Origin of the sequence: Microbacterium sp. 4-7, assembly GCF_014332665.1 — a bacterium.
Taxonomy (GTDB): Bacteria; Actinomycetota; Actinomycetes; order Actinomycetales; family Microbacteriaceae; genus Microbacterium.
Map to the genome: position 1 here is coordinate 283,322 of NZ_MCRH01000003.1, position 112,261 is coordinate 395,582.

Consider the following 112,261-nt stretch of genomic DNA (forward strand, 5'->3'; position numbering starts at 1 on the left):
TGCTCACTCTCCTCGGCGCCGCCGCGCTCATCGCGTTCGCGATCGGGACGAGGACGGGGCGGTCATGGGCGCGATCGGGTGGCGTCGTCTTCCAGGTGCTCGCCATCGCGCTCGCGCTCGCCTCGCTGACGCTGCAGCCGGTCGCGTGGGCGTTCACCGTCGGAGTGGGTCTGCCAGCACTGCTGTGCTTCGCGCTGCTGATCGCCAGCACGCGAGCCGAGAACGAGCGCCCGGCGGAGTGACCGTCAGGCGTCGACGCCGAGGAGCTTGCGCAGGCGCGCGACGTGTCCGGTGGCCTTGACGTTGTACTGGGCGAGTGCGATCGTGCCCTGCTCATCGAGCACGAAGGTCGATCGGATGACGCCCTCCACGACCTTGCCGTAGTTCATCTTCTCACCCCATACGCCGTACGCGGAGTGCACCGCGTGGTCGGGGTCGCTGAGAAGGGTGAAGGTGAGGCCGTCGCGCTCGCGGAACTCGGCGAGCTTTGCGGGCTCGTCGCGCGAGACCCCGATCACCCGGTATCCGGCGCCCTCGAGCGACGAGATGCTGTCGCGGAAGTCGCAGGCCTGCGTCGTGCAGCCCGGGGTCATGGCCGCGGGATAGAAGTACAGCACCGTCTTGCGGCCGCGCAGATCGTCGAGGGTGACGGTCTGTCCGTCTTGGTCGAGGAGAGCGAAGTCGGGGGCAGCGGTTCCGGGTTCCAGGCGCACAGTCACCCCTCCAGCCTAGCGGCCGGGCGTCTGCTCCGCCTTGTCGGCGAAGGTCTGCAGGAGCCGCTGGAGGGAGTCCAGACGCGCTCGTCCCGTCTCGCTGAGCTCGCCGCTCTCCGCGGCTTCGATGAGAGCGCAATCCGGGGCATCGGCGAGGTGCGTGCATCCGCGCGGACAGTTCTCGGCGATCTCGGCGAGTTCGGTGAATGCGGCGAGGATGTTCGCGGGGTTGACGTGCCCGAGTCCGAAGGACCGGACCCCCGGGGTGTCGATCACCCAGCCGCGACCTTCGGGGCCGACGTACCGCAGAGAGACGGTGGACGAGGAGGTGTGCCTGCCACGGCCGGTGACCTGGTTGACGTGCCCTGTAGCGCGGAGCGCGCTGGGCACCAGGGCGTTCACGAGCGTCGACTTGCCCACGCCGGAGTGGCCGACGAAGACCGTCGAGTGACCGACCAGTGCCGCGCCGATCTCATCGACGGGCATCTCGTCCTGCGCACTCGTGAAGACGCGCAGGTCGAGGCCTTCGAAGTGCGACAGGAAGGCGCTGGGATCGGCCAGGTCGGTCTTGGTCACGACGAGGAGCGGGCGGATGCCGGCGTCCAGAGCGGCGACGAGATAGCGGTCGACCAGTCGGGCTCGCGGCTCGGGGTCGGCCGCGGCGACGACGACCAGCATCTGATCGGCGTTCGCGACGATGACGCGCTCGACCTGGTCGGTGTCGTCGGCGCTGCGCCTGAGCAGAGAGGTGCGATCGGCGATGCCGATGATGCGCCCCAGCGTGCCGTCCTCGCCGGAGATGTCACCGACGACCTTCGCCTGGTCGCCCGTCACGATCGGGTTCCTGCGGAGTTCTCGTGCCCGTGCCGCGGTGATCATCCGCTCGTCGGGCGTGTCCTCATCGAGCAGCACGGAGTAGCGGCCGCGGTCGACACCGAGGACGCGTCCGATCTGCGCATCGTCATGGGCGGGCCGCCGCTTCGTGCGGGGGCGATTCGCCTTCGGGTTCGGACGCGCGCGGATGCTGCTCTCATCGAAGTCCTCGAAGTCGTCCTCGAGGTCGTCGGAGTCGTCGAGCCAGCTCACGCGGACGCGCCCCGCAGCATGCGCTCCCACAGGAGGGTGAATTCAGGGAGGGTCTTCGATGTCGTTCCGATGTCGTCGATCTCGACTCCCGGAACGCGCAGGCCGATGAGGGCGCCCGTCGTCGCCATGCGGTGGTCGTGGTGCGCCGCCCAGCCGCCGCCGTGCAGATCCCGCGGGATGATGCGCAGACCGTCGGAGAGCTCCTCCGCCTCGCCTCCCAGCGCGCGGATGTTGCCCACGAGGGCCGCGATGCGATCGGTCTCGTGGAGTCGGATGTGACCGATTCCGCGGATCGTCGTCGGGCCGGACGCGAACGCCGCGAGCCCGACGAGGGTGGGAGTCAGCTCGCTCGCTGCGGACAGGTCCATGTCGAGTCCGCGGATCTCGGAGCCGGCCCTGACCGTCAGCGTCCCGCTGTGCCGGCCGACGTGCGCGCCCATCGCCTGCAGGATCTCGGGAAGCAGTGCGCCGGGCTGGGTGGAGTGCACCGGCCAGCCGGGAACCGACACCGCCCCGCCCGTGACCAGGGCCGCGGCGAGGAACGGCGCGGCGTTCGAGAGATCGGGCTCGATGGCGATCTCCTTGGCGCGGGGCACCCCGGCTTCGACGAGCCACTCTCCGGTGGCGGGCCGCTCGATGCGAATGCCACGACGACTCAGCGCCTCGATCGTCATGTCGATGTGGGGCAGGCTCGGCAGATGCTCGCCGGTGTGCACCAGGTGCAGACCCACGTCGAACCGCGGCGCCGCGAGCAGCAGTCCCGAGACGAACTGGCTGGATGCCGAGGCATCGATCTCGACCCGTCCACCGCGGATGCGGCCGTGCCCGCGGACCGTGAACGGCAGCGCCCACGTTCCCTCGTCGTCGATGTCGACTCCCAGGTCGCGCAGTGCGCTGATGAGGCCGCCCATCGGCCTGTGCAGGGCGGTCTCGTGAGCGGTGAGGTGCACGTCGTGCTGCGCGAGACCCGCGAGCGGCGCGATGAAGCGCATGACCGTGCCGGCCTGTCCGCAGTCGATCGTGGTGCCGCCGACGAGTTTGGCGGGAGTGATCGCCAGATCGGGGCCGAAGTCTCCGTTGCCGTCGACCTCCTCGATGCCCACACCCAACGCACGCAGCGCGTCGATCATCCGGCGGGAGTCGTCGGAGTGCAGCGGAGCGATGAGCCGGCCCGGTCCGTCAGCGATCGCGGCGATGATGAGCTCGCGATTCGTGAGCGATTTCGAACCCGGGATCGTCACGGTCGCGTGGACGGCGTTCGCGCTGGTCGGCGCGACATAGACGCCCTGGACAGGGGAGGGGGAATACCTGTTGGCGCTCATCGGTTCCCACCTTAGTAAACGCGAGTGCTCGCATGACGGAATCCGGGCGCTCGACGACAAGGAGAGAGCATGCTCGCAACGCTGGAACGCGAGTCGGTGGACCTCGCCCGCCTAGACTGGCCGGTGATGGATGACACGGCAACCGCAGAGACGGTCAGCGACCCTCGGCGCGAATTCGAGGAACAGGCGATCCCGTTCATGGATCAGCTCTACGCCGCGGCGATGCGCATGACGCGCAACCCGGCTGATGCTGCTGACCTCGTGCAGGAGACCTTCGTCAAGGCGTACGGATCCTGGGCGACGTTCTCGCAGGGCACGAACCTCAAGGCGTGGCTCTATCGGATCCTCACGAACACGTACATCAACATCTACCGCAAGAAGCAGCGGGAGCCGTTCCAGGGCACGATCGACGAGCTCGAGGACTGGCAGATGGGCGGTGCGGAGTCGACCACGACCACCGCGTCGCACAGCCGTTCGGCGGAGGCGGAAGCCATCGACCACATGCCCGCATCGGTCGTCAAGGACGCGTTGCAGGCCGTACCCGAGGACTTCCGGCTGGCGGTGTACCTCGCGGACGTCGAGGGCTTCGCCTACCAGGAGATCGCGGACATCATGAAGACGCCCATCGGCACCGTGATGAGTCGCCTGCATAGAGGCAGGCGGATGCTGCGGGAGCTGCTGGCTGACTACGCCGTGGAGCGGGGAATCTCCGCGGCCGACCCGAGGAGCAAGAAATGACCGACTGCGGCTGCGACAAGGCCCGCAAGGATCTCGAGGAGTACCTCCGCAACGAGGTCTGCAACACCGAGCACACGGAGATCCGCGAGCATCTCGAGAACTGCCCGTCCTGTCGGGACGAGGCACTCGTGGCGACGACCCTCACCGAGGTCGTGGCGCGCGCCTGCAAGGAGACGGCTCCGGAGGAGCTGCGCGACCAGGTGTTCGCGCGACTGCGCGAGGTGCAGTCCGCTCAGCACTGACCGCGGGCGAGCAGCCGTCGACCCCTGAGATCGTGATGTCGGCATCCGCCCATAGGCTGGAAGCATGACGCTCATCGATTCACGCGACATCCCGGCCGATCCGACCTCCACCGAGCGACTGGCGGCGGAATCGCTGGTCTACCGGTTCGTCGACACCGCTGACGACGCACAGTCCGAGAGCTTCCAGAGGGCGATGACCCGAGGTTTCCTCGGCGCGGAGCCCACACCGGAGGCGCTCGCCTTCGGCCGAGCGGCCTTCGAGTCGCGACGCAACATCGGCGTCTACGACGCAGCGGCGACGGACGCACCTCCGGTCGCCACGATCGACTCCTGGGTCACGCCGCTGACGCTGCCCGGTGGGGGCGAGATCCCGATGTGGGCGATCAGCGGAGTCACGGTGTCGGCCACGCACCGACGTCGCGGCATCGCGCGAGCGCTCCTCGAGGGCGAGCTCAGGGCAGCGGCGACGGCAGGAGTGCCGATCGCGGGGCTGACGGTCTCGGAGGCGACCATCTACGGCAGGTACGGCTTCGGGTCGGCTGTGCATATGTCGCGCGTCACGGTCGATACCCGTCGCGCCGGCTGGGCAGGTCCGTCTTCGGACGGCCGCGTCGAATACCTCGACCGCGAGTCGCTCGCCGCGGAACTCGGAGCGGTGCATGATCGGGTCCGCGGTCATCGTGGCGGCCAGATCCCCGGGTGGCACTCCCGCTGGACCGGCATCGCCGGCCTGTCACCGAGTGACACCGACCGCGATCAGGTGCGCGGCATCCGCTTCGTCGATGCGGACGGCGAGGTGCGCGGGGCGATGGCCTTCACCCTCAGCGAGCGCACCGGATCCTTCCGATTCGCCCTCGCCGTGCGGCTGCTGGTCGCGGAGACTCCCGAAGCGACTGCCGCCCTGTGGGGGTTCGCGCTGCAGCACGATCTCGTCGACGAGGTCACCGCCGATCTGCGTCCGCTCGACGACGCGCTTCCGTGGCTGGTTCGCGACCCGCGTGGTGTCACCCAGACGGTGCACGACCATGGCTGGCTGCGCCTGCTCGACGTCCCCGCGGCTCTCCCTGCGCGACGGTACTCGGCGCCCATCGATGTGATTCTGCGCGTTCGCGATCCGCTCGGCTTCGCGTCGGGTGACTGGCGTCTGCGCGTCGACGAGACGGGGGAGGCATCCGTCGAGGCCGTGGACGATGCCGCGGCCGTAGATGCGGAGCTCGATGTGTCCGCGCTCTCCATCCTCTATGCCGGGGGTGTGCGGGCCTCGTCTCTGCACGTCGCCGGACGGATCGATGCCGACGCCGCCGTCGTCGAAGAGCTGGACCGCGCGTTCGTGGCATTCCCCGCGCCGGCACTCGACATCTGGTACTGAACTCTCAGACGAAAGGGGCGCCTCGACCGAAGTCGAGGCGCCCCTTTCATGTCTGCCGGGTATCAGCCGAGCGTGAGGGCATCCCGCAGCAGCTTCGCCTGCTCGGCCGCGTGCACCTTCGACGAGCCCGTCGCGGGCGATGCCGAAGCCGGACGCGACACCGGACGGAAGCTGCGGTCACCCGGGACATCGGCGAAGGCGAGTGCCAGGAACGGCCAGGCTCCCTGGTTCTCCGGCTCCTCCTGCACCCACACCAGCTCGGCGTTCGGGTACGAATCGGTGATGGCCTTCAGTCCGTCGATCGGGGTCGGGTAGAGCTGCTCGAGCCTGACCAGCGCGATCTCGGGGTTCGGGTTCTTCTCGAGTTCGGCCTTGAGATCCCAGTGCACCTTGCCGGAGTGCACGAGGACGCGCTTCACGGCATTGCGATCGAGGCCCCGGTTGTCGTCGAGAACCGGCTCGAAACGGCCCTGCGTGAAGGCCTCGACCGGGCTCGTCGCCCCACGCAGACGCAGCATGGCCTTCGGGGTGAAGACGATGAGCGGCTTGCGCGGACGCGCGTAGGCCTGGCGGCGCAGCAGGTGGAAGTACGACGCGGGCGTCGAGGGGCGCGCGACGATCATGTTGTCCTGCGCGCACATCTGCAGGAACCGCTCGATGCGCGAGGATGAGTGGTCCGGCCCCTGACCCTCGTAGCCGTGGGGGAGGAGCAGCGTGACGCTGGACTGCTGTCCCCACTTCTGCTCCGCAGCCGAGATGTACTCGTCGATGACCGACTGAGCGCCGTTGACGAAGTCGCCGAACTGGGCCTCCCACAGCACGAGGGCCTCGGGAGCCTCGACGGAGTAGCCGTACTCGAAGCCGAGCGCCGCATACTCGCTGAGGAGCGAGTCGTAGACGAAGAAGCGGCCCTGGGACTCGGAGAGGTTCGACAGCGGCAGCCACTCCTGGCCGTTCGCGCGGTCGTGCAGAGTCGCGTGACGCTGCACGAACGTGCCGCGGCGCGAGTCCTGCCCGGCGAGCCGCACGGGCGTTCCCTCGACGAGGAGCGAACCGAAGGCGAGAAGCTCGCCGAAGCCCCAGTCGATGTTGCCGTTGCGGCTCATGTCGAGACGCTTCTCGAGCTGCTGCTGCAGCTTGGGGTGCACGGTAAAGCCCTCGGGCTTGTTCACGAACGCGTCGCCGATGAGCTGGATGACCTCGTTCGAGACTCCGGTGATCTCCGGAGCGCCGACCTGCTCGTCGACCGGCGGCAGATCCTGCGCGACCGGGTTGGCGCCGGTCTCGGCGGCGTGCGTCTCGGCGAACGCGATCTCCAGACGGTTCTGGAAGTCGGCCTTGGCCTCGTCGTACTCCTCTTCGGTGATGTCGCCACGACCGACGAGCGACTCCGTATACAGCTTGCGCACCGATCGCTTCGCCTGGATCAGGTCGGTCATCAGCGGCTGCGTCATCGAGGGGTCGTCTCCCTCGTTGTGACCACGGCGGCGGTAGCAGACGAGGTCGATGACGACGTCGCGGTGGAACCGCTCGCGGTATTCGAACGCGAGCTGCGCGACGTGGATCACAGCCTCGGGGTCGTCGCCGTTCACGTGGAACACGGGTGCCTGGATGGTCTTCGCGACATCGGTCGAGTACACCGAGGAACGCGAGTCGTTCGGGAGGGTCGTGAAGCCGACCTGGTTGTTGACCACCACGTGGATCGTGCCGCCGGTGCGATACCCGCGCAGCTGAGACATCTGCAGCGTCTCGACCACCACGCCCTGACCGGCGAACGCGGCGTCGCCGTGCACGAGGATCGGCAGCCAGGCGAACGTGCCGATCGGCTTGCGGTCCTGCTTGGCGCGCACGATGCCCTCGAGGACTCCGTCGACCGTCTCGAGGTGAGACGGGTTCGCGGCCAGATACACCGGGAGCTCGGAGCCGTCATCGGCGACGAACGTTCCCTCGGTGCCCAGGTGGTACTTCACATCGCCCGAGCCGCGCTGGTTGCCGGGGGTCTGCGTGCCCTCGAACTCCTGGAACACGTGGCCGTAGGTCTTGCCCGCGATGTTCGTCAGCACGTTCAGACGGCCGCGGTGCGCCATGCCGATCGCGGCGCCCTCGAGTCCGGATGTGGCCGCACCCTGGAGGATCTCGTCGAGCAGCGGGACGAGAGACTCGCCGCCCTCGAGCGAGAACCGCTTCTGACCGACGAACTTGGTCTGCAGGAAGGTCTCGAAAGCCTCGGCCTCGTTGAGCTTGCGGAGAACCCTCAGCTGCTCGTCGTGGCCGGGCTTCTGGTACTTGACCTCGACCTTCTCCTGGAACCAGCGGCGCTGCTCCGGGTCCTGGATGTGCATGTACTCGATGCCGAGCGTGCGGCAGTACGAGTCGCGAAGGACGCCGAGGATGTCGCGCAGCTTGGCGACCCGACGGCCACCGAACCCGCCGGTCACGAACTCGCGGTCGAGATCCCAGAAGGTGAGCCCGTGGCTCTCGATCTCGAGGTCGGGGTGCGAGCGCTGGACGTACTCGAGCGGATCGATGTCGGCCATCAGGTGACCGCGCACGCGGAACGAGTTGATGAGCTCCTGCACGCGGGACTGCTTGTCGACGCGCTCGGCGAGATCCACCGCGATGTCGGGGTTCCAGCGGATGGGGGAGTACGGGATGCGCAGAGCGGCGAAGATGTCGTCGTAGAAGCCGCGCTGTCCGATCAGGAGCTCGTGGACCTTCTTCAGGAACTCGCCGGAGCCGGCGCCCTGGATGACGCGGTGGTCATAGGTGCTGGTCAACGTGATCGTCTTGCCGATCGCCAGCTCGTTGAGCGTCTTCTCGCTCGCTCCCTGGAACTCGGCCGGGTACTCGAGGGCACCGGCGCCGATGATGCAGCCCTGCCCCTTCATCAGACGAGGCACGGAGTGGACGGTGCCGATGCCGCCGGGGTTGGTGAGTGAGACCGTGGTGCCCTGGAAGTCGGCCGCCGTCAGCTTGTTGTTGCGGGCGCGCGTCACGAGGTCTTCGTAGGCGACGAGATACTCGCTGAAGGTCAGCGTGTCGGCGCGCTTGATGCTGGGGACCATCAGAGCGCGCGTGCCGTCGGGCTTGGGCAGATCGATCGCGATGCCGAGGTTCACGTGAGCCGGAGCCACGACCGAGGGCTTGCCTTCGATCTCGGCGTAGAAGACGTTCTGGCTGCGGAACTCGTCGAGCGTGCGGATCAGCGCCCAGCCGATGAGGTGGGTGAAGCTGATCTTGCCGCCGCGCGTGCGCGCCATGTGGTTGTTGATGACGATCCGGTTGTCGATCATCAGCTTCGCGGGCACCGTGCGCACGCTCGTCGCGGTCGGAACCGTCAGCGACTCGTCCATGTTCGCGGCGAGGGTCTTGGGCAGACCGCGGAGGGGCGTGACCTTGTCCTCTTCGACGGGCTCGGCTGACTCGGGCGCCTCGGCCTTGGCTGCGGGCTTCGGAGCCTGCGCGGGGATCGGGGCTGCAGCGGCGGGCTTGGTCGTGGTCCGTGCGACGGGCTGTGCGCCGATGACCGGGATGGGCGCGGTCACGGGGTGAGCCGGCTGCTCCGTGGCGGCTGCGGGGACCGCGCTGCCGGTCGCGGCATCCGACTGGTACTTCTCGAGGATCGGCCACCACTCCTTGTCGACGGAGTCGCGATTCACCTTGTACTGCTCGTAGAGCTCTTCCACGAGCCAGGAATTGGCTCCGAACCCCCCGTCGCCCCCGACGCCGGTCACCTGGTTCGACACGCTCGATCGCCCTCTTTCATCGCTGAAGTCCATATATGCACACCAGGACGCGTGATGCGTCCGGGCCCGCACACTCTCGACTTCCAAGCCTAACGTGTTTCCTCGGGCATTCGTCGAAGGCATGCGCCCTCGGCGGCGCTATCTGAGTACCGTGGGGGTATGGAGTTCTCCGGTGAGTCACCCGCAGTCGATCTGACCTATTCCGACGTGTTCCTCGTGCCGCGACGATCGGCTGTCACGAGTCGTCTGCAGGTCGATCTGGCGCCGCAGGACGGGACTCCCGCGACGCTCCCGATCGTGGCCTCGAACATGAATTCCGTCACCGGTCCTCGGCTCGCCGCGGTGCTCGCACGGCGGGGCGGGCTCGGAGTGCTTCCGCAGGACATGCCCCTGCAGGGGCTGGACGCCGCGATCCGCGATGTCAAGGCGCAGCCGGTGCTGTGGGACACGCCGATCGTGCTGCCGCCCGAGGCGTCGGTGGCGGATGCCCTTCGTCTGATGCCGGCCACCGCCGGGCACGGCATCGTGGTCGCCACGGGAGAGGCACCGCACGATGCGGAGAGGATCCTCGGCGTCCTGCCCGCGACACGGCTGGCGACCGCGCTGCCCGATGCGCAGCTGGGCGATCTCGTGCACGTCGGTACACCGTCGCTCGACGCCGACGACATCGGATCCGAGCGTCATGCGTTCGACGTGATCACCGACGCGGGCGTCGACATGGTCACGATCACGCACCACGGACATCTCGTGGGCACCCTCAGCGCGCGCAGTGCTCTGCGCTCGACGCTGTATCGGCCGGCCCTGGACCGCGGTGGCCGTCTCGCCGTCGCGGCGGCGCTCGGCATCAACGGAGACGTCGCCGCCAAGGCGAAGGCACTGGCGGCCGCAGGCGTCGACGTGCTCGTGGTCGACACGGCGCACGGGCACCAGGAGGGGATGCTGCGTGCGCTGAGCGCCGTGGCCGCTCTGGACCTCGGCATCCCGATCGTGGCGGGGAACATCGTCACCGCCGACGGCGTCAAGGACCTCGTCGAGGCGGGCGCCTCGATCCTCAAGGTCGGCGTGGGGCCCGGCGCCATGTGCACGACGCGGATGATGACCGCGGTCGGCCGCCCGCAGTTCTCCGCCGTGCTCGAGGCCGCAGAAGCGGCACGCGAGCAGGGCGCGCACGTCTGGGCGGACGGGGGTGTGCGATATCCGCGCGATGTGGCGCTCGCGCTCGCCGCCGGCGCAGCATCCGTCATGGTCGGCTCCTGGTTCGCCGGGACGATCGAAGCGCCCGGAGAGCTGCAGAGCGACGCGGAGGGCCGTCTCTACAAGGAATCCTGGGGCATGGCCTCGACGAAGGCGGTGCAGGCCCGATTCGGACGCCTCGATGCCTATGAGCGCGCACGGAAGGAGCTGTTCGCGGAGGGGATCTCCTCGTCGAAGATCTACCTCGATCCGCTGCGCCCGGGACTCGAGGACCTGCTCGACATGATCACCTCGGGCGTGCGGTCGTCGTTCACCTATGCCGGTGCGTCTTCGGTGCCCGAGTTCCACGACAGGGCGCTCGTCGGGCTGCAGTCCGCGGCCGGATACGAAGAGGGCAAGGCGCTGCCGGTCAGCTGGTAGCGGCCCGTCCTCCGTCGCACCGGCATCCCGTAGAATCGTGGACACCATGGACGACCCTCCTAGTTGTAGTACATCGCCCCACTGCCTGCCTCTCCACATCGGGAGGAACGACTGATGGACTACATCCTCTTGGGCGTGGGGCTTCTGCTCACTGTGGGCACGGGGCTGTTCGTCGCGAGCGAGTTCGCGCTGGTCAATCTCGACCGTGCCGACCTCGAAGCCCGCCAGGCCCGGGGCGAGTCCCGCCTGTCGCTGACGATCAGCGCACTCAAGCACACCTCGACCCACCTGTCGTCCGCCCAGCTCGGCATCACCCTGACGACACTGCTGACCGGGTACACGATGGAGCCGGCGCTCTCGAACCTCCTCGGTCCGACGCTCGTCGCGTGGAGCATCCCCGACGCGGCCGTCGGCCCGATCGCCACCATCGTCGCCATGCTGGTCGCCACGGTGCTGTCGATGATCCTCGGCGAGCTCGTTCCGAAGAACTTCGCTCTCGCTCTGCCGCTCGCGACTGCGAAGCTCGTCATCCCGTTCCAGGTCGCCTTCACCACCGTCTTCAAGCCCGCCGTCGTCGTGCTCAACGGCAGCGCGAACGGGGTCCTGCGGAGCATCGGCATCGAGCCGAAGGAGGAGCTCTCGGGCGCCCGCAGCGCAGAAGAGCTCTCCTCTCTCGTGCGTCGTTCGGCGAGCGCCGGGCTGCTCGAAGCCGACACCGCCAGCCTGCTCGACCGCACCCTGACGTTCTCGCGATTGACGGCCGCCGATGTGATGACGGCTCGGCCGAGCATGCATGCGCTCGCCGTCGGAGACTCAGCGGACGACGTCATCCAGCTCGCTCGCCGGACGGGGCACAGTCGCTTCCCGGTGTACGACGACGATCTCGACGACATCACGGGTGTCGTGCACCTCAAGGCCGCGATCTCCGTGCCGCGCGAGCGACGCGGCGAGGTCCCTGTCGGAGCGCTCTCGACCGATCCGCTGCGCGTGCCGGAGACCGTGCACGTCGATGCGCTCATCTCTGAGCTCAGAGCCCGCGGATATCAGCTGGCGGTGGTCGTCGACGAGTACGGCGGAACTGCCGGTCTCGTCACGCTGGAGGACCTCGTGGAGGAACTCGTGGGCGAGGTCTCCGACGAGCACGACCGCACGCGCGCCGGTGTCGTCCGCAATCGGGACGGCATCACGTTCCCCGGGGAGCTGCGGCCCGACGAGCTGCGCCGCAGAGCGGGCGTGGAGGTTCCCGAGGGAGATGTGTACGACACCGTGGGCGGGTATGTCATGAGCGTCCTCGAGCGCGTGCCGTCGGTGGGCGACGAGGTCGCCCTCGACACGGGCACGCTCCAGGTCGTCCGGATGGACGGTCGCCGCGTCGATCGGATCCGCTACGTTCCGAGTCCGGATCTGCCGGGAGAGGTGGTCGGACGATGAACGACTGGGGAGGACTGGCCTGGCTGGTCGTGCTGCTGGTGGCGAACGCGTTCTTCGTGGGCGCGGAGTTCGCGGTGATCTCCGCGCGTCGATCGCAGATCGAGCCGAAGGCCGACCGCGGGTCGCGCGCCGCCAAGACCGCGCTCTACGCGATGGAGCACGCGACGCTGATGCTCGCGACCTCGCAGCTGGGCATCACCATCTGCTCGCTGCTGATCCTGAACGTCTCAGAACCCGCCATCCACCATCTGCTCGCTGTGCCGCTGCACGCGATCGGCTGGTCGGACGGCGTCGTCGACGCGGTGTCGTTCACGATCGCCCTGCTCATCGTGTCGTTCCTTCACGTCGTGTTCGGTGAGATGGTGCCGAAGAACCTCGCGTTCTCGGTGCCGGATCGTGCGGTGCTCATACTCGCGCCGCCGCTCGTGCTGGTGTCGAAGATCTTCATGCCGGTGATCTGGCTGCTGAACGCGGCCGCCAACGGCGTGCTGCGGCTGTTCCGGGTCGAGCCCAAGAACGAGGCGGCGTCGACGTTCACACTCGACGAGGTCGCGACGATCGTCGACCAGTCACGGCGCGAGGGCGTGCTCACCGACACGGCGGGCACGGTCGCGGCCGCCGTGGAGTTCACCGACAAGAAGGCTCGCGACGTGGCTGTTCCGCTCAGCGATCTCGTGACCCTTCCGCAGTCCACGACGCCCGACGACATCGAGAAGGCCGTCGCCCGGTACGGATTCTCGCGCTACGTGATCGTCGACGACGAGGGTGCGCCGGTCGGGTACGTCCACCTGAAGGACATCCTGCGGGCGTCGGACGGGCCGGGCTCTGCCGCGAAGCTGGTCGAGCCGCTGCCCTCGAAGCGCATCAACCACATGGTGCCGATCCAGGAGGACACGGATCTGGAAGACGCACTCGCGGTGATGCGCCGAGCGGGTCGACACCTGGCGAAGGTGCGCGACTCCCAGGGGCGCACGACCGCCGTGCTCTTCCTGGAGGACATCCTCGAGGAGCTCGTGGGCGAGGTGCAGGACGCGACCCGTCGCATCCGCGGCCACTGAGCCGCACACATGACGAAGGCCTCGGTCCGAGCGGACCGGGGCCTTCGCCGTGGGTGGTGGTCAGCGCCAGTGCGCGCGCTCGTACTGCGGCGGCCAGGTGATGTCCGCGCCGAGTTCGTGCGCGGCGCGGAGCGCGAAGTGCGGGTCGCGCAGCCACTCCCGGCCGGCGAAGATCGCGTCGGCGGCCCCGTCGGCGAGCACCTGCTCGGCCTGTTCGGCAGCGGTGATCAGGCCCACGGCGGACACCGGGATGCGTCCGCCCTGGCGTACCGACTCGGCCAGCGGCACCTGGTATCCGGGGAACACGCTGATCTGCTGATGCGCGACGAGCCCGCCGCTGGAGACGTCGATGAGATCGGCCCCGTGCTCGGTGGCCCAGGTGCTCACCGTCGCCGCCTCCTCGGGCGTGAACCCGCCCTCGGCGTGATCGGTCGCCGAGATGCGGACGAACACCGGCACATCGTCACCGGCGACCTCGCGGATCGCGTCGACCACCCGGAGGAGCAGCCGAGCCCGGTTCTCGAGCGATCCGCCGTACTCGTCGTCCCGCAGGTTCGACAGAGGAGAGAGGAACTGGTGCAGCAGGTATCCGTGTGCGCCGTGGACCTCGAGCACGTCGAAGCCGGCGTCGAGCGCCCGTCGAGTGGCGGCGGCGAATCCCGCCACGACGGCGTCGATGCCGGCCGCATCGAGTGCGACCGGTGCGGCGAAGCCCTCGAAGGCGATCGCGGACGGGGCCGTGGTCGTCCATCCGCCGTCGGTCTCGGGCACGGATCCGCGCTCGTCGGCCCAGGGCCACCAGGTCGACGCCTTGCGGCCGGCGTGCGCCAACTGGATGCCCGCAGCGGCACCGCGCGCGTGGATCGCCTCGACGATCGGCGCCCAGGCGTCGCGCTGCTCGTCGTTCCAGAGCCCGGCGTCTCGCGGTGAGATGCGACCTTCCGGCACGACAGCGGTCGCCTCGGCGACGATCAGGCCCGCGCCGCCGGAGGCGAACTGCGCGAGGTGAGTGTGGTGCCACTCCTGCACGACGCCGTCCACCGCGCTGTACATGCACATGGGGGACACCCAGAGCCGGTTGCGGAAAGCGGAGGAACGGATGCTCAGGGGAGAGAAGAGAATGCTCACCCCCTCGACGCTACTGTGCGGCTGGGGCGAGGAGGGCCGTCGCACTAACGTGGAGTCATGCCCGACGCACGCGATTGGTCCCGCGACGACACCGCCCGCCTCCTGCGCGTGCCGGGCGCGGATGACGACAAGTACTCCCGCGGGGTCGTGGGCCTGCGCACCGGGTCTTCGGACTACCCCGGCGCAGCCGTGCTCGGCGTGGAAGCGGCGTGGCGTGCCGGAGCAGGATTCGTCCGGTATATCGGTGAGGGACGAGCGGCGGATGCCGTGATCGCTCGCCGCCCCGAGACGGTGGTCAGCCCGCGGGCCGCCGGCGCACGCGTCGGCGCCTGGGTCATCGGATCGGGGACGAATGCCGCGAGCAGGACCTCCGACGAGGAACGCGAGCTCCGCGACCTGCTCGACGGCTCCGTTCCGGTGGTCGTCGACGCGGGGGCACTGGATCTCGCGCCCGGGAGCCGCGCGCCGCTCGTGCTGACGCCGCATCGACGCGAGTTCGAGCGGCTGCAGACTCAGCTCGGCTTCGGCGGTGACGATGATCGGGCGACCGCGGTCGCCCGCGTGGCGAGCGAGATCGACGCGACCGTGCTGCTGAAGGGCGCGCAGACGCTGATCGCAGACCCCGACGGCGGCGTCATCCGAGTGGAGGCAGGCACCGGCTGGCTGGCGACGGCCGGCACCGGTGATGTCCTCGGGGGTGTTCTCGGAGCGCTGCTCGCGGGCGACGTCGACGCATCGACTGCGGAGATCGCGGCCGCCGCCGCCTGGCTGCACGGTCACGCCGGGCGCATCGCTGCGGGCATCGGCGCAATCGGCGGCGCGCAGGGGCATCCGATCGTCGCCCTGGATGTCGCGGAGGCTCTTCCTCGCGCGATCGCGGACGTCATCGCGTGAGTCGCACCACGACGGTTCGTCTCGTCGCGCTGTGGAGCGCGTTCGCGACCGTGCATATCGCGATCGCGGTCATGGGGTGGCTGTACCCGAGCCAGCCGATGGGCGACGTGGTGCTGGTCTACGAACCCTGGTCGACCGCCGCGCTCTCGGGAGGAGCGATCGTCGGGATCACCGAGTCGTGGGTCTATCCCCAGCTCGCGCTCGTTCCCATGCTGCTCGCCAAGGTCCTGTCGGCCCCGCTCATCGCCGTCGTGGGCGCCTCGGAGGCCTATCTGATCGCGTGGGCTGCGCTTGTGACGGTGCTCGATGCGATCGCCTTCGCGGTGCTTCTCGGCCGCGCATCATCTCGGCCGCGGCGTGCGGCGGCGTGGTTCTGGGTCGCCGCCCTGCTTCTGCTCGGCCCGATCGCGATGTACCGCATCGACGCGATCACCGTGCCTCTGACGGTGATCGGCGGGCTCTGGCTGGTCCGTCGCCCCGCTGCGGCAGCCGCGCTGCTGACGATCGGCGCCTGGATCAAGATCTGGCCGGCCGCCCTCGTGCTCGCCGCCGTGGTCGCGCTCGTGAGCAGGATGCGCGTCCTGCTCACGGCTGCAGCCGTGTCCGCCGTCGTCATCTCGCTGCTGTTCCTGCTCGGAGCCGACACCGAGATCTTCGGATTCCTGACGGAGCAGACCGGGCGGGGCCTCCAGATCGAAGCCGTCGCGGCGACCCCGTTCCTCTGGCTCGCGATCTCGGGTGCCGCTCGCATCGAGTACAGCTTCGACATCCTGACCTTCCAGATCAGTGCTCAGGGTGCGGACGCGGTCAGTGCGGTGCTCACACCGCTGATGGCGGTCCTCGTGGTCGTCGTGATGGTCGTCGGGGGACTCAAGGCTGCGCGGGGCGCGGCGTCGGCGCGGCTGTTGCCTCCTCTCGCGCTGAGTCTCGTCACGACCCTGATCGTGATGAACAAGGTGGGCTCACCGCAGTTCCAGACGTGGCTGATCGCTCCGGTCATCCTGTGGTTCGTCTTCGACCGCGCACGAGCCGTCTGGCCCGCCGTGCTCGTGCTCGCGCTCTGTGCCCTCACGTGCCTGGTCTACCCGCTCAGCTACGACGCGCTGCTGCGCGCGGAGCTGCTGCCCATCGTCATCCTGACCGCGCGGAACGTCCTCCTCATCGTGCTCCTCGCCGTCGGCATCCGCGCCGTCGTCCGTGTGCCCGCCCGCAATCCGTCCACCACCCGGGAGTGAACCCATGTTGATCGCCTTCTCCGTCGCGCCGAGCGGCACACCCTCCGACGGATCGGAGCGCTCAGACGCGTCGGTCCACGACGCGGTCGCCGCCGCCGTGCGGGTCGTGCGCGAGTCGGGACTGCCGCACCGCACGACCAGCATGTTCACCGAGATCGAGGGACCGGACTGGGATTCGGTGATGGACGTCGTCAAGCGCGCGACCGAGGCCGTGATGCCGTTCGGGTCGCGGGTCTCGCTGGTGCTCAAGGCTGACATCCGACCCGGGTACGCGGGGGAGCTCGATGCGAAGATCGAGCGGCTCGAAGCGGCGATCGACGACTCGGACACCCCGTAGACTCGACGGGTGAATCCCTCGACTGAATCGAGGGGTGCGGCGAAGTGGGCGCTCCTCTCCCTCGCCATCGGCAGCTTCGGCATCGGCATGACCGAGTTCGTCGTCATGGGCCTGCTGCCCAACATCGCTGACGAGCTGCTGCCCACGCTGTGGGCCAGCAGCCCCGAAGACGCGCTGAGCCAGGCCGGCTGGCTGATCTCGCTCTACGCTCTCGGCGTCGTCGTTGGAGCTCCCACGATCGCCGGCTTCGTCGCGCGCTACCCGCGGCATCGCGTCATGATCGGGCTGGCTCTGGCGCTGACCCTGTTCAACGCGCTCACGGTCTTCCTCCCGACCTTCGAACTCGTCGGTGCCTCGCGATTCCTCGCGGGGCTGCCTCACGGCGCCTACTTCGGCATCGGCGCGCTGGTCGCGGCTGACGTGATGGGGCCGGGCAACCGAGCCAAGGGCGTCGCCTTCATCCTCACCGGATTGACGGTGGCGAACGTGGTCGGGGTGCCGTTCGGGACCTTCCTCGGTCAGCTCTGGGGGTGGCGGGCAGCCTTCGCGGTCGTGACCCTCGTCTTCGCCCTCGCGACCGTCTGCATCATCTTCTTCGTGCCCGAGCATCCCGGCTCTCCCGGCCGGACCATGCGCGAGGAGCTCGGCGTGTTCCGCATCCCGCAGGTCTGGTTCACGCTCGGCGTCGGTGCGATCGGGTTCGGCGGCTTCTTCGCGGTCTACAGCTACATCGCGCCCCTGGTGACCGAGGTGGCGGGCTCTCCCGAGTGGGCGGTGCCGATCGTGCTGGTGCTGATGGGATTGGGCATGACCGCCGGCAACCTCGTCGGCGGGCATCTCGCCGACATCGACCTGCGACGCACGCTGCTCTTCGGACTCGCAGCGATGGCGCTCGTGTTCGCACTCCTCGCCGTGCTCGCATTCTGGATCGTCAGCCTCGCCCTCCTCGTATTCGTCGTGGGCTTCGTGTCCTCGGTGCTCAGCCCGACGATCCAGACGCGGTTGATGGATGTCGCCGGAGACAATCAGTCGATCGCCGCGGCGATGAACCACTCTGCGCTCAACATCGGCAACAGCCTCGGCGCGTTCCTCGGCGGCATGGTGATCGCGGCCGGATGGGGCTTCGTCGCGCCGTCGTGGACGGGGGCGGCCCTCGCCGTCGCGGGCCTCGTGATCGCGTTGCTGTCGTATCGCACAGAGGCGCGCAAGCCCGTCCTCGTTCCGGCCTGAGCGGCATTGCGCCTCATAAAGTGAGGCTGTGACCGATCTCGACCATCTGCCCGTCGCCGGGACGGCCGTGCTGCTGCGCTCGACACCCGACGGCTTCGCTGTGCTGCTGATGCGCCGGCCGGATCGCGGTTCGTTCGCCGGTGCGTGGGTGTTCCCGGGCGGCAAGGTGGAGCCGTCCGACCGCCACGCGGGGGCGGAGGAGAGCGACGACGCGCGTCGAGCGGCGATCCGTGAGACGCGCGAGGAGGTCGGCCTGACGATCGCCGATCCGGTGCTGCTGTCCCGCTGGCAGCCGCCGGCTGAGGCGCCGATCCGCATCCGGACATGGTTCTTCCTCGCCGGAGCGCCGGAAGGGGACCTGCGGTTCTCGCCCGGCGAGGTCGTCGACGCGGTCTGGCTGAGCCCGGTCGAAGCTCTGTCGAAGCATGCCACGGGGGAGTGGACGCTCTTCCCGCCGACCTGGGTCACCCTGCATCAGCTCAGCCGGTTCGACACGGCCGAGGACGCTCTCGCGTCGGCTGGCGATGCGCAGCACTTCGCGACCCGAGTGGTCCAGTCGCCACAGGGCACCGACTTCGAGTGGGAGGGCCTACGGCTGCGCACCGGATCCCTGCCGTGGACGATCGATCCGATCTAGCTCGCGAGCAGCCGCCGCAGGTTGCTGCCGACCGCCTCGGTCTCGATGAGGAAGCCGTCATGCCCGAAATCGCTGTTCAGCACCACGGCCTCGGTGCCGTCGAGGGTGTTCGGGATGCTGCGGGAGATGCGGTGCTGGCCGTCGACGGGGAAGAGGCGGTCGCTGTCGATGCCGAGGACGAGCGTCGTCGCCGTCACGGCGCGCAGCGCCTCTTCGACCCCGCCGCGATCGCGGCCGACGTCGTGCGAGTTCATCGCCTCGACGAGGGTGATGTAGCTGTTCGCGTCGAAACGGCGGGTGAACTTGTTGCCGTGGAAGTCCAGGTACGACTCGACCGCGAAACGTCCGCCATGGCCGAGAGGCGACACCCCTGACTGCCACGAGCGCTGGAACCGCTGGTTGAGCTCGATCGGACTGCGGTAGTTGAGCAGTGCCATGCGACGGGCGAGCGCCAGGCCGCGGTGCGGGCCGTCGCCGTCGGCCAGATCGTAGTACTCGCCGCCCAGGAACCGGGGATCCATCCGGATGGTCTCGAGCTGCACCGTGTTGAGGGCGATCTGATCGGCTGTCGTGACCGGAGGCGATGACAGCACGGCGAGGCGAGCGACGCGCTCGGGGTGCGAGACCGCCCATTCGAGCGCGTGCATCCCGCCCATGGAGCCGCCGATCACCGCGGCCCAGGTGTCGATGCCCAGCGAGTCGGCGAGGCGTACCTGCGCGGCGACCTGGTCGCGGATCGTCAGGTAGGGGAAGCGCGAGGCCCACTCGTATCCGGAGGGGGCGATGCTGGCCGGGCCGGTGGAGCCCTGGCAGCCGCCGAGCATGTTGGGTGCGATGACGAACCAGCGGTCGGTGTCGAGCGGTGCTCCGGGGCCGGTGATGTCCTCCCACCAGCCGGCGGTCGGGTGTCCCGCCCCGGCGGCGCCGCGCACGTGACTGTCGCCGGTGAGCGCATGCAGGACGAGGATCGCGTTGTCCCGGTCGTCGTTCAGCTCGCCCCAGGTCTCGAACGCGAGGCGGAAGCCCGGGAGCTCGGCGCCGCTCTCGGTCGGGAAAGCGCCGAACGAGGTGAAACGCCGTCCGCCGGCCGGGTCCCCGTCGCGCCAGGCGCCGGTGGCGGGAGGTCGTGCGCGAAGCAGGCGCACGTCGGCCTCCGTCACGGGCGCCGACGGCACCGTGTCCTCAGAGGTCGTCTGCCAGTCCATGCTTCCATTCTCGCCTGACGCGCGACGCGCCGGCCGCAGGTTACGCGCCCGGTGCGCCGCGGACGGATGCGTCGTCGGATCGCTCAGAACGCGAGGGTGGTGACCGTCGCCAGGTGGTCGCTGCTGCCTGCCCGCATGGTCGTCGAACCGAGCACGGTCAGGCCGCGCGTGAAGACATGATCGATCCTGGCGAGCGGGAGTGCGGCGGGCCACGTGAACCCGAGGGCGCCGTCGGTCGGCCTGACCCAGTCGAGCTGAGATCGGATGGCGCCCAGGGCAGGATCTGCAGAGGCGGCGTTGAAGTCGCCGACGACGACGACCGACCCCGATGAATCGGCGGCGACGGCATCGGCGATGCCGGACAGCATCGCGTCCCGCTCGCTCTGCACGCCTGGGCGGACGGACGCCGCGTGCATGACGTAGACGGCCACGTCGCCATCCGGCGCATTCACGACCACACGCAGTGCGCGCTTCCAGTCGAGTCCGAGCGACAGCGCCTGCGCATCCGCGATCGGCAGGCGGCTCCACACGGCGACCGTGCCGACGGCATACGAGTGCGGGTAGTCGGCGGCGAGCGCGTCGCGTGCCGCCGCGAGGCTGTCGGCGTCGAGCTCGGTGAGGGCGATGACCTCGGCGCCGGAGCCAGCGAGGTCTGTCGCGGATTCCGCCGCGCCACCGGAGTGGGCGCGCACGTTCTGGCTGACTATCCGCACGCCGGGCGATTCGTCGGCGCTGCCCGATGCGAAGCCCGGAGCAGACGGAGCGATCGCCATCATCCACGCGACGATAGGCACGAGCAGCACCAGGAGGACACGGCGGGCGAGGAGGAGGGCGACCACCGCCAGCACTCCGAGCGCGAGACCGCACCAGGGGAGAAGCGCAGCGGCCGCGGTTCCCACCACGCCCGGGACCCAGACGCACACGATCATGACCAGCACGACCAGTGCGACGACGGCGATGGCTCGCCCCGCGGGTACGTGCGTGCGTCGGCGGGTCGGCGGATGCGTCGTGGCGGCGATCGTGAGCTCCTCGGGTGGGTTCTCATTGTCGTCCGCGCCGCCTGTGCACGGGCCGAACGAGCCGGGGACGAGAAGTGCCCCGAGCCGAAGCCCGGGGCACTTGCTCTGCGTGACGGCGGTCAGGCGCGAGCGGCCTCCGACACGCGGCGAGCCGCGGCGAGTGCCTCGTCGAGGTCTGCCTTGAGGTCGTCGATGTTCTCGATGCCCACCGACAGTCGCACGAGGCCGGGGGTGACGCCGGCCGTGAGCTGCTGCTCGGGCGTGAGCTGCGCGTGGGTGGTCGACGCCGGGTGGATGACGAGAGAGCGCACGTCGCCGATGTTCGCGAGGTGGCTGAACAGCGACAGGCTGTTGACGAACTCGCGACCGGCTTCGACGCCGCCCTTGAGCTCGAACGACAGCACCGCACCGACGCCCTTGGGTGCGTACTGGTTCGCCTTGGCGTACCAGGGCGACGAGGGCAGGCCAGAGTAGTTGACGGATGCCACGTCGTCCCGGCTGTCGAGCCACTCGGCGATCTCCTGGGCGTTCTGCACGTGACGCTCGATGCGCAGCGACAGCGTCTCGATGCCCTGGATGAGGTTCCAGGCGCTCTGCGGCGCGATGGCCGAGCCGAGGTCGCGGAGCAGCTGCACCCGGGCCTTGATGATGTAGGCGAGCGGGTCACCGACCGCGGCGGTGTAGCTCGCGCCGTGGTACGACGGGTCGGGCTCGGTGAGGCCGGGGAAGCGCTCGACGTTCTTCGACCACTCGAAGGTGCCGCCGTCGATGATCGCGCCGCCGATGGTGGTGCCGTGGCCGCCGAGGAACTTGGTGACCGAGTGCACGACGATGTCGGCCCCGTGCTCGAACGGGCGGATCAGGTACGGAGTCGCGATCGTGTTGTCGACGATCAGCGGGACGCCGCCCTCGTGCGCCACGTCGGCGACGGTGCGGATGTCGAGGATGTTGATCTGCGGATTGCCGATGGTCTCCGCGAAGAAGAGCTTGGTGTTCGGTCGCAGCGCGCGGCGCCACTCCTCGGGGTCGTCCTGGTTCTCGACGAACGTGACCTCGATGCCGAGCTTGGCGAGCGTGTACTTGAACAGGTTGTACGTGCCGCCGTAGATCGAGCTGGACGAGACGATGTGGTCACCGGCCTGCGCGATGTTCAGCACAGCGAACGTCGACGCCGCCTGACCGCTGGCGAGGACGAGGGCTCCGGTGCCCCCCTCGAGCGCCGCGAGGCGCTGCTCCAGGACGTCCTGCGTCGGGTTCTGGATGCGGGTGTAGATGTTGCCGAACTCCGCCAGGGCGAACAGGTTCGCGGCGTGATCCGCGCTGTCGAACACGTAGGACGTGGTCTGGTAGATCGGAGTGGCGCGGGCCTTGGTCACGGGGTCGGGAGCAGCGCCGGAGTGGATCTGCTTGGTCTCGAAACGCCAGGTCTCGGGTGCGGACATGTGTTCCCCCTGGAACTGTTGGAAGGTCGATTCGACTGATGTCGTTGATGCGACAGTACGGAATATCGGAAGTTGTCAACAGTGGGTGGGAAATGTGACGTAATGAACACCGGCCGGATCCCGGCGCCGGTGCGCGTGCGGGTTCAGGGCCGGCCGAGCAGCCTCGCCGCCCACGTGCGAGCGATCGCGAACGGCTCGGCGAACGTCGTCATCCCGACCGTGACGATCGCGCCCTCGTACAGCAGCATCATCGCCTGTGCCATCGCCTGCGGATCGGTGATCCCCGCTTCGCCGCAGAGCTCCTCGAACAGATCGAGGAGCCAGGCCTTCTGGCGAGACACCTCGGGGAACACCGGGTGGTCGTCGTTGCCCTCGCCGATCTCGGCTCGGGCGTTGATCGCGCTGCATCCCTTCGGGCTGTTCTCGTCGGACCAGGAGATCGCGGCGTCGAAGACCGCGAGCACACGGTCGGCGCCGCGATCGGGCACCCGGGCGAGCTGGCCGGCGACGTGGTCGCGCCACCGCGCATCCCGGTGCTGGAGGTAGGAGACGACCAGCGCCTCCTTCGACCCGAAGCGGTCGTAGAGCGTCTTCTTCGTGACTCCGGCCGCCTCGGCGATCGTGTCGACCCCGACCGCGTGGATGCCTCGCTCGTAGAACAGTCGCGATGCGGCGTCGAGAACGCGCCGCCCTCCGGGCGTGAGCGGGACGAGTTCGGGAACGGACGAGGTCATGCGGACGACTATACCAGTCTGTATAGTCGGCATCATGAGTAAACAGATCGGTGTACTTCGGGTCGTGACGACGGCGACCGCCGCGACCGCATTCGTCGTGACCTGGAGCTCGGGGTTCATCATCCCGGCGTTCGCCACCGTCGAGGTCTCGCCCCTGACGCTCCTCGTGTGGCGGTTCGCACCCCTGGCCGTCGCGCTGCTGGTGCTCGTCGTCGTCTCAGGAGCGGCGACGGGGATGCACCGCCGTGAGCTCCGGATCCAGGCCTCGATAGGGATCTTCGCGCAGTTCGGCTACTGCATCGCGGTCTACGGTGCCGTCGCCGCAGGCATCGCCACCGGCACCGTGGCTCTCATCGACGCGGTGCAGCCCCTGGTGGTGGCTGTGCTCGTCGGGCCCATCCTCGGTCTGCGCGTGCGCGGAGCCCAATGGGTCGGGCTCGGAGTGGGCGCGATCGGAGTGCTGCTCGTCGTCCAGTCGCAGCTCGGCGCCACCGAGGCTCCACCTGCGGCCTATGCGCTGCCGGCCGTCGCCATGGTGTGCCTCATCGTCGGCACCCTGCTGCAGCGGAAGACCGGGGTGCAGACCGGCGTACTCGTGACGCTGACCGTCCATGTGACGGTGACGGCGGCGCTGCTCGTGGTGATCGCGGCGGTGACGGGGACGCTGGTTCCGCCCGCCTCCGGATCGTTCTGGCTCGCCGTGGTGCTGACCGCGGCCGCTCCGACGCTCGCCGCATACGGCCTGTACTGGTGGCTGCTGAAGCGCATCGGCATCACCGCCCTGCAGGCGCTGCTCTTCCTGATCGCGCCGACGACGTCACTGGCCGGAACCATCCTGCTGGGGGAGCCTCTGACGATCCTCACGATCGCCGGATTCGCGCTGTGCGGAGCCGGGGTCGCACTCGTCCTCGTCTCCGAGGTCCGGTCGGCGCGCGTCGACTCCCGACGCGGCGCGTCGACGCGACCCGACGATGCGCAGCGGCTTTCGCGGCCGGAACATCGTACGGTGGAGGAATGGTGAACAGGCGTGCAGTGGTGACGGGTGCGAGTTCGGGTATCGGACAGGCGACGGTGCGCGCGCTGCGCGCCCGCGGCTGGGGGGTCGTGGGAGTCGCACGACGGGCGTCCCGATTGGAGGCGCTCTCGGCGGAGACCGGGGCGTCGACGATCGCGTGCGACCTGACGAACCCGGAAGCCGTCGCAGCGCTGGTCTCGGAGCTCGAGGATTCGGGACCCGTGCACGCTCTCGTGCAGGTCGCGGGCGGAGCGCGAGGCACGGATCGCATCGAGAACGCGTCGATCGACGACTGGCAGTGGATGTACGACGCGAACGTGCTCTCGAGCCAGCGTCTGGTGGCGGGGCTCCTGCCTCTGCTTCGTCGGGCAGCCGCCGCGGACGGTCACGCGGACACCGTGTTCGTGACCTCGACGGCCGCCCAGGTGGCCTACCCGGGCGGCGGAGGCTACAACGCCGCCAAGGCCGCGCAGGCCATGCTCGTGCACGCCCTCCGTCTCGAGTTGAACGGCGAGCCGATCCGCGTGTCCGAGATCGCTCCCGGAATGGTGCACACCGAGGAGTTCACGCTCAACCGTCTGGGCGGAGACGCGGTCGCGGCAGAGGCCGTGTATTCGGGCGTCGAGGCGCCGCTGCGCGCCGAGGACGTCGCCGACGTGATCGCCTATGCCCTCGACGCGCCCGCTCACGTGAATCTCGACCTCGTCACGATGCGACCCGTCGCGCAGTCGGCCAACCATCTTCTCGCCCGCGGACCGCTGCGCGTGCGGCCGATCGACTGAGGATGACCGCGCGCACTCTCGCCGAGCTCGCCGGCGACGGTCTCATGGACCCCGAATGGGCGGACGCACTCGCTCCGGTTCAGCAGACGATCACCGCCCTCGGGGAGCGGCTGCGGGAGGAGCAGGCCGCAGGACGCGGTTATCTTCCCGCGGGCGATCACGTGCTGCGCGCCTTCGAACGCCCGATGTCCGACGTCAAGGTGCTCATCACCGGTCAGGACCCGTATCCGACTCCCGGGCACCCGATCGGGCTGTCGTTCGCCGTCGACCATGACGTGCGGCCGCTGCCGCGCAGCCTGGGGAACATCTACCGGGAACTCGAGAGCGATCTCGGCATCCCGCCTGCCCCGCACGGAGATCTGTCCGCGTGGAGCGACCAGGGGGTCCTGCTGCTCAACAGGGTGCTGACCGTGCGGCCCGGCGAGGCCGGCTCCCATCGCCGCTGGGGATGGGAGCAGGTGACCGAGCTCGCGATCCGCGCACTCGTCGCGCGGGACCAGCCGCTCGTCGCGATCCTGTGGGGCAAGGACGCGGCGAATCTGCAGCCCCTCCTCGGCGAGACCCCCGTGATCGCCTCGGCGCACCCGTCTCCGCTCTCCGCACGGCGCGGATTCTTCGGCTCTCGGCCGTTCTCGCGAGCGAACGAGCTGCTCGACGGGCTCGGTGCGAGTCCGATCGACTGGCGCGTCGGCGAAGCGCCCCCTCTAAGCTGATCGCATGCAGTTCGAGCCCGGTGATCGCCGCCGTGTGCTGCCGCGCCATCTGCGCCCGCAGCCCGAACCCGACGTGTTCTCGTACTCGATCCGCCCCGCACGTTCGGGCGACCTCCCGTACGTGCGCGAGATCTACAACCATTTCGTCAGCAATTCGGTGGTCACTCTCGATGAGCGGCGCAGCAGCATCCCCTACTGGCGTGAGAAGTTCGCGCTGCTGAGCAAGCTCGGCCTGCCCTTCCTAGTGGCGGTCTCGCCGGCGGGGGTCGTGATCGGGTACGCGCTGGCGCAGCCGTGGGCGGGCAAGAACGCGTACCGGTACACGGTCGAGGACTCGATCTACCTCGGTCCGGGAGCCGGCGGCAAGGGGCTCGGAGCTGCGCTGCTGCAGGCGCTCATCGACGCCTGCGAACAGCTCGGCATCCGCGAGATGGTGGCCGTGATCAGCGACACGAAGGCCGACGCCTCGATTCGGCTCCACGCGAAGCTCGGCTTCGTCGAGGCCGGACGGATGGGCCGAGTCGGGCACAAGTTCGGCCGGGACCTCGGGACCGTCTACATGCGCCGCGCGCTGCGTCCCAGCCGTCGGCGGAAGTTCTTCAGCACGAGCTCGGCGCGCTGACGACCCTGCTCACGACGGGGGAGCGGGGATCACGGGGATCGCGGCGAGGAGAGCCTTCGTGTAGTCCTGCGTCGGGCGCAGCAGCACGTCTGCGGTGGGGCCTCGCTCGACGACGGCGCCGTCCTTCATCACGACCACCGTGTCGCACAGGTTCTGCACCACGCCGATGTCGTGCGACACCAGGACGAGCGTCAGGTCGGCGCTGCGTCGCAGCTCGATCAGGAGCTCGAGGATCTGAGCTCGCACGGTCACGTCGAGCGCCGACAGGGGCTCGTCTCCGACGAGGATGCGGGGTCGATGCACGATGGCGCGGGCCAACGCGATCCGCTGCCGCTGCCCTCCCGAGAACTCGTGCGGGTAGCGGTCGCCCATCTCGGGTTCGAGGCCGACCTGCTCGAGCACGTCGCGCACGCGCGCGCGGTGGTCTCCCTCGATGCCGAGCGCCCAGAGGGGCTCGCGGATGATCTGGGCGGCGGTCATGCGAGGGTCCAGCGATGCGTACGGGTCCTGGAACACGAGCCCGGTCTGACGGCGCAGCCAGTGCAGCGAGCGGGCGGATGCCGCGGCATCCACGGCTCTTCCATCGACGGTGACGGTGCCGGACGTCGGACGGTCGAGTCCGAGCAGCAGTCTGACGAGCGTCGATTTCCCCGACCCGGATTCGCCGATGATCCCGACGGACGACCCCTCGACGATGTCGAGGTCTGTCGGTGCCAAGGCTGTCTGCCTGCGCGTCGGCTCGAAGGCGGAGCGCTTGGGGATCACGAAGTCACGCCGCAGAGACCGCGCCTCGATCAGGCTCATCGCGTGCCTCCCTCGGGCCGCCACAGGGTCGCGGTCGCGTCGCGGAGCAGCCCCTGGGTGATCGGCGACGTCGGGGCGGTGAGGAGCGTGCTCACGGGAGCCGCCTCGACCACGTGGCCGTCTTCGAGAACCACGCCCTGGGTCGCGACCTGAGCGAGGACGGCGAGATCGTGGGTGATGAACACGAGTGACATGCCCTGCTCCTCGACGAGGTTCAACAGTAGAGCGAGGATCTCGGCTTGGATCGTGACGTCGAGAGCGGTCGTCGGCTCATCGGCGATGAGCAGACGCGGTCGGCACGCGAGCGCCATCGCGATCGCCACCCGCTGCCTCTGACCGCCGGACAGCTGGTGCGGATACCGATCGACGATCGACGTCGGGTCGGGCAGGCGCACGCGAGCCGCCTCCTGGATCGCTCGCTCTCGGGCCTCTCGTCGACCGATGCCCTCGTGGATGCGGATCGACTCGGCGATCTGCCTGCCGACCGTGCGGATCGGGTTCAGAGCGGTGCGCGGCTCCTGGAAGACGATCCCGATCTCGTCACCGCGCAGGCGTGCGAGCTCGCGATCCGGCATTCCGATCAGCTCAGTGCCGTTCCAGCGGATGCTGCCGCTCGCGGTCGCGCCGTCGGGAAGGAGCCCGAGAACGGCCAGGGCGGTCAAGGACTTGCCGGATCCGGATTCGCCGATCAGGCCCAGGCGCGATCCGTCCGGCACCTCGAACGAGACGCCGTCGACCACCGGCCGTCCGTCGATGCGGACGACGAGGTCGGTCACTTCGAGACTCATGCGATCACCGCCGGCGTGTGGATCTCGGCGGCGCGATGGCGCAGCGTGGGATCGGTGGCCTCGCGCAGGCCGTCGCCCAGGAGGTTGAGAGCGAGCACAGTGATCGTGATCGCGAGGCCCGGCCAGATGACCGAGAGGGGATGCACGCCGATGTAGCGCTGGAGATCGGCGAGCAGCAGCCCCCAGCTCGGCTCCACCACCGACGCGCCGAAGCCCAGGTACGACAGTCCCGCTTCGGCGAGCACGGCGACCGCCATCGACCACGACAGCTGCACGATGAACACAGGCGCGACGTTGGGCAGCAGGTGGCGCGCGAGGCTCTGACCGGTCGTCAGGCCGGAGGCCCGCGCGGCGAGGACGAAGTCGCTCTGCTGCACGCGGCGCAGCTCTGGTCGGGTGACGCGAGCGATGTTGACGCCGAAGCCGATGCCCACCGACCAGATCACCACCCAGAGCGAGCCGCCCCAGACCGACGAGATCATCATCGCGATGAGCAGCACGGGGAAGGCGATCAGGATGTCGACGAGCACGGCCACCGTCTCACGCAGCCACCGTGCCGTGAGCGCGCCGAGCGCGGCCAGGGCGATGCCGACGACCGTGGCGACGAGCCCGGCGCCGATGCTCACGAACACCGTCGTCCGAGAGCCCGCCATGAGCAGACTGAGGATGTCGCGCCCGGTGTCGTCGGTGCCGAGCAGATGGGGCCAGCCGGGGACACCCCAGCGAGCCGCCAGATCGGACTCCTGCGGGTCGAACGGCGTCCAGAACAGCGAGACGAGCGCCGTGAGAGCGACGATGGCGACGACGATCAGACCGAATCGCCCGGTCGCGGTCCGCCACAGTCTCGACAGCCAACCGGACATCAGGCCTCCCTCTGCCGAGGATCGATCGCACGATGGACCAGATCGACGAGGAAGCCCACCACGAGCACGAAACCGGTGAGCACGAGCAGCTCGCTCTGCACCTTGACGAGGTCGCGCGTTCCGACGTCGGCCACGAGCATCCGCCCGATGCCCGGGAGGGTGAACAGCTGCTCGATGACGACCGAGCCGACGATGATGCCCGCGACCTGCAGTCCGAGGACAGTGATGATCGAGAGTCCGACTGCCGGTATGCCGTGGGAGATAAGGGCGCGCGTGCGGGTGAGTCCCTTGGCGGCGGCGGTGCGGACGAAGTCCTGTCCCGCGGCCTGCAGGGTCGCACTGCGCACGAATCTCATGAGCATCGCGCCCTCGACGATGCCGATCGTGAGAGCGGGCAGCAGCAGCGACTCGATCGCTCGCCAGGGCGTGCTCCACCCGGTGCGGGGAAAGCCCTGCGGGGGAAGCCAGCCGAGCCAGACCGAGAAGACGACGATGAGCATCATGCCCGCCCAGACGACGGGCACCGCGGCGAGAGCCTGCGCGCCGACGCTCAGCGCCGTGCCTCCGCGACCGCCACGACGCAGCGCGGCCAGGATTCCGAACGGCACGGCGATGAGGACGGCGATGAGCAGGGAGAGGATGCCGAGCGGGACCGTGACCTGCGCCTTCTCGAGCAGCTCCTCGCCGACCGAGGCGCCCGAGAGGAGCGACGTGCCGAGATCGCCGCGGAAGATCCCGCCGATCCACTCCGCGTACTGCGCGGGGAGAGGACGGTTCAGACCGAGGGATTCGCGAAGGGCCTCGACCTCGTCGGGGGAGGCCTGCGTGCCCGCGATCAGCTGTGCGACATCGCCGGGGAAGACCCTGAGGGTCAGGAAGATCACCGCACTCGAGACGAGGAGCCCTGCGATGAGCAGGGCTCCTCGAACGAGCGCGTAGCGGATCACGACGTGCGCGTCATCACTTCTCGGTGGCCACGGTCACCCCGGCCAGGTTGATGCGGGAGTTGATCGAGTCCTCGGGGAAGCCGGTCACGAGCGGGCTCACGGCCGTGATGGTCGCACCGTTGTACAGCCAGTCCGCCGCGTGGTCCTCGGACACGATGCGCGCGGCTTCGGCGAGCAGGTCCGCGGACTTGTCGGGATCGACCTCGGCCAGCGCCTCGGTGTACAGGCCCTGCACCTCGGCGTTGTCGTAGCCGAAGTAGTAGTCGGGGTTCGCGAAGTTGCCGAAGTCACGCGGCTCGACGTGCAGCACGAAGCTGAGGTCGTAGTCGTGGTTGGTGTAGACGTCCTCCAACCAGGCCGGGAACTCGACGGAGTCGACATCGAGGGTGACGCCGACCTTCTGGAAGTCCGAGATGAGCACCTTGGGGACCGTCGTTCCGTAGAAGCTGGGGATCGTCAGGGTGAGCTCGAGATCCTCCTGGCCGGCTTCTGCAAGCAACTCCTTCGCCTTCTCCGGATCGTAGGAGACGACATCGGAGAGGTCCTCGTAACCGGGGTCCAGCTCGGGGATCGGTCCGTACAGGGTGGATCCCGCACCGACGGCCTCGACGAGAGCCTCGTGATCGATCGCGAGGCGGAGTGCCTCGCGTACCCGCACGTCGTCGAGAGGCGCCTTGGCGTTGTTGAACGCGAGCGTGGCCTTGTCTGTGGTGCGGCCGGTCGTGAGGGTGAAGTCGCCGGAATCCTCGAGCTGCGGGGCGAGATTCGGGTCGACGGCTGTGAGAACCTGAACCCCGCCGTCGAGAGCGGTGTTCACTCCGGCGGTGAAGTCGGGGATGTACTGGAACTCGACCTCGGCGACTCCCGCCGGTTCGCCCCAATAGGCGTCGTTGCGGGCGAAGGTGATGGCGCTGCCCTTGTTCCACCGAGTCAGGGTGAAGGGGCCGGTTCCGTTCTCGGCGGTCTTGAGGTCGGTCGTGTCGCCCGTCTGGAAGACGAGACCCGCAGGCCCGGTGAGCGAGAACAGGAAGTTCTGGTTCGGCTCCGTGAGCACGATCTGCACCGTCGCGGGGTCCGGGGCGGTGATAGAGGCCACCGAGGCGAACTCGGCGTTGCCCTGCAGCGTCGCGTCCGTGCGGACGGCCTCGTACGAGGCGACCACGTCGGCCGAGGTGAGTGCGGTTCCGCTGTGGAACGTGATGCCCTCGTTGAGGGTGAACGTGTAAGTGAGTCCGTCGTCGGAGACCTCGTAGTCCGAGGCGAGGCGGGGCACGATCTCGTTCTCCTGCGTCCGGCTGATCAGACCCTCGTAGATGTTGTCGATGAGGATCTGTTCGAGGGCGGCGCCGCTGGTGTGACGGATGTCGAGATTGGTGGGTTCGAGGACGAGCCCCACCTGGAGCGTCGCGTCGGGATCGGGCTCTCCGACGGGCTCAGTGGTCTCGGGCTCTGCGGCACCTGCGCAGGCGGTGAGGACGATGGCGCTCGCCGCGATGGCGGAGATCAGCGCGAGTCGTCGCGTACGTCGGAACATGGGTTGTTTCCTCTCGGTGCGGCAGTTGCTGTGTGCCGATGGATCGAGCCTAGGGATGTGTCGGGTGGGTGAGGGCGGAATGTGGAACGGAACGTCACATTCCGTGCGGCGGGAGCGAGGACGAGATCACCGCGGCGAGCTGCCCGGGCGCGGTCTCCTGAACGTTGTGGGTGGCCTGGACGGCGACCACGCGGGCCTGAGGCAGACGATCGGCGAACTCCTGCGCATCCGCTGCGGTCACGAAGCCGTCGATGGCGCGGAGGAGCGTGAGGGGTGCCGACGTCTGCGAGAGATCCTGCCAGCCGGTGGTGTGAAGTGCGGACGGCGCCGAGACGTCGCCGCGGTCGTGCGCAGCGAGCGTCTGGGCCGCGAGGTGCGCGAAGTGGTGCTTCCACTCGACGCGGCCGTCGGCGCGCACGCGGGTGTTCAGGAACACGCCCCGCTCGGTGTCAGACCTGGCGCCTCCGAACCCGAACGAGATCGCGCGGTCGACGAGCTCGTCGCGTGTCTCGAAATCCGTGGGGCCGGCGTAGAACTCGCGCAGGGCGGCGGGCCCGGCGGACGTGTCGATGCCCGGAGTGATGTCGACCACGATCAGCCCCGACACGAGGTCGGGACGGGCAGCGGCGAGAGCTGCGCCGGTGAGGCCGCCGAGCGAGTGACCCACGACCAGCTGCGGGGCGTCCGTCCAGGCGTCGAGCGCCGCGGCGACGTCGAGCGCGAGAGTGCGAGGGGTGTAATCGAGGTCGTCGCGCCACGACGAGTCGCCGTGACCGGCGAGGTCGATCGCCAGCACCGGCTGCTGGAGCGCGAGCACCGTCGTGTCCCACGTGTGCGCATTGAGACCGGCGCCGTGCAGCAGTGTCACTCGAGGTGCCTCGTCGCCGAATCGCAGCGCGCTCACCTGGCGGCCGTCCGGCAGGGGCAGCGTCACGCGTCGAACGGACGGTTCGGAGACCCCCATCGTCTGCGCCTGTGCGGGAAGATAGCTGAACTCGCTGGTGTCGATCGCCACCTGCATATTCTGCTCTGCTTCGAGGGTGGTGGGGAAATGCGGGAGCATTATGTTTGCCGCAACCCCGCTCATCCTTGGCGAAAAGTCATCAAATGGGTGCCGTCATTTCGCGCTCTGCATTCTCGCTTCCTGTGAGCGGCTCGCCAGCTGAAGTGCACAACGGAATATCATTGAGCCATGAGCGAGACGCGAGTGCACCTCTCAAAGACCGAGCCGGCGGCCTACCAGGCGCTCGACGCCTTCGCCCGCACCGTGGGAGACATCTGCGCAGCCAACGGGATCGACGATCGGCTCAAGGAGATCGTGATGATCCACTCGTCGCAGCTCAACGGGTGCAGCTACTGCACGCGTCTGCATGTGGATCGCGCGCTCAAGGCGGGCATCGACACCGACACGCTCATGCAGATCGCGACGTGGCGCGAGAGCAATGTCTTCAGTGACCGCGAGGAAGCCGCGCTCGAGCTCGCCGAGGCTTTCACCTTCATCTCCGAGGAGGGCATCTCCGACGACGTGTACAACCGGGTCGGTGGAGTGTTCACCGAGAAGGAGTACGCGGCACTGAGCTGGGCCTGCATCTCGATCAACGCCTTCAATCGAGTCGTGATTGCCGGAAGGTACCCGGTTCCGCCGCGCTCGCCGCAGGCGCAGGCGCAGGCGCACGCATGAGCGTTCTCGAGGTCGACGGGGTCAACAACTTCCGCGACGTCGGAGGGATGCTCGCAGACGGTGGTCGGATCCGTTCGGGCGTGCTGTTGCGATCCGGCCAGCTTTCGGCGGCGACCACTGCCGGGGTGAACGAGGTCCGTCGCCGCGTCGCTCACATCGTCGATCTCCGCGACGGCGAAGAGGTCGCCGCAGAGCCGACCGAGATCGAGGGTCCCGACACCACTCACCTTCCGCTGTTCCTCGGATCCGTGCGGTCGTTCTTCGAGACGGACACGAGCCTGGAGGATCTCTATCTGCACCTGCTCGAGGAGAGCGGAGATCGGCTCGTCGCCGCGATCCGCATCATCGCCGAGGGGGAGCCGACTCTCGTTCACTGCACGGTCGGCAAGGACCGCACCGGGGTGACCGTCGCGCTCGCACTCGCCGCTGTGGGCGCCGACCGTGAGGCGATCGTCGCGGACTACGCGCTCACGGAGTCGCTGCTGCCCGCCGAGCGGTCGCAGCGCATCGCCGCATACCTGAGGTCGCAGCATCCGCAGGCTGTGCACGCCGTCGCTCTGGCGACGCAGTCGCCGGCACCGGTGATGCGGGCGCTGCTCGAGCAGGTCGACGAACGTTGGGGTTCGGCCGCCGGCTACCTGCGCGCGAACGGGATGACGGACCAGGAACTCGAGGCTCTGCGATGCGCACTTGTGGAAGAAGTCCCCGAGCAAGGTTAGGCAACCCTTCATGTGCTGTATGATGGATGCATCATGGAGACCTTCCTCGAGACCCGCAGCACGCGTGCCGAGCGCCGCGCCGCACGTCGCCGTGCTCACCACCTGGTGACGGCCGACGAGCACTCGCTCACCGAGCTCGAGGTCTTCCTCGCCACTCTGCCGCTGTGCGCGTCGGGTCGGATCTTCATCGAGGTCGCCGACGCGTCCGACATCGGCGTGATCGAAGCCCCTGGACGCATGACGGTCACGTGGCTCGCTCGATCCCAGCGATCGGGCGCACCGGGAAGCGGGCGAGCGTGCGCAACCGGCGAGGCTCTCGCCCGAGCGACCTGCGCATGGGCAGACGAGATGCTCTGCGACGACGAACTCGACACCCACGTCACCCTTCTCGGAGGCTTCCTCGGCACGGCTGACATCGTCGAGCACCTGACGGGCGCCCTCGAGATCCAGCCTGCTCAGATCCACGCTCCGGAGCGCTTCGGGCTGCTGCCCGTCGACCGCTGAGCGCCTCCGCGCTCTACGGCCGCGACCTGCTGCGGCGCACGTAGTTGCCGTCTTCCAGGCCTGCCTCGATCTCGAAGCGGTTACGCAGCGGATCCCTGCCCGCGAACAGGTAGAGCACCGGAAGCAGGATGCCGTAGCGCAGCCACTGCGCCTTGTGCACCGCCTCGTGGCGCAGCACGGCGTCGCTCGGACGGGCGTCACCCGTCAGGAAGCAGCCGCCGACGCACACTCCGCCGCGGTTGAACGTCCAGTTCGGCATCCCCTGGAACACCCACAGGCCCGATCGGCGTTCGACGGGACCCGTGCTCCACAGGGACCCCCAGATCCAGCCCACGGACGTGCCCCACCAGTAGCCGATCCGGCTGATCGGCGAACGCAGGAGGAACGCGGGGATCCGGCGGTCGAGTCTCCGACCGCGAGCCACAGCGCGCTCGGCGGCCGGCCGCCAGTCGGACGTCATGCGACGGCTCCGACGAGACGGAGCAGCGCGCCGAGGTCGTCGACCGCGTCAACGGGTGAGCGAGGGGCGAACCCCGCGATGGTGGCGCCCGCCAGCGGCACACGGGACCGCAGTGCGCGGATCGCGGTGCTCAGACTCGCGGGCGAGAGTCCGAACGGTGCGGGGGAAGAGACACCGGCGATCTCCGCAGGGTCGAGCACATCGACGTCGATGTGCACCCATACGCGGCGCGCGCCGGTCGCTTCGACCGCGTCGGCGAGAGCGTCGGGCGATTCCAGATCGTCGACGGAGAGCTGGGCGAGGCCGTCGAGGGCGGTGACCTCGTCGTCGTCGAGATTGCGCATGCCCACCGTGACCACCCGATCGCGGGGGATCCCGGGCGAGAGCGCGAGTTGAGGCTCTCCGTCGCCGAGTACCGCGCGGAGCGCCATGCCGGAGAACGCTCCGGAGGGTGAGGTGTCCGGCGTGTGCAGGTCGGCGTGGGCATCGCACCACACGACGGCCAGGTCGTCGGTTCCGCCGGGAAGAGCCGCCAGGGCGGCGACGGTCACGCTGCAGTCGCCGCCGATGATCACGGTGTCGGCGGTCATGCCGGTTTCGACGAGCTCTCGGGTGCGAAGGAGAGCGCTGAGTCGGCGGACGCCGGTGCCGAGGGATTCACCGGCTTCGACCGGCACATCGAGCACCGTGGTCGCGGCACGCGGAAGGTCGCCGGCGATCGCCGAGGCGCCGTCGACGAGCAGCATCGCGCGAGCGGCGGGGGAGCCCTGCCACTGCGGGACGACGAGGAAACGCACCATGGGTGCCTCCAGCTGAGAAGAGGAGCGGGTGCCTCGGACACGAGGATCCGAGGCACCCGCAGGGTGTATCAGGAGCCTTCGATGGCCTGGCGAGGGGCGGAGCCGCCCGCCTTCAGCTCGGCGAGACGAGCCTCGACCTCGGTCAGCTCACCGAGGTCTTCGAGGCTCTCGAACTGAGCGTCGAGGCTGGATGCCGCGAGCTCGATCTTGCCCTGGGCGAGGGCCTCCTGACGGCGAACCTTGTCTTCGAAACGTCCCAGCTCGCTGGTGGGGTCGAGGACGTTGATCGAGGAGACCGCATCCTGCACCTTCGTCTGAGCCTCGGCGACCTTGGCGCGGGCGAGCAGCTCGCTGCGCTTGTTCTTCAGCTCGCCGAGCTTGTCCTTCATGCCGTTGAGGCCGGACTTCAGCTTGTCGACGATCTCGGTCTGAGCGGCGATCTGCGGCTCGGCCCCGGTCGCCTCGCGCTCGGCGCTGATCTGGCGCTGCAGAGCGATCTTCGCGAGGTTGTCGAACTTGTCGGCATCGGCGGCGTCGCCGGTGGAGCGCATCTCGTCGGCCTTGCGGCTGGCGGCGAGAGCCTTGTTGCCCCACTCGGTGGCGGCCTGGACGTCTTCCTCGTGGTCGCGCTCCAGCAGACGCAGGTTGCCGATGGTCTCGGCGATGGCCGACTCGGCGTCGGCGATGCTGTTCGTGTAGTCGCGAACGAGCTGGTCGATCATCTTCTGCGGGTCTTCCGCAGAGTCCAGGAGCGAGTTGATGTTCGCGCGGACGAGGGTCGAGATACGTCCGAAGATGGACTGCTTGGTCATGCGTGGTTCCTTTCAGAGGGTCGGACTCGATGTCTGGGGTCGATAGGTGTGCGTTTCAGAAGCGTCGCCCTCCCGAACGGCCGCTGCGGCCGCTGGAGCGGCTGCCGCCGCCTCCGCCGAAACCGGAGCTGCGGAACCCGCCGCCACCGCTGGAACGCCAGCTGCTGCTGCGCGAGGAGCCGCCGCCTCCGCCGCCGCCGGAGAGCAGACCGCCGATGATGCCGCCCAGGATGTCGCCGCCCAGGCCGGAACCGCCGGAGCCTGATCCGCCGCCGAAGATGCTGCCGCCGGCGCCGCCCCATCCGCTCTCATAGCGGCTCGGGCTCATGGCCGCGACATCCGCCTGGGCGGATGAGGTGGCCTGCCGGGCGAGTTCGAGCGCGCGTCCTGCTTCTGCGAGCGCGGTCTCGGGATCCGACGACCGCAGACTCACGGCCTGAGTAAGGGTCGCGTCGGCCTGGGAGAGGCGGGTGCGAGCCGTGGAGCCGACGGTTCCCCGCCGCGTCTCGATGTACTCGCGCGCTGCTCGGATCTCGGAGCCCGCCTGCGTCAGGGTCTGCTCGAGAAGCTGCTGCACGCGTCGCGCCCGTTCCACGGCCTGGGTGCCCTCCGCGATCGCGGCGTCGATCTGCGTGTTCGCCGCGCTGAGCGCTTCGAGCACGCGCTGCGGACTGCGCGATGCTCCGGAGAGGTCGGCCTGCGCACGCTGCAGCTGCTGCGAGGTTGCGGCCGCGACCGCGGCGAGCGTGCCTCCGGCGTCAGGCAGCTGCTGTGCCGCGGCGATGTCGGCCTGCAGCTCGGCGACGAGAGCCTGCGCCTGCGATTCGATACGGGAGAGTTCGGTGCCCAGCGCGTTGATGGCCTCGACCAGCTGTGTCGCCTGCGCCACCGACTGCTCGGCCGTGCGGATGGCGAACGCCGCCTCGCCGGAGCGACCGGCCGCTATCGCCTGCTGCGCGGCCTCGATCGAGCGGTCGGCGAGGGCTGCCCGCTCCTGAGCCTGTGCCGGGTTGTCGGACACCGTGCTCAGTGCCGATGCGTCGTAGGTGGCGGACAGCGCGGCCAGAGCGGGAGCCGCGGAAGTCAGAAGCGGGACGAGAGCGGCTCGCTCGCCGCGGACTCTGTCGAGTTCCTGTGGTGCGTTCTGCTCGAGCTTGCGGAGCGCGTCGAACGCGTCGGTGTTCTCGTCGAGGACGTCGTCGATCTCGTCGCACAGCCGGATGATGCGGATGTGCCAGGCGCGGCGATCGTGGACGGTGTCCTCGATCTCGTCGTCGAGCTTCTGCTTCAGATCGAAGGCCTCGGACATCTTCGACTTCGCGGTCTCGACTGCTCCGCTGAACTCGGCGGTCGCCGCGTCGCCGAACTGGGCGACGGCGAAGCCGAGCTCCTCGCGGCTCGAGGTGATCGCATCGTCCGCCTGCACGAGTGCGGCCCCCGCCTGCGTCTCCACCTGCTCGTCGGTCAGCGTGGAGAACGGATCGTTCGGATCGGGCGTCTCGGGCATGGCGCCACGCCTGCGGATCGCGGCATTGCGACGCGCGCGGCGAATGAGGGCGATGACCAGCCAGATGATCAGGCCGACCGCGATGACGGCGACCACGATCAGTGTGGCCCGTAGAGCGCCCGCACCGCCGTCGCCCTCGATCTCGTCGGCGGCGAGGACGATCATGCCCTCCCAGTCCTCCTGTGCGGCCAGACCCTGGATCTTGTCTTCCACGTCGTCGAGCTTGCTGTCGCTGAGCGGGCCGTCGGGTGCTGCCGAGATGTAGTAGCTGCGTCCCTCTACCGCGATCGCGAGCAGGTACTGCTCGGAGCCGAGGTTGTTGTTCTCTGCGACGGTATCGGCCCAGGCGACGTTGTCGGTCGGCGAGGTGAAGTCATCGACGAGGACGACGAAGAGATCGGACGAGGAATTGTCGCTGAGCGTCTGGAGTCGAGCCTCGACGGCGTCCTCTTGGCTCGGGCTGAGGACGTCGGCGTCGTCCGTCACGTATCCCGAGTCGAGCGTCACGGGGTCGGTCGCGGAGGCAGCAGATGCGGAGAACGCGGCTGCTGCAGCCGCCGCAGTCAGTGCGGCCAGCGCCAGCCACCGTGTCTTCATCGTGTTCCCTCCGACCGGCAGCCGAGCCCCATGGCACGAGTCTATGCACAGAGGCCGACACGCGACACCTTCCGAGCGGGGATAGCCGTTCGCCCTCAGCGGAGACACATACGCTGGATGGCATGGACGACAGGTACGGATCCGATGTGCTCGCTGCCGGCTGGAGGGAACGAGCAGCCAAGCCGGTGCCGCAGGTTCCCGCCGAGCTCGATCTCGTCGTCGAGGTGGCGCAGGACGGATTCTGCGGAGCGGTCACACGGGTGCAGGGCGGCAACGTCGAACTCGAGGACCGGGTGGGGCGCAAGCGCCTCTTCCCGCTCGGAGGCGGGTTCCTGATCGACGGATCACCGGTGCGGCTCACGGTCCCGGCCGCGAAGGAGCAGGGCCTCCGACGCACGGCATCCGGCTCGTTCGTCGCCGCCGATCAACGAGCCAGGGTCGCGCTTCCCAGCCGGATCCTGGTCGAGGGCAAGCACGACGCCGAGCTGGTCGAGAAGGTATGGGGAGCGGACCTGCGGGTCGAGGGCGTCGTCGTCGAGTTCCTGCAGGGAGTCGACCTGCTCGACGAGCTGCTCGCCGCAGAGCCTCCCAGCGCATCGCGGCGCTACGGGGTCCTCGTGGATCACCTCGTGCCCGGGTCGAAGGAGTCGCGCATCGCCGACGCCGTCGCCCGGGGTCCGCACGGAAGGCATGTGAAGATCGTCGGCCACCCGTTCGTGGATGTCTGGCAGTGCGTCACCCCTCGGGCTCTCGGTATCGCGAGATGGCCGGAGATCCCTCGGGGCACGGACTGGAAGACCGGGATCTGCCGCGCATTCGGGTGGCCGTACGAGACGCAGGCGGACACCGGTCGCGCCTGGCAGCACATCCTGTCGAAGGTGCACACCTACCGCGACCTCGAGCCCGCGCTCCTCGGTCGGGTGGAGGAGCTGATCGACTTCGTGACGGCACCCGCCTCCTGACCCGCGGTCGGTGGCGTTCAGCGCCGCCGACTACCCTGGAAGCATGCCCGAACCCCGCACCTTCCGCGACGAACCGGTCTCCTTCGTGCGCCGCAGCGGCCGGATGTCCGATGCTCAGGAACGCGCGTTCGAAGAGCTCGGACCGCACTACCTCCTCGACGTGCCCCGCGATGTCGCCTGGACCTCGGTGCACCCGGAGGCGCGTCTCGATCCCGCCTCCGAGTACGGGCGGGATGCGGACCTGTACGTCGAGATCGGCTCCGGTCAGGGGCACGCCATCGTCGCCGCCGCATCGTCCCGCCCCGACGACGACTTCCTCGCGGTCGAGGTCTTCCGCGCGGGTCTCGCCAGGACCATGCTCGACGCCGACCGCGAAGGCGCTCGCAACGTCCGCGTGGTCGAGGCGAATGCGCCAGAGGTGCTCTCGTCGTACCTCCCCGAAGCGGCAGCGGCAGAGGTCTGGATCTTCTTCCCTGATCCGTGGCACAAGAAGAAGCACACCAAGCGCCGTCTCGTCCGCCAGGGGTTCGCCGACACCGCCGCTCGCGCACTCCGTGACGGCGGTCTGCTCCGCCTCGCGACCGACTGGGAGGACTACGCGCTGCAGATGCGCGAGGTGCTCGACGCGGAGCCTCTGTTCGAGCGCGCCTTCGACGGCGACTGGGCCGAGCGATTCGATGGACGCGTCATGACCGCATTCGAACGCAAGGGGATCGCCAAGGGGCGAGACATCCGCGATCTCGTGTATCGGCGGAAGTCGCGCGCGTGATCACCGCGCAGCGCATCTCGGCGACGTGGCCGGCGGTCGTCTCCGCGCTCCTCGTGTGCGCTGCGGCGCCGGCGTTCTTCGTGGTGCAGATCCCGTGGCTCGGCTGGGCGCTGCTCGCACTCGGCGTCGGGAGCGCGTGGCTCGTCGAGCGCCGTCTGCCGGTGACGGCGGATCAGACGGTGCGCGTGGGCACGCGTCGAGAGAGCGCCCGAGTCGTGGGGACCAGCCGTCAGCCCTCGCTCACCAGGGACCTGTCCCTGATCGCCCTCGGCATGCTCATCGTCAGCGTGATCCCGCTCGCGGCAGAGCTCGACAACCTCGCGATGCTGCGGTTCACGCTCGCCCTCGGCGGCGCGGTGGCGGTTCCGTACGTCGTCTCCCGCTTCGTGTTCCGCGACCGGGCGATCGGCTTCCCCTGGCGGGCGCATCGCCGTTGGGGGCGCCTGCAGTGGGGCTGGCTCGTCGCCGTCCTGGTGCTCGGCTGGCTGATCCTGCCGTTCTACTTCATCACCAGCGGCGTCTATCAGAACTGGCCGGTCGTGGACTCGCCCGACCTCATCGCCCGGCTGTTCGTCGGCGTCGGAGCGGTCGGCATCTGGGACGAGCTGTTCTTCATCTGCACCGTCTTCGCCCTGCTGCGCAGGCATTTCCCCGACGCCCTCGCCAACGTGCTGCAGATGATCGTGTTCGTCTCATTCCTGTGGGAGCTGGGCTATCGCGAGTGGGGACCGCTGCTGACCATCCCGTTCGCGCTGCTGCAGGGGTTCATCTTCATTCGGACGCACTCGCTGGCCTATGTCGTCACGGTGCACCTGCTGTTCGATGCGGTGGTGTTCGGGGTGCTCGTGCACGCCCACAACCCCGGGCTTCTGTCGATCTTCCTGATCTAGCGCGAGCGGACATCGATACGATCGAGTCATGCTCATCGTCGGACTCGTCCTCGCCGCGGCCGCTGCCGCCTTCCACGTCTTCATCTTCGCGCTCGAGTCGCTGAGATGGACAGAGCCCGAGACGAGGAAGATCTTCGGCGTCGCGAGCGAGGCGGACGCCCTCACGACGAAGGCGCTCGCCTTCAACCAGGGCTTCTACAACCTGTTCCTCGCGCTGACCGCGCTGCTCGGCGTCGGCTTCGTGATCATCGGCTTCACAACGGTGGGACTGACTCTCGTGTTCGCCGGAACGGGGATGATGCTCGCCGCCGCACTGGTGCTGATCCTCTCCGATCGCACGAAGGCACGCGCCGCAGTGATGCAGGGCACGCTGCCGCTCCTCGCCGTGATCGCGACCGCGATCGCCGTCTCGATCGGCTGATCTCGGTGATGCGCTGATCGTGTCCGAGGGGTGACAACTCGCCCGGTACGGGCCACACTCGGTGCATGACCGACTGGGTGCTGCACGTCGACATGGATCAGTTCATCGCTGCGGTCGAGGTTCTGCGCCGACCGGAGCTCGCCGGGCTCCCCGTGATCGTCGGCGGCCGGGGCGACCCGACGGAGCGCGCCGTCGTGTCGACGGCGTCGTACGAGGCGCGGAAGTTCGGCATCGGATCCGGCATGCCGCTGAAGATCGCGGCACGCAAGGCGCCTGAGAACGCGGTCTTCCTGCCGGTGGACCACGACGCGTATGAGTCGGCCTCGACCGAGGTGATGTCGACACTGCGTGCACTGCCCGGGGTGGTGCTCGAGGTCATCGGCTGGGACGAATGCTTTCTCGGCGTGACCACGGACGACCCCGAGCAGACGGCGCGCAGCGCGCAGAACGCGGTGCTCGAGTCGACGGCACTGCACTGCTCGGTCGGTATCGGCGACAACAAGGTGCGGGCCAAGATCGCCACGGAGTTCGGCAAGCCCCGGGGCGTCTTCCGGCTCACCGCCGAGAACTGGTTCGACGTGATGGGAGACCGGCCTACTCGGGACCTGTGGGGAGTCGGCCCGAAGGTTCAGAAGCGGCTCGCCACCCACGGCGTAACGACGGTCCGTGAACTCGCTGACGCGGACGAGGCAGAGCTCATCGCGGAGTTCGGACCGCGGATGGGCGTCTGGTACCACGGGCTGGGCTCGGGTCTCGGTCCGACGGTGGTCGACAGCGCCCCATGGGTGGCCCGCAGCCACAGTCGCGAGATGACGTACCAGCAGAACCTCACGACGACTGCAGAGGTTCAGGCGGCGCTGACCGAACTGGCGGGGCAGGCCTTCGACGACTGCGCCGCCGAGGGGCGCCCGGTCGTCCGCGTGCATCTGAAGGTGCGCTATGCGCCGTTCGAGACCAAGACCTTCGGCCGCAAGCTGCCGGAGCCGACCACCCGGCGCGCGACGGTCATCGAGGCGGCACTGGTGCTCGGTGCCACGCTCGATCACGACCGGGAGGTCAGACTGCTCGGCGTCCGCGCGGAGATGGCGATGCCCGAGGGCGGTGACTCGGCCGAGCGGACCCCGGTGCGCGGAAGGATCTGAGTCGGCGCGCCGCGGTCATTCGCGGATGACGGCGGCGATCGCGCTCACCTCGATCACTGCGCCCGGGACGCCGAGGCCGGCCACGAGGGCTGCGGTCACCAACGGAGGGGCGCCGTCACGGGCGAGCGTCGCTGCGACGGCACCGTAGGCGGCACGAAGATCGGCATCCTGGTGGATGTAGATCGTCCAGCTGATGACATCGTCGAGGCCTGCGCCCGCCGACTCGAGCGCGATCCGAGCGTTCTGGACCGCTCGGAGCGACTGCTCGGCGGCATCCGTCGAGACGAGCGCGCCCGTCTCATCGACGCCGTTCTGGCCGCCGACGTGGATCGTCGTGGCCCCGGGCGGGACGACGGCGACATGACTGAAGGCGGGGCTCACGACGAGTCCCGCCGGCTGTGCGAGTGTGATCTCCATCTGCAGAGTGTGCACCCGGGGGCGGACATCCGCGAGAGGGTTCGTCGGCGGTGCATCGGGGCGGGCACGGGGCCCGCCCCGACGGGGATCAGCCGACCTTCTTGACCGTGTATCGGAACACGTCCGTGCGGAGCACGTCTCCCGACGTCTTCACGACCTTGATCGTGTGCTCGCCGTCCTTCAGCCCGGTCGCCTCGAACAGGGTCTGATTCGAGACGCGCGACTCGGCGTGGGTGTCGACGCTCTTCACCTTCTTGCCGTCGATGTACACCTCGACGGCTCCCTGGTCGGGTGCCTTCGGGCCGAGCCACGCGACGCCCGTCCCGCGGAACGTGAACGACACGGAGTCGCCGTCGGCCGTGGTGGCGTGGACATCGTCGAGATGGTCTCCGGTGAACGCGAAGTCCAGCGTCGCGTCTCCCACCGGGAGCGCGGCGAGGTACGACGACTTCAGTGTGACCGTCGATCCGGACAGCGTGTAGTCGGCGTCGCGCTCGAGCGGCTCACCGCCGAGGCTGATCGAGGAGAGCTCGCTCGGGTCGCGCAGCACATCGACCGTCACGTCGGCGGGAGCGGCCTTGTTGAACGCACCCGAGGTCGTGCTCAGCTGGCTGTCGAGAGTGACGACGAGCTTGTCGAGCAGCATGAAGGATCCGGACTTCTTGACCACCCGCAGGGTGTGACTTCCGCTCGCGAGATCGGCGACGGCGTAGACCACCTGCTGGGAGAGGCGCCCGTCGGCCGCGGGCAGCGAGGTGTCGACGGTCTCGACCAGCTGTCCGTCGAGGTAGACCTCGACCTCGCCCTGCGATTCGTGCTTCTCGGTGACGTACTGGATCCCGGTTCCCTGGAACGTGTACTCGAAGGCCGCTCCGTTCGTCTCGACATAGTGGACGTCGTCGCCGTGGTCGCCCAGCCCGCGGTTGTTGCTGTCGCCCCAGGACCCGCTGTAGCCGATGCGTGAATCGTCGTCGTTCAGGGTCACTGTCAGCCCGGTGGCGGGCGGTTCGGGCGTGCCTCCACCCGGGGTGTCGGACACCGCGACGGTGAAGGGCTGCGATGTCGCAGGCACCTCGTTGCCGTCGTTGCGCACCCACGCCCCGTCGTAGCCGACCCGCAGCGAGTCGTCGTTGACGGTGAGTGCCGCCTGCTTCGCGGGCGTCACCTTCAGCAGGCGCACGCCGTGGATCGGCACGCTCTCGGCGGTGAAGCCCTCCGCTTCCGATCCCAGGTTCTTGCCGGCCCAGAGATCGCGGACCTTCGCGGAGCCGTCGAGTCCGATGTCGGACCAGTCGACCGTGATGTCGGCGTCTGCGCGGCCCAGGTTGTACAGCGCCACGGTGTAGGTGCCATCCGGGTTCAGTGCGTACCAGACCTGCTGCTTCGTCGTCGTCGAGACGGGGCGAGCGGGCACGCCTGCCTGGTTCACGGCGATGACCTCGCGGTTGGTGATCAGCTCGAGCCCGTACTCGTCGAGGTTCGTCAGATCGTTGCCCAGGTACATCGGCGCCGCGGAGGTCGCCCAGAGCGTCGTCGCGGTGCGGCGTTCGTCGCGCGTGAGGCCGTCCATCTTCCCGTTGCCCACGTTGAGGGAGTCGAGGTCGTTCCAGCCTGCGGGCCCGGCGTGGCGCCACCAGTCCGAGAGCCTCGGGAACAGGCGGGCGACGTTCTCCCAGGTGGTCAGGGCCTCATCGCCGCAGTAGCACTCGACGTCCCAGTCGATGCGCCAGCCGTCTGCATACTGCTTCCAGTAGTCCGCGTAGTCGATGTCGACGGCCCAGGAGAGCTCGAACCAGATGTCGTTGCGGTCGAGCGCCCGAGACCAGGCGGCGACCTCCTCGCGGGCGTCCATCGACAGGTCGCTGATTCCGGAGCCGGGGGTGACGCTGTCGAACTTGATGAAGTCGACTCCCCATTCGCCGAGCAGATCGGCGATCGAGTCGATGTACTTCTCGGTGCAGGGGTTGTCGAAGTCGAGTCGGTACCCGTAGCCCCAGTAGTCGCCCTGCTGGAGAGGCTGCTTGAGCAGATTCTCGGTCGTGCAGCCGGGAGCGCCGTAGATCGGGAGCGCCTTCTGCGCCGTCTCGAGGCTCATCCCGGGAATCAGATACAGACCCACCTTCTGGCCGTTGTCGTGCACGTGGTCGATCACCGCGTCGAGCCCGTCGGGGAACAGCGTCGTGCTGGGAATGGGGCGTCCGTACTCGTCCTGGCCTCCGTTCCAGCCGGCGTCGATGTTGATGTAGTCGTAGCCGTAATCCTGGAGCTTGTCATGCATGGCATCCGACTGAGCCATGATCTGATCGGCGGTGATCCACTGGCCTCCTTCGTACACCTGCATGCTGTAGTTGCTCCAGCCCATGTAGGGGGCGGCCGATCGGTTCGAGATGCCGTCTTCGGTCTCGTCCGCAGGCGTTCGCGTCGCATCCGCCGGTGGCTCCTGCTCCGGGGTGCTCGAGGGAGCAGGTTCCGGTGCCGGCTCTTCAGTCGGTGCCGGCTCTTCGGTCGGTGCCGGGTCTTCGGTCGGGGCCGGGTCTTCCGTCGGCGCGGGAGCCGTCGTCGGCGTCGTCTCAGGCGCCGGAGTCGGTTCCGGTGTCGCCTCGGTGGCCCAGCTCGCGCCAGGTGCCAGAGCGAGGACGATCGCTGTCGCGGCGAGTGCCGCGGTCAACGAGGCCGCTCTCCTTCTCTGTCGGTGTGCGTTCATTGCTTTCCTCTCGTTCGACTGCTCTGTCGGGGGATGGGAAGGAGGTGTGACCGTCAGCCGTCTGCGCGCCTGATCTCGATGAGCATCGCCTGCTGCGGATTGAGCGTCGGCAGGGGTACGCCGGCGGTGACGAGGACGGACCCGGGCATCTCGACCGGGACGGCGACGGCGGCCGTCACCCACTCGGGGTCTCCACCGTGTCTGCTCGACGCGCCGAGATCTTCGCGGATCCGGACGGTGTACGGCGCAGCGGCATCCAGTCCGGGAAAACGCACCCGACCGGACTGGCCCGATGCCGATGTCGTGAACCGGCTCCAGGTGAACAGCGCTTCGGATGCGTCTCGGGCCACGATTCCCGAGAGTGACGTCGCGGGATCCGCGAGGTCCGCGTTGACGACGCGACCGCTGTGCAGCAGGTCGCGGAATTCGCGGTACATCGCGGTCCAGCGGGCGATCGCCGCCAGCTCGCCGTCGTCGACGACGGTGAGGTCCTGCTCGATGCCGGCGTGCGCGGTCAGCGACGTCGCCAGACGGAACGACAGATCGGTGGTGCGGGCGGTGGTGTGCGATCGCGCGGAGCCGAGGTGGGAGCCGATGAGTTCGGGAGGCACGAGGCTGCGCGTCCACCGCTCGATCTGGACGCGTTCGACAGGATCGTTGCAGTCCGAGGCCCAGACACGATCGGTGCGGTCGAGGAGCCCGAGGTCGATGCGTCCGCCGCCGCCCGAGCATGTCTCGATCTCGAGCCCCGGGTGCCGCGACCGCAGCTCGTCGAGCAGGCGGTAGAGCGCGGCCGTCTGCCGGTGCACGCTGGGCCTGTCCCCATCGCCGCCGCGACTGACCGCTTCGAGAAGATCGCGGTTGTGATCCCATTTCAGGTAGTCGATCGAGTGCTCGCGCACGAGAGCGTCGAGACGCGCGAGAAGGTAGTCGTACGCCTCGGGGCGCGCGATGTCGAGAACGTGCTGCGACCGGGATTCCGGGCCGAGGCCCTCGGCCGGACCCAGTACCCAGTCCGGATGGGCGCGCGCGAGATCGGAGTCGAGATTGATCATCTCGGGCTCGAACCAGAGACCGAACTGCATCCCCTGAGCACGCACGACATCGACGAGGGGCCCGAGTCCGTCCGGCCACACCTCATCGTCGACGAACCAGTCGCCCAGGCCGGCATCCGCTTCGCGGCGCCCGCGGAACCAGCCGTCGTCGAGCACGATGCGCTCGACCCCCACCTCCGCCGCACGCTCGATCAGCGCGGTGAGGCGCTCGAGGTCGTGGTCGAAGTAGACCGCCTCCCAGGTGTTGAGCACCAGGGGTCGCGGCGAGCGCGGATGCGTCGGACGCGCGCGCAGGCGCCGGTGGAGTCGGTCGCTGATGGCGTCGAGTCCGCTGTCGGACCAGAGGAACAGCGCCGTCGGTGCGTCGTAGCGGTCGCCGTCTTCGAGGATGATCTCGCCTGGGTGGAGCTCCTCACCGGCTCCGATGACCGAACTGAACACGCCAGCGCCCTCGGGAAGGCGCTCGGCGAGGTACTGCTGTTCACCGCTCCACGCGAGGTGCACGGCCCAGATCTCTCCGTGCCGGAAGCCGAATCCGGCGGTTCCGGCCGCGAGCAGGAAGGGCGAGTCGTGTCCCGGCTTGCCGCGGTGCGCGGCGCGACGGTGGGTGCCGAAGCCGAAGGGCGAACGCTGCGGGGAGCGCTCACGGCACCACTTCCCGGTGAAGTCGAGGATCTCGGTCGCGCGCTCGGGGAGCGGAAGCAGCGACAGCACGGCGCCCACCGTGTAGGGGGTCCGACCGATGCGCGGACTGAGGGCGGCGTCGCGTGCGAGGGACGTGTCGACCGCGAGAACTCCGTGCGGGTCGAGGTGATATGCGAGTTCGGTGCGGATGCCGCTGATCGTGTCGTCGAACCGGAGGACGATGCGCCCGCCGACGCCGTCGGACGGGATCTCGACATCGTGTCCCACGAGTCGAGGTCGGGGGGTCGTGGCGCGTCCGCTCGCGTGACCGGAGAGAGCTGCGGTTCCCGACCAGCCCTCGTACTCGGTGGGCAGTGCGGAGAAGGCACGCGGGATGTCGGGGGAGTTGTTCAGCTGGGCGGGCCCGGCGGTGAGGGCGAGCGCCGAGACGGCTGCGGGATCGAGGTCTCCGAGGTCCGCGCCCCAGTGCAGCACACGGGGGATCGGGTCGGAGATCTGGACGATGAAGGCGGCACCAGCGGCGCGGAGTGCGACGACGGTGTCTGCACGGGAAGTCATGGGATGAGACCCTCCGGTAGTTACTTGACAACGTCAATAAATCACGTTTGAGATGGACGTGCAAGCGATCCCTCGAAATCGCCGACCGGAAATCGAGCGTTTACTTTTTCGGCTCGGCGTGATTTTATTACGACGTAAAGTAATCCTGCCCTGGGAGGGCGATCATGAAGCTCAGTGCTGAGCACGCACCACCGGTCGAGATCTCGCCGCCGAGTCCTCGACGCACCGACGCACGTTCGCGATTCGTCCGCAGCCTGCGCCGCTACTGGCAGCTGTACCTGCTGCTGCTCCTGCCCGTCATCTGGTTCATCGTGTTCCGATACGTGCCGATGGCCAATGCGGTCATCGCGTTCAAGAACTACAACCCCATCGACGGCGTGTGGGGGAGTCCCTGGGTGGGATTCGACAACTTCACCGCACTCTTCCGCAACCCGGTGTTCCCCAAGCTCATCGGCAACACGTTCATCCTCGCGGTCTACACCCTGATCGCGAGCTTCCCGCTGCCGATCATCCTCGCGATCCTGCTCAACGAGGTCCGACTGCGTTTCTTCACCCGCACGGTCCAGCTCGTCACGTACGCGCCGTACTTCATCTCCACCGTCGTGATCGTGTCGATGACGATCCTGCTGCTGTCTCCACGCGTGGGCATCCTGGGCCGGACGCTGAGCTTCTTCGGCGCAGGTCAGGTCGATCTGCTGGCGAGCGCCGACTTCTTCCGGCACATCTATGTGGCGACCGACATCTGGACGACCACCGGGTACTCCGCGGTCATCTACCTCGCCGCCCTCGCGTCCGTGGACACCTCCCTCTACGAGGCCGCCAAGATCGACGGCGCATCACGGCTGCAGAAGATCTGGTACGTCGACCTGCCGTCCCTGCTGCCGACAGCGACGATCATCCTGATCCTCGGGGTCGGCAACATCATGGCGATCGGGTTCGAGAAGGCGTTCCTCCTGCAGAACGCGCTGAACCTCTCGACGTCGGAGATCATCCCGACGTACGTCTACAAGACCGGCATCCTGAACGCCAACTTCAGCCTCGGAGCCACCATCGGACTCTTCAACGCCGTCATCAGCCTCGTGCTCCTGCTCGTCGTCAACGGCATATCCAAGCGAGTGACAGGAAGTGGGCTGTGGTGAGCACCGTGATCAGAGAGCAGCCCCTGCTCACCGAGGAGATCGTCGTCGGATCGGGCTCAGGGCGCGGCCGCCGCCGACGGGACCCCCTGGCCTCCGGGGTGAAGGTGAAGGAGACCAGAGCGGATCGCGTCTTCGTGATCGCCGCCTACCTGCTGCTGACGGTCTTCCTGCTCGTCGTGCTCCTGCCGCTGCTGAACATCGTCGCCAGCTCGTTCTCCAGCCCTCAGGCGGTGTCATCCGGCCGGGTGCTGTTCTGGCCCGTCGACTTCACCCTCCGTGGGTACACCGAAGCTCTCAACAACCCCGCGATCCTCCGCGGATTCGGCAACTCTGTGTTCTACACCGTGGTCGGCACGATCATCAGCGTCGCCGGGACGGTCGCCATCGCGTATCCGCTGTCCCGGGCGAACCTGTTCGGGCGCAAGACCCTCACCGGCGGCGTCGTCTTCACGATGCTGTTCTCCGGCGGAGTGATCCCGATGTACATCGTCGTCCAGTCGCTCGGCCTGCTCGACACCCGATGGTCGATGCTCCTCCCGAACGCGATCGGCGTCTGGCAGGTGATCATCGCGATGGTCTACTTCCGTTCGTCGATCCCCGACGAGGTCTACGAGGCGGCACAGCTCGACGGTGCGAGCGAACTCCGCATCCTCTGGACCATCGTGCTGCCGCTCGCCAAGCCGCTGCTCGCGGTCATCGCGCTGATGTACGCGATCATGCAGTGGAACTCGTACTTCGACGCGCTGCTCTATCTGCGCGACGCCGACCTGCAGCCGCTGCAGCTCGTGCTGCGAGGCATCCTCATCCTCAACGACGGCGGAGGCGGCGGTGACCTGGCCGCCCAGCTCGAACGTCGAGAGCTCGCCGACCTGCTCAAGTACTCGACCGTCATCATCGCCACCGTGCCGATGCTGATCGTGTACCCGTTCGTCGCGAAGCACTTCAGCAAGGGGATCATGGTCGGCGCCGTCAAGGGCTGACCACTCCTCTCACAGACCCACCACACACCCGCACACCTGAACCGGTCAAAGGAGATTCCGGCAATGACACACCGCATCACACGAGGCGCGATCGCGGCGGTCACCGTCGTCGCGACGGGACTGGCGCTCGCCGCCTGCACCCCGGCGAGCGACGACAACGGCCAGCTCGTCGCATTCGGCCCGCAGGGCGAGAACGGCTCGCTCAAGGACAATCTGTTCACCCAGGAGGTCGAGAAGAAGTTCGACATCGACTTCGACTGGCAGACCACGACCTACGACGGCAGCGTCGCGGGGGAGAAGCGACAGATCTCGCTCGCCAGCGGCGACTACCCCGACGCGTACTTCCTCGTGCCGTGGGTCGACGGATTCTCGCGCAATGAGATCCTCAAGTACGGGCAGCAGGGGGTGCTCGTGCCCCTCGAAGACCTCATCGACGAATACGCCCCCAACCTCGCCGAGCGATTCGAAGAGAAGCCCGATTGGAAGCAGTCGGTCACCGCGCCTGACGGCCACATCTACGCGATCACTCAGTGGAGCGAGTGCTTCCACTGCAGCTACCCGTCGAAGCTCTGGATGAACACGACCTGGCTCGACGCCCTGGGACTCGAGCAGCCGACCACCACCGAGGAGCTGCGCACGGTGCTGCGCGCCTTCAAGGACGGCGACCCGAACGGCAACGGTGCCGCCGACGAGGTGCCGCTGAGCGGCTCGGCGTCGGAGCCGATCATCAACTATCTGATGAACGCCTTCACCTATGCGCCGGTCGGCGGACCCTCGAGCCCGCCGCCTCTCGTGCTCGACGGCGATGAGGTCGCGCTGAACGCCACCTCGGACAGCTGGCGGGCGGGGCTGGAGTACATCACGTCGCTGGCGCAGGAAGGGCTGCTCGACACCGGGGCGTTCACGCAGAACGGCGACGCCCTCAAGGCGCTCGGAGACAGCGCGGACGCGCAGATCCTCGGCTCCGCCGTCACGCTGCACCCGTACGTGTTCGTATCGGCGGACTCTCCTGACGGACGTGACAAGAACTACGACGCGGTCGCGCCGATCGCGGGTCCAGACGGCACTCAGCTCGCCACGTGGCGGTCGCCGGTGAATCCGGTGGGCACGTTCGCGCTGACCGACAAGTCGACCGAGGACGAGCGCATCGAGGCCATCAAGCTGCTCGACTACCTCGCGACGGACGAGGGCCAGATCCGCGCGTCGATGGGACCGGAGGGGGAGGCATGGGTGCCCGCGGTCGACGGCGACCTCGCGCTCGACCCCGAGCTCGAGCCGACATTCCGTCCCATCACGTATGACGAGACCTCCAACGCCGCGTGGCGTTCGATGTCGCAGTACTGGGACTCGCTGGAGTTCCGCAACGCCCAGGTCGTGCCGGAGGACATCTACACGCCCGACGGATACGAGCGACGTCTGCTCTACGCGACGCAGGAGTACGAGCCCTTCCAGCCCGACGAGAGCGTGATCTTCCCGATCGAGAAGCTGTGGCCCGACCTCGAGACCTCGGCCGAGCTCGCGGAGCTGCAGACGAACATCGCCACCTACATCACGCAGGCCCAGGCGGAGTTCGTCACGGGGCAGCGCGACATCACGGACGACGGCGCGTGGGACGCGTACGTCGCCGACATCGAGGGCCTCGGGCTCGCACGCTACCTGGAGCTGCTGCAGACCGCGTACGACGCACTCTGATCGACACGGGATGCGCGGGACGGATCATCCGTCCCGCGCATCTCTGCATTGCGGACCGTGGCGGGCCGGGCGCGAGAAGGGGACGGATGCCGATGGCATCCGTCCCCTTTCTTCCGCTCGTCCCGAACGGTCAGCGCACGAGCGACTGGATGGCGGCGGCGGATGCGCCTCGCGCCCAGTCCTCGAAGGTGTGCGGACGGGTCAGGATGCGGCAGCGCGCCGCAGCGCCGAACGCGTGCGCCTCGAACGCGTCGTGCAGGGTCTTCTCGAACAGGTCGAAGTCCGAGACGCCCTCGCCGCCGATGATGACGACCTCGGGACCGGTGAGGTTCACGAGGGTGGCGATGGCCGTGCCGATGAGGCGGGCGGCTTCGCGGAACGCGGCGTCGGCGTCGGCGTCTCCGGCGTGGGCGAGAGCCACGGCTTCATCGATCGCGACCGGCCGGCCGAGGGCACCGGAGACCGCCGCCTCGATCGCTCCGGTCGAGGCGGCGGCCTCGACGCAGCCGCGACGCCCGCACGGGCAGACGAGTGCCGGATCGGCGAGCGGCAGGTGCCCGATCTCGCCCGCGACACCGAACGCGCCGCTCACGACCTCTCCGTTGAGGTGCAGTCCGCTGCCGATCCCGCGTCCGATGGTGACGATCGCGAACGAGGCGGTGCCGAGCCCGACACCGAACCAGTGCTCTCCGATCGTCAGCGCGTGCACGTCGTTCTCGAGCGTGACGGGCCAGGGAAGGCGCTCCTGGAGCAGGTCGCCGAGCGGCACGTCCGCCCACCCCATGATGTTCGACTCGCGCACGATCCCGGTGATGCTGTCGACGTCACCCGACACCGACACTCCGACTCCCGCGATGGCCGACGCGCTCTCGCCGAGCTCGGCCGCGAGCGCGGCGACGACGTCGGAGATGGCGTCGATGACGGTGTGCGGATCGTCGGCGGGAAGCGCACGACGGGTGCTGGCGAGCACGGTCGTGGCGAGATCGGTCGCGACGGCGATGATCTCGTCGACGTTGACCTTGACGCCGATCATGACCATCGACTCGAGGACGATGGAGACGGGGCTCACCGGGCGTCCGGGGGTGCCGTCGCGGTGCGAGGCGGGCGGCGCGTCGACGAGGCCGGCCGCGACGAGCGGGGCCACCGCCTTCGTGACGGCGGCCTGGGAGAGCCCCGTCTGGCGGGCGATGTCGATCCGGCTGATGGGACTGCGCGTCAGGATCGTCTCGAAGACCCGTGATCCCGCGTCGGACGCCGAGCGGATCAGGGTGGTTCGCGCTGCGGTGTCGTGGTCCATCAGGTCCTTCGTGTCGTGTCGGCTATCGTAGCGAATCCGCCGTGAGGCGGTCGGCTGTGCAGGCCCAGGTGCTCGGCCGCGAACTCCAGGGCGTTCTCCTCGTCGAGGTCTCCGCCGCCCTCGTGCCCGTTGTACGGCCACAGGACCACGGTCTTATGGCCGCCGTACGCGGCGAATGCGGGCAGCACGGTCTCGGGCGGCGCGATGCCGTCGAGGAGTCCCGTGCTCAGCAGAGCCGGGGCCGTCGCACGCTTCGCGTGGTTGATCCCGTCGAAATATCGGAGCGTCTCGAGAGCCGCTGCGGCGTCGCCGCGCCGATCCGCGAAGTACTGGGTGAGCAAGGTGTACGGGTGCTCGGTGCTCAGCGTGGCGGCCCGGTCGAGTTCACAGAGGAAGGGTGCCTGCACGATCGCGACGGCGAGGTCGGGGACCAGGCCGGCGATCGCCAGCGCGATCCCGCCTCCCTGGCTCGCGCCCACCGCACCCACGCGATCCGCGTCGACGACGTCGACGGCACGGAGCGCGTCGACGGCTCGCACGGCATCCGCATACACCCTGCGGTAGTAGTACTCCTGAGGCGAGCGGATGCCGCGGGTGAGGAATCCGCCGGCGGACGGACCGCCGTCGGCATGATCGTCATCGGTGTCGCCGTGTCCCTGCCCCCGCGCGTCCACCACCAAGTGCGCGTAGCCCGCGGCAGCCCATCGCAGATCGCGCAGGGCATGACCTCGGCCGTTGCCGTAGCCGAAGAACTGCACGAGCCCGGGGAGGGGCTCCGCGGCACCGTGCGGCACGCGCAGCCAGGCATGGATCGGTGTTCCGCCGTACCCGCGGAACGACACGTCGTACACGTCTATCTGAGTGAGACGCGTGGGCATCGGGGTCACGGAGAGGTCGAGCGGAAAGCTCCGAGTGCGAGCGATCGTGTCCGCCCAGAAGGCATCGAAGTCATCAGGCTCGGTCTGCGTGGTGGGGGCGACGACTTCACGCACCTCACCGCGCACGGGACTCCTCCTGGTCGGCCGACGCGGAGAAGAGAAGATCATGATCGGCGAAATCGATCCGAGCGCCCGTCGGCACAGCGATGATCGCCTCCCGCTCGCCGTTCGAGACGGAGACCTCCCTGTCGCGCTCGCCGGGGTTGCGGAGAGCACCCGAGATCACCCGCCCGTCCGCCCAGGCGAGGTCGAGCACGAGGCCAGGTCGCACGGCGATGCCCTGGACGTCTCCGTGGGTCCAGGATGCGGGGAGCGCGGGAAGCAGACGCACTGTGCCGCCGTGGCTCTGCACGAGCATCTCGGTGATCGCGGCGGGGAATCCGAGGTTGCCGTCGATCTGGAAGGGCGGATGCGTGCTGAGGAGGTTGGGGAGCAGGCCTCCCCACTCCGAGCCGTCGACGGGCCCGTGCCGCGTGGCGTCGCCGTCGAACGGCGTCAGCGCCTCCTCGAGCAGCGATGCGGCGATGTCGCCCTGCCGTGCCCTGGCGCGCAGTGCCACCTTCCACGCCCACGACCAGCCCATGGCTCCCGGCCCGCGTGCGTCGATGAGCGCCACAGACGCGTCGAACAGCTCCGGAGTCTGCTCGGGCGTCACCTGGTCGAGCGGGAAGAGTCCGACCACGGGGGAGAGGTGCCGATGCAGCGGTTCATGCTCGTCGACCTCTTCGGACCATTCGAGCAGTCGGCCGTCGGAGCCGACACGCAACGGAGCGAGGGCTGCCAGCGCCTCGCGCACCTCGGCTTCCAGTGCGTCGTCGATGCCGAGTCGGCGGATCGCGACGAGCGCGCGCTCGAAGAGCGAGCCGATGAGGCTGAGATCCGACGTCGCGGTCAGGCCGAGCGGCGTCGGCAGACCGTCGGCGGCCACATAGGAGTTCTCGGGGGCCGTCGACGGCGAGGTGTGCAGGTACCCGTCGGGGCCCGGAGTCAGCCAGTCGAGGCAGAACTCCACCGCGCCCCGCATCAGCGGCCAGATGCGAGCGCGGAGCAGCTCATCGTCGCCACCGAACTCGTACGCGTCCCAGAGGTTGTGGGTGAGCCAGACTCCGCCCATCATCCAGATCGCCCAGCTCGCCGCCCCGTGCCCGTCGCCGACCGGCAGGCTCCACCCCCAGACGTCGCTGTTGTGATGGGCGACCCATCCGCGCGTTCCGTACAGCTCCCTGGCGGTGTCGGAGCCGGTGCGGGCGAGGCGCTCGACGAGGGAGATCAACGGCTCGAGGACATCAGGATCGAGCAGCATCGGCGCCGCCCAGTAGTTCATCTCGGTGTTGATGTTGATCGTGTAGTTCGACGACCAGGCCGGTTGCAGCTGGTCGTTCCAGATCCCCTGCAGGTTGGCCGCAGGGCTGCCGGCACGAGAGCTCGACGCGAGGAGGTACATACCGAATTCGGCGGCGATCGTCGCGCGGAGCAGGGGGTCGGAGCCGCGGAGAACGTCGCGATCGACGCTCCACTCGCCCTCACGCCGACTGCCGATCGCGAATCGCGCCCGAGTCATGCGGCGCCGGTCGGCGACGTGTTCGGCGAGGAGAGACGAGGCGTCGCGCTGAGCCGCGGCCTCCGCCCTCTCTCGTGCGCGATCCCGGATCGCCTCGCGTGAGGCGATCCGCCAGTCCCCGTCGGCGTCGGCCCACCACGACCCGGCGCGCGACGAAGTGGACAGGGCGATCAGCAGGCGGCGGGCATGGCGGACGACGATGCGATCGTCGTGGCGACCCACCTCGCCATCCGAGTCGAGGGAGACGGCGACGGCCGCGTAGGCGTCGAACTCGGCATCGTCGTCGGCGTAGCGCAGGGGGTCGACGGAGTCCTCGTGCAGCGGGGCGCCGTCGATCGGAACCTGCACATCCAGCACGAGCGCGTCGACGACGCGACCGCGGAGCGGGGTGAACAGCTCGACGGTGGTCTCGAACTCGTCGTCCGAGGTGAGCTCGATGATCAGGGCGTGAGCCGGAGCCGAGACCCAGGACCGTCGCGTCACTCGGCCGGCGGGGGTGCGCAGTGACTCGACGAGGGTTGCCCTGTCGAGATCGAGGATGCGAGCGGGGACGGTCTCATCCGATCGAGCGTCCGCCACGCGCACGAGCAGATCGGCGAGAGGGAGGAACTCCTGCGAGTAGGGGCCCTCGAACGCCATCAGCAGCTCCTCCGCCCGGCGCACGTCGGCGGCAGCGAGGGCCTCACGGACGGCCGCGAGCCGTTCGGGGCCTGCACCCCCGTCACGCACCTTCTGCAATGCGCGCGCGGGGCCGTCGGGCGTTCCCGACCAGATCGTCGAGTCGTTCAGCTGATAGTGGCCGTCGGAGCCGCCGAACGCCATCGCGCCGATGCGGCCGTTGCCGAGGGGCGTCGCCTCCTCCCAGCGGGTGGCGGGGGCGTCCCAGGTGAGGCGCAGGGTGTCGGTCATCGCACTCCGGTGTGTTCGATCGATCTCGATGTCACCGTCAGCGTAGGCGGCATTAATTGCCGCTGTCAAGTAATCCGACCGCCCTGCGCCTGACCAGGTCAGAACTGCAGGAGAACCTTGCCCACCCGGCCCGCGGTGTTGCTTGCGCGGACTGCCTCTGCGGCATCCGCCGCATCGAAGACGCCGGCGACGGGCAGGGTCAGCGTGTCGTCGCTGACGCGCTGGATCAGTTCGCCGAACAGGGCGCCGCGCGTGCCGGCATCCATGGTCTGGATCACCTTGCTGCCCCAGAAGCCCTTGACGGTCGCCTGCTTGAAGATGACGTCGCCCGAGGCGATCTCCATCGTGGGGGAGTTCATGGCACCGAACGCGACGAGAGTGCCACCCTCGCCGAGGAGCGACAGGACGTCGCCGGCCGACGAGCCGCCCACCGAGTCGATGCCGAAGGCGACGTGCGCGCCACCGGTGATCGCGGCGACCTGCTCGCGCCAGTCGTCCGCATCCGTGGAGACCACGTTCTCGATGCCCTGCTCGCGCAGTTCATCGACCCCGGCCGAGCGCCGGACGAGCCCGATGACGTTGACGCCACGAGCGGCGCCGAGCTGTGCCAGCATGCGACCGACCGCGCCGTTCGCCGCGTTCTGGACGATCCAGTCGCCCTTCTCGGCGCCCAGGAAGTGCAGCAGGCTGATGGTGCTGAACGGCATCGACACGAGCTGCGCGGCGCTCTCGTCGCTGAGCGACTCCGGCACGGGGATGAGGCCCGCGGCGTTCGCGACGACGTACTCCGCCCAGGCGCCGAAGGTGCCGCCCGTCGCGACGCGCTGACCGACGGAGAGATCGTCGACACCCTCGCCGAGAGCATCCACGATTCCCAGAGCCTCGGTGCCCGAAGCTGCCGGGAGCTCCGGCTTGAAGCCGTAGGTGCCGCGGATCGTCCACAGGTCGTGGTTGTGGATGGGGGAGAGGACGATCTTCAGTCGGACCTGGCCGGGGCCGGGCTCCGGCGTCGGACGCTCGGTGACGGTGAGGACCTCTTCGGGTTCGCCGAAGGTCTCGTGGGTGAGGGCGCGCATGATGTTCTCCTTGTGGGATCGGTCGTGGTGGAGGTCGAGCGGGATCAGTCGTCGGAGACGGTGATCGCGACGTCGATGTTGCCGCGCGTCGCGTTGGAGTACGGGCAGACCTGGTGGGCGGCGTCTGCGAGCGCCTGAGCCTGCTCGTGCGGAAGGTCGGGGATGACGACCTCGAGCTGCACGGCGAGGCCGAATCCGCCCTCGCCGTTCGACCCGATCTGCACGCGGGCCCCGACCGACGAATCGGTGATCTTCACCTTCTGCGCACGTGCGACGGTCTGCAGTGCGGAGTGGAAGCAGGCGGCGTACCCGGCCGCGAACAGCTGCTCGGGGTTGGCGCCGTCGCCGCTGCCGCCCATCTCCTTCGGGATGGCGAGGTCGAGGTCGAGTCGGCCCTCGCCCGTGGTGACGCGGCCGTTTCGTCCGGCTCCGGTGGCGAGTGCTTCGGCGGTGTAGAGAGCGTCCATCGTGTGGACTCCTTCCGGGTTGGGGTCAGTCGGCGAGCTGCAGGCGTGCGGTGAGCTCCTGCAGCTCGGTGATCAGGCGGTGACGCTGGTCGTCGTCCTGCATTCCGGCGAGGGCGGCGATCTTGGTGTGAACCGGAGCGACTTCAGTGCGCAGAGCCATGCCGGTGTCGGTCAGTCGCACGGTGACGACGCGCTCATCGGCCGAGCTGCGGACCCGCGCGACGTAGCCCGCCTGCTCGAGGCGGCGGACCAGGGGGGAGAGGGTGCCGGAGTCGAGCTGCATGGCGTCGCCCAGCGAGCCGATCGTCTGCTCGCCCTCCATCCAGAGGATCGCGAGCACGAGGTACTGCGGGTAGGTCAGACCCCACGGGGCCAGGAGGGCACGGTACGCCTGCGTCGTCGCTCGGGCGGCGGAGTACAGCGAGAAGCACACCATCTCATCGGTCACGGCCATACCTCGAGTATTGCACGCGATTAAATTGTGCACAACCTATCTGAACTCGTCGACGAGACGACGTCGTTCGCTCACAGGAGCCCTGAGATGCCCTTCTGCAGCTGGAGGGCGCCGATCACGAGCAGCAGAGCGGCGTTCATCACGTGGGTGTTTCCGGCGACCCATCGTCGGGCGGAGTCGAGCAGCGGCTGCGAGCGCTCGCCTCGGATCGCGACGTAGAACACCGGCACCGCGATGGGCAACGTCCCGACGACCACGAACGCCAGGGCGACCCAGACCGCGTCGTCGCCGACCTGCGCGAGCGAGATGTCGAGCGCTGCGATGATGGCGCAGGACGCGTCGACGGGGTTCAGCACGAAGAGCGCCAGCCCGAGGAATCCGGTGCGCACCGGCCGGAACGTCTCGACGGCATGCAGCCACCCCGGCAGCTGCGGAGCGGCCGCGACCACTTGCTGCGGCGAGGATGCGGCGGCCATCTGACGGATGCGCGCAGAGCCCTTGCGGTAGACCCAGACGGCGGCGCCCGCGAGGAACAGTCCGATCAGCAGACGGAGGATCGGCACCCAGAGCGGCGGTTCGCGAAGCCCGTGCACCTCGAAGACGGTGAAGAGCCAGAGAGCCAGTGTCAGGAGGCCGGCGAGCCCCACCACCCACCCGATCAGGAACGCGATGCCGTTCGCACTCGCTCGTCGGGATAGCAGCACGGCCACCAGAGCCATGATCGCCAAGGGGCTGAGGACGACTCCGAGCGCGACGGGGATGAGCGTGACCAGCAGCTCACCCATGGCCGGCTTCATCCGTCATCGCGAACCTCCCCGCGCACGAACCGACGCGCTGATCTCAGAGTGCACCGAGGACGGCGCGGATGGCGGGTCTCTCACCCCATGCGGGTGAGGGCTCGCGGGACGGCGTCGTCGGTGACGTGGCGACGTGGAATCGCTCCCACCGACCGTGATCGTCAGGGAGACACGCTCTTGTCCGATATACCGGCCATCGCTAAGTTGAGGGCATGGCCTCCCCCACGCGCCTGTCTCGTCCTGTACCCGCTGTGCGCTTCCGCCCTCCGGAACGACAACCGGGAGGTGTGCGGCGAGCGCGAGTGAACGATGCACTGATCGAGGCGGCGAGAGGACGGCATCTCAGCGTCGTCAGCGCTCCGAGCGGGTACGGCAAGACGACGGCGGTCGCCGAATGGGCATCCGGCACCGACGAACTCGCCTGGCTCGCTCTGACTCCGTCGGATGCTGAACCCGGGTTCCTCGCGCAGGGAGTGGTCGATGCGCTCATCGTCGGCAGTGAGAGAGCGGGCCGCTCCCTCGCCCTCACACGCGGTCTCCTCGACCCGATGCGTGCCTACGCCGAGATCTGCGAGGGCCTCGAGACGGTCGACGACATCGTGCACCTCGTCATCGACGACGCGCAGCGCGCCGGTGAGCACTGGCGAGACGGACTGCTCGGACTGCTGGCCGAACAGCCGCCGGACAATCTCCACCTGGTGCTCGTGGGAACGACCCTTCTGGACATCACGCTGTCGCGGGAGCATCTGATGGACCCCGGCGCCTTCGTCGGATCCGACACACTGCGCTTCACGCGGTCCGAGATCGAGCGGATCGAGGGCGTGGGGGCGACGGGACTGGACGCGGAGACGATCCTGCGCGAGACGCACGGATGGCCGATCGCCGTGAAGCTCGTGGCGATCGGCGGGGCGCGCCCCTCATCCGACGCCGCCACGGCATCCGCGTTCCTCGGCGACTACGTGCGCGACCACGTGCTCAGCGCGCTGCCTGACGAGACCAGAGAGTTCGTGCTCGATGCCGCCATCTGCCATGAGCTCACGCCAGACCTCGCGAGCGCTGTGACCGGGCGTGCCGATGCGGCGTCGCTGCTCGACGACTGCGTGAGGCTCGGGCTCTTCCTCGACCGGTTCGAGGCGCCGCACGGTGTCGTCTACCGCTGGCATGGCTCGTTCGCCCGGCAGTGCATCGAGATCGCTCGCAAGGATCCCGAGCGCAGTGCCGAGCGTCACAGACGCGTGGCGCAGTTCTGCGAGGTCACCGATCCGCTGATGTCGGTCGCGCACTCGCTGCGGGCGAACGATCTGACGCAAGCCAGAGTCACCTTCATGCGCCACTGGATGCGTCTGGTCATGGGAGTGTGCGCGGCCGAGGTCGAGCGCCTCGCCACCGTCCTGCTGGGCTATCTTCCGGACGACGCCGAGGTCTTCGCCGTCCGGGCTTGCGCGACGGATGTGCTAGGAGAGCATCACCTCGCGCGCGAGCTGCTCGATCGCGCCGAGGCCGCGCACCGGCGGGCCGGGGGAGGATGCTCGACGACCCTCGCGATCGCACAGCTGTTCGTCGCCGATGATCGTGAGCACGCGATGTCGGCGGGTTCCACGTTGCGCTCGCTGCTCGCCAGCTCGAAAGACCTCGCGGTCGACCGCGCCGCGGTCAACTACCTCATCGGATGGTCGGAGATCCGGCATCCCACCAATCCCACGCTTCCGGCCGAGTACTTCGGCGCCGCAGCCCGAGAGATCGAGGGCTCCGGCGACGTGGGGCTGTGGAAGCGGGCGCTCGGTCACCTCGCGTTCGGCCAGACCTGGGAGGGGCGTTTCACGGATGCGGAGAGAACCCTCGCCGAGATCCAGGCTCCCGGCACCGCGCTGTCGGCCGCGATCGGCTATGCCGGCGGCAGCACTTCAGCAGCAGCCGGTCTGGTCGCCTACTGGGCGGGTGAGACCGACGATGCGGTGCGGCACTTCGAGGCGGTGCTTCTGACCAGCGGGCATGACCCGTCATTCACGGCGGTCGCACGGATGATGCTGGCGTACGCGGCCGCAGAGGGAGGCGACGCCGCAGCATGCCGACGGGCTGCGATCGGCGTCCAGGACATCCCCCTCGAACTGCTCCACGGCGTCTCGTGGCCCGTGTTCCGAGAGTCGGCCATCGCACTCCTCGAGGAGGCCGTAGGAAACGAGGAGCGAGCCCTGCGGATCGCTCGCCGACACCTGGCGATCCCCGACCTCCCCGTCATCGGCGTCGCGCTCGCCGGGGTGCTCCGCCGGGGTGGAGACTACGCCGCAGCGTTGGAGATGCTGCGATCCATGCGCATCTTCGCGGAGGTCTCGTACGTCAAGTCGTCGACGCTGATCACGGCCGCGGTCATGCGCCGTCACGTGGGCGATCACGACAAGGCGCATGACCTGTGCGAGGCGGCGATCGCGGTCGCGTCGGGCGAGAACGTGCGTCTGCCGTTCGGGCGCCGGGAGACGGCTGTCCGGCGACTCCTCAGCGAGCACGTGCACCATGGCTCCGAATTCGAGGACTTCATCGGCCGATGCCTGGCATCGGATGCAGCGAGTCCCGTGACCGGCTCGCTGTCCGACCGTGAGAGAGACGTCTTCCGGCAGCTGCAGACCTCTCGCACCCTCCCGGAGATCGCGAGCGAGCTGGGCCTGTCCATCAACACGGTGAAGACCCATCAGCGGTCGATCTATCGCAAGCTGGCGGTGTCGTCGCGGCGGGAGGCCGTGCGGACCACGCTGTGAGGCGCAGGTCCCGCACGCGGGCGATCACACCTCAGGTGCGGCGACGCGCGCGCTCCCAGACGGCGTTGGCCGTCGCCGCGGACACGGAATAGGTTCCGATGAGCGGGTGGCCGAGACGGGCGAGGTCGGAGGAGAGCTGTGCGAACCACATCGGCTCCACGAGAACCACGGCTGCCCAGGCGCCGACAGGGAGCTCCATCGCGATGCGCCGGGCGTCGTCGCTGCCGACCAGGCCTGCGATCTGCAGTGACAGGCCGGCGAGCGAGAACTCGGCTTCGTCGATCTCGGTGAGGTCGTAGCCCCCTTCGCTCCGTCGATGCAGGAGGAAGAAGTCGAGCAGCTGCACCGTGCTGCTCTCGACCTGGCGCAGCAGCGACTCGAGCAGTGCAGGACTGGGACGGTCGGAGCCGATCCTCACGACGAGGATCTGCACATCCCCGAGTTCGCGAGGCATCTGTCCGCCCGCCCCAGTCTCGGCTGTCAGGCCAGGGCCCGGGCCTTGATGGAGGCGAACTCCGCCTCGGTGATGGTTCCGGAGGCCAGGAGCTTTGCCGCCTTGTCGATCTCGTCGCTCGGGCTGCTGCCTGCGACGCTGCGGATGTAGCTGTCGGCCGCGTGCTGCTGCGCCTGCATGGACGAGACGTTGCGCTCTGCCATGCCGGGGCCGCGGGCGATCAGGTACACCAGTGCGGTGAGGAAGGGCACGAAGACCAGGAAGATTATCCACAGCGCTTTGAGCCATCCGTTCAGCGCATGGTCACGGAACAGGTCGGCGACGATGTTGAAGAGCACCATCAGGTAGGAGATGAATACGAAAGCCCAGAAGAACCACCAGATGATGGCCCAGAAGCTATCCCATATGGACATTGCAGACTCCTCTCGTTGAGTTTCTGTCTGTGGTGATAGTGGCACCGAGCATCATCGAAATCGCCGCTCCCTCACCCGGAGCGGGCGAGCGGCCGCCCGGACCCGTCCGGACGCCTCGATACAGTCCTCGTGTGGATGTGACCGACCCGCAGGATCCTGTGGCCGCGCCGACGACTCCGTCGCGGTGGGGTCGTCTGCAGCGAGTGCTCCCGGCGCATCCGCTGCGCTCGGGTTTCGCGGTCGCCCTCGGAGTGCTTCTCGCGATGGCGCTCGCCGCCACCATCGCGGGCATCTCCACCGTGCTGATGTCGATCTTCCTCGGCGTCTTCCTCGCCCTCGGGCTCGATCCGGCGGTGCGGGCGCTGGAACGCCGCGGCGTGCGCCGCCCCATCGGCGTCGCGATCGTCGCGGTCGCCTTCCTGCTGCTCGTCGTCGCGATCCTTCTCGTCGTCGTTCCGGCCATCGTGCGTCAGCTCGCAGCGGTGGTCGTCGGCGCGCCCGAGACGATCGAGTCGATGCAGCAGAGCCAGTGGTACCTCGATCTCGAACGCAATCTCGGCGTCGACCTCTCGGCAGTGGTCGCGGAGGGGGTGCAGTCGCTCACGACCCTGTCATCGTTCCTGACGATCTCGGGCGGGGTCCTGAAAGCGGGATTCGGAGTCATCGGGGCGGTGTCGAGCTTCGTGATGGTCTCGGTGCTGACGCTCTACTTCGTCGCGTCGCTGGAGAGCATCAAGCAGTCAGCCGCTCGGCTCGTCCCCGCCTATCGGCGAGCGAGCTTCTCACGACTGCTCGACGAGGTGACGTCGTCGGTGGGCGGGGTGGTCGCCGGGGGAGTCACGCTGTCGTCCATCAATGCGGCCGTGGTGCTCGTCCTCCAGCTGCTCGTGGGGTCGCCCGCGCCCGCGGTGCTGGCGATCGCCGCGTTCTTCGTCACCCTCGTGCCGATGATCGGGTCACTGGTCTTCCTCGTGATCGGCGGCATCGCCACGCTGTTCGTGAGCCCGACGGCTGCGCTGATCTTCATGATCGCGTACTTCGCCTACATCCAGATCGAGGCCTACGTCGTGACGCCGCGGGTGATGGGTCGCGCTGCCGCCGTGCCGAGCGTGCTCGTGATCATCGGCGCGATGATCGGCGCCACGCTTCTCGGTCTGCTCGGGGCGCTCGTCGCGATCCCGATCACCGCATCGATCCTGATCGTCATCCGCCAGGTGTGGATCCCGCGCCAGGACAGCGAGACGACGCCGCCGATCGAGTGACCGGCGTCCTTCACCCGCTTCGGGTGAGCGGCGGCGTCTCCGCTGACGCACGGATGTCAGCATGGGCACATCGTCCCGCATCGAGGGCGCGAGCGCGGAGGTGACGAGGTGCAGAGACCGCTGGCCGGCGTCACCCGTCACAACCTCGTGCGCGAGCTGCTCGCCGGCGTCACGCTCCTCGCGATCGCGATCCCCCTGAACATCGGGTATGCGCAGATCGCAGGTCTTCCCCCGACCGCAGGGCTCTACGCACTCGTCGTGCCGACGATCGTCTACGTGCTGGTCGTCTCGTCGAGACAGCTCGTCGCCTCGCCGGACGCGGCGGCGGCGGCGCTGGTCGCCTCCTCGATCGGAGGCCTCGCCGCGGCCGGCTCAGACGACTACATCACCATGGCACTCGCGCAGGCGATCATCTGCGGCGTCATGTTCGTGCTGCTCGCGGTCTTCAAACTGGGATTCCTCGCGAACTTCCTCTCGAAGCCGATCCTGGTCGGATTCGTCGGGGGCCTGGCCCTCGACATCCTCGTCTCGCAGATCGCCAAGATGCTGGGCGTCTCGATCGATTCAGGCGGCGAGTTCGTCGACAAGCTGGCGGGTCTCGTCGGGGGTCTCGGCACCACGAACCCGTGGTCGCTTGCGATCTCCATCGCGTCGGTCGCGATCCTCGTGCTGGGTCGGCGGATGCTGAGCGCGGTGCCCTGGGCGCTCGTCGTGATGGTGCTCGCCACCGTGGTGGTGCTCGGCACCGGCCTCGCGGATCGTGGCGTGGCCGTGCTCGGCGAGGTGCCTGCGGGCGCACCGACCCTCACCTGGCCCGTGCTCGACTGGCAGACGTGGCTGCTGCTCGTGCCGTCGGCCATGGCTCTGACCCTCGTGACCACGGCCGAGGGGCTGCTCGTCTCCCGCTCGTACGGCGAGAAGCGGCATTACCGCACGTCTCCGAACCGAGACCTGCTCGCGTTCGGCGTCGCGAACATCGCCGCCGGGGCCCAGGGCAGCTTCGCCGTCGGGTCGTCGACCAGCCGCACCGCGGCGATGGACCAGTCCGGCTCGCGCACTCAGCTGCCCTCGCTCGTGCTCGCCGCCGGGACACTGCTGCTGCTGCTGTTCGGCACCGGACTGCTCGAGGACATCCCCTCGCCCGCGATCGGCGCGATCGTGGGGGTCGCGATCCTCCCGCTGCTGGGCATCAGGGAATTCGCCGCACTCTGGCGGATCGATCGGTTCGAGTTCGCCATCGGCGCCGTGTGCTTCCTGGTGACGCTGTTCGTCGGTTCCATCCCCGGCATCCTGATCGCCTTCGTGCTCGCTCTCATCAACCTGGCGAGGCGCGCGTCGAGCCCGGCGATCGACGTGCTCGCCGACGATGATCGGCCGACGGCATCGCTGCTCGACGCCGCGCAACCCGGCGCCATGACCGCACCCGGGATCGTCGTGGTGCGGATGGCTGCGCCGCTGTTCTTCGCGAATGCGGATGCGTTCGCGACGGCGGTGCGCTCGGCGGTCGAGGCGCCGGGGCCGGGTGCCGTGCGCCACCTCGTCATCGACATGGAGGCGGTCACCGATGCGGATGTCACCGCGGCGGAATCGTTCGAGAGCCTCATGGAGTCGATGCGATCCCATGGCGTGACGGTGTCGTTCAGCCGTCTGCGCGCATCGGCGGAAGACCGACTGAAGAAGCTGGGGATCCTCGACCATCAGAGGGTCTTCGACACCAATCGTGCGGCGATCGAAGAGCTCAGCGCGCGCGCACCGTCAGAGAGAGGAACACGAGATGAATGATTTCCGCTACGGACCCGTGGAGTACTACCTCGTCGGGTTCGAGGGGAGGCATCCGGATCCGAGCATCTTCGGAGCGCTGGACGACCTCATAGGCGCGGGGACGGTGCGACTGCTCGATGTCGTCGTCCTCGCGAAATCGGACGACGGGGAGATCGAGGTCTTCGACCTCGAAGCGGGCGAGGTGCCAGGCCTCAGCGAGCTCGACCCGCTGGCCGCAGGCCTCGCCGGCGACGAGGACATCGAGATGCTCGCCGAGCTCGTGCCCGCCGGCAGCTCGGCCGCGATCGTCGTGCTCGAGCTCGCCTTCGCGAGGGCGCTCGCCGAGAACCTCGCACGTGCCGGGGGAGAGGTGCTGCGGACCGACCGCATCCCCGCCCCGGTCGTCAACGCCATGATGGACATCCTCGAGCAGGAAGGAGAGTGACATGCCTCTGAGGAGATTCGGCCGTCCGGGACTGATCGGACTCGCCGCGAGAACAGCAGTCGTCGCAGGAACCGCGTCGGCGGTGTCGGGGGCGTCGATGCGTCACCAGCAGCAGCGGGCGGAAGGACAGTACGAGCAGCAGCAGTACGAGGCCGCCCAGCAGCAGGCGCAGATAGATGCTGCAGCCCAGAACGCGGCGGCGCAGTACGCAGCCGCTCCCGCAGCTCCCCCTGCGCCTCCGGCTGCGGGCGGCGCAGACGACATGATCGCCAAGCTCCAGCAGCTGGCATCGCTGCGAGACTCCGGCGTGCTGTCGGAGGAGGAGTTCTCCGCGGCGAAGCAGAAGCTGCTGAGCTGAGCGGCCGAGCGGGCGAGGAGAGGGAGACGTCATGGGTCCGGTGATCGGTCAGCTGCTGCCGCTCGCGGTGGGCATCGCGATCAGCCCGCTGCCGGTGATCGCCGGCATCCTGATGCTGATGTCTCCCCGCGCCCGCTCCACAGGGGTCGGCTTCCTCGTCGGATGGCTCGGGGGGATCGTGATCGTGGCTGTGCTGTTCGCCGCCCTCTCGTCGGTCCTCCCGGACCAGTCCGGCGACGGAGCCACTCCGATTCTCGGGGTGGTGCAGCTCGTCCTCGGTGTGCTGATGCTGCTCATGGCGGTGCGCCAATGGCGGGGTCGGCCGAAGCCGGGCGCACAGCCCGAGATGCCGAAGTGGATGGCGCAGATCGACGGGATGACGTTCTTCGCCGCACTCGGGCTCGGACTGCTGCTCGCGGCGCTGAACCCCAAGAACCTGCTGCTCGGAGCCAGTGCCGGCGTGACTCTGGGTGGCGCGGGGCTCGGTGTCGGAGACATGGTCGTCGTGGTGGTGATCTACACGATCCTCGCGTCGTCGACGGTGTTGATCCCGGTCGTCGGATTCCTGCTCGCGTCGGAGCGCCTGCGCGCGCCGCTGGGCAGATTGCGCGACTGGCTGCAGGCGGAGAACGCCGTCATCATGACGGTGCTGCTTCTCGTGCTGGGTGTGGTGATCATCGGCAAGGGCATCGCCGCCTTCGGGTGAGCGACGCAGAACGGAGGGGACTCGGATGAGTGAACTGGATGAGCTCCGCGAGCGCGTCGTCGCGCTCGAACGGGAGAACGACGAACTCCGCACGCCGAAGAAGCGACGATTCCGAGCGAAGAGCGTCGTCGGTGCGATCCTGCTCGTGCTGGCTGTGGTGCTCGCGCCCGTCGCCACGATGGGAACCTGGGCCCGTCTGCAGTTGGTCGACACCGAGCGCTTCGTCGCCACATTCGCCCCGCTCGCGTCCGATCCGGATGTGCAGGATTTCGTCGCCGATCAGGTGACCACCGCGATAGACGAGCAGGTCGACATCTCGGCGGTCGTCGGCGAGGTGTTCGACGGCATCCGGTCGCTCGGGCTTCCACCGCGCGCCGACACGGCGATCTCACTGCTCGAGGGCCCCGCCGCGAACGGCGCGATCTCGCTGATCGACGGAGTGGTGCGCGATGTGGTGCGGTCAGACCAGTTCGCCGACATCTGGACGCAGTCGCTGCGCTTCACCCATGAGCGGGCCACGGCGATCATCCAGAACGCACCGGGCACGGCGGTGCAGCTCGGCGACGACGGCGCGGTCACGATCGAACTCGGAGTGGTGATCGACCGGGTCAAAGAGGCGATGTCGGAGCGCGGGATCGGCCTCGCCGACGTGATCCCCGAGATCGACAGGTCGATTCCCATCGCCCAGGCGGATGCCCTCGCGCTGGTGCGCACGGTGTACCAGGTCGCGGACATCGGCGGTTTCTGGCTGCCGTGGCTCGTGCTCGGTCTCTTCGTCGCCGGCGTGCTGCTGATGCGCGATCGACCTCGAGCGCTCTTCTGGTCGAGCGCAGGTTTCGCTCTCGTGTTCCTGCTGCTCACGGCGGGCATGGGCATCGGGCGAGGTGTGTTCATCCGCGCGGTGAGCCCGTCGATCATGTCGGCCGCGGCGGCGACGGCGCTGTTCGAACAGCTCACGTCGCTCCTTGCGGGGACGATCGCCGCGCTCGCCCTCGTCGGTGTGCTCATCGCGATCTGGGCGTGGCTCGCAGGCTCGGGTCGAACGGCGGTCGCGTTCAGGGGACTCCTCGAGAGCGGGTTCTCGGCCGTACGCGGTGCGGCCGAGAAGCGAGGCCTCACGACCGGTGCCTTCGGTCGAGGGGTGGACCGCTTCCGAGGTCCGATCTTCCTCGTCGGTGCGCTCGCGGCGATGACGCTGCTGATCGTCACGCGACCGGTGTCGTTCGGGGTGGTCATCGGAGTCGGAGCGGGCCTGCTGGTCCTCGCGATCCTCATCGAGCTGCTGCGTCGGCCGGAGGGGGACGCGGACATCGCGCCAGTGGCACGTGATCCGCGAGCCGAACCGGTGTCGGAGACTCTGACGGAGCGTGCTCCGGATGCCGTGAGCTAGCCCGGCCCCGGCGGCGCTCACCCTCGACGGGTGAGCGCCGCTGCATTCGACACGGATCAACGCAGAAGATGGGCGCATGACGGACGACTCGACACCCGAACGCAAGAGAGCCACGCGGATCCTCGACATCGTCACGGTCGTCCTGCTCTCGATCACCGCGGTCGTCACGGCCTGGTGCGGATTCGAGGCGTCGAAGTGGGGCGGCGAGATGTCGATCGCCTTCAGCCAGGCATCCAGTGCCCGGGTGCAGGCGGCGTCGGCCCAGTCGACAGCCCAGGCCGCGCGTCAGTACGACCTCACCATCTACACCGAGTGGGTGCTGGCGGAGGCGGACGGCAGGCAGGAGCTGGTGCAGTTCATCGAGCAGCGGTTCACCCCCGAGTTCACGGTCGCGTTCGACGCCTGGATCGCTGAAGACCGCGAATCGCAGGGACCGTTCGTGATGGAGGAGTACGTGCCCCCGGGCACGAGGGAGGCCGAGGAGCTCAACGCGCGAGCCGATGCGAAATTCGACGAGGCCCTCGCCAACAACCAGCGCGGCGACGACTATTCGCTGCTGACGGTGCTGTTCGCCCTGGTGCTGTTCTTCGCCGCACTGTCGCAGCACCAGAGCGCGGTCTGGCGGCGCAGGACATTCCTCGCACTCAGCGGTGTGATCGCCCTCGTGGGGCTCGTGATCCTGCTGACGTTCCCGATCAAGATCTGACTCCGCTCCGATGCAGATGACCGGGGAGGAGCTGCGACAGCGCTGGTTGCGCTATCGGCGTCGGTTCGGCTCGCGCCGCACCATCCTCAGCGATCTGAAGGCCGGAATCGTGCTGGGGGTCGAGAGCGTCCCCGACGGGCTCGCGTCGGGTCTGCTCGCCGGGGTGAACCCCGTGATGGGGTTGAACGCCTACATCGTCGGGACGTTCGCCGGCGCGCTGGCCACCGGATCGGTCTTCATGTCCGTGCAGGCGACAGGCGCGATGGCGGTGATCATCGCCGATGTGCCCGAGGTCCACGGAGACGACGGCATGGGCGCGATGGCGATGCTGACCGTGATGGCAGGCATCGTGATGCTGGTGCTCGGCGTCGCACGGCTGGGCAGCCTCGTGCGCTTCATCCCGACGGCGGTGCTGATCGGATTCGTCAACGCCGTCGCCGTCAACATCGTGCTCAGTCAGCTCGAGAACTTCACGGGGTTCGACAGCGATGCCGACGCTCGTCTGCTGAGGGTCGTCGACATCGCCGCGAACCTGCTGCAGATCAGCTGGTGGTCCGTGATCGTGGGCACCGTCACGATCGGACTGATTCTCCTGCTCGAGCGCACCCCGCTCGGCGCGCTCTCGATGGTCGTCGCGATCATCGTCGGATCCGCGCTCGCCGTGGTGCTGCCCGACGGCGCGGTCGCGACGATCTCCGACGTGGCAGAGGCGGGTCGGAGTCTTCCCTCGATCTCCCTGCCCGACCTGTCGATGATCTTCGTGCTCATCGTCCCCGCGCTGTCGCTCGCACTGGTCGGTCTCGTGCAGGGAGCCGCGATCTCCGGGTCCATCCCGAACCCCGACGGTCGCTACCCCGATGCCTCCGCCGACTTCCGCGGGCAGGGCATCGCCAACATCGCCACCGGGATGCTGCAGGGCATCCCCGTCGGAGGATCCATGTCGGCGACGGCGCTGTCCCGGGCAGCCGGGGCCCGCAGTGCGGCCGGCAATCTCATCGCCGCCGTCGTGATGGTGCTCAGCGTGCTCGTGTTCGGGCCGCTCATCGGATACATCGCGATGCCCGCGCTCGCCGGCCTCCTGATCCTGGTCGGAGTCCGCACGGTCAAGCCGCGGCAGATCGTCATGGTGTTCAAGACGGGCGCCGTGCAGATCGCCGTGTTCCTCGTCACCTTCGCGCTCACGCTCCTCATCCCGCTGCAGTACGCGGTGCTCGCCGGTGTCGGTCTCGCCGTGGTGCTGCAGATCGCACGCCAGTCGAATCGCGTGCGGGTGCGTCGGTGGGTGTTCGACGAGCCGAACGGGCGTCCGATCGAACAGGATCCGCCCCCGACCCTCGAACCGGGGGAGACGGTCGTGCTGACCCCCTACGGCAGTCTGTTCTTCGCCTCCGCGCCCTCGTTCCGTCAGCAGCTGCCCGACGCCGAGCACAGCAGCCCCGGAGCATTCGTGATCATCCGCCTCCGCGGCACGGACGAGCTGGGAGTGACCTTCCTCACGATGATCCGCACCTACGCCCAGGAGCTTGCGGCGGTGGGGGCCACTCTGATGGTCGCGGGCGTCGGCCCCCGGGTGCAGGCGCAGCTGGCCTCGACGGGCGTGCGCGCCGTCGTCGGCGAGGAGAACATCTTCGTCGAGCAGCCCCGACTCGGAGACGCGCTGCAGGACGCGCTCGCCGAGGTGTCGCGTCGCCGACTCGACGCCGGGTGATCGATGTCCCTCACCCTTCACGGGTGACGCGTGAGGGTGGGGGGATCGCGGCATGACTAGCCTCCTCGGGACGGACCATTTCTCATACGGCGACGAAGGAGAGACGATGTCGGAATTCAACGCGGACTTCTCGGGCAGGATCGAGCTGGACGTCCGGGACTCCGTGCCCGACTGGTCGCCGTACGAGCTGCCGGTGGCACCCGAGGGCGCGCCGAACGTGCTGGTGGTTCTCTACGACGACACCGGCCTCGCCTCCTGGTCCCCGTACGGCGGACGCATCAACATGCCGACCATGGATCGCCTCGCTCAAGCGGGTCTCACGTACACGCAGTGGCACACCACGTCGCTGTGCTCGCCGACCCGGTCGACCATGCTCACCGGCCGCAACCATCACGTCAACCGTGCGGGCGTGATCATGGAGGGTACGAACGGCTTCCCGGGGTTCGCGGGGCGGCTCCCTGCCGAATGCGCCACGGTCGGTCAGATCCTGCAGCAGAACGGATACTCGACGTTCTGGGTCGGCAAGAACCACAACGTCCCCGAGGAGGACGTCGCCCCGGGCGGCAACCGCTCGATGTGGCCCCTTCAGCTCGGCTTCGACCGCTTCTACGGCTTCCTCGGCGGCGAGACGAACAACTGGTATCCCGATCTTGTCGAGGACAACCACTTCATCGACGCCCCCGCGACGCCGGAGGAGGGATACCACCTCTCGAAGGACCTCGCGGATCAGGCTCTGCGGATGATCCGCAACCAGCAGTCCTCGAACCCGTCGAAGCCCTGGTACATGTGGTTCTGCCCGGGTGCCAACCACGCGCCCCACCACGCGCCGCAGGAGTACATCGACAAGTACAAGGGCGCGTTCGACGACGGCTATGACGCGTATCGCGAGTGGGTGCTCGCCCGCATGGTCGAGAAGGGCATCGTCCCGGAGGGGACTGCCCTGACGCCGATCAACCCGCTGCCGGACGACGTCGCGAACCCCGCCGACGAGGTGCGCCCCTGGGACGAGCTGAACGACGACGAGAAGCGTCTGTTCGCCAGATTCGCGGAGGTGTTCGCCGGGTTCTCCGAGTACACCGACGCGCAGGTCGGGCGCATCATCGACTATCTCGAGGAGAGCGGCCAGCTGGACAACACGCTGGTCTTCTACTGCGCCGACAACGGTGCGTCGGGCGAGGGCAGCCCCAACGGCTCCGTCAATGAGAACAAGTTCTTCAACGGATACCCGGACGACCTCGCCGAGAACCTGGCGATGCTCGATCGCCTGGGGTCTGCTGACACCTACAACCACTATCCGACGGGTTGGGCGGTGGCGTTCTCGACACCGTTCCAGATGTTCAAGCGCTACTCGCAGTTCGCCGGCGGCACGTGCGACCCGATGGTCATCCACTGGCCGAAGGGCATCCGCGCGCAGGGAGAGCTGCGTCACCAGTACCACCACTCGGTCGACGTGGTCGCCACGGTGCTCGACGTGGTCGGCATCGACATGCCTGAGGTCTTCCGTGGCGTGGAGCAGCATCCGCTCGACGGGGTCTCGATGAAGTACAGCTTCGACGCGGCGCCGGATGCGGCGACCGAGAAGAAGACGCAGTACTACTCGATGCTCGGCACGAGAGGGATCTGGAAGGACGGCTGGAAGGCGGCTGCCGTGCACGCGCCGCTGACCGGCAAAGGACGCTTCGAGGACGACGTATGGGAGCTCTACAACGTCGAGGTCGACCGTTCGGAGTCGAACGACCTCGCGGCCAGCGAGCCTGAGAAGCTGAAGGAGCTCATCGCCGCGTGGTTCGAGGAGGCCGATGCCAACTTCGTCCTTCCTCTGGACGACCGCTCCGCGAGAGAGCAGCTCACCATCGATCGGCCCCAGGCCGAGAAGCCCCGGGAGCGGTACGTCTACTACCCCGACACCGCAGCGGTGCCCGAGAGCGTCGCGGTCAACGTGCGAGGGCGCTCGTACAAGATCATCGCCGACGTCGTGCTCGACGAGGGCGCACAGGGGGTGCTGTTCGCCCACGGATCGAGGTTCGGCGGGCACTCGCTGTTCATCAAGGACAACCGCCTCACCTACGTGTACAACTTCCTCGGCATCCCGCCGGAGCAGACCTTCACCTCCGAGGAGCTGACTCCCGGTCCGCACACCCTCGGCGTGGAGTTCGTGCGGGAGGGGGCGGGGGAGCACGGAGAGTCGCTCGGCACAGCCACGCTCTACGTCGACGACCAGGCGGTCGCCTCTGGACCCATGCGTGCCCAGATCGGCAAGTTCACGCTGTGCGGAGACGGGCTCTGCATCGGATGGGACAGCGCGGATCCGGTGAGCAGCCAGTACGGGGTGCCGTTCCCGTTCACCGGGGGCAAGCTGCTCGGGGTCGGTGTCGACGTCAGCGGCGAGCAGTACCTCGATCTCGAACTGGAGGCCGCCGCGATGCTCTCCCGGGAGTAGACCGCAGGCCCGGCCTCTAGCGGGTCGCGGTGAACGCCTCGTCGACGTTCGCGTGCACCCGGCCCTCGGCGATCATGCGCTGATACCACTCCGTCTTCACCGCGATCGCCGTGGCACGTTCCGGCAGCGCGGCGATGTGCAGCGTGCTGTCCATCGCGGTCAGCTCACGGTCGAGGTCCTCCAGCATGTCGAGGACCGTGATCGTGACGATGTCGAGCCGCAGGGCGTCGAGGATCACGATGCGCACAGGTTCGGGCCGTTCGGCGACGATGTCGATGATCGCCCTCTCGCATGCGAGAGCGTTGGCCGTGTAGAGCCCGCGGACAGTGTGGATCGCGAGGCGTCCGTCGCGCTCTCCGATGATCTCGAGCCGCGGGATGTTGAGCTCTCGCAGTACCAGGATCAGCGTCAACGCCACTCCGGCGGCCACTGCGGCCAGCAGCCCGACGGTCAGGCCGAGCACGGCGACGATGAGCGCGATCCAGAAGTCCGTCGGACTGATCCGCGCCCACCGGACCAGCAGGGGGATGTCGATGAGCCCGGCCACGGCGAGGAAGACCATCGCCGCGAGAGTCGCCTGGGGAAGCAGCGAGACCACCGGGCCGAGGAAGACGGCGACCACGATCGCGAGCGCGACGGTGACGAGCGTCGCGAGCTGGGTCCTGGCACCGGCGTCCCGATTGACCGCGCTCTGCGAGAACCCGCCGGCGGCGGGGAGCACGGTGAAGAAGGTGCCGGCGAGGTTGGCGGCTCCCACGGCGACGAGCTCCTGGTCGGCGTCGATGGCGGGCTCGGTCATGCGGCGCATGCTGCGCGCGACTGCCGCGGTCTCGAGGAAGACCATCACCGCGATCGCGAGGGCGCCGGGAAGCAACGCTCCGATCTGCGTGAGGTCGGGAATGCCGGGGGTCGGGAGTCCCGAGGGCACGGGATCGATGAGCGCCACACCTCTCTCGTCGAGGTTCGCGAGTGCGACGAGGACGATGCCGCCGACCACGACGACGAGGGTTCCGGGGATCCGAGGGGCGAACCGCTTCAGCACGAGGAGGACGATCAGGCTCCCGACCGAGAGCGCGACCGTGGGCAGGTTGATGCTCGCAGCGGCTGCGATCGCGGCCTCGATGGTTCGGAAGAACCCCTCTCCCGAGACTTCCGATGTCTCGCCCAGGAGCTTCGGGAGCTGCCCCACGGCGACTGTGCCGCCGACACCGATCTTGACCCCCAGGATCGTCGCCGCACTGATGTTCTCGACCAGCGATCCCCACCGCAGCAGGCGCGCACCGATGAGCAGCAGACCGACCAGCATCGCCAGGGTCATCAGGCTTCCGGCCGGGTCCTCGACGCTCGACGCGACGGATGCCGTCACCAGCGTCGTGGCCGTGAGAGTGGCGATGGTCGACGTCGTCGACACGCTCATCGCGCGGGACCCGCCGAGCAGCGCATACACCAGCATCGGGATGATGCACGTGTAGAGCCCCACCTGCACGGGCAGGTTCGCGATGGTGGCGTATGCCATCGCCTGCGGCACCACGACGGCACCGGCTGCGAGGCCGGCGACGACATCGCGCATCAGCCATTCGCGACGGTACCCCGCCATGCTCGGCAGGAGGACTCGCGGGGCGCGTCGCGTGGCGTGGTCGCTCATGTGCTCATGCTGGCATCGAGACGCAGACCGGTCGCCGGCATGTCACCCGTCGAGGGCGAGGAGCGTCGTGTCGGTCACAGCTGCTCACGGGTCTCGTCGCGGTGGGTGATCCGTCGCACCCGGTCTCCGATGTACGAGATGACGAGCGCCGAGGTGGTGCCCACGATCGCGATGCCGCCGATCATCAGACACACCGCGTACACCCGTCCGAGAGTCGTCACCGGGTAGGTGTCGCCGTAGCCGACTGTCGCGATGGTGACGCACGCCCACCAGATCGCCGTGCCGAAGTCGATGATCGTCGCATCAGGGGCGCCGCGCTCCACCTGCAGGGTGGCGAGCGAGATGAAGTAGACGAAGAGCACCGTGTACGCGAGGGCGAAGGTGATGATCTGCGCCCGGACCGCGTCGCCGGTGCGGCGATGGAAATAGGGGAGGCCACGTGCGAGCTCGACGACGCGGAACGCTCGGAACAGGGGGACGGCAACGGACAGGACTTCGACGGGATGGTGCACCAGGAATGCGACGCGGCTCCCGGCCGGGGTGAGCGCCACCCGCACGATGAGGTCGATGACCAATGCGAGCCAGGTGATCGCGATCTCGACCACGAGCACGAGGCGTACCCAGTCTGGAAGGCCCGGCACGAGCACGATCACCGAGTACGCGACGATGAAGCCGAGGCCGAGCACCGTGAGGGGAACGGTCGCAGCGGACTCCCAGCGCTGCAGCGTCTCCCGCGCACCCTGCGGCTCGTCTCGGGCGGTGCCGGTCACGTCGTCGGTCACCGCGACCACCGTCGGACGCGGCGTGAATCCCAGGGGATGCGACGAACGACGCGCCCTTCCCTGGTCGCCGGTGACGGGCGAGCGCCGCGGTCTCCCGATACCCAGCGCAGCCAGAGGGTGTCGTCACTGCCTTCGAGAAGCAGAGTGCGCGCCAGGAGAGTCAGCGGCACAGCCAGCAGAGCACCGACCGGTCCGATGATCACGGTCCAGAACACGACGGCGAAGAAGCTCAGCGTGACGCTGAGCCCGACGGCATCACTGACGAAAGCCGGCTGAACGAACACCTGCAGAACGACGTTGACGACGCAGTACACGATCACCACGCCGAGAAGCAGCGGCCACCCACCCACCGCGAGAGCCAGGATCGCCGGGGGCACGAGTCCGATGACGAATCCGATGTTGGGGATGAAGTTCGTCACGAAGGCCAGGACGGCCCAGAGGACGGGGGCCGGCACTCCCAGCCACCAGAGCGCGAGGCCGTCCAGCGTCGCGACGATAGCGCCGAACACGGTGTTCACCACGTAGTAGCGCCGGATGTTCGTGTTCAGCCGCGATATGCGCGCGATCGTCTCGGCCTTGTGAGCGCCGAACACGGTCGACGCATGCTGGTAGCGTCCGGCATCCACCGCCATTACGACCACGTAGGCGCAGACCAGGAAGAGAGCGACGGCGATGCCGAGGACGGCGCTGCTCACGCCCTGGGCGACGGCGACGAGAGCGGGCACGACGATGCGCGCGGCGTCACCGGAGTCCGAGCTCGGGCCTCCGGTGCCCAGAGCGGCCCAACTGTCGAGCTGCGATGCGACATGCGTGAGATCGCCGCCGGGGGAGAGGTCGCCGAGGAGATCGATGAACTGCACTCCGGCGATCCACACCAAGGCGCCCATCGTGAGCAGCACAGAGTAGGCGAGGAGGATGATCGCCGTCACGCCGAGTCCCCGTGGCCACCCGCGCCGGACGAGAGCGCTGCTCGCCGGGCTGCAGATCACGACGACCACCAGAGCGACCGCGAGCGGCGCGATCACGTCGCGGAGGAGCCATGCTCCCGCCAGTGCGATCGTCGCGCACGCCAGCACCACGAGGACGTGGGTGCCGGCGGCGCGGGGGGTGCTCACGGCACGTCTGCGGGTGATCCGGAAACGCCCGGGAACACCGACTCCCAGTCGTCTCGCACGCTCACGACGATGTAACCGGCGTCGACGGCGCTCGCGAGAGCCGTCTCGGCACCGGCATCGTACGGAGTGTCCTCGCGGGAGTCGTCGTCATGGTGGATCAGCAGGGCCAGGCCCGGACGGGAGCCACGGCGAGCGAAATCGAGCATCGGAATGTCGCCGTTGGAGTTCCCGGCTGCGAAGAGCGGTCGGCGTCCGATCCTGCTCCAGATCCGCACGGGCTTCTCCGGCCCGTCATCGAAGAACGCCAAAGACGGCGCGTAGCGCACCACCGCCTTCTCCGCGTCGTAGCCGAGCCCGAACGCCGAGCCGATGACGCGTTCCGGCGGTATGCCGTAGTTGCTCTGCGTCATGGGTCGCATGAAATCGCGCTCGCCGCCTGACACGATGTAGCAGGTGAAGCCGTGCTGCTCGAGATACCGGAGCAGCTCCACCATCGGCTGATAGACCGCGTCGGCGTAGCGTCGCTGCAGCACGGGATGTGTCGCGGTCGCGAAGAACTCCGCCACCGACTCGGCGTACTTCTCCACGCTGACGCCATCGGTGAGTCCGCCGAGGGCTTGGAGGATCACGCCCAGATCCGAGTCATCACCCGAATAGTGCTTGTCGATGGCCGCGCCCAGCCACGCGAGATCACCGCTCACGGCTGCGCGGTACGGCTGCTTCTGCGCGAGCTCCGGGTCGAGCTCGGCGGCCACACGCCACTGCTCGACGACGTAGTGGAGCTGCGTCGGCATGGGCTTCTCCGACCAGAGGGTGCCGTCGTTGTCGAACACGGCGATGCGCTCTTCGACGGGAACCGCGTCCGCACCTTCCGTGACCGACAGGACGAAGCGCTCGATCGCGTCGCGCGTCGCACCCTGGTTCCAGGATCGCAGCTGTGCCGGGTCGTCCATCGCGCTCTCGATTCTCTCGATACTGGTGCGTCGTGCGGGCCGTTCGTCGGCCCATCCTGACACCGGCCGAGCGCGCGGTGGAGACCCCGTCACCCGCTTCGGGCGAGGGAGCGCAGCCGTCCTGGGGCCTCAGTCGGCTGCTGCAGTGGGGCTCCACCCGGAGTCCGGCCCGACAGCCGACGAGATCCGTCGACTGATCGTTGCGAGCTGTCGAGCTTGCGCGGCGGTGATCGCATCGAAGACGAGCTGCTGCACGAGAGCGTGGTGGCCGGGCGTCGACCGTGTGACCTTCTCGTGTCCCGCCGCCGTCAGCACTCCGAGCGTGAAGCGCCCGTCATCGGGGTCCGCGACGCGACGCACCCAGTCTCTCGATTCGAGACGGGTGATCGCCCGCGAGAGGCGCGAGAGGGTGCAGCTCGCGTACCCGGCGAGCACACTCAGGCGCAGCGATCGTTCGGGCGCCGAGTCGAGAGCGAACAGTATGCCGTGCTCGAAGTGCGTCAGACCGCTGTCGCGTTGCAGCTGCGCGTCGAGTGCCGTCGGCAGTCGTTCGATGAGCGTGGCGACGGATGCCCAGATCTCGAGCTGTTCCGTGGTCAGGGGGGATGCGTCCGGCTGCTCTGACATGACCTCAGACTAGGTCATCGTGCCTTGGAGATGGTTATCGGTGAACTTGCCTGAGCAAGCCCCAGGATCTACGGTTAACTTTCCCAAGCAAGTAAACAGACGCGTGTGCGTCGAGGAGAGGAAGCACCATGGATCTGCAGCTGCACGGGAAGACGGCGTTCATCAGCGGCTCGACGCAGGGCATCGGGTTCGCGATCGCCTCCGCGCTCGCCCGCGAAGGCGTGGACGTGACGGTGAACGGACGTGATGAACAGCGTGTGGATGCGGCGGTCCGGCGACTGCGTGCGGAGCACCCCGGCTCGACGGTCTCAGGGCTGGCGGCGGACTTCGCGAGGCGAGAAGAGGTGGAGCGCCTGACGGAGGCCCTGGGCGAAGTCGACATCCTCGTCAACAATGTGGGAATCTTCGGCCTTGCCCAGTTCGAGACGATCACGGACGACGACTGGACTCGCTACTTCGAGGTGAACGTCATGAGCGGAGTCCGGCTGTCCCGCCACCTTCTCGCAGGCATGCTCGCGCGGGGGTGGGGCCGCATCGTCTTCATCAGCAGCGAGTCCGGGGTGAACATCCCCGCCGACATGGTGCACTACGGCACGACGAAGGCCGCGATGGCCGCTCTCGGCAGCGGGCTGGCCAAGCGCACCAGAGGCACCGCCGTGACTGTGAACACGATCCTCGGAGGGCCGACGTATTCGGACGGGGTGGCGGCGAGCGTTGCAGCCGTGGCAGAGGCGCAGTCCCTTCCGCCCGAGGTGATGAAAGGCTCCATCATCGGTCAGAACCGCACAACGCTGCTCGAGCGGTTCATCGAGCCCGATGAGATCGCGAGTCTGGTGACCTACATCGCCAGTCCTCGCTCATCGGCCACCAACGGCGCGGCGCTGCGGGCGGAGGGGGGAGTGCTCACCGCGATGCTGTAACCGCGTGCACCTCGAAATCGGAAAAAACCGCACGCCGCGCTTATTGCTAGCTAAGCTAGTAGTCATGGAACGCTACATTCGCCTGCGCTGGGTGGGCCTGGTCTTCATCAGCATCGCCGTCTCGCTGATCATCGTCGACTCGACGATCGTGAATGTGGCGATTCCGGCGATCGTCGACGATCTCGGCATCACCTCCACCGAAGTGCAGTGGGTGCAGGAGGCGTACACGCTGGTGTTCGCCGCGCTGCTGCTCGTGTTCGGCAGCCTCGCGGATCGGTTCGGGCGTCGGCGCGTGATGATCATCGGAGTCGTGGTCTTCGCCGCATCCTCGGTGCTCGCGGCCTTCGCTCCGGACGGCGGGATGCTGATCCTCGCCCGTCTTGCGCAGGGAGTGGGCGGATCGATGATCCTGCCGACCACGCTGTCGATCATCAACGCCACCTTCCGCGGGCGCGAACGGGGGATCGCCTTCGCGGTGTGGGGGTCGACGATCGGCGGAATGGCCGCTGTGGGACCGCTGCTCGGCGGATGGCTGACGACTGCCTTCTCCTGGCGGTGGGCGTTCGGGATCAACATCCCGCTGGGCATCATCATCGTCATCGGCGTGCTCCTCACGGTGGCGGAGTCGCGCAGCGACCGGACATCGAAGATCGACGTGGTCGGGGCGATCCTCTCGGTCATCACCATGGCCAGCCTCGTGTTCGGCCTCATCGAGGGGCGCACGTACGGCTGGTGGCTCGTCGATCAACGTCCGCAGATCGGCGACTGGGCCTGGCCGCTCGATGTCTCTCCGATCCCCTTCGCCTTCGCGCTGGCGATCGTGGCACTCGTCGCGTTCATCGCATGGGGTGTGCATCGTGAGCGGCAGGGCAGGTCCACGCTGCTTGCTCTGCGTCTGTTCTCCATCCCCTCGTTCCGCAACGGCAACATCGCGGCGACAGTCGTGTCGCTGGGAGAGTTCGGCATCATCCTCGCTCTGCCCCTGTGGTTGCAGTTCGTCCTCGGCTTCGATGCGCTGCAGACCGGACTCCTGCTGCTCGCGCTCGCCCTCGGATCCTTCGTCGCGAGCGGTGCCGCGGGGGCGGCCAGTGGAAAGATCGCACCGGTGTGGGTCGTCCGTGCGGGCCTCATCGCCGAGATCATCGGCGTCGCCGGAGTCGGCTTCGTCATCGCCCCCGATGCGTCGTGGGTGCCGCTGATCCCGTTCCTCTTCGTCTACGGCCTCGGTGTCGGCCTCGCCACCGCTCAGCTGACCGGCGTCGTGCTCGCCGATGTGCCGGTCGACGACAGTGGCGCGGCTTCCGGCACGCAGTCGACGTCACGACAGCTCGGTGCAGCGCTCGGGGTCGCAGTGCTCGGCACCGTGCTGTTCACGAGCACGGCGGGGATACTCGCGTCATCACTCGACGCTCGGGGACTCCCGGCCGAGCAGCGTGATCAGATCGTGTCGGCCGTCGTCGACAGTGCGGGCGGAGCGATCAGCGGACTGGAGGCGCAGCCCGAGACGGCTGACATCGCCGACGACGCCAAGGCCGCGTTCTCCGACGGCACGCGTTTCGCGGCGTGGACGGCGGCAGGGTTCCTGTCCCTCGGTCTCCTGTCGACGATCTCCCTCGGAGCGACCGCCAAGACCCGACGTGAGGACCAGCCCGACGCGACGTCGGCCGCCTGATTCCTTCATGTACCGCGTGGCTACTCGATGTCTCACATCGTGTAGCCGACGACGCCGGCCGGGATGAACTCCATCGGCTTCCTCAGCTCGTTCTCGATGCCTGTGATCCGGCCGGTGTCCTCGGAGATGAGGAGGGTGTTCTCGTAGGACGTCCCCTCATCGCTCACCCGATGACCACGTCTCGGCCGAGCCGGTCCTGCGACTCACCCAGCACCGTGAGCCCGCCCGCATCGACGAGCATGTCGATCAGAGTGGCGTGCTGCTCGTCCGTCAGAGTCCAGTAGCTCAATAGCTGGCCGATGGCGCGCAGGAGGTCTCCCGACGAGCTTCTGTTCCGGCGTCAAGAGCCTCTGCTCCGAAGTCGGTCTCGCTAGCCCTCATCGACGGTCACCGCATTGCCCCACACCCAGCACCGGAACGTCCGGTCGCCTGCCCGGAACTCGATGCCTGCGGCCAACGGTGTCGACCGCGCGAGCTTCGCATCGACCCGCACCGCTTCGGGCCCGAAGCGCACCCACGCGCGGACCGCACGGTACGGCTGCGGATAGATCGTGACGGGCTGTTCCCGGAGCGCGAGCTCGCGCTCCGTCAGGGATTGAAGCGCGCCGGCGCGCGCTGCGGTGAGGATGGTCTGATGCTGAGAGCGCATGTCGTAGTGGGCTGCCAGGCGCTTGCTCGTGCCCATGCCGGCTCCCTTCTCCGGCCCAGTGACAACGGTAGCAAGATTCGAAGATTTGTTCTATTCTCGACTCATGCGACCAGCTCCTGCTCATCTACCTGCGACTATATGGATGGTCGACGACATCCCGTCGCGAATGGTCTTCGCCGGGCGTCGGTGGAAGGTCTCCGACACGCCCACGCGACTCAGGGACTCGATCTGGTCAGCGGCGCCGGAGTCGGAGCGAGGGTTGTACGGATGGCGGTTCCAGGGCACGGATGACGAGGGCCACTCCCTGGTGTTCGACGTCTTCCGGGGTGAGGACGGGTGGCATGTGCACCACAGCTACGACTAGGGGTCAGGCGGACGGAATCCTTGTCCCGGCTCGGTCGGTGCGCGCTATCGTGTGGGCATGACGGACTCCGGCGCGACACTCCTCGCCGCGATCATCGCGGCCGGCGTGGCAGGAGTCGGACTGATCTGGTCGGTCGTCAGCTTCATGCTGACGAGGCGGACCCAGCGAGCCACGGATGCTCGTCAGGAGTGGTCGCGCCGATTCGAGCACGCACACGCGCTCGCGTTCAGCTCCGACCTCAAGGAGGCGGCGAGTGGGCTCACGCTCATCGAGGCGCTCGCGCGTGAGCGGTGGGTCACGGACGAGGATCGGGCGACCGCGGTGAGCATCCTCTCGTCTCTCACGAGGGTGGCTGAGGCGCCGGCGGCGCAGCTGCGCGCGACGATCCTCGCGGATGTCAGGAACCCGGCGGTCGCCGCTGCGCTCGGCAGAGTGGAGCCAGGGCCGAAGGGCCGGTTCGAGGTCTACCGCGACGCGTCCGGAGACTACCGATGGCGCCTCAAGAGCGCGGGAGGCCACTACCTGGCCGTCAGTGAGGGGCATTCCAGCAAGGCTGCCGCGATGAGCTCGCTCGAACTGGCCCGTCGTGAACTCGGCAGCGAGCCACCGGAGTAAGTGGGCCGCGAGCGCAGCGAGAAAGGCCGCCTGGAACCAGGCGGCCTTTCTCGATATCTCGGCTCCGCGTGCGAATTCTCATTCATGCAGCGCGTGACCCGTGTGTGCCCCCGACAGGAGTCGAACCTGCGACCTACGGTACCGGAAACCGGCGCTCTATCCACTGAGCTACGGAGGCGTACCGATCGACAATATCACTGCTCGGGAGTGGTCTCCGACCCACCGGCCTCGGTCACCGGCGCGTCGCCCAGTTCGCCGAGCGCTGCGGCCAGCTTCTCGGCGAGGTAGCGGTGGCCGTCGGTCGACGGATGCTTGCGGCCGATCTCGACGTCGATGACCGACAGGTAGTTCTGGTCGGTGATCCAGTTCTGTGCGACGGGGGAGATGTACCACCATCCGCGAGCGGCGGCGAGTTCACCGAGATCGGCGTCGATGCGCGCGGTCTCAGCGCCCACGGGAAGTTCGTGCGGCGCCGGCCCCAGAATCACGATCGACGCGTCCGGATACTTCGCCGCCATGGCATCCCACGCGGCGGTGACGGCTTCGCGGTATCCGGCCTCGCCCTGCGCCCGGTCGTTGATCGACCCCTGGAGGATGATCAGGTCGGGGGTGAGTGTCGGGTCCAGAGCGGCGATGCGCACACCGAAGGCCGGGCCATCGAGTCCGGGCTTGAGGTAACCGCTGCCGCGGACTCCGTCGACGATCGTCTGTCCGTCGATCAGGTCGGCGAGCTGATAGGCGTATCCGAGGGTCGGCTCGGTCGCGGCCGAGCCGTAGGTCCAGGAGTCGCCGAACACGAGAACGGTCGGATGCTCCGGAAGAAGAAGGGGAACCGGCGCGATCGCGACCGATTCGTCCGCTGCCGCCGCAGCACCGACGGGTGCCGAAGACGGCATGGGAACCCAGGGCCGCCACACGCCGAGGACGACTGCCGCGACCGCCAGGATCACTGCGACGGCGAGGCCCGCGACGGGCAGACGATAGCGGGCGGATGCGGCCTTCATGGCATGACTGTAGATCACGAATCCGCCCTCGCAAATTCGGGCGCGTGACGCGCCGTAAACTGGGAGGCCTATGAACCCTGAATCGCTCGCCACAGCCCTCCTCGCCGTCCTCGCACCGATCGCCGAGGAACGACGTCCTGGCGAGCCGTTCTCGCTGTCCGCGTCGGACATCGTCTTCGAGCGTCCGCGCAACCGCGACCACGGCGACTGGGCCTCGAACATCGCGATGCGCCTGGCGAAGCCGTTCGGCACGAACCCGCGCGAGTTGGCGCAGCAGATCGCCGACGGCCTCGCGCAGGTGGATGGCGTGCAGACCGCCGAGGTCGCAGGGCCGGGCTTCATCAACATCCGCCTCGACGCGGCTGCCGCCGGCGCGCTGGCGAAGCTCATCGTCGAAGCCGGCGCCGAGTACGGGCACAACGACACGCAGGCCGGTCACAGCATCAACATCGAGTTCGTGAGCGCGAACCCGACCGGGCCGCTGCACATCGGCCACACTCGCTGGGCGGCGCTCGGCGATGCGATCGCCCGGGTGCTCGCGGCCTCCGGCGCGAAGGTCGCGAGGGAGTACTACATCAACGACGCCGGAGTGCAGATGGAGCGCTTCGCGAATTCGGTGCTGGCCGCCGTCAAGGGCGAACCAACTCCCGAGGGCGGGTACGCCGGCAGCTACATCGGCGATCTGGCCGCTCGTGTTCTCGAGGCGCGTCCGGACCTGCTCGAGCTCTCCGGTGACGAGCAGGTGGTCGTCACGCGGGAGCTCGCCTACGGTTTCCAGCTGGAGGAGCAGAAGCAGTCGCTCTCGAAGTTCAACGTCGACTTCGACGTGTGGTTCTCGGAGCGCACGCTGCACGCCAAGGACGCGGACGGCGTCAGCTTCGTCGATCGCGCCGTCGACCGCCTGCGCGAGCAGGGACACGTGTTCGACGACGAGGGTGCAGTGTGGGTGCGCACCACCGACTTCGGTGACGACAAGGATCGCGTGATCCGTCGCTCCAACGGCGAGTACACGTACTTCGCCGCCGACGCCGCGTACTACCTGAACAAGGGTGACCGCGGCTTCGAGTACAAGCTGTACCTTCTCGGAGCCGACCACCACGGCTACGTCCACCGCCTCAAGGCGATCGCCGGCGCCGCCGGGGAAGACCCCGAGAAGAACGTCGAGGTGCTGATCGGTCAGCTGGTCTCGGTCGGGGGAGCGCGGCTGAGCAAGCGTGCGGGCAACATCATCGAGATGGACGATCTGCGCGAATGGCTCGGCACCGATGCGCTGCGCTACTCGCTCGAGCGTTCGCCTGCTGACTCCCCGCTCGCTCTCGATCCTGAGCTGCTGCAGAAGCGCACGAACGACAACCCGGTGTTCTACGTGCAGTACGCGCATGCCCGCACGCACAACGTGGCCCGTAATGCCGCCGATTCCGGTGTGGATCGCTCGGAGTTCGCGCCCGAGACGCTCACGCACGAGACCGAGAGCGCTCTGCTCGGCGCTCTGCAGGAGTTCCCGCGCATCATGGCGTTCGCGGCCGAAGTGCGCGAGCCGCACCGCGTCGCGCGCTACCTCGAGGAGCTCGCCGGCCTGTACCACCGCTGGTACGACAACTGCCGCGTGATCCCGCAGGGCGACGACCCCATCGAGACCGCGCACCGCACGCGTCTGTGGCTCAATGACGCCGCAGGGCAGGTCTTCCGCAACGGCCTCGACCTGCTCGGCGTGTCCGCTCCCGAGCGCATGTGACCTCTGCCGTCGTCCGTGCCGTAGGGCAGGATGGCAGCATGAGCGACGACAATCACACCCTTCCTTACCCGTCCGCGGATTCCGAGCATCCGACGCTCGTGATCCCGGGTGGGGAGGACGGCGGGGATGCCGGTGCCACACCGCCGAAGCGCGCGCGCAAGCGCTGGCCCTGGGTGCTGCTGATCGTCGTGGTCGTTCTCGCTGTTCTCGCCGTCGCTGCGGAGCTCATCGCGCGCGCTGTCCTGCCCGGCATCGTGCGGGGCATGGTGATCGAGCAGCTCGACCTGCCGGCCGACCAGAAGCTCGCCGTCGAGGCCGACGGCATCCTGATCCCGCAGCTGATCGGCGGAACGCTGGACACCCTGCATCTCTCGACCGACTCGGTCACGCTGGAGGGGATCACGGGCGCCGTCGACGTCACCGCCACGGGCGTGCCGCTGCGCGGCGGTGACCTCGCATCCGCATCCGGCACGATCCGCATCGACGAGTCCCAGTTCACGTCCCTGCTCTCGAACACCGAGCTGCCGATCGACACGGTCACGCTCGAATCGCCGAACGCGACGGTCGCGGGTTCGGTGAGCGTTCTCGGCCTCGCCATCCCGGTATCGCTCACGGTGACCCCGGGGGTGGCCGAGGGAGATCTCGAGCTCACTCCTGTCGGCCTCACCGTCGGCGGACTCGAGGTCGACGCGGATCAGGTCGGCTCGAGTCTCGGTGCTCTGGGGGAGCAGCTCACTCAGACGCAGCGCATCTGCATCGCGGACCAGCTTCCCGCCGGCATCACCCTCACGGGCCTCACGATCGACGGATCGGAGGCTGTGATCGACGTCGACGTCGACGGTGCGATCGCGACCGATCAGACCCTGCTCGGAAAGGGCACCTGCCCCTGAGACGGGCTCAGTCCTCGTCGGTTCCGAGACGGGCCTCGCGCTCGGCCTTCTGCGCCTCCCGAAGCTCGGACGTCGCCAGCGCGACCTCCGCTTCGGCGCGCTGCACACGTCGCTGGGGGAACGTCGTCGCGCCGAACCGCGCGTGCACCCGGTCCTTGCGTTCCTCCTCCGACGTGACGATGTAGGCGCACGCGATCAGGATGACCTGGGTCGACAGATTGAGCCAGATGAGCAGCGCCAGCAGGGTGGCGAAGGAGGCGAGGAGAGGGTTGCTCGTCGCGCCGCCGATGAACAGGCCGGACAGCTCCTGCAGCACGAGCAGCCCGACTCCGCCGATGAGGGACCCGATCCAGAGCGAGCGGGCTGCGGGGCGCAGCCCGGAGAGCAGACGGAACACCCCGGCGATGAGCACCGTGTCGAGTGCCAGCACGACGACCAGGGAGACGATCCGGATGCTCCAGGATGCAGCGGGCGAATCCTCGGGAATGCCGAGCAGACCGCTGATCCAGGTGATCCCGAGCCGACCGGCGAATGTGACGGCCGCTGCGGCGACGAACAGCACGGCGACGCCGGCCGCGAGCAGCAGGTTGCGGAGCATGACCCAGATGAACAGCACGTCGGCATGCGCGGTTCCGGCGAGGACGCGCACCGCGGTGCGCAGCGATCCGACGGCGCCGAGCGCCGAGCCGATCAGCGCGACCGTCGAGATGGCGCCCGCGACGGAGAGCGAGATCGGCTCCTTGAGATCGTCGGGGTTGACGACGCCGTCTTCGCCGATGAGACCGGGAACCACGGACTGCACGGCGGAGACGATCGCGTTCCAGACGTCGGGATTGCCTGCGAGCCAGAGAGCGGCGATCGAGAACCCCAGGAGCACGGCGGCGAAGACGCTGAACAGAGCGCGGTATGTCACGCTGTCTGCGAGCATCGGGCCCCGCCGCTCGGAGTAGAGCAGGAACGCGCGGACCGGGCGCCGTGTCAGAGCCCAGCGGATCGCCGACGCGCTGACGCGCGCGATCAGGCCGGGGCGTCGGGCATCGGGTGCTGCGGATTCGGTGCTCATCTCCACCACCTTAGGAGTCGGTGGGATGTGTCCGCAGGGGGTTGACGCCGGGCGTCACCATGAATGATGCGGCATGCACGGTGCCCTAGAATCGGGGGCAACCTCGCAGTGCGCGCATCCGCCCGAGACCCGTCCCACGATTGGTGTTCCTTGCTTTCCCCTGCCGACTCGCTCGCCCCGGAATGGCTCGTCGTGCCCGACGACGCGAATGATCTTCCCACCGCCGTGTGGCCGGCGTCCGCCGTCCGCGGTGACGACGGAGCGCTGCGGCTCGCGGGGATCTCCGCCACCGATCTCGCGGAGTCGTACGGCACGCCGCTGCTCGTGATCGACGAGGACGAGGTGCGATCTCGGGCCCGCGCCTTCCGCTCGTCCTTCGACGCGGCCGCCGCCGCCCACGGCACGACCGCGCGGGTGTATTACGCCGGCAAGGCGCTGCTGACCACGACGATCGCGCGCTGGGTGACCGAAGAGGGACTCAACGTCGACGTGTGCACCGGTGGTGAACTCGAGGTCGCACTCGCGGCCGGCGTCTCTCCGTCGTCGCTGGGGTTCCACGGGAACAACAAGTCGGTCGCCGAGCTCGAGCGCGCGGTCGAGGTGGGCATCGGCACGATCATCGTCGACAGCGCGATCGAGATCGAGCGTCTCGCGGCGATCACCGCCAGGACCGGCGCTGTGCAGCGGGTGCTGGTGCGGGTCATCAGCGGCGTGCACGCCGAGACGCACGACTTCCTCGCGACGGCCCACGAAGACCAGAAGTTCGGCTTCCCGCTGCCCGAGGCCGAGCAGGCCGTCGCCCGCATCAGGGAGATCCCGGGAATCGAGTTCGCCGGCCTTCACTGCCACATCGGATCGCAGATCTTCGGCGTCGCGGGCTTCCGCGAGTCGGCGTCGCGCGTGCTCGAGCTCCATGCGACTCTCCTCGAGGGCGGACCGGTTCCGCAGCTCAACCTCGGCGGAGGGTTCGGAATCGCCTACACGAGCGTCGACGATCCGACGCCGATCGAGACCCTCGCGGGCGAGATCGTCGCCGCCGTCGCCGAAGGCTGCGCCGCGCGAGGCATCCCCGTGCCCGCGCTGTCGTTCGAGCCGGGCAGGGCCATCGTCGGCACTGCCGGAGTGACGCTCTACGAGGTCGGGACGACCAAGGACGTCGCGCTCGATTCGGGCGCGACCCGGCGCTACATCAGCGTCGACGGCGGAATGAGCGACAACGCCAGGACGGCGCTGTACGACGCGCAGTTCTCGGCTCGACTCGCCTCCCGGATCGGCATCGGCTCGCCGCAGCTCAGCAGGGTCGTGGGCAAGCACTGCGAGTCCGGCGACATCGTCGTCGACCATGAGTACCTTCCGGCCGACGTCTCTCCCGGCGATCTGCTCGCGGTCCCCTCGACCGGTGCGTACTGTGCGCCGCTCGCGAGCAACTACAACCATGTCCCTCGCCCTCCGATCGTCGCTGTGAGCGACGGCCGATCGGCGGTCATCGTCCGCGGTGAGACGATCGCCGACGTGCTGTCTCGCGACGTCGGTGTCGCGGCCCCCGAGAGCCACGGGTGATCCGCGCGACGAACGACGCGGTCCCCGACGAAGCACGACTGAACCACCCTCCTAAGGAGAGATGCAATGACGACTGAGTATCGACGACTTCGGGTGGCGCTGCTCGGCGCCGGAGCGGTCGGCTCCCAGGTGGCCGCCCTGCTGCTGCGCCACGGCGATGAGCTCGCCGACCGGGCGGGTGCCACGCTGGAGCTGGCCGGCATCGCGGTGCGCAACCTCGATGCGCCGCGCGAGACCGATCTGCCGAAAGAGCTGTTCACGACCGATGCCGAATCGCTGATTCTCGGCTCCGACATCGTGATCGAGCTGATCGGCGGCATCGAGCCCGCCCGCACGAGCATCCTGCAGGCGATCGGCTCCGGTGCCGACGTCGTGACCGCCAACAAGGCGCTGCTGGCCACTCACGGCCCCGAGCTCTTCGAAGCGGCCGACCGCGTGGGCGCATCCGTCTACTATGAGGCCGCCGCCGCCGGTGCCATCCCGATCATCCGCCCGCTGCGCGACTCTCTCGCCGGTGACCGCGTGGTGCGCATCATGGGAATCGTGAACGGCACGACCAACTACATCCTCGACCGCATGGACACCGAGGGCGCCGACTTCGCCGATGTGCTCGCCGACGCGCAGCGTCTCGGATACGCCGAGGCCGACCCGACCGCCGACGTCGAGGGATACGACGCCGCGCAGAAGGCCGCGATCCTCGCGAGCCTCGCCTTCCACACGGCTGTTCCGCTCGACGCCGTGTACCGCGAGGGCATCACGACCATCACCGCGTCGATGATCGATGAGGCGCGCGCAGCCGGCTTCGTCATCAAGCTGCTCGCCGTGTGCGAGCGCATCGAGGCCAACGGCACCGAGTCGATCTCGGTGCGCGTCTACCCGGCCCTCGTGCCGACGTCGCACCCTCTCGCGTCGGTGCACGGCGCCAACAACGCCGTGTTCGTCGAGGCCGAGGCTGCGGGCTCGCTCATGTTCTACGGCGCAGGCGCCGGTGGCGTGCAGACCGCATCCGCCGTGCTCGGAGACGTCGTGTCGGCGGCTCGACGCCATATCGCCGGCGGCGTCGGCGTGGGGGAGTCCACCAGGGCCAACCTCCCGGTGGTGCCGATCGGTCATGTCACCACCCGCTACCAGATCACCCTCGAGGTCTCGGACGCTCCCGGTGTGCTCGCGACCGTCGCCGGCATCCTCAGCGACGGATCGGTCTCCGTCGCGACCGTGGTGCAGACGGTCGAAGGAGAGGACGAGCCCACCGCTCGTCTCGTCATCGGCACGCACCGGGCCACGGACGCCGCGCTCAGCGCCACGGTCGACGCACTCGCCGCCAGCTCTGTCGTCGAGCGGGTCGTCTCGGTGCTCCGCGTGGAAGGCGAGTGACGATGGCGGCAGGGCGCACGGTCGAGGTGACCGTGCCGGCGACCAGCGCCAACCTCGGTCCCGGATTCGACACGCTCGGACTCGCGCTCAGCGTCTACGACACGCTTCTCGTGACCGAGCTCGCCGCCGGCGAGCTCGAGATCGAGGTCTCGGGTTCCGGCGCGAGCGAGATCCCTCGTGACGACTCGAACCTGATCGTCCGCACGATCGCTCACGTGTACGCCGACGTCGATCGCGCCGTCCCGGGCCTGCGCATCGTCGCGGAGAACGGGGTGCCCCACGGGCGCGGACTCGGGTCCTCCGGCGCGGCGGTCGCGGCGGGGATCCTCGCGGCGAAGGGCCTGCTCGAGGGCGACGTCGACATCGACGACGCCGACATGCTGCGCCTCGCCACCGAGATCGAAGGGCACCCCGACAACGTGGCTCCCGCGCTGTTCGGCGGTCTGACGATCGCCTGGGTCGGCGAACGAGGTCCCCAGCACAAGAAGCTCCTCGTGCACCGCGGCGTCTCGCCGCTCGTGCTCGTTCCGTCGTACACGATGTCGACGTCGAAGGCGCGATCGCTGCAGCCGCCGCAGGTGTCGACGGCCGATGCGGTCTTCAACGTCTCGCGCTCGGCGTTGCTCATCGCCGCGCTGATGCAGAGCCCGGAGCTGCTGCTCGACGCGACCGCCGACCGACTGCATCAGGACTACCGCGCCGAGGCGATGCCCGAGACGCAGCGGCTCGTCCAGACGCTCCGTGCGGCAGGTTTCGCCGCCGTGGTGTCCGGCGCCGGACCCAGCGTGCTGGTTCTCGCAGACGGCCCCGGAAGTCGTCAGGACGCCGTGGAACTGGCGGAATCGACGACCGACACCCCGTGGGATGCGCTGCTGCTCGCGGTCGACGTGCGTGGTGGTACAGTGGGGAATCGAGCGGAGGGCTCCACGTAACTGCGTGAATCTGGCCCCATTGCAACTCTGCAAGACCCGCACGCAAAACCCCTGTCGCACTGCTCTCACCGAGAACCTCGTTCTTTCCGAGAACCCAGTGCAGAGGCTGGCTGACGCCGAGCGTCAGCCCGTGCGATCGCGCGCAGCACCCGTTGTGCGCGTGCCGCTCATGTCCCCGAGACCAAAGAGGGAGTACTCGTGGAGAATTTCTCCGAGACCCAGAACGACCAGGCGGCACCCGCCGCCGAGGCTGCGGCGAAGGCCGCGAGCTCCGACGCCGCGACGACCGCCGCGACCGAGGTCGCACCGGCCCGCAAGCGCGCTCCGCGCCGTGCGAGCACCGCGACCGCCGCCGCGAAGGCCGAGAAGGCCGCAGCATCCACCGACAGCGCACCGGCCACCGAGGCTCCCGCAGCCGAGGCACCCGCCGCCGACGCGGCACCCAAGGCGAAGGCCCCTCGCCGCAGCCGTGCGAAGAAGGCTGACGCAGAGAACGCTGAGTCTCCTGCGGCGACCGCCGAGGCTCCTGCAGCCTCCGCGCCGGCACCCGCCGAATCCACCGAGGCTCCCGCAGCGAAGACCGCTGAGTCCAACGGCTCCGCGGATGCCGGTTCCGCAGAGGCGGGTTCTGCCGACGAGCCGAAGAAGACCACCGGTCGCGGACGCCGCACGGCGAAGAAGCCTGCCGCCGAGGCCGAGACTCCCGCAGCCGAGAAGCCCGCTGACGCCGCACCGGCCGAGGCAGCACCCGCGGCGGACTCCTCCTCCGATTCCGGCGACGGCGAGGAGCAGGGCGGTCGCAACCGCAACCGCAACCGCAGCCGTAACCGCGGACGCGGCCAGAACGGCAACAGCCAGGGCGGCGAGCAGCAGCCCCAGCAGCAGCAGCCGCAGACGGCACCCGCCGAAGACGAGGGCGGCAACGGCCGCAACCGTCAGCGCAACAAGCGCCGCGGCGGCGCGCCGACGGACGAGTTCGACACCGAGATCGGCGAGGACGACGTCCTCGTCCCGATCGCCGGAATCCTCGACGTGCTCGACAACTACGCCTTCGTCCGCACGACCGGATACCTCGCCGGCCCCAGCGACGTCTACGTGTCGCTCGGACAGGTCAAGAAGTACAACCTCCGCAAGGGCGACGCGATCGTCGGCTCGATCAAGCAGCCCCGCGAGGGCGAGCAGCAGGGCCGCCAGAAGTACAACGCGCTGGTGAAGGTCGACTCGATCAACGGCCTGTCGATCGACGACGCCGCGACCCGTGTGGAGTTCGGCAAGCTCACGCCGCTCTACCCGCAGGAGCGTCTGCGTCTCGAGACGGCGCCCGAGAAGCTCACGCAGCGCATCATCGATCTCGTGGCCCCGATCGGCAAGGGACAGCGCGGCCTCATCGTCGCGCCGCCCAAGGCCGGCAAGACGATCGTCCTGCAGCAGATCGCCAACGCGATCGCGCAGAACAACCCCGAGGTCCACCTCATGGTCGTGCTCGTCGACGAGCGCCCCGAAGAGGTCACCGACATGGAGCGCACGGTGAAGGGCGAGGTCATCGCCTCGACCTTCGACCGTCCGGCAGAAGACCACACCACGGTCGCCGAGCTCGCCATCGAGCGCGCCAAGCGTCTCGTCGAGCTGGGCCGCGACGTCGTCGTGCTGCTCGACTCGATCACCCGCCTCGGCCGTGCGTACAACCTCGCTGCTCCGGCATCCGGACGGGTGCTCTCGGGTGGCGTCGACGCCTCGGCGCTGTACCCGCCCAAGCGCTTCTTCGGTGCTGCGCGCAACATCGAGAACGGCGGATCCCTGACGATCCTCGCCACGGCGCTGGTCGAGACCGGCTCCAAGATGGACGAGGTGATCTTCGAGGAGTTCAAGGGCACCGGCAACAGCGAACTGCGCCTGTCGCGCCAGCTCGCCGACAAGCGCATCTTCCCGGCCGTCGACGTCAACGCGTCGAGCACCCGCCGCGAAGAGATGCTGCTGTCGACCGACGAGGTCAAGATCACCTGGAAGCTGCGTCGCGCCCTTGCAGGCCTCGACCAGCAGCAGGCGCTCGAGGTCGTCCTGGGCAAGCTCAGGGAGACCCACTCGAACGTCGAGTTCCTCGTGCAGATGCAGAAGTCGATTCCGACGCTCCCCTCGGGTGCGCACGGACACGACAACAACATCCGCTGAGCGGAGCCGGGGTGTTCGAGTCCGTCCAGACTCTGATCGACGAGCATCGCCGGGTGCAGGAGGAGCTCTCCGACCCGGCGGTGCACGCCGATGCTGCTCGGGCGAAGCGCGTCAACCGTCGCTACGCCGAGCTGTCGCGGATCGTCGCCGCCTATGAGGCGTGGGCGGCGGCATCCGATGACCTCGACGCCGCGAGGGAGCTCGCCCGCGAGGACGAGGCGTTCGCCGCTGAGATCCCGACCCTCGAAGAGGGGGTGCAGTCATCGCAGGAGAAGCTGCGCCGACTGCTCATCCCACGCGATCCCGATGACGCGCGCGACGTCATCATGGAGATCAAGGCGGGGGAGGGCGGCGCCGAGTCGGCGCTGTTCGCCGCGGATCTGCTGCGCATGTACATCCAGTACGCAGCCTCCAAGGGCTGGAAGACCGAGCTCCTCGAGCGCAACGAATCCGATCTCGGCGGCTACAAGGACGTCCAGGTCGCGATCAAGGGATCGTCCTCGGACCCCGCCCAGGGCGTCTGGGCGCACCTGAAGTACGAAGGCGGCGTGCACCGCGTGCAGCGCGTGCCCGCGACCGAGTCGCAGGGGCGGATCCACACCTCGACCACCGGAGTGCTGGTGTTCCCCGAGGTCGACGAGCCCGACGAGATCGCGATCAATCAGAACGACCTGAAGATCGATGTCTTCCGGTCCTCGGGCCCGGGCGGACAGTCCGTCAACACGACCGACTCGGCCGTGCGCATCACACACGTGCCCAGTGGAATCGTCGTGTCGATGCAGAACGAGAAGTCGCAGCTGCAGAACCGTGAGGCCGCGATGCGCGTGCTCCGGGCGCGACTGCTGGCGAAGCAGCAGGAGGAGCTGGATGCCGCGGCATCCGATGCACGCAAGTCGCAGATCCGCGGCATGGATCGGTCCGAGCGCATCCGCACCTACAACTTCCCCGAGAATCGCATCGCCGACCACCGCACGGGATTCAAGGCCTACAACCTCGATCAGGTGATGGACGGCGCTCTCGAGCCGATCATCGAGAGTGCGATCCAGGCCGACGAAGAGGCTCGACTCGCCGCGGTGGGCTCCGACTCCTGAGGTGACGCCGCTGAGCTGCGGCGCGGGTCAGGAGCGGGCCGCGTACCGGTGCTCCGGCCGTCCGGTTGCCCCGTAACGCAAGCGGACCTCCACGACCGTCCGAGCAGCGAGAGCCGCGAGGTGGCGCTGCGCGGTGGCGCGCGAGATCCCGACGCGCTCTCCGACTTCTGCGGCCGACGCCTCGCCGTCGCCGAGAGCGGCGAGCACCAGCTGCTCGGTCGCGGATCGCGAGACAGACACCGGTTCTCCGGATCCGTGGAGGATCGCCAGGGCGCGATCGGTGTCCTCCTGGCGAAGGGGACGATCTCCGGCGAGCAGGTTGCGGTACCGCGCGTAGCGCTCGAGCAGGCCGACGAGCGCCCGACGATCGAACGGCTTCAGCAGGTACCCGACGGCGCCCGATCTGAGCGCGCGTCGAATCGTCGGCGCGTCGTCGGCGGCCGAGATGAGGATCGCGTCCACGCCGCTCTCACGCACGAGGGCGATGCCGTCTCCGTCCGGGAGGAAGACATCCGCCAGGAGGAGGTCAGGGCGTGATGCGCGGATGCCGTCCCGTGCCTCGGCGAGGGTGCGGACGGGCTCCAGTGCCGAGAATCCGGGCTGGTCGTCGATGATGCTCCGGTGCAGTCGTCCGACGCGGAAGTCGTCGTCGAGGATCAGCACCCGCAGGGGATCGTTCATCGGTTCTCCTCAGTCGTCGATGTGTCGGCGACGGCGCCACCGAGTCGAGCGGCGAACACGGCACCGTGCTCCTCGCCTCCGGCGTCGATGATCCAGAGATCGCCGCCGCGGCGTCGCGCGATGTCTCGAGCCAACGGGATGCCGAGCCCGCGGCCGTGCACGCGGTCTGTGTCGTCGTCGCGCGGCTGACTCGGAGCCATCGGGTCGATCCCCGCGAGTCCCGGTCCCGAGTCTGCGACCGTGACGACGAGCGCGTCGCCGTCTCCGAGCACCGCGACCTCGACCCAGCGGGGAGTCCGCGCTCCGGCGACGGCGGCGGTCACCGCGTTGTCGACGAGGTTGCCCACGACGGCGGCGACGTCCTCCGGTTCTGCCACGCTGCCGATCAGCTGGCTCTCGTCCGCGACGCGCAGGGAGACGCCGCGTTCACCGGCCTCGATCCCCTTGGCGCCCAGGAAAGAGTGCAGGAACGGGTCGCTGAGCAGGTCGAGCCCGGCGACGGGGAATGCGACCGAGCCGCGCTCGACGAGCTCATCGAGGAATCCCCGGGCATCGTCGATCCTGGCTGCGTCGATGAGCCCCGCGACCACGTGCATCCGGTTCGCGAACTCGTGACGCTGCACGCGCAGGGCGGCGGTCACGGCTTGCACGGTCTCCAGTCGCTCCGTCAGAGCGATGAGGTCGGTGCGGTCACGGATGATCAGCACATGTCCGAGCGGCCTGCCGTCGCGGATCACCGGACGGGAATCGATGTAGAGCACGCGGTTGTCCACGACGGTGCTCGACGTCGTGGGCGCTCCCGTCGCGGTCTCGACGACAGCGGTCGGCAGCGAGAGCTCCGCCAGCCGTCGTCCCACAGCGGCGTCGAGACCGAGCATCCGATCGGCCGCATCATTGCTCACCCGCACGATCCCTGCCGTGTCGACGGCCAGGACGCCGTCATCCACACCATTCAGCACTGCTGTCTGGTTCTGCACGAGCGCCACAAGCTCCTCGGGCTGCACGCCGAGCGTCAGGCGCTCCCAGCGACGGCGCAGCAGCAGGAACGCGAGGAGAGCCAGCGCCAGGGCACCGGCGGCGGTAATGCCGATCACTGCGAGCAGCGGAGGCAGGTCATCGAAGACGCCTGTGCGCTCGAATCCGACGCTGACCTCGCCGACGGGGATCCCCGCATCGTCGAGCACGGGGACCTTGGCGCGAGCCGACTCGCCGAGGGTTCCGGTCTGCCAGTCGACCACCTCGTTCCCGGCGAGCACCTCCTCGAAGGGTGTGCTCACCATCTGGCCGATGCGTGAACTGGTGGGATGGGCGAGGCGGATGCCGTCCTCATCGGCGATGACGACGAACAGTGCACCGGTGCGGTCAGAGACGTCCGCTGCAAGGCGCGCGAGCTCGCCCTTCCTGAGCTCGTCCTGGTCCGGCGCCTCTTCGGCGGCCGAGATTCGTGCGACCTCGTCGCGGACCTGCGGGTCCTCGGCGAGGGTCCGGGCGATGCCGAGGGCGGTGGACTCGGCTTCGGTGCGAAGCTGCTGCACGGCGAGTAGGAGGTACACGCCGGTGCACATCACGACGACAAGGGCGACCGTGGCGAGATGCAGCAGCAGCGTGCGGGTCGCGAACCGAGGTCGCGTCGTCGTCGTCGACACCGTGGTCCTTCCCTCTCTGCTCCCGCGCAATATGCGCAGAACCCACGCTACGCGCACAACATCCGAGAATGCGGCATACCGCGCTCTGCGGGGAGGGATTGCCTAGTCTCGTCAGGATCCGTCGCAGTCGACGGAGCTTCGACGAAGGAGTCACAGCATGCTCGATGCACTCACCGGCCTGTCCACGGCCGCAGAAGAGGCGCCGACCTACGACGTCGCGTTCGTGCCGCCCGAATGGGTTCTGGTCCTCCTGGGATTCACCATGGTGCTGGCCTTCATGACGCTGATCATGACGAAGCGACTGACGCCCATGGTGGCGCTGATCCTCGTGCCGACCGTGTTCGGGCTGTTCGCCGGTGCGGGGCTCGGCATGGGCGACATGATCCTCGATTCGATCGCCACGATGGCCCCGACCGCAGCGCTGCTGATGTTCGCGATCATGTTCTTCGGCATCATGATCGACGTCGGCCTGTTCGATCCGCTGATCCGGGTGATCACGCGTCTTCTCGGTGATGACCCGGCGAAGGTCGTGCTGGGAACCGCGATCCTCGCGGGAGCCGTCTCGCTCGACGGCGACGGCTCGACGACGTTCATCATCACGACGTCGGCGATGCTGCCGATCTACCTCCGTCTCGGCATGAGTCCGGTCGTCCTCACGTGCGTCGCCGGCTTGATGAACGGCACTCTGAACATCGTTCCCTGGGGCGGGCCGACGGTGCGCGCGGCGACCGCTCTGGGACTGCAGCCGACGGACATCTTCGTCCCCATGCTGCCGGCTCTCGGCGTCGGCATCGTCGTGACGCTGGGCTTCGCCTGGATGCTCGGGCTGGGAGAGCGCCGCCGACTCGGGCGCCTCGACTCCGAAGGGCTGCTCACGGGTTCCGACGGCGGTGCTCTTTCTACAGTGCCGAAGATCTTCCGCGGTGCCGGACCGAAGCCCGGCGCCCGTGCAGCGCTCCGCACCGGCAACATCGTCGTCGTCGCCGGTGGGCGAGGGCCCGTCGCCGCGGCCAGCGTCGACCCGGCCGACACCGCCATGGCGGACACCATGCTCGACCCCGCGCGCCCGACGCTGAGGCCGCGACTGATCTGGTTCAACCTCGCGCTCACCGTCGCCGTCATGGTGCTGCTCGTTCTCGACATCATGCCGCTCCCGTACGTGTTCATGGTCGGTGCCGCCGTCGCGCTGCTGGTCAACTTCCGAGGGATCAAGGAGCAGGCGTCCGAGATCGTGGCCCATGCGCCCAGCATCGTCGGTGTCGTCTCGATGGTGATCGCGGCCGGAGTCCTGGTCGGCGTCCTGACCGGCACCGGGATGGTCGATGCGATGGCGACCTGGATCACCGACGTGCTTCCGCCCGCGCTCGGCCCCTTCCTCGCACCCATCACCGGTGTTCTGTCGATCCCGTTCACGTTCTTCATGTCGAACGACGCCTTCTACTTCGGCATCCTGCCGGTGCTGTCGCAGAGCGCGGCGACGTTCGGCATCGACCCCGTCGAGATGGCGAGGGCATCGATCATCGGTCAGCCGGTCCACCTGCAGAGCCCGCTCGTGCCGGCGATCCTGCTGCTCGTCTCGCTCGCCAGCGTCAACCTGGGCGATCACCACAGGAAGGTGCTGTGGCGCGCGGTGATCGTGTCGCTCGTGATGCTCGCCGTCGGCATCCTGTCGGGCGCGATCCCCTTCTTCGTCGCCCAGTGAGAGCGATATGCTCAGCGCGTGATCACCTTCCTCTTCCGCGCGCTGATGTACGTCATCTCGGCCGGCCTCGGTCTCATCGTGGCCGACCTCGCGCTCGAGGGGTTCCAGATCCAGTGGGACCAGTGGTGGGGGTTCGTGCTCTGCATCCTGATCTTCGCCGTGTTGCAGAGCGTGCTCTCACCATGGGTCAGCAAGATCGCGGATCGCTATGCACCGGTCCTGATGGGCGGCATCGGCATCTTCTCGACGCTCATCGCCCTCGTGGTCGTCGTCCTGCTGCCGATCGGTGGGCTGCGCATCGTCGATCTCGTGGGCTGGCTGCTCGGATCGGTGATCGTCTGGTTGATCACGGCGCTCGGCAGCGTGCTGCTGCCACTGATCTTCCTTCGCAAGAAGGTCGACAAGGTGAGGTCTCGCCGCGGGGCGGCCTGAGAGCGCGGGCGCGTCAGATCGAGTAGTCGGGTGCGGTGAGCACCGCTCGGGTGTCCTCGCCCATGACCCGTGCACGGGGCTTGGCGGGCACACCGACGAGGATGCTGTCCGCCGGGGCGTCGCGCGTGACCACGGCATTCGCTCCGACCACGGAGCCCTCGCCGATCGTGATCGGTCCGAGGATTTTCGCGCCTGCTCCCACGGCCACGCCGTCGCCGAGCGTCGGATGCCGCTTGCCTGAGTCACGCGTGCGGCCGCCGAGAGTGACCCCGTGATACAGCATCACATCGTCGCCGACCTCTGCCGTCTCGCCGATGACCACGCCCATGCCATGGTCGATGAAGAAGCGTCGACCGATGCGCGCGCCGGGGTGGATCTCGATCCCGGTGAGCCATCGCGACACCTGTGATGTCGCACGGGCGAGCAGACGCAGCCGGCGTCGCCACAGCGCGTGTGAGACCCGATGGGCCCAGATCGCATGCATCCCCGGATACAGCAGTGCCACCTCGGCGCCGCTGCGCGCGGCGGGGTCGCGAAGTCGGGCTGCCGCGATGTCCTCGCGCATTCGGCCGATCATGTCCATCGGGAGTTCAGGCCTCGCGCAGATCCTCGTAGAGCGCGGTCGAGAGGTAACGCTCGCCGAACGAGGGGATGATGACGACGATCGTCTTCCCCGCAGCCTCCGGGCGCTGGGCGACCTGCAGAGCGGCCCAGATCGCGGCTCCGCTCGACATGCCCACGAGGATGCCCTCGCGGCTCGCGGTCTCGCGCGCGACACGGATGGCGTCGTCGAACGTGACGTCGATGACCTCGTCGAGGACATCGCGATCGAGGATCGGAGGCACGAAGTTCGGTCCGATGCCCTGGATCTTGTGCGGCCCCGGGTGTCCCTCGGTGAGGATGGGCGAATCCTTGGGTTCGACGGCGACGATCTTCACCCCGGGGACGCGCTCCTTCAGGACCTGACCGACGCCCGTGATGGTTCCGCCCGTGCCGATGCCGGCGACGAGGTAGTCGACGGAGCCCTCCGTGTCGCGGAGGATCTCCTCGGCCGTCGTGCGGCGGTGGATCGCGGGGTTCGCCTCGTTGGCGAACTGCTTCGCGAGAATGGCACCCGGAGTGCGGGCGGCGATCGCCTCCGCCTCGGCGATCGCGTTCGTCATGCCCTTCGTGGGGTCGGTGAGGATGAGTTCGGCGCCGAACGCCTTGAGAAGGAGGCGCCGCTCCTTGGACATCGACGCGGGCATCGTGAGGATCACCTTGTACCCGCGTGCGGCGCCGACCATCGCCAGCGCGATACCGGTGTTGCCGCTGGTCGCCTCCACGATCGTGCCTCCGGGCTTCAGCTCGCCCGAGGCCTCCGCAGCGTCGACGATGGCGATGCCGAGCCGGTCTTTGACGCTCGAGGCCGGGTTGTAGAACTCGAGCTTGGCGAGAACTGTCGCGCCGAGGCCCTCGGTGACCCGGTTCAGACGAACCAGGGGAGTGTTGCCGAAAGCGGAGGTGATGTCGGAGTGGATACCGGGCATGGGGAGAGCCTTCCTGTGCGGGGGACTGCGCGCTCCAGCCTAGGCGAGAGCCCTAGGGGGGTGGGCAATATGACACCTGCTGCGCTCTACGCTTGATCCATGTCCGATCTCTCCCTCGCCTCCGCCGTGCATGCGGCGGCCCGACAGCTCGCAGACGCCGGCGTCACGGATCCTCTCGTCGACGCGGAGCTGCTCGCCGGTCACGTCCTCGGCGCGCGGCGTGGTGAGGTGCAGGCATCGATCATCCGCGGTGATGCGGTGGAGGAGGCGGACGCCGAGGCGTTGCGGGCTCTGGTCGCCCGTCGTGCGAGCAGGGAGCCGTTGCAGCACATCACCGGAACGGCGCCGTTCCGCCACCTCGAGCTCGCGGTCGGGCCCGGAGTCTTCGTCCCGCGACCTGAGACCGAGACGGTCGTGCAGTACGCGATCGACGCGCTCCTCGGGTCCGCGCTTCCCGACCCGATCGGCATCGATCTCGGCACCGGCAGCGGGGCGATAGCACTCGCCATGGCCACCGAGGTGCCCCATGCGCGTATCTTCGCCGCCGAGCTCTCGCCCGACGCGTATCCGTGGGCGGCTCGGAACACGGCGGGGGTGGCCAACCTCACCCTCGTGAACGACGACCTGGCGCACGCGTTCGCGGAGCTGGACGGCACTGCCTCCGTCGTGATCTCGAACCCGCCGTACGTTCCGGACGCCGCGGTGCCTCGTGACCCTGAGGTTCGGCTCTTCGATCCGTCGATGGCGCTGTACGGGGGAGAAGACGGGCTCGACATCGTGCGTGTGCTCAGCGTGCGCGCGCTCGAGCTGCTGCATCCGGGCGGGCTGCTGGTGATCGAGCACGGGGAGCTCCAGGGCGAGGAGATCCGCAGCATCCTCACGCGCGACGGCTGGCGTGCCGCCGCGACGCACCGCGACCTCACCTTGCGAGACCGCGCGACGACCGCTCTGCGTCCCTGACGCGCAGACACGAACCGCACAGACATCGCCAACTAGAATCGGATCGTCATGTCCTCCATCTTCGATTGCGGCGACGAGGCCCAGCTCCTCGCCGGCATGCGCCACGCCCGCCAGGCCATCGCCCGCGGCGAACTCATCGTCATGCCCACCGACACGGTCTACGGCGTCGCCGCCGACGCGTTCTCTCCCGCTGCCGTACAGCGCCTCCTCGACGCCAAAGGGCGAGGGCGCAATCAGCCGCCTCCCGTGCTCATCGGCACGAAGGAGACGCTGCACGCGCTGGCGGAGTCCGTTCCCGAGCCCGTCCAGCGACTCGTCGACGCCTTCTGGCCCGGCGGCCTGACCATCGTTCTCCCCGCTCAGCCCTCTCTCGTCTGGGACCTGGGCGACACGGAGGGGACCGTCGCCGTCAGAATGCCCGAAGGGCGCGTCGCGCTGGAGCTCCTGGCGGAGACCGGACCGCTGGCCGTCTCCAGCGCGAACCTCACCGGCCGTGAGTCGGCGATCTCCGCGTTCGATGCCGAGCGGATGCTCGGAGACAGCGTGTCGGTGTATCTCGCAGACGGCGTCAGTCGCGACGGGGTCGCGTCGACGATCGTCGACGCGACCTCCCTGGTTCCCCGCGGCGCGGAGCCCGCCGCCGGTGGTGTTCGCATCCTCAGAGCCGGCGCCGTCAGCCGCGAACGGCTGGAGGAGGTGCTCGGCGACCTGCTCGAACCCGAGGCGCCGTCGCCGGAATCGGACGGGGATTCGTGAAGCAGTACCTCCTCACGATCATCCTGACCGCCGCGATCACCTTCGCGTTGACCTGGGCGGTCTGGAAGCTGAGCCTGCGTTTCAAGCTGTACCCCGGCATCCGAGAGCGGGATGTGCACACGACTCCCACTCCCCGTCTCGGTGGCGTCGCGATCTTCCTCGGCATCGCAGCGGCGATCGGGGTCTCGGCTCTGAATCCGTTCTTCACCACCATGTGGATGCCGCCGCAGACGATGTGGTCGATCCTCGCCGCATCCCTCTTGATCGCCGTCATCGGCGTCGTCGACGATCTGTGGGATCTCGACTGGATGATCAAGCTCGGCGCACAGTTCCTCGCTGCCGGGATCATCACCGTCGGTGGCGGGCTGCAGATCCTCTCCCTGCCGTTCGGCGATCTGATCGTCTTCTCGAGCTGGCTGAGCATCACCATCACGATGTTCGCGATCGTCATCGTGATGAACGCCGTCAACTTCATCGACGGCCTCGACGGCCTCGTCGCCGGCGTCTGCCTGATCGCGAACGGCGTGTTCTTCGCCTACTCCTACATCCTGACGCGTGACACCGGAGCATCGAGCTACTTCAACCTCGCATCCTTCCTCGCCGCAGTGCTGATCGGCGCGTGCCTCGGCTTCCTCCCGTTCAACTGGAGTCCTGCGAAGCTCTTCATGGGCGATTCGGGAGCGCTCGTGATCGGTCTGCTGATGGCGACGTCCGCGATCGCCGTGACCGGGCAGCTCGAGCCGTCGGCCCTCGATCCCGAGCGTCTCGGACGATCGCAGCTCCTCGGCGCGTTCATCCCGATCCTCCTCCCTCTTCTGGTCGTGCTGCTGCCGCTCCTCGATTTCGGGCTCGCAGTGCTGCGACGGATGAACGCGGGGAAGTCGCCGTTCTCACCCGACCGCAAGCACCTGCATCACCGGATGCTCGACCTCGGCCACCGCGACCGCGACGCCGTGCTCATCTTCTACGCCTGGACCGCGGTCATCTCCCTGGCCGTCCTCCTCATGTACGTGGGCGCGCGTGAGGACTGGCCCGGCCAGTACCTCCCCGGAGTCGTGTTCGGCCTGGTGGGAATCGCCGCGTGCCTCGTCATCACCCTGAATCCTCTGCGCCGACGGAAGCCCGCGGCGTCTGCTGAGTCCGACCCGACACCCGTGGAGTCCCCGTGAGCCCGAGCCCTGTTTCCAGCAATCCGATCCTGCGGAGGACGCTGATCTGGTCCGCGGTCTCGATGGCGGTCCTCGCGATCGTCGCCGGAGCCATCGGCCTCCTCGTCGGCGGGACGGAAGGTCTCGTCAGCGGCCTGCTGGGCGTCGTGCTCGCCATGCTGTTCCTCGGCATCACGGCCCTCAGCATCCTCATCGCCAACCGCTGGTTCGGGGATCCGCTCTACGTGCAGCTGTTCTTCGCGATCGTGCTCGGCGGATGGCTTCTGAAGCTCGGCCTCTTCGTCGTGATCATGATCGTCCTGAGCGGTCAGCCGTGGATCGAGCCGATGGTGTTCTTCCTGTCGATCGTCACGGGAGTGGTGGCGACCCTCGTCATCGACGTGATCGTCATCACTCGGATGCGCCTTCCGCACGTGAGCGACGCGTCCCTTCCCTCCGAGGCTCCGATCGACCGCGCGCCGGGGGTGGAGCTGCCGACCGTCGTGCCGGAGGATCGTGCGCCCGGGCGCCACCACATCGTGCCCGAACCCCCTGCGCAGGAAGGCTCCGACGAACAGCCCCCGCGGTCTTAGGACACCCTCTTATTCTGATAGTGTTGAGACGTGCCCGCCGCTCGCCCGCGAGCGCTTGCGCTTGAAGCACACCGACCATCGTCGCCCCGGTTCTGACCGGTGCCCCGAAGCTGGAGCCCGCGCTGTTCAATCTTGCTGCGACCCTGATGCCCAAACTCGCCTCTGACGGCGAGTTCCACGGACCTTCGATCGACGAGTTCTTCCCGGAGATCCTCTTCGAAGTCGCGGGTATCCCCGTGCACCGAATCCACCTCGTGCAGTTCCTCGCCGTGGTCGCCGTCGTGCTGATCCTCGTCCTCGGAACCCGCCGTATGAAGATCGTCCCCGGACGCTTCCAGAGCGTCGTCGAGATGGGGCTGGACTTCGTCCGCACCAATATCGCGCACGATCTGCTCGGACGCAAGGACGGCAACCGATTCCTGCCGATCCTCACCACCATCTTCTTCATGGTGCTGTTCATGAACATCACGGGAATCATCCCGTTCCTGAACATCGCAGGCACGAGCATCGCGGCCGTGCCGCTGACGCTCGCGCTGGTGAGCTACATCACCTTCATCTACGCGGGTATCAAGAAGAGCCCGCTGGGCTTCTTCAAGAACGCGCTGTTCCCGGCCGGCGTTCCGTGGCCGGTCTACATCATCGTGACGCCGATCGAGTTCCTCTCGACGTTCATCATCCGGCCCGTCACGCTGATGCTCCGACTCCTGATGAACATGGTGGTCGGCCACATGCTCCTGGTGCTGTGCTTCGCAGCCACCCAGTTCTTCTTCTTCACCGCAGGTGGCGGCTGGGCCGCTCTCGGTGTCGGAACCCTCGCCTTCGGCGGCGCCTTCACTCTCTTCGAGATCCTGGTCGCCGTTCTCCAGGCATACGTCTTCACCGTCCTCACCGCGGTCTACATCCAGCTCGCGGTCGCAGAAGAGCACTGAGCGGGTCGGCAACTGCCGTCCCACCCAACGAAAGGAAAAACCCGTGGACGCTACTACGGTTCTCGCAGACATCAACGGTCACCTCGCATCGGTCGGCTACGGCCTCGCAGCGATCGGTCCGGCCATCGGCGTGGGTATCGTCGTCGGCAAGACCATCGAGGGTGTCGCTCGTCAGCCCGAGCTGGCCGGCCGCCTGCAGGTCCTCATGTGGATCGGTATCGCCTTCACCGAGGCGCTTGCATTCGTCGGCATCGCCGTCGGATTCATCCCCTTCCCGTAATCCGAACCGACTTCTGAAGGAGACAGGATGCTGAACGCTCTTGTCACGAACCTCGCAGCAGAGGGTGAAACACCCAACCCTCTGATCCCTGCGTGGTACGACATCATCTGGTCGGGTCTGTGGTTCCTCGTCATCCTCATCGTCGTGTGGAAGGTCGCCCTTCCGAAGTTCACGGCAATGCTCGACAAGCGGTCCGCCGCCATCGAGGGCAACATCGCCAAGGCGGACGAAGCACAGAAGCAGGCTGAGGCCGCGCTCGAGGAGTACACCCGTCAGCTCGCCGAGGCACGCACCGAGGCCGGTGAGATCCGCGAAGCCGCCCGTGAGGACGGCAAGAAGATCGTCGCCGAGGCCAAGGAGGCCGCGTCGAGCGAAGCAGCTCGCATCACCGCGACCGCGCACACGCAGATCGAGGCCGAGCGGCAGACCGCTCTCGTCTCGCTGCGCAGCGAGGTCGGCTCGCTCGCGATCGACCTCGCCGGTGGCGTGGTCGGCGAGACGCTCTCCGACGATGCACGTGCGACCGCGGTCGTCGACCGCTTCCTCGCCGACCTCGAAGCATCCGAGAAGGCGGCTCAGTAATGGGCAGCGCGACCACTCAGGCACTCGCGGCATCCACTCAGACGCTTGCCGCAGCGACGGACGTCACTCTCGACACGGCGCGGGAGCTGTTCGCAGCCGCACGCGCCGTGGCGGAGTCGTCTCATTTGAGCGGCGCGCTCGCTGACCCGTCGGCTCCGGTCGTGGCGCGACAGAACGTCGTCGCCGCGGTGTTCGGCGGGTTCTCGCAGAACGCGCAGACCGTCCTGAAGACGGTCGTCGCCGAGCGCTGGTCATCGGCTTCCCAGCTCGTGGACGGCGTCGAGGAACTCGCGATCAGGGCTGCTGCGATCGCCGAACCGCAGGCTGACATCGGGGGAGAGCTCTTCGGCTTCACCCGGGTGATCGCCGCGAACGCGGAGCTCGAGCTCGCGCTCGGAAGCCGCCTCGGGGGCGAGGACGCCAAGGGCGCGCTCGTCGACAGGCTTCTCGCCGGGGGCGTCAGCGACGCGACCGCCGTGATCGTCTCGTCGCTGGTGCGCCAGCCTCGTGACCGTCGCGTTCGGCAGATGCTCACCCGTGCGACGCGGGTCGTCGCCGACCAGGGCGACCGTGTGGTCGCGACGGTGCACAGCGCCACACCGCTCACCGACGCACAGCGCACCCGTCTCAGCGACGCTCTCTCGCGTCGTTACGACGGCAAGATCTCGCTCAACGAGGTCAACGACCCCTCTGTCGTCGGAGGCCTGCGCGTGCAGATCGCCGATGACGTCATCGACGGCAGTATCTCCGCCCGTCTCGCCGATCTTCGCCAGAAGCTCGCCGGCTAACACGACTTCGCGCGGGGAACCGCGCACCCAGATACAAAGGGAAGACAATGGCAGAACTATCGATCAGCCCCGACGTCATCCGTGACGCGCTGAAGGACTTCGCCGCAGCATACGAGCCCACTGGGGCCGCGGCGACCGAGGTCGGCACCGTCATCGACGCAGCCGACGGCATCGCGCATGTCGAGGGACTGCCCGGGGTGATGGCGAACGAACTCGTCACCTTCGCGGACGGCACCAAGGGTCTCGCGCTCAACCTCGACGAGCACCAGATCGGTGTCGTCGTGCTCGGCGACTTCACCGGCGTCGAGGCCGGCCAGGAAGTCACCCGCACGGGTGAGGTCCTCTCGGTTCCCGTCGGCGACGGCTACCTCGGTCGCGTCGTCGACCCGCTGGGTAACCCGATCGACGGCCTCGGCTCCATCGCCACCGAAGGCGTTCGCGAGCTCGAGCTGCAGGCACCGGGTGTCATGCAGCGCAAGTCGGTGCACGAGCCGATGCAGACCGGCATCAAGGCCATCGACGCCATGATCCCCGTCGGCCGCGGTCAGCGTCAGCTGATCATCGGTGACCGCCAGACCGGCAAGACGGCCATCGCGATCGACACGATCATCAACCAGAAGGCCAACTGGGAGTCGGGCGACGTCAACAAGCAGGTGCGCTGCATCTACGTCGCCATCGGTCAGAAGGGCTCGACCATCGCTTCGGTGAAGGGCGCGCTCGAAGAGGCCGGCGCTCTGGAGTACACCACCATCGTGGCGGCTCCGGCATCCGACCCCGCCGGTTTCAAGTACCTCGCTCCCTACACCGGTTCGGCCATCGGCCAGCACTGGATGTACGGCGGCAAGCACGTCCTCATCATCTTCGACGACCTGTCGAAGCAGGCTGAGGCCTACCGTGCGGTGTCGCTCCTCCTGCGTCGTCCGCCGGGCCGCGAGGCTTACCCGGGTGACGTCTTCTACCTGCACTCGCGTCTGCTCGAGCGTTGCGCGAAGCTGTCCGACGAGCTCGGCGCAGGTTCGATGACCGGTCTCCCGATCATCGAGACCAAGGCGAACGACGTCTCGGCATACATTCCGACCAACGTGATCTCGATCACCGACGGCCAGATCTTCCTCCAGTCCGACCTCTTCAACGCCAACCAGCGTCCGGCGGTCGACGTGGGTATCTCGGTGTCGCGAGTCGGTGGTGACGCTCAGGTCAAGTCGATCAAGAAGGTCTCCGGAACGTTGAAGCTGGAGCTCGCGCAGTACCGCTCCCTCGAGGCGTTCGCGATGTTCGCATCCGACCTCGACGCGGCTTCGCGTCGTCAGCTCTCCCGTGGAGCGCGCCTGACGGAGCTGCTCAAGCAGCCTCAGTACTCGCCGTACCCCGTCGAGGAGCAGGTCGTCTCGATCTGGGCCGGAACGAAGGGCAAGCTCGACACCCTCGAGGTCTCGGACGTTCTTCGCTTCGAGCGCGAGCTGCTCGACTACCTGCGTCGCAACACGAAGGTGCTCGAGACCCTGCGCGAGACCAACGTCCTCGATGACGACACCGTCGCCGAGCTCGACAAGCACACCGACGCTTTCCTTCTGGAGTTCCAGGGTGGCAAGGGGCAGGCCATCGGCGCACCGGGTCACGAGGAGCACGCTGCAGCCGAGGCTGAGGACGTCAACCAGGAGAAGATCGTCAAGGGTCGTCGCGCGTAATCGCGTGAGGAACTGATTTCATGGGCGCTCAACTCAGGGTCTACAAGCAGAAGATCTCTTCTGCTCAGACGACTAAGAAGATCACGAAGGCGATGGAACTCATCGCGGCTTCGCGCATCCAGAAGGCGATGGCACGCGTCAAAGCGTCCAGCCCCTTCGCGCGGGCCGTGACGAGGGCCGTGTCCGCCGTCGCGACGCACTCGAACGTCGACCACCCGCTCACCCGCGAGCCCGAGACGATCCGCCGCTCTGCGGTCGTGATCTTCTCGTCGGACCGCGGTCTCGCCGGAGCCTTCAACTCGCAGATCCTCCGTGAGGGTCTCGAGGTGGCGGAGCTCCTGCGGGGGCAGGGCAAGGAGCCGGTGTTCTACCTCGTCGGACGCAAGGCCGTCGGCTACTTCCAGTTCCGCCGCATCGCGGCTGCTGCGGAGTGGACGGGCGACACCGACACCCCGTCGTTCCACACGGCGGAGGAGATCTCGGCCACGCTGCTCGAGGACTTCTCGCGCGGTGCGGATGAGGGTGGCGTCGACGAGATCCACCTCGTGTACAACCGCTTCGTCAGCATGATGACGCAGTCGCCGGAATCCGTGCGACTGCTCCCGCTGGAGATCGCGGAAGCCGATGACTCGGAAGCGGGCAGCGCCGTCTACCCGCTGTACGAGTTCGAGCCGGATGCCGAGACAGTCCTCGACGCGATCCTGCCGGTGTACATCCAGAGCCGCGTCTTCAACGCTCTCCTGCAGTCGTCTGCCGCCAAGCAGGCCGCCACGCAGAAGGCGATGAAGTCGGCCAGCGACAACGCCGACAAGCTCATCACCGACTACACCCGTCTGCGCAACAACGCGCGTCAGGCGGAGATCACGCAGCAGATCGCGGAGATCGTCGGCGGCGCCGACGCCCTCTCGTCGAGCAAATAGACCATCAGGAAAGAGACGAAGAAATGACCCCCACCGCTACGGCTGACCAGCCGGCGACCGCGGTCGTCGGGCGCGTCGCGCGCGTCAACGGTCCGGTTGTCGACATCGAGTTCCCGCACGACTCGATCCCCGACATCTACAACGCTCTGAAGACCACCATCGTCATCGGCGAGGAGTCCACGGAGATCACCCTCGAGGTCGCTCAGCACCTCGGCGACGACCTCGTTCGCGCCATCGCGCTGAAGCCCACCGACGGCATCGTCCGCGGCCAGGAAGTCCGCGACACGGGCGAGGCCATCTCGGTCCCGGTCGGCGACGTCACCAAGGGCAAGGTCTTCAACGTGATCGGCGAGGTCCTGAACCTCGAGCCCGGCGAGACCATCGAGGTCACCGAGCGTTGGCCGATCCACCGCAAGGCCCCCAACTTCGACCAGCTCGAGTCGAAGACCACGATGTTCGAGACCGGCATCAAGTCGATCGACCTCCTCACGCCGTACGTGCTGGGTGGAAAGATCGGTCTGTTCGGTGGAGCCGGTGTCGGCAAGACCGTCCTCATCCAGGAGATGATCCAGCGCGTCGCGCAGGACCACGGTGGAGTCTCGGTGTTCGCCGGTGTCGGTGAGCGCACCCGTGAGGGCAACGACCTCATCCACGAGATGGAAGAGGCGGGTGTCTTCGACAAGACGGCCCTCGTCTTCGGCCAGATGGACGAGCCGCCGGGAACGCGTCTGCGCGTCGCCCTCTCGGCTCTGACGATGGCGGAGTACTTCCGCGACGTGCAGAAGCAGGACGTGCTGCTCTTCATCGACAACATCTTCCGCTTCACGCAGGCCGGTTCCGAGGTCTCCACGCTGCTGGGCCGCATGCCCTCCGCCGTGGGTTACCAGCCGAACCTCGCCGACGAGATGGGCCTCCTGCAGGAGCGCATCACGTCGACGCGTGGCCACTCGATCACCTCGCTGCAGGCGATCTACGTGCCCGCCGATGACTACACCGACCCGGCACCGGCGACCACGTTCGCCCACCTCGACGCCACCACGGAGCTCTCGCGTGAGATCGCGTCGAAGGGTCTGTACCCGGCCATCGACCCGCTGACCTCGACGTCGCGCATCATGGACCCCCGCTACTTGGGCGAGGACCACTACCGCGTCGCCACCACGGTCAAGCAGATCCTCCAGAAGAACAAGGAACTGCAGGAGATCATCGCCATCCTCGGTGTCGACGAGCTCTCCGAAGAGGACAAGATCGTCGTGTCTCGTGCACGTCGTATCCAGCAGTTCCTCTCGCAGAACACCTACATGGCCAAGAAGTTCACGGGTGTCGAGGGTTCGACCGTCCCGCTCAAGGAGACCATCGAGTCGTTCGATGCGATCGCCCGCGGTGACTTCGACCACGTCGCCGAGCAGGCCTTCTTCAACGTCGGTGGCATCTCCGATGTCGAAGAGCAGTGGGCGAAGATCCAGAAGGAGAACGGCTGATCATGGCATTGCATGTCAGCCTCGTCTCCGCGGATGCGGAGGTCTGGACGGGAGAGGCGAGCCTCGTGGTCGCCAAGACCGTCGAGGGTGAGATCGGATTCATGGCCGGCCACGAGCCGGTCCTGGCGATCCTCGCCCAGGGCGAGGTCCGGATCACGCAGACGGATGGCACCAAGGTGCTCGCCAACGCGCAGGACGGATTCCTCTCGATGGAGAGCGACGTCCTGACGATCGTGGCAGGCAACGCGGCTCTCATCGCCTGATCAGTCCCAGTTCCTCGCGTCCGCCTCGGCCCTCAGTGGGTCGGGGCGGACGCGTCTGTATCCCGAGGTCTCATGAAGATTCTGCTGCCCCCGTCGGAGACCAAGCGACCCGGAGGACGCGATGCGCCTCTCGACGAGAGCTCGCTGGCGCTCCCCGGTCTGGTCGCCGAGCGCCGAGCGGTGATCGATGCGCTCATCGATCTGGCGCACGACGAGCAGGCAGCGCGCAGAGTGCTGAAGCTGAGCCCCAAGCAGGCAGGCGATGTCGAGCACAATCGGATGCTGCGCTCGGCCGCGACGATGCCGGCGGTCGACCGTTACACGGGCGTTCTGTATGACGCTCTCGACGCGGGCAGTCTCGACCCCGCGTCTCGCCGCTGGCTCGGTTCGCACGTCTGGATCCACTCGGCGCCGCTGGGGCCGATCGGAGCGCTCGATCTCATTCCGCCGTACCGGCTCGCTGCAGGGACCTCAGTGCCGGGCCTGGCTGCGCTGCGCAGACACTGGGCAGACGCGACCACGGCGGCCATAGCGGGGGAGGACCCCGACTTCATTCTCGATCTGCGCAGTGAGGCCTACGTCGCGCTCGGTCCCGTGCCGGACTCCGTGCCCTCCGCTTATGTGCGGGTCGTCACCGAGCACGGACGGGCTCTCAATCACTTCAACAAGAAGTCCAAGGGTCTTCTCGTGCGCGCCCTGGCGGAGGACCGCCCGAGAGTTCGGTCGCTTCGCACGCTTCGGACATGGGCGGCGGGGAGGGGTCTCGTCCTTCGACCGACCGACGACCGCGGTGTCGAGGAGCTCGTCGTCGCGGAATGACGGTGCATGACGGGCAGTGCGCTGTCTCCGCGTGTGTCGTTGCCCCGAATATCGGCACACCGATATGGTGGGTCTCGCGGCGCGCACAGCGTCCGCTCCATCGGATCCGGAGGGGATCATGTACAACGACTATTACGACAACGGGGCGGCTATCGCCGGTCTGTTCGTCGTCTTCTTGATCAGTCTGCTCTTCGCGCTGGCGTTCTATGTGATCTCGTCGATCTTCCTCATGAAGATCTTCGAAAAGGCTGGCGTCCAGGGCAAGTGGCGCGCGTGGGTGCCGGTGTACAACACGATGATCTTCGCGAAG

General features: G+C 68.2%; 109 protein-coding genes and 1 tRNA gene (2 of these 110 cut by a window edge). 64 read left to right on the plus strand and 46 right to left on the minus strand.

Going from position 1 to position 112,261, the window contains the following annotated elements; all coding sequences use genetic code 11:
- Positions 1–242 carry the 3' portion of a hypothetical protein gene (locus tag BEP68_RS05410; RefSeq protein WP_053095673.1) on the plus strand. Its footprint begins 142 nt before the window's first position, so the window shows 242 of its 384 coding nt (coding positions 143–384); its start codon lies beyond the left edge, outside the window; the stop codon is at positions 240–242.
- A 3-nt stretch (positions 243–245) separates the two neighbouring features.
- Here the strand turns inward: BEP68_RS05410 and bcp are convergent, their stop codons facing one another.
- Genes bcp through aroA form a run of 3 tightly spaced genes read right to left on the minus strand, consistent with a single transcriptional unit; the run spans position 246 to position 3,121 of the window.
- Positions 246–719: a thioredoxin-dependent thiol peroxidase gene (gene bcp, locus BEP68_RS05415; protein ID WP_187249444.1), complete on the minus strand. Its 474-nt coding sequence runs from the start codon at positions 717–719 to the stop codon at positions 246–248.
- Positions 720–728: 9 nt separating this feature from the next.
- A complete protein-coding gene (gene rsgA, locus BEP68_RS05420; RefSeq protein ID WP_187249445.1) occupies positions 729–1,799 on the minus strand; it encodes a ribosome small subunit-dependent GTPase A in 1,071 nt (356 codons plus the stop codon).
- Complete coding sequence (gene aroA / locus BEP68_RS05425; RefSeq protein WP_056278260.1) at positions 1,796–3,121, minus strand: 3-phosphoshikimate 1-carboxyvinyltransferase; 1,326 nt, start codon at positions 3,119–3,121, stop codon at positions 1,796–1,798. The genes rsgA and aroA overlap by 4 nt, the downstream gene beginning before the upstream one ends.
- 69 nt (positions 3,122–3,190) lie before the next feature.
- On the opposite strand from aroA, the gene BEP68_RS05430 reads away from it, so the two are divergent.
- From BEP68_RS05430 to BEP68_RS05440, 3 genes are all read left to right on the plus strand, one after another.
- Positions 3,191–3,859 carry a sigma-70 family RNA polymerase sigma factor gene (locus tag BEP68_RS05430; protein ID WP_053095676.1) on the plus strand — a complete coding sequence of 223 codons (669 nt, stop codon included), beginning with the start codon at positions 3,191–3,193 and terminating at the stop codon, positions 3,857–3,859.
- Entirely contained in the window at positions 3,856–4,101 is a 246-nt protein-coding gene (locus BEP68_RS05435) for a zf-HC2 domain-containing protein (protein ID WP_053095677.1), read from the plus strand. The genes BEP68_RS05430 and BEP68_RS05435 overlap by 4 nt, the downstream gene beginning before the upstream one ends.
- 64 nt (positions 4,102–4,165) lie before the next feature.
- Positions 4,166–5,470 carry a GNAT family N-acetyltransferase gene (locus BEP68_RS05440; protein WP_187249446.1) on the plus strand — a complete coding sequence of 435 codons (1,305 nt, stop codon included), beginning with the start codon at positions 4,166–4,168 and terminating at the stop codon, positions 5,468–5,470.
- A gap of 62 nt (positions 5,471–5,532) precedes the next feature.
- On the opposite strand, the gene BEP68_RS05445 is transcribed toward BEP68_RS05440, so the two are convergent.
- Positions 5,533–9,216 (minus strand): multifunctional oxoglutarate decarboxylase/oxoglutarate dehydrogenase thiamine pyrophosphate-binding subunit/dihydrolipoyllysine-residue succinyltransferase subunit, encoded by a 3,684-nt coding sequence (locus BEP68_RS05445; RefSeq protein ID WP_187249447.1) that lies wholly within the window; start codon positions 9,214–9,216, stop codon positions 5,533–5,535.
- Between the two features lie 159 nt (positions 9,217–9,375).
- Here BEP68_RS05445 and BEP68_RS05450 point away from each other — a divergent pair, with 159 nt between their 5' ends.
- From BEP68_RS05450 to BEP68_RS05460, 3 genes are all read left to right on the plus strand, one after another.
- Positions 9,376–10,830: a GuaB1 family IMP dehydrogenase-related protein gene (locus BEP68_RS05450; RefSeq protein WP_187249448.1), complete on the plus strand. Its 1,455-nt coding sequence runs from the start codon at positions 9,376–9,378 to the stop codon at positions 10,828–10,830.
- Between the two features lie 114 nt (positions 10,831–10,944).
- Positions 10,945–12,261, plus strand: a complete 1,317-nt coding sequence (locus tag BEP68_RS05455) for a hemolysin family protein (protein ID WP_053095681.1) — start codon at positions 10,945–10,947, stop codon at positions 12,259–12,261.
- Positions 12,258–13,319, plus strand: a complete 1,062-nt coding sequence (locus tag BEP68_RS05460) for a hemolysin family protein (protein ID WP_056278271.1) — start codon at positions 12,258–12,260, stop codon at positions 13,317–13,319. Before BEP68_RS05455 ends, BEP68_RS05460 begins: the two co-directional genes overlap by 4 nt.
- A gap of 60 nt (positions 13,320–13,379) precedes the next feature.
- Here BEP68_RS05460 and BEP68_RS05465 read toward each other — a convergent pair whose 3' ends face one another.
- Entirely contained in the window at positions 13,380–14,447 is a 1,068-nt protein-coding gene (locus BEP68_RS05465; RefSeq protein WP_187249449.1) for an NADH:flavin oxidoreductase/NADH oxidase, read from the minus strand.
- Positions 14,448–14,504: 57 nt separating this feature from the next.
- On the opposite strand from BEP68_RS05465, the gene BEP68_RS05470 reads away from it, so the two are divergent.
- From BEP68_RS05470 to BEP68_RS05490, 5 genes are read left to right on the plus strand one after another with little or no spacing between them, the layout of a single operon-like run.
- Positions 14,505–15,341 (plus strand): NAD(P)H-hydrate dehydratase, encoded by an 837-nt coding sequence (locus BEP68_RS05470; RefSeq protein ID WP_187249450.1) that lies wholly within the window; start codon positions 14,505–14,507, stop codon positions 15,339–15,341.
- Positions 15,338–16,576, plus strand: coding sequence for a hypothetical protein (locus tag BEP68_RS05475; RefSeq protein ID WP_315985273.1), 1,239 nt, complete (start codon positions 15,338–15,340; stop codon positions 16,574–16,576). Before BEP68_RS05470 ends, BEP68_RS05475 begins: the two co-directional genes overlap by 4 nt.
- Before the next feature lie 4 nt (positions 16,577–16,580).
- A complete protein-coding gene (locus BEP68_RS05480; protein WP_056278282.1) occupies positions 16,581–16,913 on the plus strand; it encodes an MTH1187 family thiamine-binding protein in 333 nt (110 codons plus the stop codon).
- A 9-nt stretch (positions 16,914–16,922) separates the two neighbouring features.
- Positions 16,923–18,143 carry an MFS transporter gene (locus BEP68_RS05485; protein ID WP_187249451.1) on the plus strand — a complete coding sequence of 407 codons (1,221 nt, stop codon included), beginning with the start codon at positions 16,923–16,925 and terminating at the stop codon, positions 18,141–18,143.
- 28 nt (positions 18,144–18,171) lie between these two features.
- Positions 18,172–18,780, plus strand: a complete 609-nt coding sequence (locus BEP68_RS05490; protein ID WP_187249452.1) for an NUDIX hydrolase — start codon at positions 18,172–18,174, stop codon at positions 18,778–18,780.
- On the opposite strand, the gene BEP68_RS05495 is transcribed toward BEP68_RS05490, so the two are convergent.
- The 4 genes from BEP68_RS05495 to BEP68_RS05510 all read right to left on the minus strand — a co-directional run bounded on the left by BEP68_RS05495 (position 18,777) and on the right by BEP68_RS05510 (position 23,180).
- Positions 18,777–19,985 (minus strand): homoserine O-acetyltransferase, encoded by a 1,209-nt coding sequence (locus tag BEP68_RS05495; protein ID WP_053095688.1) that lies wholly within the window; start codon positions 19,983–19,985, stop codon positions 18,777–18,779. The genes BEP68_RS05490 and BEP68_RS05495 overlap by 4 nt on opposite strands.
- Positions 19,986–20,068: 83 nt before the next feature.
- Complete coding sequence (locus tag BEP68_RS05500) at positions 20,069–20,914, minus strand: endonuclease/exonuclease/phosphatase family protein (RefSeq protein WP_261987758.1); 846 nt, start codon at positions 20,912–20,914, stop codon at positions 20,069–20,071.
- A gap of 209 nt (positions 20,915–21,123) precedes the next feature.
- Entirely contained in the window at positions 21,124–22,446 is a 1,323-nt protein-coding gene (locus BEP68_RS05505; protein ID WP_056278296.1) for a bifunctional o-acetylhomoserine/o-acetylserine sulfhydrylase, read from the minus strand.
- A gap of 143 nt (positions 22,447–22,589) precedes the next feature.
- Positions 22,590–23,180 (minus strand): TetR/AcrR family transcriptional regulator, encoded by a 591-nt coding sequence (locus BEP68_RS05510; protein ID WP_187249454.1) that lies wholly within the window; start codon positions 23,178–23,180, stop codon positions 22,590–22,592.
- Positions 23,181–23,214: 34 nt separating this feature from the next.
- Between BEP68_RS05510 and BEP68_RS05515 the strand changes: the two genes are divergently transcribed.
- From BEP68_RS05515 to BEP68_RS05530, 4 genes are read left to right on the plus strand one after another with little or no spacing between them, the layout of a single operon-like run.
- Entirely contained in the window at positions 23,215–24,201 is a 987-nt protein-coding gene (locus BEP68_RS05515; RefSeq protein ID WP_187249455.1) for a DMT family transporter, read from the plus strand.
- Complete coding sequence (locus BEP68_RS05520) at positions 24,195–24,977, plus strand: SDR family oxidoreductase (protein WP_171821902.1); 783 nt, start codon at positions 24,195–24,197, stop codon at positions 24,975–24,977. Before BEP68_RS05515 ends, BEP68_RS05520 begins: the two co-directional genes overlap by 7 nt.
- Positions 24,978–24,979: 2 nt before the next feature.
- The gene (locus BEP68_RS05525) at positions 24,980–25,690 is read left to right on the plus strand and encodes a uracil-DNA glycosylase (RefSeq protein ID WP_053095692.1); all 711 of its coding nucleotides are present in this window, start codon (positions 24,980–24,982) and stop codon (positions 25,688–25,690) included.
- Positions 25,691–25,694: 4 nt separating this feature from the next.
- The gene (locus BEP68_RS05530; RefSeq protein WP_053095693.1) at positions 25,695–26,312 is read left to right on the plus strand and encodes a GNAT family N-acetyltransferase; all 618 of its coding nucleotides are present in this window, start codon (positions 25,695–25,697) and stop codon (positions 26,310–26,312) included.
- A gap of 9 nt (positions 26,313–26,321) precedes the next feature.
- On the opposite strand, the gene BEP68_RS05535 is transcribed toward BEP68_RS05530, so the two are convergent.
- From BEP68_RS05535 to BEP68_RS05560, 6 genes are all read right to left on the minus strand, one after another.
- Positions 26,322–27,116 carry an ABC transporter ATP-binding protein gene (locus BEP68_RS05535; protein ID WP_187249456.1) on the minus strand — a complete coding sequence of 265 codons (795 nt, stop codon included), beginning with the start codon at positions 27,114–27,116 and terminating at the stop codon, positions 26,322–26,324.
- Complete coding sequence (locus tag BEP68_RS05540) at positions 27,113–27,904, minus strand: ATP-binding cassette domain-containing protein (protein ID WP_056278304.1); 792 nt, start codon at positions 27,902–27,904, stop codon at positions 27,113–27,115. Before BEP68_RS05540 ends, BEP68_RS05535 begins: the two co-directional genes overlap by 4 nt.
- On the minus strand, positions 27,901–28,767 hold the full coding sequence (locus BEP68_RS05545) for an ABC transporter permease (protein ID WP_053095695.1): 867 nt from the start codon (positions 28,765–28,767) through the stop codon (positions 27,901–27,903). The genes BEP68_RS05540 and BEP68_RS05545 overlap by 4 nt, the downstream gene beginning before the upstream one ends.
- Positions 28,767–29,714 (minus strand): ABC transporter permease, encoded by a 948-nt coding sequence (locus BEP68_RS05550; RefSeq protein WP_053095696.1) that lies wholly within the window; start codon positions 29,712–29,714, stop codon positions 28,767–28,769. The genes BEP68_RS05545 and BEP68_RS05550 overlap by 1 nt, the downstream gene beginning before the upstream one ends.
- A gap of 13 nt (positions 29,715–29,727) precedes the next feature.
- Positions 29,728–31,248, minus strand: coding sequence for an ABC transporter substrate-binding protein (locus tag BEP68_RS05555; RefSeq protein ID WP_187249457.1), 1,521 nt, complete (start codon positions 31,246–31,248; stop codon positions 29,728–29,730).
- Between the two features lie 94 nt (positions 31,249–31,342).
- Positions 31,343–32,269 (minus strand): alpha/beta fold hydrolase, encoded by a 927-nt coding sequence (locus BEP68_RS05560; RefSeq protein WP_072591073.1) that lies wholly within the window; start codon positions 32,267–32,269, stop codon positions 31,343–31,345.
- Positions 32,270–32,440: 171 nt separating this feature from the next.
- Between BEP68_RS05560 and BEP68_RS05565 the strand changes: the two genes are divergently transcribed.
- Genes BEP68_RS05565 through BEP68_RS05575 form a run of 3 tightly spaced genes read left to right on the plus strand, consistent with a single transcriptional unit; the run spans position 32,441 to position 34,152 of the window.
- Positions 32,441–32,929 (plus strand): carboxymuconolactone decarboxylase family protein, encoded by a 489-nt coding sequence (locus tag BEP68_RS05565; protein WP_187249458.1) that lies wholly within the window; start codon positions 32,441–32,443, stop codon positions 32,927–32,929.
- On the plus strand, positions 32,926–33,648 hold the full coding sequence (locus BEP68_RS05570; RefSeq protein WP_187249459.1) for a tyrosine-protein phosphatase: 723 nt from the start codon (positions 32,926–32,928) through the stop codon (positions 33,646–33,648). Before BEP68_RS05565 ends, BEP68_RS05570 begins: the two co-directional genes overlap by 4 nt.
- A 33-nt stretch (positions 33,649–33,681) precedes the next feature.
- Positions 33,682–34,152 (plus strand): SIP domain-containing protein, encoded by a 471-nt coding sequence (locus tag BEP68_RS05575; RefSeq protein ID WP_187249460.1) that lies wholly within the window; start codon positions 33,682–33,684, stop codon positions 34,150–34,152.
- 13 nt (positions 34,153–34,165) lie between these two features.
- Here BEP68_RS05575 and BEP68_RS05580 read toward each other — a convergent pair whose 3' ends face one another.
- The 4 genes from BEP68_RS05580 to BEP68_RS05595 all read right to left on the minus strand — a co-directional run bounded on the left by BEP68_RS05580 (position 34,166) and on the right by BEP68_RS05595 (position 38,328).
- Positions 34,166–34,612: a hypothetical protein gene (locus tag BEP68_RS05580; protein ID WP_053095702.1), complete on the minus strand. Its 447-nt coding sequence runs from the start codon at positions 34,610–34,612 to the stop codon at positions 34,166–34,168.
- Positions 34,609–35,412: an arginase family protein gene (locus BEP68_RS05585; protein ID WP_187249461.1), complete on the minus strand. Its 804-nt coding sequence runs from the start codon at positions 35,410–35,412 to the stop codon at positions 34,609–34,611. Before BEP68_RS05585 ends, BEP68_RS05580 begins: the two co-directional genes overlap by 4 nt.
- A gap of 68 nt (positions 35,413–35,480) precedes the next feature.
- Complete coding sequence (locus BEP68_RS05590) at positions 35,481–36,224, minus strand: PspA/IM30 family protein (protein ID WP_053095704.1); 744 nt, start codon at positions 36,222–36,224, stop codon at positions 35,481–35,483.
- 55 nt (positions 36,225–36,279) lie between these two features.
- Positions 36,280–38,328, minus strand: coding sequence for a TPM domain-containing protein (locus BEP68_RS05595; RefSeq protein WP_187249462.1), 2,049 nt, complete (start codon positions 38,326–38,328; stop codon positions 36,280–36,282).
- Positions 38,329–38,450: 122 nt separating this feature from the next.
- Here BEP68_RS05595 and BEP68_RS05600 point away from each other — a divergent pair, with 122 nt between their 5' ends.
- From BEP68_RS05600 to BEP68_RS05620, 5 genes are all read left to right on the plus strand, one after another.
- A complete protein-coding gene (locus tag BEP68_RS05600) occupies positions 38,451–39,290 on the plus strand; it encodes a DUF3097 domain-containing protein (RefSeq protein WP_056278323.1) in 840 nt (279 codons plus the stop codon).
- Between the two features lie 43 nt (positions 39,291–39,333).
- A complete protein-coding gene (gene trmB / locus BEP68_RS05605; protein ID WP_053095707.1) occupies positions 39,334–40,059 on the plus strand; it encodes a tRNA (guanosine(46)-N7)-methyltransferase TrmB in 726 nt (241 codons plus the stop codon).
- Positions 40,056–40,949, plus strand: a complete 894-nt coding sequence (locus BEP68_RS05610; protein WP_187249463.1) for a CPBP family intramembrane glutamic endopeptidase — start codon at positions 40,056–40,058, stop codon at positions 40,947–40,949. Before trmB ends, BEP68_RS05610 begins: the two co-directional genes overlap by 4 nt.
- Before the next feature lie 28 nt (positions 40,950–40,977).
- Positions 40,978–41,370, plus strand: coding sequence for a DUF1304 domain-containing protein (locus BEP68_RS05615; RefSeq protein ID WP_053095709.1), 393 nt, complete (start codon positions 40,978–40,980; stop codon positions 41,368–41,370).
- Positions 41,371–41,435: 65 nt separating this feature from the next.
- Complete coding sequence (locus tag BEP68_RS05620; protein WP_187249464.1) at positions 41,436–42,512, plus strand: DNA polymerase IV; 1,077 nt, start codon at positions 41,436–41,438, stop codon at positions 42,510–42,512.
- A gap of 15 nt (positions 42,513–42,527) precedes the next feature.
- Here BEP68_RS05620 and BEP68_RS05625 read toward each other — a convergent pair whose 3' ends face one another.
- The 3 genes from BEP68_RS05625 to BEP68_RS05635 all read right to left on the minus strand — a co-directional run bounded on the left by BEP68_RS05625 (position 42,528) and on the right by BEP68_RS05635 (position 47,891).
- A complete protein-coding gene (locus BEP68_RS05625) occupies positions 42,528–42,929 on the minus strand; it encodes a RidA family protein (protein WP_187249465.1) in 402 nt (133 codons plus the stop codon).
- 88 nt (positions 42,930–43,017) lie between these two features.
- Positions 43,018–45,597: a X2-like carbohydrate binding domain-containing protein gene (locus BEP68_RS05630; RefSeq protein WP_261987727.1), complete on the minus strand. Its 2,580-nt coding sequence runs from the start codon at positions 45,595–45,597 to the stop codon at positions 43,018–43,020.
- An 89-nt stretch (positions 45,598–45,686) separates the two neighbouring features.
- Positions 45,687–47,891, minus strand: a complete 2,205-nt coding sequence (locus BEP68_RS05635; RefSeq protein ID WP_187249467.1) for an alpha-galactosidase — start codon at positions 47,889–47,891, stop codon at positions 45,687–45,689.
- A 164-nt stretch (positions 47,892–48,055) separates the two neighbouring features.
- Between BEP68_RS05635 and BEP68_RS05640 the strand changes: the two genes are divergently transcribed.
- From BEP68_RS05640 to BEP68_RS05650, 3 genes are all read left to right on the plus strand, one after another.
- Positions 48,056–49,030: an ABC transporter permease gene (locus tag BEP68_RS05640; protein ID WP_082297779.1), complete on the plus strand. Its 975-nt coding sequence runs from the start codon at positions 48,056–48,058 to the stop codon at positions 49,028–49,030.
- Entirely contained in the window at positions 49,027–50,010 is a 984-nt protein-coding gene (locus tag BEP68_RS05645) for a carbohydrate ABC transporter permease (protein WP_233277305.1), read from the plus strand. The genes BEP68_RS05640 and BEP68_RS05645 overlap by 4 nt, the downstream gene beginning before the upstream one ends.
- Positions 50,011–50,073: 63 nt before the next feature.
- Positions 50,074–51,702, plus strand: coding sequence for an extracellular solute-binding protein (locus tag BEP68_RS05650; protein WP_187249468.1), 1,629 nt, complete (start codon positions 50,074–50,076; stop codon positions 51,700–51,702).
- Between the two features lie 130 nt (positions 51,703–51,832).
- Here the strand turns inward: BEP68_RS05650 and BEP68_RS05655 are convergent, their stop codons facing one another.
- From BEP68_RS05655 to BEP68_RS05685, 7 genes are all read right to left on the minus strand, one after another.
- Positions 51,833–52,999, minus strand: a complete 1,167-nt coding sequence (locus BEP68_RS05655; protein ID WP_083569309.1) for an ROK family transcriptional regulator — start codon at positions 52,997–52,999, stop codon at positions 51,833–51,835.
- Complete coding sequence (locus BEP68_RS05660; protein ID WP_315985274.1) at positions 52,999–54,003, minus strand: acetylxylan esterase; 1,005 nt, start codon at positions 54,001–54,003, stop codon at positions 52,999–53,001. Before BEP68_RS05660 ends, BEP68_RS05655 begins: the two co-directional genes overlap by 1 nt.
- On the minus strand, positions 53,993–56,407 hold the full coding sequence (locus BEP68_RS05665; RefSeq protein WP_187249470.1) for a glycosyl hydrolase family 95 catalytic domain-containing protein: 2,415 nt from the start codon (positions 56,405–56,407) through the stop codon (positions 53,993–53,995). Before BEP68_RS05665 ends, BEP68_RS05660 begins: the two co-directional genes overlap by 11 nt.
- Before the next feature lie 98 nt (positions 56,408–56,505).
- Positions 56,506–57,483, minus strand: coding sequence for a zinc-binding dehydrogenase (locus tag BEP68_RS05670; RefSeq protein WP_187249471.1), 978 nt, complete (start codon positions 57,481–57,483; stop codon positions 56,506–56,508).
- A gap of 44 nt (positions 57,484–57,527) precedes the next feature.
- Positions 57,528–57,950: an organic hydroperoxide resistance protein gene (locus BEP68_RS05675; protein ID WP_053095718.1), complete on the minus strand. Its 423-nt coding sequence runs from the start codon at positions 57,948–57,950 to the stop codon at positions 57,528–57,530.
- A gap of 25 nt (positions 57,951–57,975) precedes the next feature.
- The gene (locus BEP68_RS05680; protein ID WP_187249472.1) at positions 57,976–58,404 is read right to left on the minus strand and encodes a MarR family winged helix-turn-helix transcriptional regulator; all 429 of its coding nucleotides are present in this window, start codon (positions 58,402–58,404) and stop codon (positions 57,976–57,978) included.
- 71 nt (positions 58,405–58,475) lie between these two features.
- Positions 58,476–59,189 (minus strand): GAP family protein, encoded by a 714-nt coding sequence (locus tag BEP68_RS05685; RefSeq protein ID WP_187249473.1) that lies wholly within the window; start codon positions 59,187–59,189, stop codon positions 58,476–58,478.
- A 314-nt stretch (positions 59,190–59,503) separates the two neighbouring features.
- On the opposite strand from BEP68_RS05685, the gene BEP68_RS05690 reads away from it, so the two are divergent.
- Positions 59,504–61,954 (plus strand): LuxR C-terminal-related transcriptional regulator, encoded by a 2,451-nt coding sequence (locus BEP68_RS05690; RefSeq protein WP_315985275.1) that lies wholly within the window; start codon positions 59,504–59,506, stop codon positions 61,952–61,954.
- A 31-nt stretch (positions 61,955–61,985) separates the two neighbouring features.
- Here the strand turns inward: BEP68_RS05690 and BEP68_RS05695 are convergent, their stop codons facing one another.
- Positions 61,986–62,408 (minus strand): DUF6325 family protein, encoded by a 423-nt coding sequence (locus BEP68_RS05695; protein ID WP_053095722.1) that lies wholly within the window; start codon positions 62,406–62,408, stop codon positions 61,986–61,988.
- Between the two features lie 26 nt (positions 62,409–62,434).
- The gene (locus BEP68_RS05700; protein WP_053095723.1) at positions 62,435–62,821 is read right to left on the minus strand and encodes an SHOCT domain-containing protein; all 387 of its coding nucleotides are present in this window, start codon (positions 62,819–62,821) and stop codon (positions 62,435–62,437) included.
- Between the two features lie 131 nt (positions 62,822–62,952).
- On the opposite strand from BEP68_RS05700, the gene BEP68_RS05705 reads away from it, so the two are divergent.
- The 9 genes from BEP68_RS05705 (at position 62,953) to BEP68_RS05745 (ending at position 73,597) form a co-directional block, all read left to right on the plus strand.
- Positions 62,953–64,083: an AI-2E family transporter gene (locus BEP68_RS05705; RefSeq protein WP_187249475.1), complete on the plus strand. Its 1,131-nt coding sequence runs from the start codon at positions 62,953–62,955 to the stop codon at positions 64,081–64,083.
- 108 nt (positions 64,084–64,191) lie between these two features.
- A complete protein-coding gene (locus BEP68_RS05710; RefSeq protein WP_187249476.1) occupies positions 64,192–65,865 on the plus strand; it encodes a SulP family inorganic anion transporter in 1,674 nt (557 codons plus the stop codon).
- Entirely contained in the window at positions 65,858–66,289 is a 432-nt protein-coding gene (locus BEP68_RS05715; protein WP_053095726.1) for a DUF6325 family protein, read from the plus strand. Before BEP68_RS05710 ends, BEP68_RS05715 begins: the two co-directional genes overlap by 8 nt.
- 1 nt (position 66,290) lies before the next feature.
- A complete protein-coding gene (locus tag BEP68_RS05720; RefSeq protein WP_053095727.1) occupies positions 66,291–66,647 on the plus strand; it encodes an SHOCT domain-containing protein in 357 nt (118 codons plus the stop codon).
- 31 nt (positions 66,648–66,678) lie between these two features.
- Positions 66,679–67,353: a GAP family protein gene (locus BEP68_RS05725; RefSeq protein WP_072591091.1), complete on the plus strand. Its 675-nt coding sequence runs from the start codon at positions 66,679–66,681 to the stop codon at positions 67,351–67,353.
- A 25-nt stretch (positions 67,354–67,378) separates the two neighbouring features.
- The gene (locus BEP68_RS05730) at positions 67,379–68,743 is read left to right on the plus strand and encodes a hypothetical protein (RefSeq protein WP_187249477.1); all 1,365 of its coding nucleotides are present in this window, start codon (positions 67,379–67,381) and stop codon (positions 68,741–68,743) included.
- Between the two features lie 76 nt (positions 68,744–68,819).
- Complete coding sequence (locus BEP68_RS05735) at positions 68,820–69,449, plus strand: hypothetical protein (RefSeq protein ID WP_187249478.1); 630 nt, start codon at positions 68,820–68,822, stop codon at positions 69,447–69,449.
- 10 nt (positions 69,450–69,459) lie between these two features.
- Positions 69,460–71,157 carry a SulP family inorganic anion transporter gene (locus BEP68_RS05740; RefSeq protein WP_222839166.1) on the plus strand — a complete coding sequence of 566 codons (1,698 nt, stop codon included), beginning with the start codon at positions 69,460–69,462 and terminating at the stop codon, positions 71,155–71,157.
- 106 nt (positions 71,158–71,263) lie between these two features.
- Positions 71,264–73,597, plus strand: coding sequence for an arylsulfatase (locus BEP68_RS05745; protein WP_187249479.1), 2,334 nt, complete (start codon positions 71,264–71,266; stop codon positions 73,595–73,597).
- 16 nt (positions 73,598–73,613) lie between these two features.
- Here BEP68_RS05745 and BEP68_RS05750 read toward each other — a convergent pair whose 3' ends face one another.
- The 5 genes from BEP68_RS05750 to BEP68_RS05770 all read right to left on the minus strand — a co-directional run bounded on the left by BEP68_RS05750 (position 73,614) and on the right by BEP68_RS05770 (position 78,719).
- Positions 73,614–75,242, minus strand: coding sequence for a SulP family inorganic anion transporter (locus BEP68_RS05750; protein ID WP_072591094.1), 1,629 nt, complete (start codon positions 75,240–75,242; stop codon positions 73,614–73,616).
- Between the two features lie 74 nt (positions 75,243–75,316).
- Positions 75,317–76,024, minus strand: a complete 708-nt coding sequence (locus BEP68_RS05755) for a potassium channel family protein (RefSeq protein ID WP_187249480.1) — start codon at positions 76,022–76,024, stop codon at positions 75,317–75,319.
- Positions 76,021–77,139 (minus strand): AI-2E family transporter, encoded by a 1,119-nt coding sequence (locus BEP68_RS05760; protein ID WP_187249481.1) that lies wholly within the window; start codon positions 77,137–77,139, stop codon positions 76,021–76,023. Before BEP68_RS05760 ends, BEP68_RS05755 begins: the two co-directional genes overlap by 4 nt.
- Entirely contained in the window at positions 77,136–78,092 is a 957-nt protein-coding gene (locus BEP68_RS05765) for an HAD family hydrolase (RefSeq protein ID WP_187249482.1), read from the minus strand. The genes BEP68_RS05760 and BEP68_RS05765 overlap by 4 nt, the downstream gene beginning before the upstream one ends.
- Before the next feature lie 129 nt (positions 78,093–78,221).
- Positions 78,222–78,719, minus strand: a complete 498-nt coding sequence (locus BEP68_RS05770; protein ID WP_053095734.1) for a MarR family winged helix-turn-helix transcriptional regulator — start codon at positions 78,717–78,719, stop codon at positions 78,222–78,224.
- Positions 78,720–78,847: 128 nt separating this feature from the next.
- Here BEP68_RS05770 and BEP68_RS05775 point away from each other — a divergent pair, with 128 nt between their 5' ends.
- Together BEP68_RS05775 and BEP68_RS05780 are read left to right on the plus strand one after the other, a co-directional pair.
- Complete coding sequence (locus BEP68_RS05775; protein WP_187249483.1) at positions 78,848–79,639, plus strand: SDR family NAD(P)-dependent oxidoreductase; 792 nt, start codon at positions 78,848–78,850, stop codon at positions 79,637–79,639.
- A 64-nt stretch (positions 79,640–79,703) separates the two neighbouring features.
- Positions 79,704–81,311, plus strand: coding sequence for a DHA2 family efflux MFS transporter permease subunit (locus BEP68_RS05780; protein WP_187249484.1), 1,608 nt, complete (start codon positions 79,704–79,706; stop codon positions 81,309–81,311).
- Positions 81,312–81,343: 32 nt separating this feature from the next.
- Here the strand turns inward: BEP68_RS05780 and BEP68_RS18155 are convergent, their stop codons facing one another.
- The 3 genes from BEP68_RS18155 to BEP68_RS05785 all read right to left on the minus strand — a co-directional run bounded on the left by BEP68_RS18155 (position 81,344) and on the right by BEP68_RS05785 (position 81,996).
- Positions 81,344–81,478 (minus strand): hypothetical protein, encoded by a 135-nt coding sequence (locus BEP68_RS18155; RefSeq protein WP_261987729.1) that lies wholly within the window; start codon positions 81,476–81,478, stop codon positions 81,344–81,346.
- Entirely contained in the window at positions 81,475–81,600 is a 126-nt protein-coding gene (locus BEP68_RS18160; protein ID WP_261987730.1) for a hypothetical protein, read from the minus strand. Before BEP68_RS18160 ends, BEP68_RS18155 begins: the two co-directional genes overlap by 4 nt.
- A gap of 81 nt (positions 81,601–81,681) precedes the next feature.
- A complete protein-coding gene (locus BEP68_RS05785) occupies positions 81,682–81,996 on the minus strand; it encodes a hypothetical protein (RefSeq protein ID WP_072591100.1) in 315 nt (104 codons plus the stop codon).
- A gap of 106 nt (positions 81,997–82,102) precedes the next feature.
- Here BEP68_RS05785 and BEP68_RS05790 point away from each other — a divergent pair, with 106 nt between their 5' ends.
- Entirely contained in the window at positions 82,103–82,324 is a 222-nt protein-coding gene (locus BEP68_RS05790; RefSeq protein WP_230100619.1) for a hypothetical protein, read from the plus strand.
- 57 nt (positions 82,325–82,381) lie between these two features.
- On the plus strand, positions 82,382–82,939 hold the full coding sequence (locus BEP68_RS05795) for a YegP family protein (protein ID WP_261987731.1): 558 nt from the start codon (positions 82,382–82,384) through the stop codon (positions 82,937–82,939).
- A gap of 105 nt (positions 82,940–83,044) precedes the next feature.
- Here the strand turns inward: BEP68_RS05795 and BEP68_RS05800 are convergent.
- Positions 83,045–83,117 (minus strand) — tRNA-Arg (locus tag BEP68_RS05800).
- A 16-nt stretch (positions 83,118–83,133) separates the two neighbouring features.
- Complete coding sequence (locus BEP68_RS05805; RefSeq protein WP_261987732.1) at positions 83,134–83,943, minus strand: SGNH/GDSL hydrolase family protein; 810 nt, start codon at positions 83,941–83,943, stop codon at positions 83,134–83,136.
- A 70-nt stretch (positions 83,944–84,013) separates the two neighbouring features.
- On the opposite strand from BEP68_RS05805, the gene argS reads away from it, so the two are divergent.
- Together argS and BEP68_RS05815 are read left to right on the plus strand one after the other, a co-directional pair.
- Positions 84,014–85,678 (plus strand): arginine--tRNA ligase, encoded by a 1,665-nt coding sequence (argS, locus tag BEP68_RS05810; RefSeq protein ID WP_187249485.1) that lies wholly within the window; start codon positions 84,014–84,016, stop codon positions 85,676–85,678.
- A gap of 38 nt (positions 85,679–85,716) precedes the next feature.
- Complete coding sequence (locus BEP68_RS05815) at positions 85,717–86,568, plus strand: DUF2993 domain-containing protein (RefSeq protein WP_187249486.1); 852 nt, start codon at positions 85,717–85,719, stop codon at positions 86,566–86,568.
- Between the two features lie 7 nt (positions 86,569–86,575).
- Here the strand turns inward: BEP68_RS05815 and BEP68_RS05820 are convergent, their stop codons facing one another.
- Complete coding sequence (locus BEP68_RS05820) at positions 86,576–87,631, minus strand: YihY/virulence factor BrkB family protein (protein ID WP_187249487.1); 1,056 nt, start codon at positions 87,629–87,631, stop codon at positions 86,576–86,578.
- A gap of 150 nt (positions 87,632–87,781) precedes the next feature.
- Between BEP68_RS05820 and lysA the strand changes: the two genes are divergently transcribed.
- The 5 genes from lysA (at position 87,782) to prfA (ending at position 94,757) form a co-directional block, all read left to right on the plus strand.
- A complete protein-coding gene (gene lysA / locus BEP68_RS05825) occupies positions 87,782–89,191 on the plus strand; it encodes a diaminopimelate decarboxylase (protein WP_261987733.1) in 1,410 nt (469 codons plus the stop codon).
- A 66-nt stretch (positions 89,192–89,257) separates the two neighbouring features.
- Entirely contained in the window at positions 89,258–90,565 is a 1,308-nt protein-coding gene (locus BEP68_RS05830) for a homoserine dehydrogenase (protein ID WP_053095745.1), read from the plus strand.
- A gap of 2 nt (positions 90,566–90,567) precedes the next feature.
- The gene (gene thrB / locus BEP68_RS05835; protein WP_053095746.1) at positions 90,568–91,497 is read left to right on the plus strand and encodes a homoserine kinase; all 930 of its coding nucleotides are present in this window, start codon (positions 90,568–90,570) and stop codon (positions 91,495–91,497) included.
- Between the two features lie 198 nt (positions 91,498–91,695).
- Positions 91,696–93,666, plus strand: coding sequence for a transcription termination factor Rho (gene rho / locus BEP68_RS05840; protein ID WP_315985276.1), 1,971 nt, complete (start codon positions 91,696–91,698; stop codon positions 93,664–93,666).
- 11 nt (positions 93,667–93,677) lie between these two features.
- The gene (gene prfA / locus BEP68_RS05845) at positions 93,678–94,757 is read left to right on the plus strand and encodes a peptide chain release factor 1 (RefSeq protein WP_056278381.1); all 1,080 of its coding nucleotides are present in this window, start codon (positions 93,678–93,680) and stop codon (positions 94,755–94,757) included.
- 27 nt (positions 94,758–94,784) lie between these two features.
- Here the strand turns inward: prfA and BEP68_RS05850 are convergent, their stop codons facing one another.
- Together BEP68_RS05850 and BEP68_RS05855 are read right to left on the minus strand one after the other, a co-directional pair.
- Entirely contained in the window at positions 94,785–95,438 is a 654-nt protein-coding gene (locus BEP68_RS05850) for a response regulator (protein WP_187249489.1), read from the minus strand.
- Positions 95,435–97,084 carry a sensor histidine kinase gene (locus tag BEP68_RS05855; RefSeq protein WP_315985277.1) on the minus strand — a complete coding sequence of 550 codons (1,650 nt, stop codon included), beginning with the start codon at positions 97,082–97,084 and terminating at the stop codon, positions 95,435–95,437. The genes BEP68_RS05850 and BEP68_RS05855 overlap by 4 nt, the downstream gene beginning before the upstream one ends.
- A 157-nt stretch (positions 97,085–97,241) precedes the next feature.
- Between BEP68_RS05855 and BEP68_RS05860 the strand changes: the two genes are divergently transcribed.
- Together BEP68_RS05860 and BEP68_RS05865 are read left to right on the plus strand one after the other, a co-directional pair.
- Entirely contained in the window at positions 97,242–98,786 is a 1,545-nt protein-coding gene (locus BEP68_RS05860; protein WP_187249490.1) for a CitMHS family transporter, read from the plus strand.
- Between the two features lie 18 nt (positions 98,787–98,804).
- On the plus strand, positions 98,805–99,218 hold the full coding sequence (locus tag BEP68_RS05865; protein WP_053095751.1) for a hypothetical protein: 414 nt from the start codon (positions 98,805–98,807) through the stop codon (positions 99,216–99,218).
- A 13-nt stretch (positions 99,219–99,231) separates the two neighbouring features.
- On the opposite strand, the gene epsC is transcribed toward BEP68_RS05865, so the two are convergent.
- Both epsC and cysK read right to left on the minus strand, forming a co-directional pair.
- Positions 99,232–99,801 (minus strand): serine O-acetyltransferase EpsC, encoded by a 570-nt coding sequence (gene epsC, locus BEP68_RS05870; protein WP_053095752.1) that lies wholly within the window; start codon positions 99,799–99,801, stop codon positions 99,232–99,234.
- A 7-nt stretch (positions 99,802–99,808) separates the two neighbouring features.
- Entirely contained in the window at positions 99,809–100,747 is a 939-nt protein-coding gene (gene cysK / locus BEP68_RS05875; protein ID WP_053095753.1) for a cysteine synthase A, read from the minus strand.
- 99 nt (positions 100,748–100,846) lie between these two features.
- Between cysK and prmC the strand changes: the two genes are divergently transcribed.
- The 14 genes from prmC to BEP68_RS05945 all read left to right on the plus strand — a co-directional run.
- Entirely contained in the window at positions 100,847–101,707 is an 861-nt protein-coding gene (gene prmC, locus BEP68_RS05880; RefSeq protein WP_056278391.1) for a peptide chain release factor N(5)-glutamine methyltransferase, read from the plus strand.
- Between the two features lie 48 nt (positions 101,708–101,755).
- Positions 101,756–102,463: an L-threonylcarbamoyladenylate synthase gene (locus tag BEP68_RS05885; RefSeq protein ID WP_053095755.1), complete on the plus strand. Its 708-nt coding sequence runs from the start codon at positions 101,756–101,758 to the stop codon at positions 102,461–102,463.
- Complete coding sequence (locus tag BEP68_RS05890) at positions 102,460–103,632, plus strand: MraY family glycosyltransferase (protein ID WP_053095756.1); 1,173 nt, start codon at positions 102,460–102,462, stop codon at positions 103,630–103,632. The genes BEP68_RS05885 and BEP68_RS05890 overlap by 4 nt, the downstream gene beginning before the upstream one ends.
- Positions 103,629–104,204 (plus strand): hypothetical protein, encoded by a 576-nt coding sequence (locus tag BEP68_RS05895; protein WP_053095757.1) that lies wholly within the window; start codon positions 103,629–103,631, stop codon positions 104,202–104,204. The genes BEP68_RS05890 and BEP68_RS05895 overlap by 4 nt, the downstream gene beginning before the upstream one ends.
- Before the next feature lie 146 nt (positions 104,205–104,350).
- Positions 104,351–105,133: a F0F1 ATP synthase subunit A gene (gene atpB / locus BEP68_RS05900; protein ID WP_053095758.1), complete on the plus strand. Its 783-nt coding sequence runs from the start codon at positions 104,351–104,353 to the stop codon at positions 105,131–105,133.
- 43 nt (positions 105,134–105,176) lie between these two features.
- Positions 105,177–105,413, plus strand: coding sequence for an ATP synthase F0 subunit C (gene atpE, locus BEP68_RS05905; RefSeq protein ID WP_042541851.1), 237 nt, complete (start codon positions 105,177–105,179; stop codon positions 105,411–105,413).
- Between the two features lie 27 nt (positions 105,414–105,440).
- On the plus strand, positions 105,441–105,995 hold the full coding sequence (locus BEP68_RS05910; protein ID WP_053095759.1) for a F0F1 ATP synthase subunit B: 555 nt from the start codon (positions 105,441–105,443) through the stop codon (positions 105,993–105,995).
- Positions 105,995–106,783 (plus strand): F0F1 ATP synthase subunit delta, encoded by a 789-nt coding sequence (locus tag BEP68_RS05915; protein WP_053095760.1) that lies wholly within the window; start codon positions 105,995–105,997, stop codon positions 106,781–106,783. Before BEP68_RS05910 ends, BEP68_RS05915 begins: the two co-directional genes overlap by 1 nt.
- A 47-nt stretch (positions 106,784–106,830) precedes the next feature.
- Complete coding sequence (atpA, locus tag BEP68_RS05920; protein WP_053095761.1) at positions 106,831–108,471, plus strand: F0F1 ATP synthase subunit alpha; 1,641 nt, start codon at positions 106,831–106,833, stop codon at positions 108,469–108,471.
- 20 nt (positions 108,472–108,491) lie between these two features.
- Positions 108,492–109,391, plus strand: a complete 900-nt coding sequence (locus BEP68_RS05925) for a F0F1 ATP synthase subunit gamma (RefSeq protein ID WP_053095762.1) — start codon at positions 108,492–108,494, stop codon at positions 109,389–109,391.
- Positions 109,392–109,414: 23 nt separating this feature from the next.
- Positions 109,415–110,869: a F0F1 ATP synthase subunit beta gene (atpD, locus tag BEP68_RS05930; protein ID WP_053095763.1), complete on the plus strand. Its 1,455-nt coding sequence runs from the start codon at positions 109,415–109,417 to the stop codon at positions 110,867–110,869.
- A 2-nt stretch (positions 110,870–110,871) separates the two neighbouring features.
- Positions 110,872–111,132 carry a F0F1 ATP synthase subunit epsilon gene (locus tag BEP68_RS05935; protein ID WP_053095764.1) on the plus strand — a complete coding sequence of 87 codons (261 nt, stop codon included), beginning with the start codon at positions 110,872–110,874 and terminating at the stop codon, positions 111,130–111,132.
- Positions 111,133–111,204: 72 nt separating this feature from the next.
- Entirely contained in the window at positions 111,205–111,951 is a 747-nt protein-coding gene (locus BEP68_RS05940; RefSeq protein WP_072591113.1) for a YaaA family protein, read from the plus strand.
- A 118-nt stretch (positions 111,952–112,069) separates the two neighbouring features.
- On the plus strand, positions 112,070–112,261 hold the 5' end (the start) of the coding sequence (locus tag BEP68_RS05945) for a DUF5684 domain-containing protein (RefSeq protein WP_157538147.1). Its footprint extends 588 nt past the window's final position; 192 of the gene's 780 nt are visible here — the first part of the coding sequence; the start codon lies at positions 112,070–112,072; the stop codon falls past the right edge of the window.

Bases quoted from the DNA above. Each gene is read 5' to 3' on its own strand.
- aroA (WP_056278260.1), bottom strand. From the start codon at position 3,121: ATGAGCGCCAACAGGTATTCCCCCTCCCCTGTCCAGGGCGTCTATGTC.
- BEP68_RS05430 (WP_053095676.1), top strand. From the start codon at position 3,191: ATGCTCGCAACGCTGGAACGCGAGTCGGTGGACCTCGCCCGCCTAGAC.
- BEP68_RS05435 (WP_053095677.1), top strand. From the start codon at position 3,856: ATGACCGACTGCGGCTGCGACAAGGCCCGCAAGGATCTCGAGGAGTAC.
- BEP68_RS05440 (WP_187249446.1), top strand. From the start codon at position 4,166: ATGACGCTCATCGATTCACGCGACATCCCGGCCGATCCGACCTCCACC.
- BEP68_RS05450 (WP_187249448.1), top strand. From the start codon at position 9,376: ATGGAGTTCTCCGGTGAGTCACCCGCAGTCGATCTGACCTATTCCGAC.
- BEP68_RS05455 (WP_053095681.1), top strand. From the start codon at position 10,945: ATGGACTACATCCTCTTGGGCGTGGGGCTTCTGCTCACTGTGGGCACG.
- BEP68_RS05460 (WP_056278271.1), top strand. From the start codon at position 12,258: ATGAACGACTGGGGAGGACTGGCCTGGCTGGTCGTGCTGCTGGTGGCG.
- BEP68_RS05470 (WP_187249450.1), top strand. From the start codon at position 14,505: ATGCCCGACGCACGCGATTGGTCCCGCGACGACACCGCCCGCCTCCTG.
- BEP68_RS05480 (WP_056278282.1), top strand. From the start codon at position 16,581: ATGTTGATCGCCTTCTCCGTCGCGCCGAGCGGCACACCCTCCGACGGA.
- BEP68_RS05495 (WP_053095688.1), bottom strand. From the start codon at position 19,985: ATGGACTGGCAGACGACCTCTGAGGACACGGTGCCGTCGGCGCCCGTG.
- BEP68_RS05500 (WP_261987758.1), bottom strand. From the start codon at position 20,914: ATGATCGTGTGCGTCTGGGTCCCGGGCGTGGTGGGAACCGCGGCCGCT.
- BEP68_RS05505 (WP_056278296.1), bottom strand. From the start codon at position 22,446: ATGTCCGCACCCGAGACCTGGCGTTTCGAGACCAAGCAGATCCACTCC.
- BEP68_RS05510 (WP_187249454.1), bottom strand. From the start codon at position 23,180: ATGACCTCGTCCGTTCCCGAACTCGTCCCGCTCACGCCCGGAGGGCGG.
- BEP68_RS05515 (WP_187249455.1), top strand. From the start codon at position 23,215: ATGAGTAAACAGATCGGTGTACTTCGGGTCGTGACGACGGCGACCGCC.
- BEP68_RS05520 (WP_171821902.1), top strand. From the start codon at position 24,195: ATGGTGAACAGGCGTGCAGTGGTGACGGGTGCGAGTTCGGGTATCGGA.
- BEP68_RS05525 (WP_053095692.1), top strand. From the start codon at position 24,980: ATGACCGCGCGCACTCTCGCCGAGCTCGCCGGCGACGGTCTCATGGAC.
- BEP68_RS05530 (WP_053095693.1), top strand. From the start codon at position 25,695: ATGCAGTTCGAGCCCGGTGATCGCCGCCGTGTGCTGCCGCGCCATCTG.
- BEP68_RS05535 (WP_187249456.1), bottom strand. From the start codon at position 27,116: ATGAGCCTGATCGAGGCGCGGTCTCTGCGGCGTGACTTCGTGATCCCC.
- BEP68_RS05540 (WP_056278304.1), bottom strand. From the start codon at position 27,904: ATGAGTCTCGAAGTGACCGACCTCGTCGTCCGCATCGACGGACGGCCG.
- BEP68_RS05545 (WP_053095695.1), bottom strand. From the start codon at position 28,767: ATGTCCGGTTGGCTGTCGAGACTGTGGCGGACCGCGACCGGGCGATTC.
- BEP68_RS05555 (WP_187249457.1), bottom strand. From the start codon at position 31,248: ATGTTCCGACGTACGCGACGACTCGCGCTGATCTCCGCCATCGCGGCG.
- BEP68_RS05560 (WP_072591073.1), bottom strand. From the start codon at position 32,269: ATGCAGGTGGCGATCGACACCAGCGAGTTCAGCTATCTTCCCGCACAG.
- BEP68_RS05565 (WP_187249458.1), top strand. From the start codon at position 32,441: ATGAGCGAGACGCGAGTGCACCTCTCAAAGACCGAGCCGGCGGCCTAC.
- BEP68_RS05570 (WP_187249459.1), top strand. From the start codon at position 32,926: ATGAGCGTTCTCGAGGTCGACGGGGTCAACAACTTCCGCGACGTCGGA.
- BEP68_RS05575 (WP_187249460.1), top strand. From the start codon at position 33,682: ATGGAGACCTTCCTCGAGACCCGCAGCACGCGTGCCGAGCGCCGCGCC.
- BEP68_RS05580 (WP_053095702.1), bottom strand. From the start codon at position 34,612: ATGACGTCCGACTGGCGGCCGGCCGCCGAGCGCGCTGTGGCTCGCGGT.
- BEP68_RS05585 (WP_187249461.1), bottom strand. From the start codon at position 35,412: ATGGTGCGTTTCCTCGTCGTCCCGCAGTGGCAGGGCTCCCCCGCCGCT.
- BEP68_RS05590 (WP_053095704.1), bottom strand. From the start codon at position 36,224: ATGACCAAGCAGTCCATCTTCGGACGTATCTCGACCCTCGTCCGCGCG.
- BEP68_RS05595 (WP_187249462.1), bottom strand. From the start codon at position 38,328: ATGAAGACACGGTGGCTGGCGCTGGCCGCACTGACTGCGGCGGCTGCA.
- BEP68_RS05600 (WP_056278323.1), top strand. From the start codon at position 38,451: ATGGACGACAGGTACGGATCCGATGTGCTCGCTGCCGGCTGGAGGGAA.
- trmB (WP_053095707.1), top strand. From the start codon at position 39,334: ATGCCCGAACCCCGCACCTTCCGCGACGAACCGGTCTCCTTCGTGCGC.
- BEP68_RS05615 (WP_053095709.1), top strand. From the start codon at position 40,978: ATGCTCATCGTCGGACTCGTCCTCGCCGCGGCCGCTGCCGCCTTCCAC.
- BEP68_RS05620 (WP_187249464.1), top strand. From the start codon at position 41,436: ATGACCGACTGGGTGCTGCACGTCGACATGGATCAGTTCATCGCTGCG.
- BEP68_RS05625 (WP_187249465.1), bottom strand. From the start codon at position 42,929: ATGGAGATCACACTCGCACAGCCGGCGGGACTCGTCGTGAGCCCCGCC.
- BEP68_RS05635 (WP_187249467.1), bottom strand. From the start codon at position 47,891: ATGACTTCCCGTGCAGACACCGTCGTCGCACTCCGCGCCGCTGGTGCC.
- BEP68_RS05640 (WP_082297779.1), top strand. From the start codon at position 48,056: ATGAAGCTCAGTGCTGAGCACGCACCACCGGTCGAGATCTCGCCGCCG.
- BEP68_RS05650 (WP_187249468.1), top strand. From the start codon at position 50,074: ATGACACACCGCATCACACGAGGCGCGATCGCGGCGGTCACCGTCGTC.
- BEP68_RS05655 (WP_083569309.1), bottom strand. From the start codon at position 52,999: ATGGACCACGACACCGCAGCGCGAACCACCCTGATCCGCTCGGCGTCC.
- BEP68_RS05665 (WP_187249470.1), bottom strand. From the start codon at position 56,407: ATGACCGACACCCTGCGCCTCACCTGGGACGCCCCCGCCACCCGCTGG.
- BEP68_RS05670 (WP_187249471.1), bottom strand. From the start codon at position 57,483: ATGCGCGCCCTCACCCACGAGACCTTCGGCGAACCCGAAGAGGTCCTC.
- BEP68_RS05675 (WP_053095718.1), bottom strand. From the start codon at position 57,950: ATGGACGCTCTCTACACCGCCGAAGCACTCGCCACCGGAGCCGGACGA.
- BEP68_RS05680 (WP_187249472.1), bottom strand. From the start codon at position 58,404: ATGGCCGTGACCGATGAGATGGTGTGCTTCTCGCTGTACTCCGCCGCC.
- BEP68_RS05685 (WP_187249473.1), bottom strand. From the start codon at position 59,189: ATGGGTGAGCTGCTGGTCACGCTCATCCCCGTCGCGCTCGGAGTCGTC.
- BEP68_RS05695 (WP_053095722.1), bottom strand. From the start codon at position 62,408: ATGCCTCGCGAACTCGGGGATGTGCAGATCCTCGTCGTGAGGATCGGC.
- BEP68_RS05700 (WP_053095723.1), bottom strand. From the start codon at position 62,821: ATGTCCATATGGGATAGCTTCTGGGCCATCATCTGGTGGTTCTTCTGG.
- BEP68_RS05715 (WP_053095726.1), top strand. From the start codon at position 65,858: ATGAATGATTTCCGCTACGGACCCGTGGAGTACTACCTCGTCGGGTTC.
- BEP68_RS05720 (WP_053095727.1), top strand. From the start codon at position 66,291: ATGCCTCTGAGGAGATTCGGCCGTCCGGGACTGATCGGACTCGCCGCG.
- BEP68_RS05725 (WP_072591091.1), top strand. From the start codon at position 66,679: ATGGGTCCGGTGATCGGTCAGCTGCTGCCGCTCGCGGTGGGCATCGCG.
- BEP68_RS05730 (WP_187249477.1), top strand. From the start codon at position 67,379: ATGAGTGAACTGGATGAGCTCCGCGAGCGCGTCGTCGCGCTCGAACGG.
- BEP68_RS05735 (WP_187249478.1), top strand. From the start codon at position 68,820: ATGACGGACGACTCGACACCCGAACGCAAGAGAGCCACGCGGATCCTC.
- BEP68_RS05740 (WP_222839166.1), top strand. From the start codon at position 69,460: ATGCAGATGACCGGGGAGGAGCTGCGACAGCGCTGGTTGCGCTATCGG.
- BEP68_RS05745 (WP_187249479.1), top strand. From the start codon at position 71,264: ATGTCGGAATTCAACGCGGACTTCTCGGGCAGGATCGAGCTGGACGTC.
- BEP68_RS05750 (WP_072591094.1), bottom strand. From the start codon at position 75,242: ATGAGCGACCACGCCACGCGACGCGCCCCGCGAGTCCTCCTGCCGAGC.
- BEP68_RS05765 (WP_187249482.1), bottom strand. From the start codon at position 78,092: ATGGACGACCCGGCACAGCTGCGATCCTGGAACCAGGGTGCGACGCGC.
- BEP68_RS05770 (WP_053095734.1), bottom strand. From the start codon at position 78,719: ATGTCAGAGCAGCCGGACGCATCCCCCCTGACCACGGAACAGCTCGAG.
- BEP68_RS05775 (WP_187249483.1), top strand. From the start codon at position 78,848: ATGGATCTGCAGCTGCACGGGAAGACGGCGTTCATCAGCGGCTCGACG.
- BEP68_RS05780 (WP_187249484.1), top strand. From the start codon at position 79,704: ATGGAACGCTACATTCGCCTGCGCTGGGTGGGCCTGGTCTTCATCAGC.
- BEP68_RS05785 (WP_072591100.1), bottom strand. From the start codon at position 81,996: ATGGGCACGAGCAAGCGCCTGGCAGCCCACTACGACATGCGCTCTCAG.
- BEP68_RS05790 (WP_230100619.1), top strand. From the start codon at position 82,103: ATGGTCGACGACATCCCGTCGCGAATGGTCTTCGCCGGGCGTCGGTGG.
- BEP68_RS05795 (WP_261987731.1), top strand. From the start codon at position 82,382: ATGACGGACTCCGGCGCGACACTCCTCGCCGCGATCATCGCGGCCGGC.
- BEP68_RS05805 (WP_261987732.1), bottom strand. From the start codon at position 83,943: ATGAAGGCCGCATCCGCCCGCTATCGTCTGCCCGTCGCGGGCCTCGCC.
- argS (WP_187249485.1), top strand. From the start codon at position 84,014: ATGAACCCTGAATCGCTCGCCACAGCCCTCCTCGCCGTCCTCGCACCG.
- BEP68_RS05815 (WP_187249486.1), top strand. From the start codon at position 85,717: ATGAGCGACGACAATCACACCCTTCCTTACCCGTCCGCGGATTCCGAG.
- BEP68_RS05820 (WP_187249487.1), bottom strand. From the start codon at position 87,631: ATGAGCACCGAATCCGCAGCACCCGATGCCCGACGCCCCGGCCTGATC.
- BEP68_RS05830 (WP_053095745.1), top strand. From the start codon at position 89,258: ATGACGACTGAGTATCGACGACTTCGGGTGGCGCTGCTCGGCGCCGGA.
- thrB (WP_053095746.1), top strand. From the start codon at position 90,568: ATGGCGGCAGGGCGCACGGTCGAGGTGACCGTGCCGGCGACCAGCGCC.
- BEP68_RS05850 (WP_187249489.1), bottom strand. From the start codon at position 95,438: ATGAACGATCCCCTGCGGGTGCTGATCCTCGACGACGACTTCCGCGTC.
- BEP68_RS05860 (WP_187249490.1), top strand. From the start codon at position 97,242: ATGCTCGATGCACTCACCGGCCTGTCCACGGCCGCAGAAGAGGCGCCG.
- epsC (WP_053095752.1), bottom strand. From the start codon at position 99,801: ATGGACATGATCGGCCGAATGCGCGAGGACATCGCGGCAGCCCGACTT.
- cysK (WP_053095753.1), bottom strand. From the start codon at position 100,747: ATGCCCGGTATCCACTCCGACATCACCTCCGCTTTCGGCAACACTCCC.
- prmC (WP_056278391.1), top strand. From the start codon at position 100,847: ATGTCCGATCTCTCCCTCGCCTCCGCCGTGCATGCGGCGGCCCGACAG.
- BEP68_RS05885 (WP_053095755.1), top strand. From the start codon at position 101,756: ATGTCCTCCATCTTCGATTGCGGCGACGAGGCCCAGCTCCTCGCCGGC.
- atpB (WP_053095758.1), top strand. From the start codon at position 104,351: ATGCCCAAACTCGCCTCTGACGGCGAGTTCCACGGACCTTCGATCGAC.
- BEP68_RS05910 (WP_053095759.1), top strand. From the start codon at position 105,441: ATGCTGAACGCTCTTGTCACGAACCTCGCAGCAGAGGGTGAAACACCC.
- BEP68_RS05915 (WP_053095760.1), top strand. From the start codon at position 105,995: ATGGGCAGCGCGACCACTCAGGCACTCGCGGCATCCACTCAGACGCTT.
- atpA (WP_053095761.1), top strand. From the start codon at position 106,831: ATGGCAGAACTATCGATCAGCCCCGACGTCATCCGTGACGCGCTGAAG.
- BEP68_RS05925 (WP_053095762.1), top strand. From the start codon at position 108,492: ATGGGCGCTCAACTCAGGGTCTACAAGCAGAAGATCTCTTCTGCTCAG.
- atpD (WP_053095763.1), top strand. From the start codon at position 109,415: ATGACCCCCACCGCTACGGCTGACCAGCCGGCGACCGCGGTCGTCGGG.
- BEP68_RS05935 (WP_053095764.1), top strand. From the start codon at position 110,872: ATGGCATTGCATGTCAGCCTCGTCTCCGCGGATGCGGAGGTCTGGACG.
- BEP68_RS05940 (WP_072591113.1), top strand. From the start codon at position 111,205: ATGAAGATTCTGCTGCCCCCGTCGGAGACCAAGCGACCCGGAGGACGC.